The following is a 115343-nucleotide window of genomic DNA, read 5'->3' on the forward strand; positions in this document are numbered from 1 at the left end:
AGATAGAAGCAACAGATGGTATAAGTCTTAAATGTGGATCAAACGTTTTAACAATAGACCCCTCAGGTATACACTTTAACACTGATAACTTTAAAGATAATAGTGGGTTGGATGGGGTTGTGGCTGATGCAGTTGAGAAAATTAAAATAGATATGAAACAAGATGCTATTGCATTAGATTTTTCACTATAAGGTAAAAATATGGCAGAAGAGAAAGTAAAGATACCAAACTTTAGTTATCCATTTAAAAACATAAAAGATATAGAAAAAGATTGCTACAAAAACCTAGAGAATAAACCAGTAGGGAATTATCTTTTTAGTGCTCAAGGGTTATGGCATGGAGGAATGCACTTTGATAAATCATTTGACAAAGAGATAAGAGCTATAGCAGATGGAGAACTAGTAGCATACAGACTCAATGAAAAATATTTGCAAGATGAGGGTGAAGCTAAAGTAGATGAAGGACTCTACTCCACAGGATTCTTTTTACTAAAACATACCCTAGCATACCCAAAAACAAATAAACTTACATTTTTTTCACTCTATATGCATACAGCTAAAAAAGATGAGTATAACCTAGATACACATAAAGTTATAGGTGAAGATGGTAAAAGAAACTTACGAAAAGGTGTGTCGTATGCAGAAGCAGATAAACTAGAAGAGTTAGCCCAGGGTACAAAAATAACAATCGACCCAAACCAAACAACAGAAGAGAAAGATAAACATAGATATAAAGTACTTTATGTAGGAGATACCAAACGTACAGATGGAGCAACCATCCACCAAAGTAATATACAAGCTTTGGATAATGTACATAAATTAAAAACTATTACTAAAGAAACAGAGGCAAAAGAAGCTGTACAATTCCCAACACAAAAAATAGAGATAAAAGCAGGAGAGGTAATAGGTCTAAAAGGTGTATACGCACCAGCAAAACAAAAAACGAATGAAATTGTTCATATAGAGGTATTTGCGGCAGATGTGCAAACATTTGCAGAAGCAGCACAAAAAGAGTATGAAAAAGATAAATCAAAAGATAGACCAAAACCAAAAACTGTAAAAGTCTTAGCAACTAAAAAACTATATAAAAAAATAGAGAAATGTAAACTTTCTCAAAACTCAAATATCCGAAAAGGGTTTAGTAACTCAAGTGAAAAATATAATAATGATAAAACCGATAAAGATACTACTTTAGAGATAGATAGTTCACAATCACAAAAAGTAGGAAAATATACAAGGGTAGTAGTTACAAAAATAGGTGAAGTAGATGTAAGTGCAGATAACTATACAGTTATAAATAGCGTGTTTAAAGATCAAGAGATAGTATTTGAAGAATTAGGAAAAGATAGTATAGAAAAAACATTTCAATATAAAGATGTAAAAAAAGAGAAAGATAGTTCAGATAACGAGTACCTTTTATATGATAAAGGTGAGAAACAATACTTGAAATATAGTGATTGTAAAGAACAACATCCCATAACATTTGAATGGGCAAAAATAATACAAATGCAATCAGATGACAATGTATCACTCTTTCAAAAACTTTCAAACTATCTAGTACCAAGCTTACAATCAGATGATTTAAAATACAATAGTTCTTATAGCGAACTCTTTAATATGATCGATAAAGATCATAACGGTATGCTAGAACCACAAGAACTTTCTAAAGCAGCAGCAAATAAAGAGATAAAAAAAACAACAGCAAATTACATAGTCCAACACTCTAGTGAATGGGATGCAACTGTAAATATGGCAGATGTAGTTTTAAAAATATACAAAGAACATAAAGATACAATAGAAAGTTACGATCAACTAGAACAACACTATAAAAACCAAAAAACAAGAATAACAAACCTAGCTTTCTTTGAAAAGTGTAAAGATATAGATGGCTTCCCTACAAGTGATATGGTTTATCATTTAAATCCTATTGGGTTGGTTAGTCGGTTTGGGAGTGAAAAACAAGAAACTTGGGATGTTCATACTAATAAAAAAATTAAAACCTTACATCCTAAAATACGTAATCTTGCTACAGAATTTATAAATAAGGTAGAAACACAAAAAAATATTAGATTAAGGGTTACACAAGCTTTACGAACTATTGATGAACAAAATCAATTATATGCGCAAGGAAGAACTACCTCAGGTAACAAAGTTACATGGGTAAAAGGTGGGTATAGTTTTCATAATTATGGATTAGCAATAGACGTTGTTAAAATTGAAAAGAATGGTACTATAAATTGGAATGACACAACATATTTTTCAGATATTGCGCAAATTGGTAAATCATTAGGTTTTGAATGGGGTGGAGACTGGACAAGTACACCAGATAAACCACATTTTCAATATACATTTGGATATACAACTGCTCAACTAAAAGTAAAATATGACAATGGAGATTTAGAAGATGGGTATGTTAAAATATAAATTAGTACTAATCTTATGTATAGTATTTACTAGTTATAGTTATGCAAAAGATATCGATACAATTAAGAAAATCAGAACAGAATATCAAAATATTGAAGCTAATATTTCAAAATATATTTCTATAGAAGAAAATGTTGATGATTTTTGTAAAAAAAATATCTTAGTTAATGAAACTGTACACCAACAACATAATTTTATGAAAACTTTTTATTCAAATGTGGCAGACATTAAAAAAATCATTTTAAACTGTGAAAATCAAGAACAAAAAAGTGTTTTATCTTTATATTTTAATAATAATCAGCTGTTCTTCATATATAGTCTTGAAAAATTTTCTTATGGAAATGATGAAAATCGATATTATTTTGACTCTCAAACTATGATTAAGTGGATTAATCATCAGACAGATATGAATCAAAAATATGAAATGGCAAATAATCATGAAAAATATCTTTTATCAGAAGAATATCATAATATAGAACAAGCAAATTTATCTTATGCGTCATATTTAAAGAAAAAAGCTTTTTTAAGTTTAGAAAAAAAGTGATACAAGATTGATTATGAGTAAGAAATTTTTATTAATATTATTTTTGTTATGGAATACACTTTTAGCCGATAGTTTAGTCCTAAATAATGTTCTTCCACAGAATAACTCTACAATTAAAGAAGAATTATATCCTGTTGGTTTAAATAATACCTATTTTTCATATATTACAAAAACATATATCATCACAGAAGTTATAAACCGCTACGCACCACTACTGGAATGTCCCCAAAAAAGTAGACAAAGATTTAATCAGTTAATTGGATAAAATAAGAAGTAGATTTTATAAGGAATGAAAAGGTTAAAAAAAGCTAGTATGTGCTTTTCAGTCCCAAATTTTAATTAAGTCAGAGTTGTTTATAAACAACTCTTTATAGTTTTTAAATCATTGAGTGTAATTTTCTTTGATTCTGGATTTCTTAGAAGATATTGAGGGTGATAGATTGGGATAAGTTTGTAACTTTTAAAATCTATCACGTGACCTCTTACATTTTCAAAGTTATTTGTATCACCTGTTAAATGTGTATAAGCACTCTTTCCTAATGTCACTATAACTTTTGGATTAACAAATTCAAGTTGAGAAAATAAATAATGTTTACAAGAACTCCATTCGGAATCTGAGGGTTGATTTGTTTGTAGTGGTTTACATTTGATAGCATGTGTCATATAAATTGTATGATGATCTAGTTCTAAAACGTTTTCTATCATCTTTTTCAATGTATCTCCACTTCTTCCTGCAAAATAGTTATTTGAAGAATCTTGAGAGTCTGACACAACATAGTCTAGCACAAACAGCGAAGCGTTTGGATCACCAAATCCACTCATACTTTGTCGTCGTGACTTGCTGAGATCACAAAGATAGCAAGAGCGAATGTTCGCCACAAGTTCTTCTAAGTTTTGTGCTTTTTCATAGCTTTTTTTTTCATTTAAATCAAAATGGTCAATATAATCAAAACCTATATGTTTTAATCTGTACAAGTTTTGTAATAAAACAAGATTTTGAAATGATTTCAACTTTTTCACCATAATTTAAAATAATTTATAGAGTATATAAAAAGTGCGATTAAAATATACTTTGAAATCCTGAGAAATATGTTATGATTATATACAAATAGGGGTTTATATGAGTAGAAAAGATTTAGAATTAGCACCAAGTCGGTTTAAATTAAAATCTTCCAGTGAAGTAAAAGATGTGGTTTCAGAGTTGACTAACCTTCAGCATCCTATCCCTTTATTTCATATCCTTTCATATATTCACAATACTGTTTTAGTTCAAAGTTTAGTACGTGAATTAGAAAAAAATTTTCCAGATGCAAAGATCGTTTTACTAAAACATGAAAATAAAAATGAAACTTATTTAAGCGTTTTTGATACACAGATAAAAGACGCAGAGCAAGTAAGTGATGAAGTTTTAGAAAAAATGTTTAAAAAGTATGAACGATCACATACAAATATTGAAGAGTATAGAAATCAACTTTTTTTAAGATATTTTACAGACCATCTTACAAACTTGCCTAATCTTTATCAGCTTCGAAAAGATTTGCAAATTGATGATGAAAATAACACCTTAGTTCTCATTAAAATAGACAATTTTCAAACTATAAATAATTTTTACGGCTTTGTTGTAGGTGATTACGTGATTGAATCTATAACAAATTTTTTTAAAGAGCTTTTTCATGAAAGTGGCATTTATAGACTTTCTGGAACAGAGTTCTCTGTGATTTTAGATGCTAGATACGATTTTTATAGACTAAAAGAGTATCTTAATGATTTGTTTAAATCCTTACAAAATTTGATGATTACCTATCAAAATATTCAAATATTTGTTAATTTTACTCTTGCATCTTGTGTCTCTCAAGATGATAGTAATCTATTTTCAAAAGTATCTATGGCACTCAAATATGCGCAAGAAAAATCATTACCATTTTGGATATATGAAGATACTATGAACTTCGAGAATGAATATGAAAAAAATCTAAAACTTTCTCAAATAGTTCGTGAAGCAGTAAATAATAATCGTGTCGTACCATATTATCAAGCAATTTATGATAATCATCAAGGTGTTGTAAACAGATATGAATGTTTAGCACGTTTAGTTGATAAAGAGGGTAATGTACTCCCTCCACAGGTGTTTATACCAATATCTAAGAGTTTAAAAATTTATAACAAAGTTACAAAGACAATTATAGATAAATCATTTGAAAAGTTTGAAAATAATGAGTTTGATTTTAGTATCAACCTCTCTATTGAAGATGTGATGAACAATGAGGTCTTTGCATATATTGTAGAGAAGTTAACAAATTTTAAAGACCCCTCACGTGTAACTTTCGAGCTTTTAGAGTCAGAGGCAATACTTGATTTTAGAAAAGTTGGTAGATTTATAGAAGAGATAAAAAGAAGAGGTGCAAAAATAGCGATAGATGACTTTGGAAGTGGGTATTCTAATTTTGCATATATAATCAACTTGCATGTTGATTATATTAAGATAGATGGTTCATTAATTGAAAAGATTACAACAGATAAAACCTCTTTTATCGCGGTAGAAACTATTGTAGCTCTTGCAAAAAAACTTGGTATTAAAACTGTTGCTGAGTATGTTTTCTCGAGCTCGATCTTTACACAAGTGCAAGGTTTAGGGGTAGATTATGCACAAGGTTTTTATATTGATAAACCATCATTAAGATTTGGAGACGGTTTACCTATTTAAATTTTATAAAAGTGTAACCTGATTTCTTCCGTTGCTTTTAGAAGTATATAGAGCCATATCTGCACGTTCTATTGCTTTTTCAATGGTTTCATTCTCTTTTAAAAGAGTAACACCAATACTACATGTAAAATGACCAACATGAGAAAAAGTATGATCCTCAACCAACTGACAGAGTTTATTGCATACTTTTTGAACTGAAGACTCTTCATTTAAAGGAAGAAATATAACAAACTCTTCTCCACCCCAACGGATAAAAATGTCACTTTGTCTTAGTGAATTTTGTATAAGTGTAACAAACTCTTTTAAAACTGTATCACCGATATGATGCCCATAGTTATCATTTATTTTTTTAAAATAGTCTATATCTAAAAAAGCAATAGCATTAGGTTTTGTAGTCATATTCTGCTCTAAAAAGGTACGATTATAAGCACCTGTTAGAGGATCGCGAGTTATTTGTTCCTCTAAGTGTTTTTGATTTTTGATAGATGCAGTTACATCTACAAAGTTGATAATTTGCATCGATGAAGTAGGTATAGTTTGTACAGAGACTTGAAACACTTTTTCCATTCCCTTTTTAGATTTAATGACAACATTGCGTTCATGTAAAGGGAGTTTTAAAATCTCATTTATCCAACTCAAATTGTCATTTTGATGATAAAAATATCCATCAGATTCTAAAAAAACATCGCAGATACAATTGAAGTTTTCCAAAAATTCACTATTGTTATTTAAAGTAAAAAAGTCTAAACCTGTTTTATTAATGAATTTGAGTTGGTTATTTTCACTTAAAATGACAATTGTAGATTGTAAATTGAGCATTGTTTCTAAAAGTTTTTGGAGTTGATGAACATGCAGATGTGTTTGGATCCTTGCTATTAGTTCTTTAGCGTTAAATGGTTTGACAATATAGTCATTGCCACCGATATCAAACCCTTCAACAATTGAATCTTCATTTCTTTGTGATGATAAAAAAATGATAGGAATATGGTCATATTTTTGTTTTTTTCGAATCTCTTTAGCTACTTCAAAACCGCTAAAATCTGGTATTTGTATATCAAGTAAAATGAGATCGATCTCTATTTTTTCAATGGCTGCAAGAGCTTTTTTCCCATTGTATGCTACTCGTAAATCATACTGATTATTTAAAATTTTAGAAACAATATCTATATTTGTCTGTTCATCATCAACTACCAATATTATAGGTTTATTGTTCATGGTTTAAACTTTCTTGTATATGTAGTAACATATCTTGAATTGTATCATCTTCTAGAGTGTCAAATAGATTTGAAAGTGTTAAAATATCTTCTCTTGGTATATATGTTTTGAGTACAGATAAAAGGGTGACTTTCTCTTTTTGATCGACATATTGCATATTTTCAAGTTTACGAATCATTGTATTGAGTAGCTCTAAAGACTCTTCTTTACTGAGGTTTGAAGAGTTTTCTGATGCAATTAATGGAAAAATTTTTGTTTTTATCTCAAATAATAAATCTTCAAAATATTTTTGAAATGCTATGACATCTTGAAGTAATATATTTGATTTTTCTATTTTTGTACATCTATCATAGATAGAATGAATTTGTAAATTTCCACTTGATCCTTTGAGTTTATGAATGAGTTTGTAAAATGCTTCAAGATCATTTGCAAAAAGCTTATCTAGTAAAGGGGCACTATTGATAAAACTATTATAAAAGTTTTTATAGAGTCTATAGGCATTTTCTTGGTCTACTTTTAAATCTTGCATCAATTTTTGAATATCAATCCCTTTAATCTCAATGATGGTAGATATCGATTCATTTTTGATGTTTAATTCATCTATTTGAAAATAGAGTTTGATAATGTTTTCAAGAGCATTTTTATCTATAGGTTTTGCTATATGGTGATCCATCCCAGCTTCAAAGGTAAGCTGTTTATCTCTTTGCATTACAGCTGCACTTAGAGCTATGATAGGGATGTGTTTATCATTTCTTCTAATAGCTTTTGTCGCTGAAAAACCATCCATTATAGGCATTTGAAGATCCATAAAAATGATATCGTAATGGTGTGCCTCTGCCATATCCACAGCTTCTAAGCCATTGTTGGCTATAGAGACATTAAATCCATAGTTTTGTAAAAGTATTGAAGTTACAAGCTGGTTGGTTAAGTTATCTTCAACCAAAAGTGCACTTTTTTGTTTTGAGAGTTGTAATTGTATATGTTTTGAGACACTTTGAGAAGTTAGTGGTAATAGCTCTTTATCTACATCTGTTTCAACATATTCTAAAGAGAGTCTCAGATGAAAATCTGAACCTACACCTTCTTTACTTTTGACCCAAATATCACCATCCATCATCTGTGTCAATTGTTTAGAGATCATAAGCCCAAGACCGCTCCCTCCAAATTTTCTTGTTGTAGAACTATCAGCTTGTTCAAATGCTTGAAAAAGCCTTTCTTGCTGTTCTGTAGAGATTCCAATGCCACTGTCTTGAACAATAAACTCTAACTCAACTTGGGAATTTGTTTGTGCTACATGTTGTATATCTACTTTTATAAAACCTTCTGAAGTAAATTTTATAGCGTTGCCTATAAGGTTATTTAAAATTTGTGTTAAACGTAACATATCTCCAGTAAGTAGATTTGGGATTTTTTCATCAAGAGTGACCTCAAAATGTAGCCCTTTGTCATGTATTTGAAAACTAAAAAGATCAACAAGAGTATTTAAAAGAGAGTTTAACTGAAATTCTGATTTTACAATCTCCATTTTTCCAGCTTCAATTTTTGAATAATCTAAAATATCGTTAATAACATGTAAAAGTGCATACGATGAAAGACGAACTTTGTTGAGATAATCTCTTTGAAGTTTGTTTAAATCAGTCTCTAAAACAATGTCTGTTAGCCCTATAATACCATGAAGAGGTGTACGTATTTCATGGGACATATTTGCTAAAAATTCGGATTTTGCTGCATTTGCTTTATCGGCTGCTTGTTTTGCTTTTGAGAGCTCTATCTCATTCTCTTTTTGCTCTGTTATATCTGTTATATAACCTATAAAGTGGGTAATGTTTCCATTGATATCTTTTTGCGTTACAGTATAGTCTAATACCCAGCGAATTGTATGTGATTTCGTGATAATTCTATATGGCTTGTGTCTAAAAAAGTCCAAGTTTTGCGTGAGTGCATCTGTAACTTCATCGAGTACTTGCCCTATATCATCTTTATGTATACACTCTGCATAAACCACTTTAGAGCTTAAAAATTCCTCTTTTGTATACCCCAAAATCTTTGTAACATTATCTGAGGCATATGCTATACTCCAGTTTGGATTATTTACCCATTTAAAGAGTACAGAATCACCTTTATCAAACAGTGATAGCAGAGAGTTTTGTTCTATTAAAAGAGAGTGTTGTTGCTCTTGCAACTCTTTTTCTTGTGTAATATCTCTTACAGAGGCATAAATGTAGTCTTTGTCATTGAGCCGAATTTTAACAGAAGTGATAGATGCCAAATAAGTGGTGCCATCTTTTTTTGTATGTGTTCTTTGAATAGTTTGAGGTGTGTCACCAAGTGAAGTTATTATCTGTTTATATACATCAAGAGTAGCATCTTTATCCCAATCTATGACATTTAGTTGACTCATCTCTTCATCGTTATAGCCAAGAAGTTTTTGCGTTTCTTCACTATATTGGAGAAGTTTTCCATTTTCAATATCCATAATAAAGATAGCATCTGACGCTAATCTCAAAAGGGTTTTATAACGGTTTTTTTCTTCATTTATGCTAGTTGTTAGTTGATGAATATTGGTGATATCATATACAGTACCTAATGATCGCATAGGGTTACCGTCTATATCATATTCGGTATCGCATTGTTCTTCGACATATTTTATAGAGCCATCATCTAGTAAAAGTCTATGTTCAATTTTATATCTTTGTTTCGTTTTTAAAGAGTTTGTATAAGCATCACTAACTTTTTCACGATCATCAGGGTGTACAGTATCTAAAAATGTTTTATAAGATGGGGAAAAGTTTTCTTTGTCGAGTTCAAAAATATCATAAATTTCATCAGACCATGAGAGTATATCTGTCTCAAGGTTATACTCCCATATACCTAGGTTTGCGATCTTTTGTGCTTGGGAGAGTTGATCTAAAACTTTATTGAGCTGTAACTCATTTTGTTTTTCTTTTGTAACATCAAAAATTACAGAAAATAAAAGTTGTCCCATATCTGTATCAACGACAGAAGAGTGTACTTCAACAGTATAGAACTCTCCAGATTTTGTTTTATGTTGGAAGATAAAAGAGTTTTTGTTATTTTTTAAAGCTTCTTGCTGATATTGTTTTAGCTCTTGTTTTGAGAGAGTATTTATCTCTTCAATGTTGAGACGTATTAACTCTTCATGGGAATACTCATAAAATTTTTCTGCACTTTTATTTGCATCTACGATAGAGCCATCTTTTGGATCAACTAAAAGCATAATAGCATTGTGATTTTGAAACATATTAGTAAATCGTGTGTTTAAACTTTCAACTTTTGCTTGTAGCTGTTTATTTTTATCGATATTGACATGTGTACCTATAACCAATGCTATAGAGTTGTCTTTGTCGTTATAAATCACTTGTCCACGATCTAAAAGCCATGTATATGTACCATCTTTCTTTTTAACACGAATCTCAAAACTATAATGTTGAGTCTCTCTTCGCAAGAGTTTTAAAAACTCATCTGTAGCATTTTTGAAATCATCAGGATGGACTATTTGTGACCATAAATCATAGTCTATAGTGATGTCATCTTTGTTGTACCCTAAAATAGTGTAAATTTGATCTGAGAGAAAGAGTTCATTTGTTTGTGGATTGAATTCCCAGTAGGAGTCTCCACTTGCTTGAAGAAATTGGATTAAATCTTTTTTATTTATCATTTTTGACTTTCGAAAACTGTTTGCGTAGCTTTTATTATACTCATTATAGTCAAAATGTTAATTATTGTTTTAAATTTGATAAAAGTTTGTTACAAAGTTTTTAAAATGTTGTTGCAAATATTCCCATATATGAATAAAAAGGGTTTATAATTGGATTTAAAAGAGGAGAAAGAGGTAGAGAACATTATCTCTACCTGATTAAAAAAGGAGTTTTGAACTATTCAGCTACAGCTACTTCAACCGGAGTTGATTCCCAAATACCGTGTTTAGTACAGTATGCTTGAGCAGTAAGATTAAGTTTTTTACCCATTGGACGAATGTTAAAAGTCACAGTAGTATGAGATTTTTCATTCCCTAAAGTACCAGCAACAAAATCAGCTCTTGCTAATAAAGTTTCACCATTATATAAAGCAATGTTAGCGATATAGTGATCGAAATCATCTGGGTGAGTATACTCTTCTCCCATTTTTACAGTTACAGCAAATATCTCACCTTTTTTAGCCTCAGCATCACAGTGAATGAATGGAGAGTGACGATCGATATAGTCTTTTTTAGCTTCTCTTTCTACAGTGTCGATATCAACGTATTTATTAATTGTTGGCATTTTGTGTCCTTTTGTTTTGTTTTATTCTAGTATTGTAACGATAAAATCTTTTAAGAAAACATAAATAAGAGTATATTTGTCTTATTTAAGATAGATTTTATTTTTTAAAGCTTGAATCTTCAATAATTACAGGGTAAAAATAACCATATCCAAAATCTTTATCTTTTTTAAGTATCCCTGTTGCACTGATGTTATCTCCAATTTCAGGAGTATTTCCAGTTGTTGTAAATACTAAGTCATCCATATTCTTAAATCTACTACCATCTTGGATATGCACCCAGTTTTTCCCCATGATTCCAGTAGAAACTTTGCTTACTTTCCCTCGAATAGTTATACTTTTCTCTACATATTTTTCTCTATTTTGAAAAATTTCAGCAATGGTAAGTGTATTTTTTGTTTGATATTTTGAAGTTAAAATATCTGGCTCATACTTGACCTGTTGTTGTGCATGTGGTGCTGAAATATCTCCAGCAAATAAGATATTTTCAAACGTACGATCAAGTGTTTTAGAGTGAAAGTTTTTCATCCAGCCTTGCTCGGTAAAGCTGATTGTATCGCCTGTTTTTACATCACGCTGTGTCATAGCGATCCAGTAGTTGTTATTCCCATCATCTACTTTCATGTATGTATATCCACCAGCATTCATACTCTCTAAAACTTTGGCACTATGAGATGTTCCAGCGTATAACGAAACCCCAAGAAGTAAAGCAAGTAGTGTTTTTTTCATATTTAACCCTTTTTAACCGTTTTATGGGAACATTTTAACAAGAGTTTAACCAACAAATAGATACAATCGCGATAATTTAATACAAGAGTACACAATATGTTAAAAACTTTACTAATAGAGATAGGTGTTGAAGAGTTACCGGCTGTTCCACTTTTAAAAGAGTTAAAAAATATAGAGAAAAAATATGCTGATATTTTAGAGCAATATAATCTTTTATGTGAGTTTGAATTTTATTACACGCCACGCCGTTTAGTGATTTGGCATAGAGAGTTTAAAGTATCTCAAGATGATTCTGTAGAAGAGTTCTTTGGTGCTCCACTAGCAGTGGCTTATAAAGATGGAGAGGCAACTCCAGCAGCAGAGGGATTTGCTAGAAAATGTGGTGTTTCATTAGAGCAATTAACTACAGCAGATAAAGATGGTAAAGTGGTACTTTATTATAAAAAAGATGTAGCTGGAAAGCCATCGTCTGAGTTACTTCCAGAGATCATTGAAACGTGGATTAAGTCACTTGATTTTGGGAAGTCTATGCGATGGGGATCGTTAGATGAGAGTTTTATCCGTCCTATCCGCTGGGTCAATATACTTTTAGGCGATGAACTTGTAGAGCTGGAGCTTTTTGGCGTACAATCATCTAAAACAACTTTCGTACACCGAATCGCAAACTTTGATGCTGTAGATGTTGCAGGTGCTAAAGAGTACTTTGAAAAACTACAAAATAACGGTGTACTACTTTACCAAGAGGAACGTGCGAAAAAGATCACAAAAGATATAGAAGCACTTGAAACTGCTAATGGAATAAAAGTTGAAATTGATGAGGAACTTTTTGCCGAAGTTGTGGCAATCAATGAACACCCTACAGCACTTTTAGGCTCTTTTGATGAAGAGTTTTTAGCATTGCCTCCAGAAGTTATCATTACTTCTATGAAAGAGCACCAAAGATATTTCCCAGTGTTTAAAGAAGGCAAACTGACTAACAAGTTTGTAGTGGTTGCAAATGCGTATACAGATGATTTTTCTGAAGTTATTGCTGGAAATGAAAGAGTTTTACGCCCAAGACTTGCAGATGGAATGTTCTTTTGGGAAAATGACCTTAAAAATGGTCTGAGCACTGCTGGACTTGAAAAGATTACATTTTTTAAAGGTCTTGGTTCTGTAGCGGACAAGATCCAAAGAGAGGCAAAAATAGCAAATCTTTTATTTGACAAGTTTGGTGTAAATGCTTCTAAAGAAGATCTTACAACTGCGGTGGAACTTGCAAAAGCCGATCTTATGAGTGAGATGGTGTATGAGTTTACTGAACTTCAGGGGCTTATGGGGTACTATTATGCACAAAAAGCTGGATATTCTGAAATCGTAGCAGTTGCTATAAAAGAGCAGTACTTGCCAGATGGTGAAGAGAGTGAGCTTCCATCAACACCACTAAGTGCGGTAGTAGCTCTTAGTTTAAAACTAGATACTCTTTTAGCTCTTTTTAGCATCAATCAAATTCCAACTGGTTCACGTGATCCTTTCGCGTTGCGTCGTGCGGTAAATGGAATCGCTAGAATTGTAAATGAGTTTGGTTTTAACTTTGACATTGTTGCAGATGTAAAAGAGCTTTCAGCAATCTATGAAAATCCGATCGACTTTGAAAAACTTGAAGCGTTTATTTTAGAGCGTATGAAGCGTTATTACAAAGTAAATCCTTCGATCATTGAGGCGGTTTTAGCATCTGGAGAGAGAGAACTTTTAGCACTTGGACAAAAGATAGATGCGCTTAATAATCTTGTAAACTCTGATGGATTTAGTGAAGTCAGCTCAACTTTTAAACGTGTTGCGAACATCACTAAAGATGTAGATATGAATGAAGAGTTTGCAGTAAATGAAACACTGTTTGAAGATGATAGTGAGCGAGAGTTATTAGCTCATTTTAATGAAGTGAGTGCAAAAGAGTATGAAAACTATGAGTATGAATTAGATGCACTTTTAGGACTCAAACCTGAACTTGATAAATTCTTTGATTCTGTTATGGTAAATGCCCAAGACGAAGCAGTAAAAAATAATCGTAAAGTGTTAGTTAGCTCGATTTACAAAGCTATTTTTAAAATAGCAGATATAAAAGAAGTAAGCATCTAATGTACGACGTTGCAGTTATTGGAGCTGGAATAAACGGCTGCACTACTGCATATCATCTTCATAAAGCTGGACAAAGAGTTGTTGTTTTTGACCAAGAAGGAGTAGCTTCTGGCGGTAGTGGTGCTGCTGGAGCTTTTCTTTCTCCAAAATTTGCAAAAGGCGGGGAGCTTAAAGAGCTTATAAACTCTGCACTTGATATTGCCCTTGATTTTTATACTACAAATTTTCCCGAGCATATAAATCGTTATAATCTTTTGCATATCGCTAAAGATGAAAAAGATACTATCAATCTCCAAGCATTTAAAAAAGATACCGACATTGAGATTTTAGCCAATTCTCCTTTTACTCCACAAGATGAATATATCTACACTTCAAAAAGTGCAATAGTAGATGCACAAAAGATGTGTGAAGCACTTCTAGCTAACATAGAGTTTTATAAACAAGAGATTGAGACTTTAGAGTATAAAGAGGGGTACTGGAGTTTAAACGGTAGTTTTAAAGCTAAAAAAGTAGTTTTAGCAACAGGTGCATATAAACATAACTTTTTCTCAGAACCCTACCAAATGCTTCGCGGAATTTGGGGGCATCGTATAGATATAAAAACAACTACGCAAAATAATACTTCAATACATCAGTTCGTCTCTATTTCACCAACACATAATGGAGTTTTATCTATAGGTGCTACACATAATGTACATTATCATCCACAAACTACAAAAGAGCCATATGATTTACAATCAGGCAGAGATGAACTGCTGTACAAAGCTTCACAAACACTAGAACTCCAAGATGTAAAAGTGATTAAAGATTATGTGGGGCTAAGAAGTGGGAGTTTTGATTATCTACCTATTGTTGGTGGTGTAGTTGATGTTGAAAAATCGTTGCAGATTTTACCAAAAAGTGATATTTATCAAAAAAAGCCTGATCTTTCAAAAGCGATAATGTTCCCAGAGTTGTATATGATTAATGCGAGTGCAGGGTACGGGTATGTTTTAGCACCATATTTAGCGCAAACACTCTCTAAACTGATAGTAGAAGGTCTTATTGTTCCAAAAAGTTTAAACCCTGCAAGATTTTTTTTCAGATGGGCAAAGAGTAGCTAAGAGAGTCTTACTATCTTTGGCGGTATCTGGGCAAACACCTCTTTAAACGCGTTTGCCATAATCTCTTTGTTTTTTCCACTCATAAGTGGTGACATAAAATAGGCAATTTTCATAGCCTCTGCTTCATCATAGTTTCTATCATGGATAAACACGATCTGCTTATCTAGTTTTTGAATGTGTTCTGTCAAAGAGATTGCATAGTACGGTACCATTTTATGTTCACGCTCATACTTGTGTCCCATTCCAAAAAAGACAAACTTACCACTGAGACGGATATTTGGTATATCAATGTAGTTAAGTTCACGGTCAAAATGTGTTAGTTGCATAGAGTTGAGTTTATCGAGATCCTTTTCAAACAGATCAATCGTTGTAGTATGTAAATCTTCACGATTATAATTAAATAAGTACTTAATCTCAACAAGTTTACCAGGGTAAACTTTTTTCATTCCAGCGTTAATTACGTGGCTCATCGCATTTTCAGAGAGTTCAATATATCGATCATACTCATCAAACCCTTCCTCTTGCAAAAATTTGCATATTTTCATCCCTTTTGGAGAAGTTTCTGGGTTTTGTAAAAAGATAGTGCCAACTACGTGCTTTCGCTTTTTTTTGAGCATATTTTCAAGTTCTTCTATTGTAATCTGCTCATCTGATTCATTAAAGTAAATATAATGCTCAACAAGGTAGTCCATATCGAAGTTTGTTTTGTATTTCCCAAAAATTTGCATTATATATCCCTTGTGTTATTCTAAAGCGAATTATACTAAAATAAGATTATGATTTATATAGCCTTTTTGCTCTTTACATTTTTTATACTATTTTTTGCTTTTTATCAGTGGCAATATTTTATGCTTTTTACTCCCACATATATACAACAAAGACGTTTATGTGATCAGTGTGAGATGTTGGAGATACTCACAGATGATGGTCTAGCTTTAGAAGGGGTAGTGTATGAACCTAAAGAGCCAATTGCTACATTGCTTTTTTTTGCTGGAAGAAGTCACGATAGTGTAGCGCTTATTCAAAAACTAAAAACCGCTTATCCACACTTAAGAATCATCACTTTCAATTACCGCTCTTATGGGAAAAATAAAGGGAAAATTAGTGAAAAAAATATGCTTGAAGATGCATTACATATTGGAAAAATAGTGCAAAAAAACTATGGAGATTTTTATCTTTTAGGCTTTTCTTTAGGTTCGTCTTTAGCAAGTTATGTGGCTTCAAATATAAAAGTTCAAGGGGTGTATTTAATCGCTGCTTTTGATTCGATCGCTTTAGTCGCAAGAAATAAGTTTGGTTTTTCATTGCCACAATGGCTAGTACGTTATAAGTTTCCAACGATTGAGTTTGTGCAAAATATAGACTCTGCAACTTACCTATATGTAAGTCAGGACGATGAGATGGCATACATTCAAAATGGTAGAAACTTATCAAAAAACATCAAAAACCTGAAGTTTTATAAAGAGTATAAAAACCTCTCCCACAAAGAGCTTTTATGGGATGAGGAGGTGATAAATAATATTAGAGCAGTTTTTTCATAAGTTCTATGTGGTACGACTCTTGATAGTTGATAAAGTCAAAAAATTTAGAAAGCTGTTCATCTTTAATAGCAGAGCTTAACTCCCTGCACATCTCTTTTGCAGCTTCTTCCTCTTTGATACCATCGTGTACAAATTTTTCTAAATCTTTTACAATATAGGTCATTTCGTGTAATTCTCTCGGCAAGGCTAAGATGCCAAGTTTTGCCATCATATTACCAAATGACTTTAAGTGAAAGTGTGACTCATCCACTAGGTCTTGAAAGACATCAAAATGGAGTTTATTTTGAGTACGAGCTTGCATATATGCATAAACTAAGATGAGTTCATACTCTTTGTATGATTCTTCAAATAAAAAGAGTGTAAGTGCATCGATACTAGCTTGATCGAGATTATTCCACTCTCTTTTTTTATTAAATGCAGTAACTATTTGATCGTTTTTTAGTTCATCTAAAAGTTGTTCAATATATTCTAAAAGATAAGTATCATCTGTTTTTAAACGCTCACCTAAGATAGAGGTAGGGTAATGTTGTTGTGTTTCTTTGATTTGTTCTTTTAAAGCCTCTAGTACTTCAAAAACAGATGAATGTTCTACAAGTTGTAAAGTTCGATCGTAGTTATAGTTATCACCAGTAAAGAGAATATCACTCCCGAGCCATTTCATATGACGAAAAGCGATTTGTGAGAAGTCATATAAACGTGACTTTATATTTTCATCATTAATTGCAAAAGAGGCAAAAAGTACCCCAAGCCAAAGTTCATGTTTTTTTTGATATGTTTTATTCATTATTTTCATCCTCTTTCACTTCACAGCTCTCTTTCATTTTTAAAACATGAAGTTCCTCTTTTTGACCATTTAAAATATTTTCATAGTTTTTGATAGAGGCTATAAAAGCAGTAAATACGATATCTGCACAAATCTTTTGTTGAGGGGTCATATCTCCCAGTTTTTCGTTCATCTTCTGTATAGCTTTATTTGCATACTCAAGATCATTAGTTTTTATCATATCTGTATACATTGAGCCAATAACTACAGTATCTTGACATCCATTTGTAGCAAAACGCACATCACTAATAGTTTGCTCATCTAGTTTTGTATAAAAGATCACATACTCTTTTGTTTTCTCATCTAGTGCAACTCCAACACCATCAGCATCATCAAGTTTGCCATAGTTTTTTGGATTCATTAGATGTTCTAGTGTTTGTGGATTCATCCCCTCTGGCATTTTTACATTTTCAAACATTTTTATTCCTTATACTTTACTTTGGCTAGATATAAACCATTCGCTGGAGCGGGGCGGAGCTTATGATTTTTAGTATTGTTAAGTTTTTCTTGAATTTGTTGGGCACTTAGATCGAGCAATGCGCCAACCATAAAACGGATTTGTGTACGTAAAAAACCATTTGCTTCAAAATTTAAAACTATATAATCTTTATGTTTATACGCAAATGCTTTATATATCTCTCTTACAGAGCTTTTTGTATCGCTTCCAGTTTTCATAAAGTTCATAAAGTCATGTTGTCCGAGGAAAAGCTTTATATTTTGTTTGAGGGTAGTAAAATTAACATCATCCATAAAAGTGACAAAATTAGCTTCAAAAGGGTTTGATGCACCCACTTTAATGATATATCTATAAACACGTGATTTTGCACTATATCGTGCATGAAAATCATTTGTAACTTTATATACTTTTTTTACCGCTATACTGCTTGGAAGCATCTCGTTTAAAACTTGTTTGAGTTTTGTTAAATCATCCCAAAAAGGTGGTAGGTCTACATGAACCACTTGATAAGAAGCGTGAACACCTTTATCTGTCCTTCCACTTGCAACTACTTTTTCTTTTATTCCAAGTTGATGGAGTACTTTTTCTAGTTGTCCTAGAACTGTATTTTTTGAGCTTTTTTGTGTTTGAGAACCTAAAAAATGTGTACCATTGTAAGCAAGAACTAAAACAACGCGCATTTTAAAATCTTTTTGCAATTGTTTTTCGATAGATAAAGTAAGTAGCGACAAACCATACTAAGGCGATGGCATAGATAGAATGAAAACCTATTGAGCGATATAAAGACATAGTGACACCATAATATAAAATGATGCCACTAAAGATAAAAAGATAAATTTTGGATTTTTGATGTCTTGCGTGTACAACACCAATAGAAACCACTAAAAAGAGTGAAAGCAGAGGAAATAAACTTATAAGTGTATTTGTAGTCAGAAGTCTATCTTTTTTACTTCTACTATCTTCTGATAACCAAAAAGCAAGGGGCATTTGATACTCTCTTTGTGAGGCTTTAAGCGTGTCAAATATAGTCATGTCATCAAAATTAAGTTGTGATAATTTTTCTTTTGAATAACTATACCCCTCACCATTAGAAAGTTCTAGTTGCAGGACACCACCACTATTTACAACATCAGCTTGTTTTGCTGAAATAAGGATTTCTTCATTATTTTCTTTGTTAAATAAAAAGACATCTTCATAACGTTTTTTCTTTTTATCTTCTTTTCCTATATACAAAAGCCAACTTCCAAAATTGTTTCCAAATTCACTTGCGGAGAGGTTGAATTTTGCTTCACTTTTTTTCTGATCTATAAAGTTTCTTGAAAGGTTGTTTGTATGTGGATAAAGCATAAAATAATCTAAAAAGAGTATGACTGAAAGTAAAAACGCTGGAGTTAAAAGAGTTTTTAGTAAAAAAGATGGTTTAATTCCAAGTGCAAATAAAACGATAATCTCATTGTCATTTGAGAGTTTAAATATTGAGAGCACTGCTGCAACAAAAAATGAGATTGGCAATGTATAAAAAAGGATATCTGGCAATACAAACATATAAAGTTTTGCCATATCAAGGAGTGAGAGTTTGATAACGGCAGTATACGTCGCTAGTTTGATTGAAAAAACCATTGAGGCAATTACAAACAAAGGCAAAAACATCGATAAAAATACTGATGAAAGATTAGAAAGTATATAACGTTTGAGTTTATTCATCTAAATTGTGCCTCAAGAAATGCGTAAATTTCTGAATCATAGACAAAAGTGATAAGAGTTGCTAATGCTAAAAAAGGAACAAATGGTACACGTTGCTCTTCAGCCGATCTTTTTAAAAGAAGCAACATCACTGGAAGTGCTAAAACAGCTGATAAAAAGATGGCAAAAAGACCTAGTTTTATACCAAGGATTGCCCCCATTGTTGCAGCTACCATAATGTCACCTTCCCCCATCGCTTCAATCATTGGTGTACGGTCGTAGTGTTTATTCCATGATGTTTTTGTCTTGAGTCCAGCTCTATAAACTGACGATGTGAGGTAATAGGAAAGTGCAAAACGAAGCAGAGTAAATCCACCTGCAAATAAAAGAGCATTTTGAGCATTTGTGCCTATAGATGATAAAGAAAAACCACCGAGTATGGCAAAGATAATCGCTAAAAGATTTAATGAATCTGGCACCATTTTGTACTTAAAATCAATCATAGAAAGTGCTAAAAGCATTAAAAAACTCATGGCTGTAAAAAAAGCTGCAAAAGTAAAGCCATATTTTGATGCAATAAGCAAAAATATAATTCCGCTAGAGAGTTCTATAAGTGGATACTGGATAGAGATTTTACTTTTGCAATATGCACATTTCCCACCAAGAAATATCCATGAAAAAAGGGGAATGTTATGCCAAGGTTTAAGTGGTGTATTGCATGAGGTACAGTGTGAAGCTGTAAAAACAACACTTTCACCCTCTGGAATGCGTAAAATCACTACATTTAAAAATGAACCAAACAATAACCCAAAGAGCAAAGCTAAAACCAATTCCATCATTTTAATCCCCCAAACCGTCGCTCAACTTTTTTAAATTTTTTTATTATTTTTTCTAACTCTTTTGCATTAAAATCTGGCCAGAGTGTATCTGTAAAAAAGAGCTCTGCATAGGCTACTTGCCAAAGCAAAAAGTTAGAAAGTCTTTGATCCCCACCTGTACGAATAAGCAAATCAACATCAGCTTTACAATCAAGTGCATTTTCAAGCATCTCTTTTGTGATATCACCTTCATTGTTTTTTAACAGGTTGACTGTACGAAGTATCTCATCGTGTGAGCCATAGTTAAGTGCTAGTGATTGTACCAACCCATCACAATGTGCAGTTTTCTCTTTTGCCATCTCAATCGTTTCTCTAAGTTGTTTAGAAAAAGCTCTTAAATCACCAATAGGCTCAAATCGGATATTGTGTTTTAGATAGTTTTCTAACTCTTGTTTGATATATTTATCAAGAAGCTTCATTAAAAACTCAACTTCTAAACGGGGGCGTTTCCAGTTCTCTGTTGAAAATGCATAGAGTGTTAAACGATGAATCTCCTCATGTGTTGCACAAAACTCTGTTATCTCACGTACAGTTTTTGCTCCCGCTTCATGTCCGCTTGAGCGTTTTTTATTACGAAGTTCTGCCCAGCGACCATTGCCATCCATGATGATTGCGATATGGGAGAGTTGATTCATTATTTTTCTAACTTTTTTGCGTTATTTAAAATTTCAAAAGATACATCGATTTTTTGTGCTTCTGGAATTGTTGTAGAGCCATCTTTTGTTAGAAACTCTATCTCATTTGTATCAGTTCCAAAACTTGTAGAGTTTTTGAGAACATTTAAACATACAGCATCAAGATTTTTATTTTCCAACATATTACTAGCATTTATCTTTGCACTTTGTGCATCCATCTCTGCTTTAAACCCAACAACTTTTAGACCCTCTTTGTCAATTGAGCTAAGAATATCACTATTTTTTTTCATAGAGAGTTCCCATTTTTCACCAAGAGATTCTTTTTTGAGTTTTCCTGTTTGTGTAAACTCTGGCATATAATCACTTACAGCTGCTGCCATAAAAAGATAAGGTGTTTTTTGTATATGGTGGATATGCTCATCTCTCATTAACGTAGGTTTTGAGAGTTTTCCTTTTTTTGCAATACGAATAGAGTCAACAAGATATTCCATCATTTCTGCACTATCTTCAACATCTATTTTGTGCATCTCTTTTGGTAAAACATCTGGAAATTTTGTAGCGATGAGATTAACATCTGCTCCACGAAGATAGAGTGAAAGTGCCAAAGCACTTGCCATTTTCCCACTTGAAAAGTTAGAGATATAACGTACATCATCTATCTTTTCTAATGTACCTCCACCAGTAACTATAACCATACGATCGTTCCAAAACTCCTCTTTTAAAAGCTCTCGTGCAGTAGCATAAAATATATCAATTGGCTCAGCCATAGCTCCATCGCCAGTTGTTTTACAAGCAAGTTCTTTTGTTTGAGTATCGATGAGTGTATAGTTTGCAATACCTAACATCTTTAAATTTGCTTGAGTTATAGGATTGTGTAGCATATTTGTATTTGCAGAGGGTGCTAATATTTTTGTATCAGGATAGGCTAGGGCAACTTGAAGCAGCATCGTATCAGCGATGCCGTTTGCAAGTTTTGCTATAGTATTTGCAGTTGCTGGAGCAATAACCAAGATATCTGCCCACTCTCCGATTTTTATATGATTATGATTGGTTGTCCAGTCCTCATTAAAATCATCAAGTACTTTGTTTGAAGTAATAGTTTCAAATGTTAAAGGTGTTACAAACTTTTTTGCTGCTTCACTCATAACTACTTTTACATTTGCTCCAGCTTTGACAAATAAACGTGCAAGTTCAGTAGATTTGTACACAGCTATAGAGCCTGTAAGTGCTAAAATGATATTTTTATCTTTGAGTAAAGTTGGCGAAATTTCCATCTATAAAATCTTTATATTTTTTTGTGTATTTTACCAAAAAATTTGTAGTAAAAATCTTTTACTAGTCTTATTTTTGTACGGCTAAGCACTAAGTTACCACTCTCAATCTCTCCACTCGTTACTGTAGTCCCAGCTGCAATCATTACATCATCAGCAATTGTTATAGGTGCTACAAGTTGTGAATCACTTCCAACAAAAACATTTTTTCCTATTTTTGTTTTATACTTTTTAACACCATCATAGTTACATGTGATAGTACCAGCTCCTATGTTTGTCCCCTCATCAATCTCAGAATCTCCAAGATAGCTTAAATGTCCAGCTTTTACACCTTTGAGTGTTGATTTTTTTACCTCTACAAAGTTTCCGATGTGGGTATCTGTTATCATTGAAGCAGGGCGAATATGTGCTAAAGGTCCTACATCAGAGTTTTTAAGTATGCTGTCTTCAACAACTGAATGCGCTTTTATCTCTGAATTAATAATCTGAGAATTTCCTGTAATTCTACACCCATTTTCAATGCGACATTCACCCTCAAACACAACATCATCTTCGATGTAGATAGTCTCTGGCAGTTGCATAATTACACCAGCTTCCATCCATTTTGTTTTAATTCTCTCTTGCATAATCATTTCTGATTCTGCCAAATCTTTTTTAGAATTAACCCCTTTAAAATGCTCTTCATCTACTAAAAGAGGTGCGATAGTGAGCGCATCTTTTTTTGCCATCGCAATTACATCTGTAAGGTAGTACTCTTGTTGTGCATTATCATTTGAGAGTTGTGGGATATATGTATTAAGAACAGATTTTTTAAATGCGTAAATTCCTGCATTTACAGTAGTTACATTAAGTTCTGCTTGGTTTGCATCTTTTTGTTCTACTATGTACTGTACTTCATTTTTATCTATAACAACACGTCCATAACCATTTGGATTTTCTAAATCAAAAATACTCATAATGATATCCGCATCATTATGTAAAAATCCTTGAAGAGATTCAGCGCTGATAAGAGGCATATCCCCGTTTAAAACAAGTACTTTTTCATTTTTTGGCGTTACATTTTTCATAGCTCCACCAGTACCAGGAAAATTGGTTGTATCTTGCTCTACAAAAGTGATATCATCAAAGTATTTTTGCATAGATTCTTGTACTTTTTCTTTTTGATGAGCTATAACTACTGAGACATCATTTGAGAGCTCTTTGGAAGCTTTTATTATATGGTAAAGCATAGGTTTTCCAGATATTTCATGTAAAACTTTTGCTTTGTTTGATTTCATACGGCTCCCTTTACCAGCAGCCAAAATTACTATACTTATATTGCTTAAATTCATTCTCTTACTTTTAATTTTTATAAAATTTTACCATAAAACTTGACTTTATTTAATTTGTGGTATTATTAGTGACAATAAAATATTCTAAGGTTTGTGGATGGATTTAGGTACGGTCATTGGTCTAGTGTTGATTTTAGCTCTATTATTTGGAGCTATGGCGATGGGTGTTGGTATCGGTGCCTACATAGATATTCCTTCTGTTTTAATCGTTATCGGTGGTTCGATTGGAGCCTTGATGGTTGCTTTCAAACCTTCTCAAATGAAAAAGTTTACAAAAGTTTTTATGATAGCTATTAAGCCAGGTGAAGAGGATGTTCTTGAGCTTATAAAAAAGTTAGTTGAGTTTGCGACAAAAGCTAGAAAAGAGGGGATTTTAGCTTTAGAAAATGATGTAAACAACGAAGAAAATGAGTTTCTTAAAAAAGGTCTATCAATGGCAATTGATGGAAGTGAGCCTGATACTATTCGTGATCTTTTAGAGATAGAGATGGATCAAACAAGTACTCGTCATAAAGCGCACGCTGCAATTTTTGCAACATGGGCAGGTCTAGCAGGGGCTATGGGTATGATTGGTACGCTTATTGGTCTTGTTGCGATGCTTTTAAATATGGCTGATCCTTCAGCAATTGGTCCATCGATGGCAGTTGCTTTATTAACGACTATGTACGGTGCTATGATTGGTAATATTTTTGGTGCGCCAATTGCTAGTGTACTTAACATTAGAAATGATGATGAAACAATTGTAAAACAGATTGTTTTAGAGGGAATTATGTCGATTCAAGCTGGAGATGCTCCAAGAGTTTTAGAGGCAAAATTACTTGCATATTTAGCACCAACTGAGCGTGTAAGTCAGTTTGATTAATGGATAACTGATGGCTAAAAAGAAAAAATGTCCTGATTGTGAAGAGTGTCTCCCTGCTTGGTTAGCAGCTTTTGGAGACTTAATGTCTTTACTTCTTTGTTTCTTTGTACTTCTTCTCTCAATGTCGAGTATGGATGCAAAAAAAGTCTCTGAAGCTATAGGATCACTGAGTGGTGCTATGAGTGTTTTAGAAGGTGGTACACAAACTGAAATTTCAAAAAAACGTATCCAAGAATCTACACCGATTAACTCTCAAGATGAGACAAGTGATACGGTAAATAGAATCCAACAAGCTGTTGCAGATGCAAATGAGATGCAACAAAAACAACAAGGTCCAGAGATTACACTCGATGAGGCTGAAGAGGGATTTATTATCAATATGCCAGCAGCTTTATTGTTTAAAGCAGGTAGTGCAGCAATTGATAATCAAGATGCAATATTATTTCTTAAAAGAATGGCACTTTTGATTGATGAGATGCCAAATGATGTAGAAGTAAGTATTCAAGGACATACTGATGATGGCGGTCCTGATCTAAATAGTCCATTTAAAGATAACTGGGAGCTTTCAACTGCAAGAGCTATAGCCGTTTTAAAAGAGTTGGAAATTGATGGAGTTGATCCAAAAAGGATGAATGCAACAGGATATGCACAGTATCATCCAGTAGCAACAAATGCTACAAAAGTTGGTAGGGAGAAAAACAGAAGGGTTGAGCTCCGTTTTATTGGCAAAAAAACACAATCTTCAAAAAATCAGACAACTTCTGTACTAGATCAAGCGAAGATGTAAGAAATGGTAAAGTTTTTTACACTATTTGTGCTATTGGCAGCTGTATTGTTTGGAGCTGAGAGTGTTACTGTTCCAACAGTAAATCTCTCTTTATCAGCTCCAGATACACCACAACAACTTGTTTCATCACTCAATGTATTGCTTGTTTTAACACTTTTGTTTTTAGCACCATCTTTAGTGATGGTTATGACAACTTTTACAAGGTTTGTAATTGTTTTTGGTTTTTTACGTCAAGCTTTAGGGACACAGCAAGTACCACCTACACAAGTTTTAGTACTCCTTGCAATGATTCTTACTTTTTTTGTAATGGAGCCTGTTGGAACAAAGGCATATGAGCAAGGTATCAAACCGTATGCTGAAAAAAAGATAGGTTATGAAGAGGCATTTGAAAAAACAACTTTGCCTTTTAAAAATTTTATGATTAGAAATACAAGAGAGAAAGATTTAGCACTTTTTTTGCGCATCAGAGAGATGGAAAATCCAAAATCAGTTGCAGACGTACCTCTTTCTATTGTTATTCCGTCATTTATCATTAGTGAATTAAAAACTGCTTTTGAGATAGGTTTTTTAATCTTCTTACCTTTTTTAGTGATCGATATGGTCGTAGCTTCTATCTTAATGTCTATGGGTATGATGATGCTCCCACCTGTAATGATATCCTTACCATTTAAAATACTTGTTTTTGTTCTTATAGATGGCTGGAATCTTCTCATTGGAAATTTAATAGCGAGTATTAAATGACGTGTAAACATTTCGGAAAATGTGGAGCTTGTCGTGTCTATGAAGATGGATATGAAGCCCAATTAGAACAAAAAGTAGGTCTTAATAAAGAAAGATTTTTACCATACTTTCAAGCAGAGATAGAGGTTTTTACCTCACCTACGCAAAATTATAGGGCTCGTAGTGAGTTTAAAATCTGGCATGTAGAAGATGATATCCATTATGCAATGAATCATAGTGAACATAAGGGTGTTGTTTTAATAGAAGAGTGTCCGCAAGTAAATATCTATATTAATGCCTTAATGCCTAAACTATTAGAGGAAATTACAAATCATGAACTAGGCTTTAAGCTCTTTGGAGCGGACTTTTTAAGTTCTAGTGAGGGAGAAATTGTTGTTTCACTGTTATATCATAGACAATTAGATCAAGAGTGGCAAGAAAAAGCATCTCTCATTGCAAAAGAGTTAGGTATAAATATCATCGGACGTGCCAGAAAACAAAAGTTAGTAGTTGGGCAAGATTATATTACAGAGTCTTTAAATCTAAAAGGGGATATGTACAAGTTTCACTATATAGAAAACTCTTTTACACAACCAAATCCAAGAGTCAATGAAAAAATGATTTCATGGGCTATGGATGCTTTTAGTGATGCAAAGGGTGATTTATTGGAGTTGTATTGTGGTGCTGGAAATTTTACAATCCCTTTTGCAAAAAAATTTGATAAAGTTCTAGCTACTGAGATATCTAAAAGCTCTATAAATGCAGCAAAAGCCAATATGGCTCTTAATAATGTAGAAAACATAGAGTTTATACGAATGGGTGTTGAAGAGTTTGTAGATGCTTTAAATGGTGTACGTGAGTTTAATAGAATGAAGCATGTAACTATGCAAGATTATAAGATTAATTCCATTTTTGTCGATCCTCCACGTTCAGGGATGGATCAGTTTACATGTAGATTTAGTGCACAATACGATAATATTGTCTATATCTCATGTAACCCAGAAACTCTTGTAAGAGATTTAGAGCTTTTAACACAAACACATGAGATAAAAAGTATGGCTTTGTTTGATCAGTTTCCATATACACATCATGCAGAGATGGGTGTAAAACTTGTAAAAAGAGGGGTAAAATGAAAAAAATAGTTTTTATGGTTTTTTTATTTGTATTGATTTTAAATGCAGATGATATGCAAAGACTTGATGAGATTGTCAAAGATATTGAAAATCTGAGAATCAGTTATGATAAATCCCAAGATAGTCTCAATAAATGTCAAATTCAACTACACGATCAACAAGAAAAAAATATGATTTTACAAAAAGAGTTGAAAAACGAAAGTACAGAAACTTATATGAAAAGTATTAATGTAAGTGATATAGAGAATTTGAAAAATCAAATAAAAAATTTAAAAAAACAAATAAAAAACAAAGATAATGAAATATTACTTTTAAAAAATAAAAATAATAAAATAATGGATAATCAAATAAAAAAAGAAAATACTTTGGAAAATGAAATAAATAATTTTCCAGAATTAAAAATGAGAAAACAGCCTAAACTTGTAGATAACACACCAACAACCTATAGACTTACTCAAGAGAGTATAATATACTCTGGCATTGATGGAGTAGAAGTTGATAAGTGGGAAAAGTCTACTTCATTTACTTCAAAACTCAAAACAGCTGGGTGGATTAAAATAAGTGGTTATTTTGTAGATAAAAAATGGCAAAAAGTACAAAAGGATATGTGGGTGAAAACCTCACAAGCATTTAAAAGAGATTAAATATGAAAAAAATATTGATTATTAGTGATGGTGTAATCGGACAACATTTTATTCAAAGGGTTACTGAGACATACACTACTGATAATATTTATTATATTGTTCAGATGAAAGCAAATACTTTTGAAGATGCTAATCCTGCAAGGTTTAAATTTTATGAATTTGACCCAACAAGCTTTTATAAGTTATCAAATCTGCTTAAAATGGAGTTTATTCAAGTTATTATAGCTATGGATAATCAAGCAGATGTAGAAAATACTATTAAAAATATTCGTACAATCAAAAAACAACTTCGTATCATTGTTTTAAATCAATGGAATATGCTAAATCACGATGCAAATATTGCACTTGTTAATTCAAATGAGATACTTGCTTCTCGTTTACTCGATTACCTTCCAAATGTTCCTGTAATTGCTCAAAATGTTGGTATTGGTGAGGGTGAGATTATGGAAGTTTTAGTTCCATTTGGAAGCTCTTTTGTATACCGTCATATGGGTGTGATTGAACAGAAAAACTGGCGTATAGTAGCTATCTATAGAAATAGAAAACTCATTATGCCATCACGTAGAAGGATGATTCAACCAAATGATCTTCTTTTGCTTGTTGGTGAACCAGCGGTACTAAAGTCTGTTTATCGTGCTATCAAGCAAGAACTAGGGCAATTCCCAGAGCCATTTGGATCAACAATTTTACTTTTTATAGATATGAATATAGTTCCAAAAGAAAATATAAAAACATTGGTAAGACGAGCCATTTATATACATACTCAGCTCAAACATAAATTAATCATCAAAATAGTGAATCCATCAAACATAGAGTTATTGCAATATGTAAAAGATTATAGAAGTATGGATGTTTCTATTGAGATAGATTATGAAAGTATCAATTTAAAAGAGAACTTTTTGAATGATATTAAAGCATATCATACAGGCTTGGTGATAGTTGATCGTGAAATGTTTGCAGATTATTATGTGCGAAAAGCCCTATATGAAGCGCATGTACCAGTACTTAAGCTTTCAAATCGTGATTTTAGTACACTTAAAGATGCTTCACTCATATTGTCTGACAATAGGGACCTTGAAAAGATTTCAGCAACTATATTTGATATCTCTGAGCAGATGGGCTTTAACCTAGAGCTTTATAACTATCTTCATGAACATCAAGAAGATAAAGAACAAGTTATAGAACACTATAACAATCTTGCAACAATTTTTTCAAAATCGATTAAAGTATTTAATGAAAATGAAAACCCTATAAAGATACTCAAACAAAAAGAAAATTTTATTCAAATTCTTCCATTTACCTCAAAATTAACTAAACGTAGAATAAGTTCAATCTTTTCAACAGATAGTGAAAGACTCTATTTTAAACTTGATGATTATCATCAAATTTTTATCCCAGTACAACTTTAATTTAGCCACTTTTTAGTAAAAGTTAAGTATTATCTATCATAATTAAATTATTTCGGACAGATGATGCAAGTAAATATACCACTCAAACAAACTATAGACAATTCATATACGATCACAATTGATCAATTACCGCAAATAGATTTAGATACAAAAGTAGCGGTTGTTACAAATCCAAATGTTGCTGGATTACATCTTTCGTATTTACTCTCAAAAATAAATGCTAAAGAGTTATATATTATTACAGTTCCTGATGGCGAAGAGTATAAAAATCAACAAAGTATCGACACAATTTTAGAATCTCTTTTTAATCACCGCTTTAACAGAAAATCGATGCTTATCGCTTTTGGTGGTGGTGTGATCGGAGATATGGTGGGATATGCTGCAAGTATCTACCAAAGAGGGATAGATTTTATCCAAATTCCTACAACACTTCTTTCACAAGTTGATGCAAGTGTTGGTGGAAAAACAGGGATGAATAACAAATATGGTAAAAATCTTGTTGGTGCATTTCATCAACCCAAAGCTGTTTATATCGATCCCTATTTTTTAAGTACACTTCATAGTCGTGAATTTGGTGCTGGTGTTGCTGAGATTGTTAAAATGGCAGTTACTTTTAATAAAGAGTTTTTTGAGTTTTTAGAGGAGGCTGATCTTAAAGACTCACAAGTTTTACGCGAAGTTATTAAAAAAGCAGTTGAAACAAAAGCTGCAGTCGTTGCTCAAGATGAAAAAGAGCATGGTCTAAGAGCTGCTCTAAACTATGGACATACTTTTGGACATGTGATTGAGAATGAGACAAAATACAAAACTTATCTACACGGTGAAGCAGTGGCAATTGGTATGGTGATGGCAAATAAACTTGCTTGTGAACTAGGTCTTATGAGTGAGTACGAGGCGCAGTGTATTAGTAATGTACTTAAAAAGTATGCCTTACCTACAAGTTACACTATTGCAAATACGCAAAGTTTTTATGAGGCATTTTTCTTGGATAAAAAAAGCTCAGATGCAAATATCACTTTTATCTTGCCTAACTCTATTGGTGATGTGAAGATGCTTGATGATATCCCTAAAGAGAGTGTTATAAAAGTTTTAGAGCAGTTTGGAGGGAATGCATGAAAAAAGGTTTGTTTTTTTCCCTAATCTTAACTTTACAAACCTTTCTTTTTGCAGCTGTAGATGAGATAAACACCTCTGCTGGTACAACACAAGTAGTCACTACACAAGAAGAGATAGCACAGTACGAGCAAAAGCTTTTTGAACTTGATGCAACAATCTCTGAGACAAATGTATGGATAAAAAGTTATGCTACATATCTCGCAGCACTGCGTGTTAAAGATGAGCTTGATAAAATCAAACAAAGAATCAAATGGCTCAATAAACATGCTAAAACACAAAGTGAACATGATGAGCTCAATAACCTTATCACTAAAGAGAGCATTTTAACAACGCAAATAGGGCAGTTAAAAGATGAGCACTATACGCCGTTTTCTGAATTAATTACACCCCCTAAAATTGAAGATACACCAGAGATTAAGAACCCTTTTGATATTTTTACAGGGCTTTCGTTAATCAAAACGTTTAATAATAATCTTGATGAATACAAAAAGAAAAAAGAGAACTTAGCAAATTTAATTGCCGTTTTAAAACAAGAACTTGAAATCCATCAAAAATTAGCTGAAGTTGGAAATAGTCAATACGAAGTGCAACTCCAAGATACACAACTAAAACTTTTAAGATTTGAGAGTGCTCTTGATACGATGAATGCAACGCTTGAAGTGTATCAAAAACGTTTAGATATTGCAGAAGTAAATGTAAATAAAAAGATAAAAACTCAAGTATATAGACTTATGAAAATCGGTATAGCTATTTTAGTTGTATTTTTTATATTTTTAGCTTTAAAACTTATTGTTAAGAGATATATCACGGATAATGAACGATTTTATATGGCAAATAAGATCATTACATTTACAAACTTTACACTTATCCTTTTAATAGTCTTTTTTAACTATATAGAAAATGCCGCTTATTTAGTGACAATTTTAGGTTTTGCATCTGCTGGTATCGCTATTGCGATGAAAGACTGGTTTATGAGTATCTTAGGTTGGCTTGTAATCGTTTTTGGTGGTAGTGTGCATGTAGGTGATCGTATACGTGTAGATATGGAAGGGATGAAGTATGTTGGAGATGTTTTAGATATTTCATTACTTCGTATTACAATCTTAGAAGATATTACTTTAACATCTATTAGACAAAACAGACGTGCAGGGCGTATCATTTTTATACCAAATAACTATGTTTTTACAAAGATGATTGCAAACTATACGCACAACTCTTTAAAGACTGTTTGGGATGGTATACAAATCACGATTACTTTCGATTCTAACCATAAAAAGGCGATGTACCTTGTAAAAGAAATTACAAAAAAATACTCAAAAGGGTACACTGATATTACGAGAAAACAGTTAAATAAACTGCGTCAACACTATAGTTTGAAAAACACAAACGTTGAACCAAGAATTTACTCTTTTATTGAGAGTAACGGTTTAGATATTGAGGCATGGTATTTAACAAATGCATATGCAACATTGACACTTAGAAGTGTAATCTCAACAGAGATTGTAGATGCTTTTAATGCTGAGGATGACATCACTATCGCATACCCAACACAAAAACTTCATCTCGATATGAAAAGTGAAGCACCTATCTCTTCTAGTGAGCCTGAGCTTATTTGATGAAAAAAGTTTATTTTAAAACTTTTGGATGTAGAACAAACCTTTACGACTCACAAGTGATGATGAGTGCTCTAAAAGAGTATGAGATCACAGAAAATGAAGCTGAAGCAGATATGATTGTAATCAACTCCTGCACAGTCACAAATGGTGCAGATACACATGTCCGCTCATACATCTCACAGGTTGAAAAAAGTGGTAGTGGAGCAAAGCTCTTCTTAACAGGTTGTGGTGCACATACAAAAGGGGAAAGCCTTTTAAAAGAAAATCGTATACATGGTGTTTTTGGACAGAGTGAAAAACAAAAGATCGACTTTTTACTTAATCAAAAACAACCTTTTTATGAAAAAGGTGATTTAAATCATATAGACGATGCTGTAGTTGGTGAATTTATAGGGAAAAGTAGGGCATTTATAAAAATCCAAGAGGGGTGTAATTTTCGATGTTCATACTGCATTATCCCATATGTTCGTGGGGATGCTAGAAGTATGGATGAAGAGCTCATCCTTGAACAGGTTAGTAAACTAGCCCTCAATGGTTTTGGAGAGTTTATTTTAACTGGTACAAATGTCGGCTCATACGGACAAGATACAAAAACTTCACTTGCAAAACTGATGAAACGTATGAGTATGGTTCGTGGTGTTCGACGCATTCGACTAGGAAGTGTTGAGCCTATTCAGATAACTGATGAGTTTAAAGAGATTTTAGATGAATCGTGGTTAGAAAAACATCTACATATTGCCCTACAACACACTTCGCCAAAGATGCTAAAGTTGATGAATAGACGAAATGTATATAAACAAGATAGAGCGTTATTCGAATATTTACAAAACAAAGGGTATGCTATAGGGACTGATTTTATCACTGGGCACCCTGGAGAGAGTGAAGAGTTGTGGAAAGAGGCTATGCAAAATGCACAAGAGTTACCACTCACTCATCTACATGCTTTTACGTACTCAAAACGTGATGGCACACCTTCAGCTACAATGAAGCCAGAGATAAATGGTAAAATAGCAAAAGATAGACTGCATGAGATCGAGTCTTTAGTAAAGCAAAAGAACTACGATTTTAGAAAAAATTTTCAAGGTGGTTTGGAAGTTTTGGTTGAGTCTTTTAAAGATGGATATTTTCATGGACTCGATCAACATTTCAATAAAATCGTAATAGAGTCAGAAGAAGATTTAGTAGGTAACTGGATAAGTATAGAGAAGTACGAAGTGAAAGAGGAGTTTAATTATGCTAGAGTCTAAGAAAAACCGTATAGCACTTATTGTTTCAGCAATTATTATTGTTGTTTTAGTTCTTTTTGCTGTTCTTCGTGATAATGCCAATAGTATAACTCTCTCACAAGCAACTACAATCTTAGAAAATAAAAGTGTTAAAAAAGTCATTGTTACAAAAGAGTATGTGTATTTAAAAACAGCGCAAGGCAACTTTAAAATTGCATCATCCCAAGTAACTCCTAAAATGTTTAGTGATTATAAAGTGGAGATAGGCAATGAATCAAACTTACTGGTATATATCTTTTTTGGTGTTTTAGTTTTGGGGCTTGGATCAATTTTACTGCGTTTTTTACAAAAAGGAGATGGTTTTCAGATCACTAAAACGGGAATTAGCAGAGATATGGCAACAAAACCTGAAATATCAGCCCCAATAGAAGCAATTCGTTCAGATGTGAGTTTTGATGATATTGGTGGGATAAGTGATGTAAAGATCGAACTTGAAGAGATTATAGACTTTATGCGTAATCCTAAACGCTACAAAAGCTTTGGTGCACGTTTACCACGTGGTGTTTTACTTGTAGGACCTCCAGGTGTTGGAAAAACGATGATTGCAAAAGCGGTAGCAAATGCTGCTGGAGTACCGTTTTATTATCAAAGTGGTGCTTCATTTGTACAGATTTATGTAGGGATGGGTGCAAAACGTGTTCATGAACTTTTTGCAGCTGCGAAGAAAAATGCTCCAAGTATCATCTTTATAGATGAGATCGATGCTGTTGGGAAAAAGCGTGATGGTCAGCGAAATGATGAACGTGAAGCTACACTCAATCAACTTTTAACAGAGATGGATGGTTTTGAAGCTTCAAGTAGTGTTATAGTTGTTGCGGCAACAAATAACATTGGTGTACTAGACCCTGCATTACTTCGTGCTGGACGTTTTGATAGAAGAATTTTTGTGGAACTTCCTACAAAACGTGAGCGTATCTCTATCTTAGAAAAATACCTTACAAAAGTACCAAACCAAGTTGAAACTTCCCAAGTTGCAGATATGACGGTAGGGTTTAACGGTGCAGCTTTAGCGGCACTTGTAAATGAAGCAGCACTTTTAGCACTTCGCCAAAACAGTTTTCAAGTCACTTTAGAGCATTTTTATCAAGTGAAAGACAAAGTGATGTTTGGGAAGAAAAAATTACAGATGTTAAATGACAAGCAAAAGTCGTATCTTGTAACGTATCAAGCTGGAAAAGCATTTATCGCTACTTATTTTGATCTTCCATTTGAGAAGTTAATGCTTTCAAATGAGAAACTTTTACCTGTAAGTAATGAAGCGTTTTTACAGCAAGATTTAGAAGCGCAAGTGAAGATGCATTTAGCAGGTAGTGTTACGTGTGATCTCAAATACCAACAACACTCTAGCAGTGCGAAACAGGACCTTGATGAAGCAAAAGAGATAACTCAAAAGATGTGTGAAGAGTATGGTATGAGCTCTTCAATCATGTGTAGTGAGAATGAACAGCAAAAGTTGTTAGACAAGTTATATGAAGATTGTAAAACTTTATTAGAGCTTCGTATGGAGAGTATAGCGCAAATAGAGGCTATTTTATATGAGAGAGAAAGTGTCACCAAAAATGAGATTAAGAAGCTTTTAGATTGATGCAGTTTTTTAGTGGTTTTTCTTTGAAAAATGAGGAGTATTTATTTACTCCATATATCAAGCGTAGTGATTTTACAGTATGTGGTTTTAGTTATGGTGCTATAAGGGCTTTAGAGTATGTACAAGAAGCTCTGAAGCAAAAAAAGAGAGTAGACACCTTACAACTCTTCTCACCAGCTTTTTTCCAAACAAAAGATGAAAAGTTTAAGCGTTTACAGTTGATGTCGTATAAAAAAAATAAAGAGTTATATTTAGAGAACTTTATCAACTTTTGTTTTGAACCGTATGAGAGAAAAATAGTGGAGTTTAATAGTAGTGACACTATTGATGAGCTTAAAAGATTATTAGAATATGAGTGGGATTTAGAAGCATTAAAAAAGATTATAGATGCTGGTGTTATAATAGAGGTCTATTTAGGATTTGAAGACAAGATTATAGATGCGGAGGGTGCATACAGTTTTTTCAAACAAGTTACAAATGTGACTTCTATAAAAAAGGCAAATCATTTTTTGCAATTAAGCTGAGTTACTTTAGTTGCTCGAGGACTTTCAGTTATAAAAATTCCGAGGACGAATCCTCCCTGCGGTCTGAGCCTCTACATTTTTATAACCGAAAGTCTTGAAAAATACAATAATAGATGATGAGAGGAAAAGAGTGTGAGTAAAATAAAGATCGGTGTGATAACAGCGAGTGATAGAGCAAGTAAAGGGATATATGAAGATATAAGCGGTGTAGCTATCCAAGATACTATGAAAGAGTATCTTAAAAATGAATTTGAGATTGTTTATAGATGTATACCAGATGAACAAGATCATATAGAAACGACAATGAAAGAGTTGTGTGATGAAGCTGGATGTTGTTTGGTTGTAACAACTGGTGGAACTGGTCCAGCACTTCGTGATGTTACACCTGAAGCGACTGAAAACGTGTGTGAAAAGATGATGCCAGGGTTTGGTGAGTTGATGCGTCAAGTGAGTTTACAGTATGTACCGACTGCTATCTTATCTCGTCAAACTGCAGGTATTCGCGGTAAGTCGTTAATCATAAACTTACCTGGAAAACCAAAGTCTATCCGTGAATGTTTAGATGCAGTTTTTCCAGCTGTTCCTTACTGTATAGACCTTATAGAAGGTCCATATTTAGAAACAAATGAAGATGTGATAAAAGCATTTAGACCAAAAGCAAAATAAAAAAAGGAAATTTTAATGGCATATATAGATTTACCAGAATTTGAGCAGATGAGTGAAAGTGTTCAAGAAAAAGCGCGTCCAATTTTAGAAAAAACAGGTAATTTAGGTGAGATTTTTAAACTTTTAGCAGTAGATGAAAAGATATATTTTGCAACTGATAAAATGGTACAGTCTTTTTTACTCGATCAAACATATCTAAGTTACGATATAAAAGAAGCGATCGCACTGCTAATCTCAAAAGAAAACAGTTGTAAAATGTGCGTAGGTGTACATAAAAATATCGCAAAGATGTTAGGACTTAGCGAAGAGAAAATCGAGTCTATTTTAAATGGTATAGATGCTATGGATGTGGAAGAAAAAGAAAAAGAGTTACTTCGTTTTTGTATAAGAGCTTCTCAAAAAGACAACTATAAGATGCAAAAAGAGGATATGGAACATCTTTTTGCACTAGGTTGGAGCAAACATGAAGTTTTAGAAGCTGTAGCAATCGTAGGGTATTTTAACTATATCAATACACTTTCAAACGTGTTTGGTTTAGGCGAATAAGCAGGAGAGAGATAATGATAAAAAATTTCATTATATTGATTTTACTGAGTGTTATCGCTTTAGCGCAAGATAGTATAGTGGTCGATAAAAAACAGACTTTAGAGTGGCAAGACAGTGATGAAAAGTTTATAGCAAAATGGAAACTTGCAAATGCTTACTGTGAGCAGCTAAAACTTGATGGTAAAGATGATTGGAGACTCCCAAGTAAAGAGGAACTTATAGCACTTGCAAAAGATAAAGAGTTAAAAAAAGAGTTTAAAAATATGACTGACAATATCTTTTGGAGCAATGAGAATGGTCCTTTTGATGCTACTACAGTTTTTAGTGGCAATGGTTTTAGCTCTTCAACAGATAACTGTGAAAAGTTTGCTACTATTTGTGTGCGTAGTGGAAGATAAAGGCTGCTCATTCGCTCCTATACATTGTATGCTAGGATAGCAAATGATAGCCCTAATAGTAAGCATAACGGTGAATAATATTTTGTATCATATATCGCAAACTCAGTGTCTTTTATTTTTTTAAAAAATCCAACAGTATTAAATTCTCCTATTGCTCTTATAGTAAAGATTATTGATAAAAATAATCCCCCGTACAAATAAAAACTTCTATTTGTATTGATTGTGAAATCATAAAATTGCAATCCATATGCAATATGTGCAAAAACAATTAAAATAATTCCGACAAAAAATGTTAAAGCTTTGCTCGGATTTAACAATAGCTCACCATCTTTTGTTGGTAAAGCCTTATCTGAACCAATTTTTCCACCATAAGCCCAGTAAAAATGAAACAATCCTATAACGATTAATACAAAAATTGTAATGATTGCTATAAAATCCATCTTGTTCCTTTGTGCGTACGTTTGAAGTGAAATACAAGATGGTAACACTTTATAAGTATTTGAACTCTTATGAAACTAAATTACAAAGTAAAAATTCAAATTATCCGCAATGTAATCTTGTTAGTTCCTCTGATTTGTTGTGTCTTTAAAGTTTAATTGTTTAAGCAGCCCACTTTTCAATACTCTTACTTATAAATAAACTCCATTCTTCTTCATCTTCACAAGTTTGATTATATTTACAAATATTTTCCATCCAGTTTTGTAGTTTTATTGAATCATTAAAATTATTATTTTTAGCAGTATGTAAAAATTCTATAAATTGGTCTATTGTTAGTGGTACTATTTTTGTTTGACCACCATATCTTTTAGTATTAAATCTATTTAGATTAAAATAATGTGCTAATGCTCCTTCACTAATTTTTGGAGCAATAAATAAACAATAAGTTTCTTTTCCAAGTGATTTTTTGAAATCTCCAAAGTGTCTAGGGACAGATTCACCTTCCATATTAAACTGTGTATTTCCACCTGACATTGTCACTTCTGTAATTAAACCAAAATTGTTATATTCTGCTTCTATATCAGGTTTTCCACCACCTGCTGTATTTAATGGTATACCCTCTAAATCCATAATAAAATTACCATCAACTCTCTTAGAATAGTTTATCATTACTAATGCTCTCCATACATTCCATTCTAAGAATAATGGAGCATCTGGTACATCTTTATTTTTTATTTGTTCAAATATATCTATAATATCATCAAAATCTTTGTATGTTTTTAACTCTTTTTTTGTATTTTCTATATTTGTTTTAAAAATCTGTTCTTCTAAAATATCTATTTTGTCTTTTAGTATATTAATTGAATATTCACCTATTTGAGTTTGTTCTCCTAATTCAGTTAATTTTTCAACAAGTTTACTTTCATCATCTGTAAACAATTGTAAGCTTGTTGATGAAAATAAATAGTCTTTAAAATCTTTTTCAGTTTTGAAATTATTTACATCTTTATTGATATTTTTCAATATAAAATCAACATCCTTTAGTTTTGATTGAGAGATAATAAGTCTTAATGTTCTTTTCTCAAATGATATAATTTGTGTTGCTCTAATATGTCGCATAAAAGCATCTCCATAATCTCTTATAAATCGCGGTTAAAAATGTCATAGGTTTATTTGTTAAAAAGATCATAACCTCAAACCTTAAAGTTAAAACCTCTTATTATAGGGCTTTAAGATACTATTTAACTTCACAATATACTATAAAAACTCTTAATCTTAAGTCAAAAACATAGCTAATCGCCTACTTATCGCGTAGCTAATCGCCTACTACTAACCCCTATAAATAGGATTATAAAAGTATTTTTATAGTACAATATATTTTTACTAATCTCCATTTATAGCTTAAACTTAAGAAAATAGATTAATTTTAGATAATTTTTAAATGGTGTTTAAATATGCTTTACAGTATATTTAAATCTTCTTTTTTCTATTATCTATATAGCAGTGTGAATCACTTGCTTTTTTAGATAAGAGAACTCTATCTTTTATCATCCTAGATACTTTTTTTAGAACCGAACCATGTGTACGACCTAGTGTCTTAGCGACTGTTGCAAGTGGTACACCTTCTACGCACATAGTTATCAGTAGTTCATACTCTTCATCACTATACTTTTTTTGTTGCCTTATAGGGTTAGAGAGTTCCTCTCTCATGGCAAATGTTAGCTTTGGTTTAACAACCTTGTTTTTAGCTTTTTGTAGGTCTTCTAAGAGCTTTATTTTTTCATCTTGTAGCTTGATGTACTTAGCCATTAAACTATCATTTTGATAAGATATAATCATTTCTCTCATCTGGTAAAATTCTTTTACAAGTGCTACTTTAAACTTACGAACTATTTCGCTATTTCTAAGATATGTAAAAAGTAGTGTTGTTTGTTGTTCATTTAAGTAGTAAGTTATCTCTGGTCTACCACCTGTAGAGCTTTTAAGAGGTTTTTCGGTTTCAAACCGAATAACCCCAAACTCTTCAAAGTCATTTTTATACTTATCTATTAACTCTTTTATATGTTGTGCTGTGTTGTCTGTTCCAAGTGCAATATCTCTGTGCGATGCAACTATCTCTTTATCTTTTATAGATATTAAATTATAATCCATTAAAATGACCTATCACTCTACCAAGTATTTTACAGTTATTAAAGTCATCTAGCTTTATAATTCTTGGTGGATATATAGTATTATCACTTATAAGTGTGATCTCTTTATTTATATTGTCTTTAGAGACCCTTTTTACAAGCACTGTATCTTCACACATGATGATATAGATGCCACCCTCTTTTATGTAACTGCTTTCGTTTTCAATAGGACTTATAAACAGTAGCTCTCCAGCTGATATGGTAGGTTCCATACTGTCGCCTGTTGAAGTGATTATATGAATGTTTTCAAATGTACTAAGACCTAGATGTGTTTTTAAAAAGTTTCTATCAAAAGCTACTAATGTTGGAGCTGAGTGTTGATGGTTATATGCTCCACCTCCAGCAGATGCAACTATGTCTTCATAGTATGTAATTTCTACTAGATTATCATTACTGATCTGTTGCTCTTGTAGTGGTTTATTATTGTCTTCAAGTAGCATTTCACCTTTGCCTGTTTGTATCCAATTTAAATTAATACTTTCATTTGCACAAATGAAAGATATTGTTTCATTTAGTGCCTTTTTCTTTTTCAATTGTCCTACAGATTGTTGAGTTATATTATACTTTTCTGCTACTTTTTTGTTATTAGTTTTACCAAATATATCTTCTAAAGCCTCACTAAAGCGTAGACCTACTGTATCAATACTCATAAAATACCTTTTTGAAATATTTTGTTTCAAATATATTGACAAATGAAACAAATTGTTTTATAATACTCTTATCGTTTACATCACTTTCACAAAATAATACTAAAAAGGATTGTTAGGAATGCAATATAGTTTTCTTCACTATCTTCAAACTCTTCAAACCATTTGGAATTTTTTTGACCTTTATCTGCATATTTACCTATTATTCTTCCTTTACCAAGTTTTAATTTATTATTCATACCTGAATATGCGGGGTCAGTAGCTATTACATCAATACTATTATCTGGTAATTTTTTTAAAAATGATATTACATCATCTTTATATATTTTAATATCTTTATTATTATAAGTGAAAGTATATTCTTCATTAATTATAGTTGTTTTCATAACTTGGGTCATGTGATGATTCTCATTTTATATTTTGTTCCTATTGTACAATAAGGAAGATTTGAAATAATTTAACTAAAGTTTATTTTGTATGCAGACACAACAATTTATTCAACAAACATTATATACAAAACAGCTCTATATATCCAAATTAAATGACACAAAAAATGTTTATTTAAATTGGGTTTTTATTGTAAAAGTAATATTTTTGTCATTTTTTTAGAAAAACTTCCAAAATTCAATGTACATTTAAAAATATAATAGCCGTTATTTGAACATTTTGTCGTTTAATTGTTAAAAAAAAGTGTTAAATGAACATTTTGCATGTTTAATTTTGAGAACGAAACATGAAACAGATGAGTGATTTACACTTATAAGATATGTATCTTCTTAAAGTTTTTATTTTAACTTAATAAGTTTTATTTTATTTTATAATATGTATAATTTTTTACTGTAGTTAAACAAAAATAATTTTTATTAGTTATTTATTATCTATATATATTGTAAAAAGCCAAAGATAAAAATGTTTAACAAGTTGCTGGTATTAAGGCTTTAGCATAAAACAAGAATAGAAAGGAAAACTAATGTCAGAATATTTAACAGAGTCAGTAAGTATCTCAAGACACCTCCGTCCTAATGAATCATTAGAAATTGAAGCAACAGTTCCAAATGCTGGAGCAATTGTTGCTATGACTTCGGCAAAATGGGATCGTATTTTTCCTCCTGATCCTACAAAAAGACTTTTGGAAATATATAAACCAAATACAACATCACCAATTGTTAGTCGTTTGGATGGAGGATTTGGTATCAAAACTTTTCTTCATTCTTCAGCCTCTGCTGGTGATACTGGAGTATGGAAAGCACGTGTGACAAATAAAGAAAATTCAACTGAGATTTTTAAACTCACACTTTCTTATCCTGGGACAACAGAGATAAAAACTATTCAAGTCCCTGTTTCTTTGATTGATGCATTTGTGCAACAAACATTAGAGCAGATAACTATCCATTTAACAAACGGAGATAACAATAGTTATATACGTTTTCCAGCATCTATGAATGTAGGAGATCAACATTTTACTATTCCAGGGTATAGTAAAAATATCAATATGCCTTGGCCAGTTCCCGATATAAAAATAAGGGAACACATATCAAATATTAATTCTAAATCAGTTGATGTGGCATTAGGAAATAGAAATAGTGACTTTTCTAATGGTTATATTGATATGAATGTAGTTTTTGAAACATCAGGACATGAAATAAAAGGTACACTTGATGCAAATATTGGACATATGGATTTAACAGTTAAGTTAGGCTTAACAGTTGAGAATAGACGTGTTACATATGAAGATGATAACATAGAAGTAGATTTTCCAATTACTATCGATCTTGTAAATGTTCCAGATTTCATTGAAGATGCTGTAAATGGATTGACTAGTTTTCGCAAAAAAATTCGTAATGCTGTTATAGCTAAAATCAAAAGTGTATTTGCTGCAAACTCTACTAGAGAAGCATTAAGTAATGCACTCAATAATCAGTTAAGAACATTACTTGGTGAAAATGCACAAATTGTTTTAGCAAAAGTGGAAAACAATACCCTTACAATTAAGTACTATAACTCTTAATGTAATGTTGAAATTGAGAAATATTTTAGCTGAGATATAAGGCTAAATATTTCTCTTTTGAGTGTTATTATATAGTTATTCGAATTCCATCTAGTTTCAAGCTATACAGGAGTTTGTAAGGTCTTTTTAGAGCTTAGTCCTTCAAAAGTCCTACCTCTTTTTAGTCCTTCTCATATATAAATTCATTGAAAAGATTATAGCAAAACTTGTTATATTTTTTGTTTTTAGTCCCTTTAAATCAGTAAGTCAAATCTCATCATATTAACACAATATATTGCTTTGTATATTAATTATTATATAATCAGTTAAAAACTTGAGGTCACAATTTGTGACCTTAAAAATATTAAACTAATAAGATGAAGAAAAAGTATGCAAGAACTTACAACTACGAATACAGATATTAAATCAAAAATCTATACTATTAGAGATAAACAAGTGATGTTAGATAGAGACTTAGCAGAGCTTTATGGTGTAGAACCAAAAAGATTAAACGAACAAGTAAAAAGAAACATTGAAAGATTTCCTGAAAATTTTAGATTTCAGTTAAATGAAGATGAAAAAAATGAACTGGTCGCAAATTGCGACCACTTAAATACACTCAAACATTCAACATCTCTTCCTTATGTTTTTACAGAACAAGGTGTATCAATGTTAAGTGCAGTTTTGAGAAGTAAAACAGCAATAGAAGTTAGTATTAAGATTATAGACAGCTTTGTGAATATGAGAAAGTTCATAGCTAGTAATGAATTTTATTTAACGCAATTAAAAAATATAGAAAAAAGACAATTAGCTTATGAGATTAAAAGTGATGAAAAGTTTGATAAAATCTTCAAAGCCCTTGAAAGTGGTGAACAGGTACAAACTCAAGGAATTTTCTTTAACGGGCAAATATTTGATGCTCATACTTTTGTATCTGATTTAATCAGGAAAGCAACAAAAAGCATCATCGTTATAGACAACTATGTAGATGACTCAACATTAACACTACTGAGTAAAAATCAAAATGTTGATATTACGCTTTACACTCACACAGTTACAAAAGCTTTAAAACAAGATATTGAAAAATACAACAAACAATACAGAAAACTTGATGTAAAAACAAATAAGAACTTTCATGATAGATTTTTAATCATTGATGAACAAGAGGTTTATCATATAGGTGCAAGTTTGAAAGACTTAGGGAAAAAAGTGTTTGGATTTTCAAAAATACAAGACTACACACATCTTCTAAAGCTTCTGTAAATCATCGTCTAAAACAAATACAAAATAATCTATGCTAAAAAAATAAACTCAAAAAAGCAAGGTAGTACAAGTCTCCACCTTGCTTTTTTGAGTAGTTATTTTTTTTCTTATCACATACTTTATTTTTTAATTTTTGTGATTATGAATGAAAATACTCTTATATCAGTAATATCTTCTATTACTAACTCTTGATACCTAGATGTTAAATTTCTAATAGATAGAGTAGAAGAACACTCTCTTGATATATCAGATATCATCGAAAATGTTGAATTCAACTTTTGAAAAGAGTTTAAATCTGATATTAACTATCTAATCAATGAAGCTTTAAATCAAATAGCTTGTAAATTCATCGAATCTCATGAAGAACTATTTGAAAATGAATCAGATGAATTTGAGATATATACAAACTATATGGATAGTCATATATATTTTACATCTGAAAAAGCTCAAGATGAGTTTGAGAAATTCTATTAGGATTTCTCTTTTTGTACTAAAAAATTAATGCTGTGTTAATATCTCATTCATATAATAAATTTTCATAAGTATTGACTATATGATTACAATTCTTTGTTCCAAAAAATTGACATTTCGTACCCTCTATTTTTAGCTAATTTAAGCCAAAAAGTAGGCTTATTTTTTTGTCAAAAATCCAAAAATGTGTTTTAATAAATTTAGTTGCGCAACTATTTTACATTTTAAATCAAAACAAATGAGTCTATTTGAAACCTTACTTGAAATAAAAACAGAGAAGAAAGATTTACTACTAAAAGCTGTATATGTTTCTGAGTGTAATAGCTTATGAGAAGATGAGAGTTATATCTATTATTATGACCTCTTAAATCATACTTTTTACATAAATGACATAGATTGATGAAGTTCTTGAAGAACTAGTGCTATCAATTGTATTGAAAGTATTATGAATAAAGCTTTCAAACAGGAGATGAATTCTTTTGTGGATATCCTCAAAAAAATTCAAATCACTAAAAAACCAAAAGTATTTTGTTTTTACAGGCAAAAAAATACTAAGTTGGTTGTTATAGATAAAATCTCTTTGAAAGTTAAAAGGGGAGTCCATGAAGAGATTTTATCTTTTCATTACCCTGAATGGAATCAAGGTAATATGAAATTAAAAATAATGAATTAATACTATCTTTTGTATAATCAAATCTATCAAGAAAAAGGTTTTTAAAATGGATGATGACTTTGAAGATTTTAGAAGATACGAAGAATATCAAAGACAAAAAGATGCTCAGTTTGCCAAAGGTGTTGGAAACTTTTTATTCTATTATATAGGCTATGCTTTTGTATGGTTGTTTACATCTGCATTTACTGCAACGGTTCTAGAAAATATGTTTGGAGTTGGAACTGGTACATCATTACTTGTTGGAGTAATATCAGGTTTTCTAATTTTCAAAGTACCATATGTCAAAGCCAATCCATTTAAAAGTTTTATTGTTATCTGTTTTATCTTCGGATTGTTCATCGTAGCATTTCAGAAGAATTCTTAAGAACAATATATAGCCTTGGAAAGGCTATAGCAAGTTTGCATATGCTCTTGAATTCTTGAGAATTCAATTTACAAATGCGAAACTTGTTCAGGGAAATTAGGACAAGTCCTATCCCTAAAAACCCTTAATCGTATAAATAAAGGAATAAAATTGATAAAGAATGATTTACAAAATTTTCTTAAAAAAAAGAGAATGATGAAAAAAGAAGTTTCCTCTATAGCAATTTCAACAGCAGTATCTATAGGAGTAGCATGTGTATCAGGTGCTTTTGTTCTAGGTAAATTTATAGCACAATATGAATATATGGAACAACAACAAGAGAAACAAAAAAAGAGTTTAATATCTAAAATAGTAGAAACAGAAATTTTATCTGAAGAGTTTTCTATTCCTGAATATAATAAAAAAGACAAAGAAATAAATAAAACTATTCAAAAGTATATTAGAGATAATCGAACTGAATCTGAAAATAAACTAGAAGATACAAATCAAAAATGTTATGAGGGTATTGATTATAAAGAACCGTATATATTTGAAGAGAAGCAAGTAAGAGCAAAAAATTCAGAAAAAATGGTAAATTTATGTCAAAAAGCAGTTTTATTAGACCCTTCTAATTCAAAAACCTTATTTTATTTAGCAGTTGCATATAACAAAAATAGAGATTATACAAGGGCAATTGAAAGTTTGGAAGAAAGTGCTAATTTGGAGAATAGAATAGCTCAAAGAAAGTTAGGTATTATGTATAGAACAGGTAGTCTAGTGGAAAAGAATACTGAAAAATATTCCCATTATTTTAGTTTAGCTTCTGCAAATGGTGATAAGGCTTCTAAAATTATTCAGTATCATAATTATTATTAAATATTTATCTCTCCCTACTAAAATCATCTCTCACAGCTTCTTGACCTCTCTCCATGAAGAAAAGAATAGTTGAAGAGAGAGTAGGTCTGTTTAGCATTTTTTGCATTTTCACTAAATAATCATACTCGTCTTGAGTTAGGGCTACAGTAATTCGTTTCTCCCTTTTTTGCTCATCATCAAGCTTTGGTCTACCAACACTTCTATTTTTTCTTTGGTCTTTTTCTTGTTCAGTCAAATTATATCCTTTGTAAAAAGTATATAGTATCACATATAAAGAATATATTAACATCACTAAACTATTTAAATCTACTCAAATATATTTATTGAGTAATAATATAATAAAATGATGCAATAAATTAATAAATACATAAGTTATTATACTTTATCATTCATTAAATCATTCAAGGAGTCCGAAATGAGTAGTGAAGAAAAAGTAATATTTGATACTTTATACACTAAGTATAAAAAGATGGCTATCTCTAAAAAAGAGATGTCTCGTGAAACAGGTATGAGTATATCTACACTTGATAGACTCAGACGTGCAGGACATGGATGTTCATATATTCAGCAAGGTGTTGGAGATGTGTCATATCCTTTAATTGAACTAGCAAAATATTTTGCTAATACTATAAAAACACTCTAAGTAAAAAAAACATGACAACTACAGAGTATCAAAAAGCTTACAAGAAAAGTTATAGTCAAAAAAATAAGATTGTAACTTTTCCGTTAAGCATTCCATTTTATGATGAACTAAAACGAAGAGCTATACTTTTTGATGTAAGTGTAAACACTTACGCAAAAAATATAGTTAATGGTTCACTCAACAGCTCTTCTGTAACAATTCTCACTCAAGAGAAACAAGAGATTATTAATGAATATATCCGTATATCAAGAGGGATTGCAAATAATATCAACCAAATAGCTCATCAAACTAATATAACTGAGCAAATTGATATAAGTATACTCATTAATGCGCTCAAAAACTACGAAGAAGAGTTCAAGAAATTAATCCAAAAAATCTAAATTATGATAATAAAATCTATGAGCAGAAAAAGTAAATCTTTTTCTCAACTCTATGACTATTTTTGTCGTGAAGAAGCTACATATAGATTTTCACGAAACACTTATTCTAACGCATATAACAGAGAAAAAACTCTCAAAGAGTTCTACAATAACGCAAGGTATTTAAAAGGTGCTAGAGGTAATTTATATCTTTATCATGAAGTAATATCTTTAGACAAAAATAATCTCTCATCCGAACAAGAACAAAAAATACTTTTAGATCTTGTTGATAAGTATATCAGCCTAAGAGCAATGTATCATTTAAGTTTTGGAGTAGTACATCAAGATAAAGATAATACTCATGTACATTTGATGATAAGTGCCAATGAAATAGGTGGTTTAAAACGTATTCGCTTATCAAAAAAAGAGTATGCCTATATTCAAAAAGAACTGGAAAATTATAAAAATCAAAGATACCCTGAGTTAAGAAAAACAGCCTTGTATCAAGGTAGTAAAAATCTATCTAAAGCTAAACAAAAAGAGCAAGAAATAACTATCAGAGGTGCTACAACTATTAAACAGGAGATATATAACAATCTTCAAAGTGTATTCAATAAAGCAAGTTCATTAACATATCTCAATAATCATTTAAAAAATCTTGGTTATAAAGTCTATAAAAGAGGTAAAACTATCAGTATTACTTACGAGGGTAAAAACTATAGATTAAAAACTCTTGGACTGGAACAACAATACAAAAACACTCTTTCAAAACTTGAAAGAATAAAAGAAAGAGAAATTAAACGGGATAAAACTAAAGAAGATAGAAATATAAATAGAGATAGATGATATTCAAGAAAAACAAGAACTAATAGAATTTAGCTAAAATATGCACTATGGAAATTTTAGCTCTTATATTTATAACTTTTATCGCTTTTATGGGTATGAACGGACTATTTAGAAAAATGGGTATTAAAGCACTCAATCCGTTAGGCTTGATAGTATCTTTTTTAACATCTCCACCACTTAAAAGTGATGGGATGATGAATAAACAAGAAGAGTTAAAAATATTTTCACGCTTTAATGACGGTCTTTTAATAGATGGAAAAAAGAAAAGACTCTCTTTAAAAGAGAGTTGTAACCACTTGGCACTTTTTAGCAGAACAGGTGGAGGAAAAACTACTAGCTATGTAATTCCAAATATCTTTAAATTAGCTTCTGAAAACTGCTCTATGGTAATTACTGACCTAAGTGGGGAGCTATATGAAAAAACAAGCGGATATTTAAATGCTCAAGGCTTTAAAGTATATGTACTTGACCCGAAAGATTTAGAGAGTTCTATACGATACAACCCTCTTGAATATGCTAAAAGTTCAATCTCAATTGATATGGTTAGTGAAATACTTATAGCTTCTTCAGGTCTGAAAGGTACAAGGGCAGAAGACAAAATATGGAGTGATGGAGCAAAGCATATAATCTCTATATTTATCAAGGTACTTAAAGAGACAAACGACAAACGATTTATCAATCTAGCAAATGTTAGATATATGCTAAACAATTTTGGAAGAAACGGACAGGCTCTTGATGAGTTCGTGAAGACGTATGCAGATGATAAAACCTTTGAAGAGTACAAAGGGTTTGTCAACGGTAATGAAAAAACTATTCAAAGTTTTATAGCTACTGCAAATGCTTCATTAAGTCCTATCGGGATTAATGATAATCTTGAAAAACTTACTTACTCTCACTCTATAGACTTTAAAAAATTTAGAGAAGAAAAATCAGTCGTATATATCCGTATTGAACAACAATATCAGGAACAATATAGCTTTTTACTCAATCTCTTTTATGCTCAACTCTTTAATGAGATGATGGATAGACTGCCTACACAAAAAGATTATCCACTTTACTGTTTATTAGATGAGTTTGGGAATATGCAGATACCTAGATTTTCTTCAATCATTACAACAATTAGAAAGTACAAAGTCTCTATCTCTATTATCTTACAAAATATCAATCAATTAGTAGCAAAATACTCTGAAAATGAAGCTAAGACTATACTTGATGGTGGTATTGCCTCAAAACTAATATATAGCGGTGCTGATTTAGATTTAGCAACACAACTTGAAAAGATGTTCGGTCATAAAGAGAGTCTAAAACAACAAGCTAATGGAACTCATCACTATGAAAAAGAGAGTGTTATGAGTGTAAGTGAAATAAGAACTATGAAAGATAATGAAGCTTTATTTGTGTATGCGAATAAAAAGCCTTTAAAGCTAGATGTAAAACCATATTTCAAAGATATGATGTACAACAGTTATTCAAGATTAGCACCTTATCAATCAATGCAAAATACCTATGCTGATAGGGTGGTTTATGTTGATTTAGAAAATGTGGAGTAATGAGTGGAAAATGTAGACTTACTTTTAGATACTGTTGGTATATACAATAAATGTGAAGTGATTGAAATATTTGGATATGACAACAAGAAAAAAAAAGCTTTCAATATTTATACATTAGTTATTTTTGAAAACACTAAACAGATAGAAATTGAAGGCTTATTAACTGATAAACTAAATATCTTTTCTTCTGTATCAAATATTAAATGGGGTATAAAAAGAAGAATAGTAAGAATAAGCAAAATAAAGAAGTTTTTTGAATTATTGAAAAATAAAAATATTTACAAAATAGATAAAGAATTATCTGTTGGACAATTAAAATATTTAGATATGCAATTTATACAAGCAAATGATTCTTTTATCAAGCCTCAGTTCAATCACATATTAAAAAACAACTTTTATAATGGTTCATATGTACTAGAGTTTTTTGATGAAGAAAAAAGTAATAATCAGTTTTTACTAGAGAATGCCGTATTGCTAAATGCTTTTAGTGAAACTATTGGAGAAATATTGCCAATTAAACTTGCTAATCTGTCTGATAGATTAGGAAATGTGGTTTTTCAATTTCCTATTAATATCTTCAAGCTTGAATATACTACAAATAGGTTGGGCAATCCACCACGATATTCTGGATTAAATATTGAGATTTCTCCAAAAATAAAGAAATATGACATTACTAATTTAGAGATTAGAGTGTATGAAAATAATGACAATATCATTGTTCGTCAATATTCAATAATGGTTCAAAATAACTTAACTGAAATCATGTTAGATGATTGTTTTGGAACTAGACTTGAAGTAATGGATAAAGATACATCATTGTTACTTTATAGAAATAAATTCTCTATTATGAAAGAATTTAATTTTCAGATGAATTTAATAAGTCCTCAAGATAGAGTTTTTAAGTTAAATGGTGATGTGCAAAAAATTCCAATAGAGCATAATTCAACTAACAGTATTGGAAAAGCAAATCAAAAAAAGAAAGAATTTAATGAGTGGATTCATGACAGAAAATATGAGCAAGAACTCAAATATTTAGAACAAACTAAGTCATTTATTCAATACTATGGTAAAAAAGATGAAAATATTAAGGCTTTAAATGACATAAGGTTTTTAATTAATCAATATGGCAATAATGGGGTCTATTTATGGGACCCGTATTTAAGTGCTACAGATATTAAAAATACATTGTATTTTAGTAAATTTTCATATGTTGAATTAAGAGCGATAACAGGTTTAAAACAAGATTCACAAAAATCACAAGTAATTTTTGATATGCAAAATGAATTTAATCAAGATGATAAACAGTTTTTATTTTTAAATTTAGAAGTGAGAGGAAAATATGGCACAAATGGTTATGAATTTCATGACAGATTTTTAATATTTCCTCTAGAAAAACCTAAAGTTTGGTCATTGGGTATTTCAGTTAATCAGCTAGGAAAAGCACATCATATTTTACAAGAAGTAAAAAATGCTCAACATATTTTAAATGCATTTAATCAATTATGGATAGGACTAGATAAAAGGGAATGTTTAGTATGGAAGAGCAATTGACGGAACTTTTAAAAAATTCATTAGAGTCTATAGGTAATATACAACCAAACATTCATATTCTAGATAAGTATTATGAACTATTTGATGAAAAAGACTATAAAAAGCTTTTTTTAGACAATAATATCAATGAAGTTTATAATGACATGCAAAAGTATTATTCTATAGATTTAAATTATTTGAACTATGGACATAATGAAATAGAAATGCAAAAGTTATATCAAGAATTGATATTTGCAGTGTTTAATACAGAAGATACTCATTCAAAAATAAAGTTAATACCACTAGTTGTCTTTTTAGATAAAGATTATATCTTATATGAGTTTTTATACGAAAAAGATTTTTTTACCAATATAAATGAGTTTAAGAGTTATTGTCTTGATATACTCCATGGATTTCAAGTAAATTTAGATTTAACTAATACTCCTATGAATCATTGGGAAAATGATATCGTTCATGCTTATACTAATGGTATTAAAACTTTAGATTTTAAAAATATTTATAAGTTTATCGATTCTTTGCAGAGAGGTATTGGAATAGTATATCATCCATATATAGATTTTTTATCTTATATCTCGAATAAACTTTTTTTTGAAGATTTATGTAATATATTAGAGAATCAAGAAACTCTAAAAATTAAATATTTAACACATGCATTGACGATAGAAGATAGATTGAGGTTAGCCAATAAATCAATCAGTGACTTGATGCTTTTTGAGACCATTAGAGAGACAGTATATTTTAAATCTAATAATCAATATAGTTTAAATTTGCTCAAGCCTGAGAGGGAATTACTTACAAATCTAATTGTTAAAATAGCGAATAATGAAGTGATATGGAGTCAATTTTTAGATTATTATTTAGAATATCCATCTAGAGCAACACAATTGTTCTCTCCATTAGGATTGGCATTAGAGCAAATAGATCAAAGTAAAGTACTAATAATAGGTGAAAAGATAAAAATTGACAAGTTCTTTGATAATGATAGTAAAGAAGCTTTAAATAGTTGCTTTGCATACCTGAAAGATGAAAAATTAAAAAAAAGACTAATTGAAAATATTTTCATTAGATGGATAGATTTTGTAGATAATTATGATGATACTCTTGTAAATATAATATTATCGGATGTGATTGATATTGTTTTGATGTACGTTAATGAATACATGGATAAAAAAGACATTATGAATAATATAAATCATACTATTTACGATATTGAAGAAATTAACAATAGATGGTTTATTGATGCAACAGACAAAGACAACTCTATGTTTAAATTGTTATCAAAACTTTTTGTTTATGGTTTTTTCATCAAGCAGTATGCTATGCCTGATATAGAAATAAAAATGAGAGAATTTGTAAACTCAAGAAAGTTTTTTGTTGAGAATGGTAATCAACATGAAATGAGTACAGCGGAATTGTTCTATCAAAATATTTTTAATAAAAATATGGATGAATTAAATGGGTGATATTAATTATATTCAACAGTTCATGAATGAACTTTCAAATATGGATGTAGCTAATTTCATATTTGTAGCACTTTTATTTTCTGTACCATTCTATTTTTCAAAAAAGTCAGAAAGCTTATTTTTCCATTCTTTTTATAGCCTCATGGGAATTTATATGCTTTTTACAATGGATGACCCTAGAGTGATTTATGATTTGAAAATGCTTGTAGGTTTAGGACTTGTAATACCACAGACTAGATTCATTATTCAGTTTACAAAAGACACAATATTTACTATCAAAATGATGACTGCAAATACCTACTATTTCTTTGTAACTTTATATTATAAAGTACTTAGATTTATAAATTGGATTCGTTCATTATATGTAATGATTCAGAGCTTTTTTAAAGGTTTTGAAGCAAAAAGTAGGGCAGATAGTAGAGATAAAAAAGAAGAATATCAAGAAAGCAATAATCAGCAAACTTACGAAGATTATAAACAAGAGCAGAAACAAAAAGATTCATCACAACAAAGAAGTTATGAAGAACCAAAACAAGAACAAAAGACATATACCCAACAAGATGATGAGTATGCGAGATTTTATAGTGAAAGTGTTTATACAGTTTTAGGAGTGAATGTAGATGATGATTATAACACTGTAAAAAAAGCATATAGAAAATTAGTTAGAGAATTTCATCCTGATTTACATCCTGAAAATATAGAAAAATTCACAGAAATTACACAAAATATCAATAATGCTTGGGAGAAAGTCTCAAGTTGGAAAAAATAGATTATTTCATAACTATTTACTATGAGAGAAAAACTAAAACAATTACTAGAAGAGAGTCATTGAAGTATAACTGAGGAAGTTATTAAGGAAGCTATGGATTATCATAGCCCAAAAGAGTTCTTTGAAGATTTGTTGCAATACGGTTGTGAGTCGTGAATGGTACCAAGTTTGATATATTATAAAGATACACATGAGTTTTATGATAAACACTATGAAGAGATAGAAGAGTTAAGGGCAGAATTAGAAGAGCAGGGTATAGAGATAAATATTCCAAGTCATAGTGATTTGAAAAACTTTTTTGCATGGCTTAGTTTTGAAGAGAGAGCTAGAGAATTGTATGATGATTTAGAGATGAGTAGATAAAAAAATTTGATTAAATTACATTTTAACATTATGATATATGCAAAATTACGAAGACTATAAAAAAGAATTTCAAAAATTATATCCTGATATTTCAGAAGATTTTTTGAAAGAATCATATGATTTAAGAATTGAATTTTGGAGATGATTAATAGAAAATTTTGATAATTTTTTTGATTTATAACTAAATAAATTATGAAGGCAATTATATATTATAGAAAGTCAACTGATAGAGATGATAAGCAAGCTAACTCACTTGAACATCAATTAGAAAATTGTAAAAGAGTCGCTTCAAATTATTCTTTAGATGTTGTAAAAGAGATTTGAGAGAGTAGAAGTGCAAAAACAGAATGAACTAGAGCTTGATTTAATGAAATGATACAACTATGTAAATCTAAAAAAATTGATTTTATAATAATAGATGAGCCAAAAAGACTATCAAGAAATAATCTTGATACATCAAGAGTTATAGACTTACTTGATAAAGAACAAATTAAATGAATATTATGAACTTCTAGGGAGTATAGAGCTGATAATTCAAGAGATAAGTTTTTGCTTCAATTAGATTTATCATTATCAAAAATGGATAATGAGGATAGAAGTAAAGATGTAAGAGATAAGATGAATACTTTTGTGAAAAATAAGAAAAGATTTCCTTGAAAAGCTCCTTTTTGATATAAGAATATAACGATAAAAAAGTGACATAAAGATATTGTTGTAGATAAAAAAGAAGCAAAAATAGTTAAAGAGATTTTTCAACTTAGATTAGAGGGAAAAGCCTATAATACAATTGCTTTGTATTTAAAAAAGAAATATAAAAAAACTATAGAACTGAACTATACAGCTCAAAGAATTCATAAAATAGTATGTAATAAGTTTTATTATTGAATTTTTCAATGGGCAGGGCAAGAAATAATATGAGGACATACTCAACTGGTATCAAAAGATATGTATGATAAAGCTAATTGACTTTGAAAAGGAGTGCATGAAAAAATCACTACTTTGAGAAAAAGGGAAGCTCAATCTTACTATTTGAAGTGACTTATACAAGATAGTTCATGAATGACATTAACTTCTTATGTAAAAAAAGGAAATATTTATTACATTACAAAATCAAGTAGTGAATTAACGATAAATATTAGTGAAAATTTATTATTTGAAAAGCTATGAGAAATAATAAAAAGTAGTGAAGCTTCTAAACTTTGTTTTGAACAAGTAGATAAACAAAATATTTTGAAAATCATTAAAGATGAAAAATTTGATGTATGAAACCAAATAATTGATATTGAAAATAAAATCCTAATTTTAGAGAATAGAAAAGATACTCTACTTGATTTTCAATTGGATGGAAAAATAGATTATGAAACATATCTATCAAAGAATAATAAATTAGTAGATGAAATTAAAGATTTACAAGAACAAAAAAAGCATTTAAAAAATGATGATTCTGAGCAAAAGTCCCAAATATTAATTGAACTCGCTTGAAGCCTTTATGGAAGCTATTTTAGAACAAATAATCAGTGAAAAGCATATATTATTAGAAAGCTGGCGATTGAACTTTTTGTAAACAACAAAAAAGAGCTTAAAATAGAGGATAGTCCTATATTTAAAAGCTCAAAAATGCTCAATTTCTCTTTTGGTACTTCCAAGGGGTTTGATATTAGAACTTATTTAAGAGAATTGTCAAAAATAGATTTAGAAGAATTAAAAGAGTTTTATGAATTTGTAAAGAGTTCGAGATTTTAAAAATAGCAAGAGGTCGGAAATGCGAGACTCGAACTCACAACCCCATGTTTCAAAAGAGTTGAAATATTCTTAAGAATAATAAAAACTAAAAGTCAATAGTTTATAAAGCTGTAGTTTATCCTTGTTTTATACAAATATGTCATAGTTTCGGGCTAGATATATGAAAACTTTTTGCAAAAAGTTTAGAGTATCTTAAGTATCTTATTGATTTGTAGACTTGCAATTTCTCAAAATATCATTATTTTTACATATAAGTATAATTGTTTTCATTTTATTTATTATTTTATTTGTATGTCTAAAAAGAATTTAGAAAAAATCAAGTATTTATTTAATGCAAGTTGAAGGATTGGGCAAGATTGATATTTAATTTATTATATGTCAGCTTTTGTAGTGAGTTATTCTTTATCAATAGTAATGTATCTATATTCTAGTACTTTACTTGCAATCTTTGTTTTAATTTTATGATTTATATGATTATACATTCATGTAAATATGTCTATAAAAAGATGTCATGACTTATGAAGAAGTTGATGGTTTATTTTGATTCCTATTTATAATCCTATAGCATTAATATTTTCAAAGTGAGATGCAGAAGATAACGAATATTGAAAGAAAATAAATAGAAAAACAAATATTATTTTAATGGTCTTATGAGTATTTATGTTTTTTCTACTATTCTCATTAAAGTGAACATTTGATGAACTTAAACAAACATATAATATAGAAAAATCTTATGATAATAATGAATATGCAAATAATATTTGTATATCTACATTTTGAATAAATTCAAGATATGCTTGAGAAATTGAAGATTGAGAATACATATGTGATTGTAAGGAATGATATGAATTCTGATGAGATAATTTGGATGAGTGTATATTGATTTCCGAAAGCTTTTCTAAAAATATATTTACTATAAGTAATTGATTCTATATAAATAATGCTAATGAATTGATTGATTCAGAGTATAATTTAGAGTATTTAAAAGAAATAAATGAAGAAGCTAAAAAATGATTTTTAACAAGTAAATGAAATTATACTTTATTTATGTCGGATGAATTAGATTTGCAAACCGCTACTATGTATGCAGATGAAAAAAAACTAGAGCAAAATCAAATAACTTTGAAATCATTTGTTTTGTGAATGGGATGAAAAAATATTATCAGCAATATCAACAAGGTATGATGAGTTAATTTTTTTACTTTCAATTATGAAGTTAATATTGATGGAGAAGATTATTATTATTACGCTGTATTCTGATTAATTAATGATACTTTTGAAAGTATATATATTTTTTGATTTGATAAGAGTTTTGTTGAAAAAGATTGAGTTTTTTTAATAAATAATTTAAAAATAAATAATTAATTACGTGATTGAATTAAAATAGCAGTACTTAGTAAGTAGTGCTATTCCTACTAAAAATTACAAATGGTCGGAAACGCGAGACTCGAACTCACAACCCCACGTTCCCAAAGAATATAAAATATCTTAAGAATTATTGAGAAAGAATGTCAATACCTTATAAAGCTGTTGTTTATCCTTGTTTTATGAAATATCTAAAAATTAAACACTTACTAAAATTAGTAAGTGTTTTTTTTATTTTGGTTTTAAGATTAGAACTTATATAACTGAATTATAAAAAATAGATTTGGAAGAATTAAAAGAGTTTTTATAATTTTATTAATAATTAAATTTTACTTTCAAGTAACTGTCTATTTAATATCAATATCTTCATTTTCTTTATGTATATTCATATTTAATGACTCTTGCATAAATTTCATCATTTGTTCTTCATTCCAATCTTTCATAGGATAACGCTCTTTATAGAATGTATCAAAGTTTTCATATTTTGCATTATTTTGTAAATAAAAATCAAATTCATCTATGGATAGGACTAAGTAATTAGAATGGTGAGCCAAAATTTCTGGAAATCGACTTACTATGAGATATTTAAATTTTTTTCTTATATTATATTTTTCATGATTTTCAAGAAGATGTTCATATCTTTGATTAACTTTCTGTTCCCATTCATTTTGCAATTGTTTTAATCTTTGATTTAATTGTTCAAAATTACCAAAATAAACATTAAGTGGTAATGAATGATTTTTAGCTTCAATAAGAATATCATAATCATCATTTTTAAGTATTAAATCTATATCTCCAAGTTTATTCTTTCTTTTATATAATTCAATCCCTGTAGCCGAATGACTAAAATTGTATTTTTTAGCTATTTGAATGATATCATCTACAAAAAAATCAGACATAATTTGTTTATGTTTTTCTTTATATTTTATGTTTTCAATGATTGAATAATGGAAGTTTGTGAACAAGCTATCTAGTAAAAGTTCAGGAACAATAATATATTTATTCTTGATTTTTAATAGTGGTCTTCTTTCAAGATAATGATAGTTTAATTCAAAAGATTTAAAATCAGATTTTTTGAATGTAAAATTGCGTATAAATGACATTCCTTTTTTTCCAAAGGTATGCAGGACATAGTTCTCATCAACTATGTAAGATTTTATAACTTGTCTGATAGTTTCAATAGATTGAACATCAAGGTTGCCATTATCAAAATAAGTCATATGTTGTTCATTATTTTTAATATTTACTAAATAATTGTTCAATAACTGTTTAATATTTACACTGATTTCTTGAATTGATAATCCAAAAATATCTTTAGATATTTTATTATAGTTTGTATATTTTTTTTTAAAGTTTTCTAATAGTTCATCAGGTTGTAAAGGAGTTTTATTTTGGCTAGCTGTAAACTCTTCCAAGCGTGAATCGTATTGAATAGCCTTTTGTTTATTTGGATTTTTAGTTAAAGATTTTGTAAAATCTATTCTAGCATATCTATTATTTTCCCCTTTCATCTCAAAATCATCAATTAAAGTAAAGAGTGATGAATACTCATGAAAATTATGAATACTATTCCCAATTTTTGTAAGAAATAAAACTTTATCTTTTTCTATCTCATAATCGTTTGTTGGTATAGATATATTTGAATATTTATAAATACATGAAATAATGTATTTATAAACATCGGTACCTCTATCAATACTCATATGAGTTAGGTCATTTAAATCGTTTATCTTTAGTGTTCTAATTGTATGAATATAATATAAAAAATAAGCAAGTTCCCCAAAAGTTGAATTTTTACAGAGTTCTTTAATAATAAAAAGTCTTTTATTAAGTTCTTCTTGAATTTTAAAAAGAGCAGTTTGTTCATTGTTCATAACTAGAATATCTCCTATTGATTGATATAAATGATTGTATTCAATTAAGGCAAACTGCTTATATTATTTGTGATAAAAATAATTAAAGGTATACTTATTTAAAAATAATATTTAAATTGGAAGAGTATGGCAGTTTTTGAAATAGATAATGAAGATATAAAAAGATTAGGGGAAGTAGAGTTACCAAAACTTGTGTATCAAATAATGTATTATGAGATAGCAAAGCTAAACTTATTAAATCAGGGATTACATATATCATTAAATACAAAAACCGGTGATGGTGGTTCAGATGGAGAATTTAATATTTTTAATAAACAGATACCTGCTAACCACCAATTTTTACCAAACAACAGTATTGTATTCCAATTTAAAGCAGCTGAAATAGGTGCGAAAGCTTGGTTTGAGAAAGAAATTATAGATGAGAAAACAAAAGATTTAAAACCAAAACTAAAAGAATATATCCAGCAAAACTATACATATATTTTAATTACCAATAGAACAGATTTACCAGCAAGTAACCTTGAGGCTAAAGAAAAAATTTTAAAAGATTTGTTTAATGATTATGGATATTCAAATGTGTCAGTTAAAATTATTGATTTAACAAAACTTGCAGAATGGGCAAATAGTATTCCTCAAATATATTTGACACAAAATCCTAATACAAGGTACTTTGAATTATTTGAAAGTTACGAAAATGAAATACGACAAAATAGTGAAGATGTTGAATATGTGAATGATGAAAAAAGAGAAAGTGATATATTACAAATTAGAGATAATATAAATAACACTCTTAGAACAGGAACATCTTCATTTATTAGAATAGAGGGATTCTCAGGAATTGGAAAAACAAGGTTTGTTTATGAAGCATTAAATAATGATGATTTTAAACAATTGGTTATCTATGTACAAATGTATAATGATGAACTTTTTGGAGATTTGTTATTATATTGTAAGAAACGTGCGGAAAACACTCAAGAATTAGTCATTTTTGTCATTGATGAGTGTTCTTATGAAGATCATATCCGTATATGTAGAGGACTAAAACAATATTCAAATTTAGTAATAATTACAATTAATCAACTTTTATCAGAGCAGGATAAAGTTAACTGTAAAGAAGAATATAGAATTACTTTAGAGGGTTTAAGTGAAGAGAAAAGTGTTGAATTGATTCAAAAAGTCAATCCAATTTTAGATAATGATATAGCTAAAAAAATTGCTTATTATACGGAAGGTTATCCAAGACTTGCATACTTTATGGCTAGTTCTTATGATGTTGAATCTGGAGATACACATAGTGCTGATGAAAAGTCACAATTATTAGATAAAACACTTTCTACGATTACAAATGATGCAGATGAAATTGTTATTTTACAAGCAATTTCAATTTTTAAGCTTTTTCCAGATAATGATGATGTGAAAATATATAAAAAAATTATTTTTGAACATTTTGATATTAATATAGCTAAAGCATCCGTCATAATTCAAAAGTTGATAAAAAAAGGCATTATTAGAAATGCTGGAAGATTTTTGTATATAAGTCCAAGACCTATTTCTATTCATCTATTTAATCAGTTTCTATCTACATATGATTATGAATTTATTGATGAATTATTTATAAAACTTGATAATCAAGGGTTAATGAATAGTTTCTTTGAAAAATTACAAGGTATTGAATTTGATTCAAGACAACACAAGGAGTTACTTTTTCGTATTCTATCGAAGCTCACATATGAACAAATAAATGATGAGTTAGGTTCAAAAATCTTCTATTCTCTTTGCTTAAAAGATAGAGAATATTCCATAGGTATGTTAACAAAATTATTTCATGATAAATCAACAGATGAGTTACTACAGTTTAATGAGGGGAGAAGGTATATAGTATTTGCTCTTGATAAACTTATCTCTTTTGAAAATACATTTAACGATAGTGCTAAAATTCTATTCAGACTAGCCATGGCTGAAAATGAATCTTGGGGCAACAATTCAAAAGGAATTTTTAAAGATTCTTTTACATGGATACTGAGTGGAACAGAAGTAAATATTGTTGATAGATTGAACTTTTTAAAGGAACTATATAAGGAGTATTCGGACAAAGAAAGTAGGATGTTTTTATTAGATAGTTTATCTAATGCATATCCAAAGCATAGTTATATTGGTAGTCACAAAAATAGTGAAAATTTTCCTGAAAATATCCCTGAACATTATCGTCCAAATACTCAAGATGAAATTGATGAATATTTTGTTAAGCTCAAAGAGTTAATAGCATTTTTGTATGAACATTCCTCTGTTTATTTGAAAGGTAAAATTTTAAGTGATTTAATTTCAACGCTAAGAACTCTAATAATATATAAGCAAATTGATACATGGATTCTTGATTTTATAGTGCATAACTTAGAGGATAATACCCATTTAAAAGGAAAGTTTTTAGAAGAAATCTCTTTTACGTTAAAGCATGATAAAGGCGATAAATCAGATGAAGTATTAAAATATCTACACACTCTTAATAATAAAGCTCTTAGTACTGAAAATATTGATGAAGTAAAAGAGATGTTTTATTCAACTGAACAATATAGATATCATGATGAAGATGTATTCAATCAGCACTGTAGATTATTAGCAGAAAATCTTTTTAAGACTAAAGATTTTGATATATTATTAAATAGTCATACTTCTAATACTTTTTTTATAGGTAAAGAACTTGCATTAATAGATAGTGAAAACACTCTATATGATGATATTTTAGCTCTTATGTCAAAACTAGATAAAAACTCTAATATGAGATTTATAACTGGGTATATATTTAACAATAAGATGAGTGATGAATCACAATTCAAGAAATTATTTGATGAAATATATAACAGGTTAAATGATAAGAGTTTAATGTTTGAATTTATTTATGCGTCTAATGGAAATAATGAAATTATTTTTGAATATTTGTTTTCACTTCTTGAAAAAAAAGAGATAGCTTCTGAAATGTTAGAACGCTTGATTTATGGTTTTTGGTTACGAGAAGTAAAAGTAGATGATTTTGAAAAGTTTATAGATAAAATTAATTCTATTATTGAAAATAAGTGTGATAGTTTTCCATTATGTAGACAGTATATACAACAAAATAAAAATAAACACTTGATAGAAAAATATTTACCTTACTATATAAGCAACGATATATTAAAATGTAAAAATGTAAGAATAGACCGTGATATAGTGAGCATGACTGAAAGTTACTTGTCTTATGGTTTAGAATTTTCAACAACCTTATTAGAAAAAGTTTGGGAATCAGTTCTAATAGAATTTAAGAATAATGGAAATTTTGAACGTAGTGAATTTGATAGTGTATATAAAATATTAGAGAAGTATCCTGATTTTTTTTGGAATAAATTAAAAGATAATTTAGATGAAGTACAACCTTCTAAATATCCAACTTATAGTACTTATCTTCATTTTACTCAAGGCGGATATTTAGCTAGACATTATTCAAATTCTATTTTTAGAAATATAGATACTAAAAAGATTGTGGAATGGTTAAAAACCACTCCATTTAAAGATGCAAAATACTTAATTGCTGATTCACTTAATATAGATTTTCAAAGCAATACTTTACCTGAAATAGTAATCAAGTTACTAGAAGAATATCCTAATGATATTGATTTGTACTATAGTATTACTGTTAAAAGTGAAGGGTGGACAGGGTCTTATGTACATGTGGCAAATGAAAAGATATCTAATGTTGATAAAATGCTTGAAGATAACAAAGATAATAAAAAAGTGATGGATTTTTTACTTTGGGCTAAAAAAAGTTTTGAATCTCGTAAAGAAAGAGCACAGAGAGAAGACGAAGAAAGAAATATATATTAATATAAATTTATTTAATAGTTTGAAGAATTAATTATATTGAATAATAGGAAAACTTTTAAAGTCTTCCTATTGTTTTTATCTAATATATAAACCGCAAGAAGAAACACTGTCTTTGTATTTTGTAAATTCAGAACCAAATATTTGCTCTAGTTCTTTATCTTCATTTCTAGCTCTCCTTAGATTGATTAATGCAATAATTAATGGGAATAATAAAAGTAGGTAGCTAGTACCAGCTATTGCTGTTCCAAAAGCAAGTAAAAATTGTGATACATATATTGGATGTCTAAGACGAGAATAGATACCATTAGTTTTTAACTTTTGGTTGTTTTTATCTGTATATATGACTATGTTAGGATTCCAATAGCCATTAATTACTGCTCTTGCTAATGCTGCCATTCTTAGACCATAAAACATGATAATTAATCCAATACTGGGTAGAAGATATGTAATTAGAAAGATATATTTATCTTCATATTTTTCTTGAACATTAGATGAAATATTATTAAGTATTGCTACATCATCAGATATTTTAGTGTTTATAATATCGTTAGGGTTGATATCGAACCATAATAAAAGTTGATTTAGAAGAACTATAGATACACCGACTAATTGAAAAGATATGTTGAAATTTATTTTTTCTTCTTTTTCTGCACTTATCAATTTTGAATTATATTCATCATGTTTACTTGCATACCAATATAAACTAATGAATACAAGCCATAAGAAGTAGGCAACTCTCAATGGAATAGGTATTCCATAATATAGATATTCTAAAGATTCTATTATTAGTTCTAAGATATTCACATATAATCCTTTTAAGAAAAAAATTAGGTAGAAAGAAATTCTACCTAATTAAAATATATATCCCCTAATATCATTGTTAATAACGATATAATAGCAAGTATATATATAAGTATTAGAGGATAATGTATCACTTTTTTTGTTTTCATCAATTTCTCCTTTTATCTAAATTGGAAAACAAATAAATTATATGCTTTATTTAATTTTGTAAAGTTATTCAACAATTAAACTTATACTTATAGAATTCTATAGGATTGAAAAATGCCAATTCCACCAATTCAAAAACAATTAGCAGAAAAATTAATGCATAGATATTGTGATAATAAGATTCCAAAAGAATTACAAGATCAAATAAATTTGAAGTATGTAATTAAAGGAAACAATATCACTTTAGTGGAATCTAGACCTTTTTGGAAAGATGAAAGTAAATGGATTGATACAAATATAGCTCAAATACGCTTCAATAATGCAGAGAAAACTTATACTCTATATTATGCAGATAGAAATGATAAATGGCATTTTTATGAATTTTTAGAACCATCTCAAAATTTAGAAGATTTATTAACTGAATTAGATAATGATTCTATAGGAATCTTTTTTGGCTGAATAACTTATTTTTTAGCCCTCAATCAAACTACTAATACTAATATTCAAAACTTTTGAAATCTTGTAAATATGCTCCAAATTAAAGTGTTTGTTGTATCTGACACTTTCACAGTTTGAATAAAATGCAACAGATTTTATACCTATTGCTAGGGCTAAATCAAGTTGTGATATATTTGCACTGATTCTAGCTTCTTTCACATTCTCACCAATCTTTTTATAAAAAGACATAACTTCTTTATTGCTTACATCACTTAACTGCTTTTCCATTTATTATCCTATAGGTAAAGTAAAAGTTAAGGATATGAAAGATATGATGCTTTAATCTATATCCTATAGGATAAATATTAAAGGGAAGTCATGAGTAATTATTGTAGTCATAATTGGGTTGTAGTTGGTCGTTGGTCTGACCAAACATTAAAAAAGTGTACAAAATGCGGTATGAGTAGAATGTTTGGAGTGAACAGATGAAACCAATATCATTTATAAGATTTTTTACTCAGATTGAAAGTTATACAAATAGTTCTTGCTCGATGTGTTCTTGTCAGCAGTTCATCATATCAAGCGACCCTCAATTCTGTGATAACTGCGGACATTCTCGGTCTTCTCATTATGGAAAGTAAACTATTTGTTGGAAATGTAATCATGCAAGATGTAGTAGCTGTCAAGATGGATGGTAATAGGAGGGTTTATGAACTGGTTAGAAGCACTTTGGGGTTGGTTAGGCTTTATATTTAAATGGGTAGTAATAATTTCATTTATCTCTTTAGTTATTAAAGCATCCTAAACATTTTTTTGACAAAAAATAAAAATCTTTACAATTAAACTACAAACCAAAAAAAGGATGGATGATGAAAAAGTTAATTTTTTTACTTTTTAGTACAATCCTTTTAGTTTCTCAAGCAAATGCTAAAGAGTATACTAAAGAGGAAGAAGAAGCGATGATTCAACAAATTATGCAAAATCATAAAGAAATGAAAGAATCATCTAAACGAGTTGCTGAAGCTAAAGCTGAAACTGAAAGTGCTAAAAGAGTTAATCAAAAACTTGACGAGATATTAGGTGTCTTGGAAAAAGACAAAAAATAATGAAAAGGCTATGAAAAAATAGCCTTTTTTTGCACTTCAAAATAAAGTATGATACACTTTATCTAACTCCTAAACAATTTTACAAAATTAATAATCAATCATATGTCATTAGAACAAGCAAGTTCACATCTTAATGAATGACCTAGTATTAAAGATACACCTGAGTATCAAGAACAATTAAATCATAGAGTTAAAAAAATTGAAGAGTGAGAAAAAAATTATAAACACCTAGTACAAGTAAATAATGTATTAAATGTACTTGATATACCTGATGAACAAGAACAAATATTCAGACAAACACTTGATAATTTAGATTCACAAGTTTTAAAAGACTTAACGACAAAAACTAGATGAGAAATATTAGTTATTTTAGCTAATACTACCACTGAAAATAAAAACCTACAAACAGAAGAAGACAATAATATTATTTCAAAAGAATCAGAAGCTCAAAATAAAGAATATCAAGAAACTGATGAAAAATACGAAAAAATTAAAAATATACTTCCTGATTGAATTTATAACTGAGATTCAAAATATCAAAAATTAGTACAAGCATTAAATAGCTTTGACAATTTACAAGCTTGAGAAAATTCAAACGAAAATAATGATAAAAAAATAGAAGCTTTAAAAGTTATTTTAGATGAATTAAAAAACTGAGATGTTTTAAATTCTATAGTAAAAGAACTAGGTTGAGCTAATCCAAACAATCCACAATATCAAGAATTCAAAAATACTTTAATAAATTTAGACCCAAGTTTTAAAGAGCTTTTAGCACCGTTGGAAAGAATAGAGCAGGGTATGAATCTAAATTCTAATGATGTTGTTAAATGAATTGAAAATGACTCATGAGGAATGGTAGATATAGATTTAAAATCTAATATCTCAAGACTACATCTTCCCGAAAGTGATTATAACTTTGAAAAAGAGTTCGATAAGCAAGAGCTTTGAAAACTTCAAACAAAATTTGATATTGAGATGAAAGAACTTAAGAGAAGTACAACTTCTCTTAAAGGCTTGTACAAGCCTTTTGCCTCTTTATTTAGTGAAGTAGCTAGTGTTAATGCAGAAAACAACTTTCAAGATACTCTAAAAAGCTCTGTATCAAAATTCCAAAGAGATGCTTTTAATGATATGGATGATGTTTATGAAAATATGGATATTGATTCAAGTATTCAAATTAATGAGGCAGACATCAATTCTCTAGCAAGTAGTAAAACTCCTGAAGAGTTCAATGAAAAAAGAGAAAAGATCTTAGATAAATTTAAAAAAATAGCTACTGTAATTGAAAACAAAAAAGAAACAATAGAGCAAAACTATAATGATGAAATTAAAGAGCTTACAACTGAAGATAGTGAAACGCAAGAAAAACAAGTTGAAGTTTTAAAATATCTAAAATCTAGTGGATTTGATTTAATTCCAAAAGAAATAACAGATAGACTTATAAACAGCATTCAAGCAGGATTACTGATAATCCCTTGACTTGATTTAAGTATTCAAAATATAGACCTTTCTAAGTGACATTTTTGAGAAAATTCAGCTTTTATAGATAAGAGTGCTTGAATCAACATAGGTGCTAAAACTAACCTTGTAAAGTTTATGAATAAACTGATTACTTGAGATATAAATGAGCCTTTATCTGTTGATGGAATATCAAATTGAGTGACGGTAGCTAATCCAGCTTTTCTACAAAACAAATTTTTAGAATCAAATATAGCTACAAGTATGAATTGGAATTATTGAAAAATGGTTGAGAATTTGAAAAAAGATGTAAGTTCCTAGAGTATTTTCTAGGAACTTTTTTTAATTTAGATTATTATTTGTACTAGAGTCAGGATTACTAACAGGTGTCTTCACACCATTAATATCTCTGACATGATAATTTGGATAGTTCCCAGATTCAATTTGTTTCACAAATTGAGACCTAGTCATATCATTTCCATTATAGTTATCATGAAACCTTTGGTTTCGACCAGTGTCACTTTCAGATGTAACAGATACGCGTTTTCTAGCCATCGTAATGACCTCCATTCTAAAGTTAAGGCATTAATGTAATTAATATCACTTTAACATTTTATATATATGTTCTTTTGATTTATAAAAATATGGCAAATTGCAAAAAATTATTATAATATAGCAAACAAAACTATAAAAAGAAAATATATGGATGATAATAAATATTTAAGACTTCCTAATGCAGATAGTACATTAATTAATGCACCTGATGGAAGTGATACAACAATTGAAGTAGGTCTTTTTAAAGACCATAGGTTTGCTTTTTATTTTTGGTTTAAATGGTGGAAGCAAACAACTAGAAAACTTAATGATGATACTCAAAAAGCACCATCACTTATATCTATAGATTGGCATCGAGATTTATGTGCTCCTTGTGATTCTGAAAAAACAGATTTGGAAAGTTTAAATTTAAATAGTTATAAAGAAGTTGCTTTATTTTCATGGGATAAGCTTAATCCCTTGAATGACGGACATATATTGTCAGCAGTATATTTAAATTTAATAGGTGATGTATATGTCTTGTGCAAACAAGATGAAGATTTAGAAGAGGAAAACTTTATTGACCGTTGGGGTTATGTACATAAAGTTAAATGTTTCTCAACTAAAGAAGAACTTTTAGCAGAAGTTAAAAAAGATCAAGTAGAAGATATATATTTTGATATTGACTTAGATTATTTTACAGAAAGTGATGAAGCATGTGGAGCTGGTGAAAATATGAATCTTAGAGATGATGAGGTAGTTTATATTTTAGATATTGAATCAGACTTTATGGATTGGATTTTTCAAAATATGAGAGGAATGACAATCGCTACAGAACCTGAATTTTGTGGAGGTATAAAAAACTCTAATAAGATTTATGATTTATTAGATAGTACATTGTTTTATAGTCAATTATTTAGCTATGAAGCTAAATGGAAACATTTACAGTAAATGCGTTGAAGATAAGTGTAGGGGGTGTAGTACTGATAGTTTAAAGAATTGATTTACTGCAAAAAATGAATATCATTTTTTGAAATACTTTTTAATTTATTTATATGACATATATTGAAAATAACTTATTACCGAATGAAGAAATAATTTATGAAGGTAAGATACATGGATTTTATATATTTTTATTAGTAATGTGATTAATCATTGGTATGATTTTCTTTCTAATATGATTACAAGTACCTCCCATGTGGTTACTTTGATTTTGAATGATAATCGGGTTTGGATACAACCTATTATTTTTCAAGTTAACTGAAATTGCTGTTACAAACAAAAGAGTAATTTTTAAAACATGAGTAATTGCTAGAAATGTATTTGAATTACAATTACAAAAAGTAGAAAGTGCAAGATTAGACCAATCGATAATTGAGAGAATTATCGGAGCTGGTACATTAGTTGTAAGTTGAACTTGAGGTCATAATAAACCTATGAACTATATAGCAAAACCTACAGAGATGAGAACAGTTATTTATGAAGAAATTGAAAAGCAAAAATCTAATTAATTTTTGAATGAAAAAGGGCTAAAAAGCCCTTTTTTATATACATAAATTCTTAACAGCTTCCATTCCTTGGTCTGGAGCTAATTTAGCATACCTCATAGTCATTTCTATGCTTTTATGGTTCATGAGCCTCTGAATAGTAAAAATAGGTGTACCCGCTATCGCTAATTGAGAAGCAAAGGTATGTCGTAGTGTGTGTGGGACAACACGATTTTTTCTATCAACTGGAGATATTTCCTGATTGAAGAGGGTATCCATAATAGAGCCTAGCTTATATGTTATGGAACTTCTCGCTAGTTTGATAATACAATCGGTAGGCTTTGAAAGTTCATCAATTCTTTCTAATAGCAATTCTTTTATCTCATCATTGTAAAAACCTGTATAGGTATCATTGTTTTTATGGTCTGATAAGATTAAAGAATTGTTGTTTGGTTTAATATCCATCGCTCTAATAGTTGCAATTGTACCAACTCTTCCACCTGTTGAGAGAGATAATTTCACAAAGAGATATATTTCATAATTTATGTTTTTACATACTTCTAAAAGCTTTTTGATTTCATCAAGAGTTAAGTATCTTTCTCTAATATTATTCAGTTGCTCATGTTTAATGTTAGCCGTAGGGATATGACCATCATATAGTTTTTTTGATACAACATATTTATACATTGCATTAAGAGTTACTATTAAGGTTCTAATGGTCGCAACAGATAAATCCTTTTTTAAGTCCTGTTGCAGTTTTAAAACATCATCTTCAGTAAAATTATGTAGCCGTATATGACCTATAGTCTTTTCAAAATGATTTGTGAATCTTCTACGTTCTTTTTCTACATCTTTAATTGTATTAGCTTTATAATCAAAATATAGTTCAGACATTTCAAGAATTGTCATAGTTTGTTTTTGTTTAGCTATTTTTGGAAGTTCTTCTCCCAATCTGATTTTAGTGAGAATCTCTTCACGTTTAGCTTTACAATATTTTTCTCGTATGCCACCAGAGTAGTTACCAATAGTTTTGAATCTATCTTTACCATTCTCATCAACCCATCTGATAATATATCTCTTATCAACTACTTTTCCATCGCTATTAAAAACTTCTTTGTAAAAAACTCCATCTATTCTAGTGGGAGTTCTTTTTGTTGAAACTGTTGTTTTCATAATTAGTCCTTGTAAAACGGACAGAAGGACTAAAAATATTTTTAGTCCTTGTTTAGTCCGTAAATGTTAGTTAAATATGAATTTATTTGAATTGTGCACAAAAAGAAGTATAACTTGAAAAAGTCCCTATTACAGGGACTACGGGGAGATTTAAAGAGATGTAAAAAAATTAGACGATATTTTTATATCGAGATTTTAATCCCAACAGGGCAGTGATCTGAGCCTTCTATGTAGTCTAGTATGAAAGCGTCCTCAAGGTTTTCGGCTAAATCTTCAGAGATAAAAAAGTAGTCTATTCTCCAGCCCACATTTTTTACCCTTGCACTAAAACGGTATGACCACCAACTATAACGATCGATCTCATCACCGTTAACGTATCTAAAAGTATCTATATAGCCGTTATCAAGCAGTTTGTCGATCCAAGCACGTTCTATGGGTAAGAAACCAGATGTTTTGGAGTTTGCTTTTGGATTTTTGAGGTCTATTTCTTTATGGGCTGTATTTACATCTCCACAGATTATGATGCTTTTCCCATCTTCACGTAAAGCCTCACAGTGGGCTAAAAAGCGATCGTAAAACTCCATTTTGTAGTTAAGGCGATCTTCATCTTTTTGCCCATTTGGAAAGTAGACATTAAAAAGCACTATATCATCAAAATGTGTTTCAACTATACGTCCTTCATTTAGTAGATCAATCTCAGGACAAGTTGAAGTTCTCCCAGTTGCCAAAGTGGTATAAGTTGCAGTTCCGCTATATCCTTTTTTATCAGCAGAATTAACATAACGCTCAAGGTATTTCTTGTCAAAAAGATTCTGAGGTATTTGATCTTCTAAGGCTTTGATCTCTTGAAGGCATAAGATGTCTGTATCTCGCTCATCTATCCATTTGAGTGCATCTTTATTTGCAACTGCTCGAATACCATTTACATTCCATGAGATTATTTCTATAGAGTCAGACATTTTAAACCTTTAACGAGAGTTTTGGGAAAGTATATTAAAAAAAGCGTCTAGACGCGTGAGCCATCCGCTGAGGAGAATGTAGAGTTATCGTAGCCTAAGGAATTATTTCCTTGGGCGTATAAAATTAGATAAAGTCTACTTTAGCAACATGATGTTTTAATCCAAGCTCATCTGATGAACAACCAAGAGCAAGACCTAACATTTGTTGCATGTGAAGCACTGGAAGTTTTACATCACGCCCAATAGCTTCTGAAGCATGATGTGTTTGTGTATCTAGTTTTAAGTGACAAAGTGGACATGGAGTTACCATCCAGTCAGCATCAGCGTCCATTGCCCCTGCGATTGCATTACCAGTGAGGATTGCAGCAGTTTTTGGCGCTTGAAGTTCAACGTGGAAACCACAACATTTGTTTTTCTCTTCATAGTCAACACTCTCACCACCACAAGCTACAATTAGATCATCTAACGAAGTAGGGCGATAAGCTGATTCTGGCGATTTATGAGTTTCATTTTGAAGCTCTGATGGACGAATGTTATGACATCCATAAAATGGTGCAATATTAAACTGGCTAAGTGGAGTTACAACTAGCTCTTTAATCGCATCTAAACCAAAGTCATCAATGATTGCATATAAAAAGTGAGTTACCTGTGAAGTACCTTTGTACTCTAATCCAACTTCTGCAAGTTTCTCATTTACTTTTGCTTTTAAAGCTTCATCATTATCTAGTTTATGTTTAGTCATTGCAGTGTTTAATTGACACGTATTACAGATAGTAACCATTGTAAGACCATGTTTTTCAGCGTACGCAATGTTTCTAGCATTTAAAACTAGTGATAAAAATTCATCATAATCTTGTAAGTGAGAAGCCCCACAACAAGAAGCTTCAGTAAGTTCAACTAGCTCGATGCCTAGTTTTTTTGCAACAGCTAAAGTTGACATCATTTGCTCTGGTGTACTTTGTTTAGCAGTACAACCAGTAAAAAGTGCATATTTTAATTTTTTCATTCTTTTGTCTCCTAAAACTTCGCTGTTGATGAAGATTTAACAAGTTTTTTAATCTCATCTAAATTATCTGATTTTGGTAGTTGCCAAGGCATAGGAATTTTTCCTTTTGTGAACATTTTAATTGCCACTGGAACGTGTTTAACAATCCCTGGCCCCTCAGAGTAGAGTACTAAACCACCTTCATCAAGTACACCACGTTTTGCGATCGAGTGTTTAAATCCAACTGCATGACGTGTCGCAACGTTAGATGGCGCTTTTCCTTCTTGGAAAAGTTTTTGGTGAAGTTTAGTGATTTTTGCGATCGGATTGATCTCTTTTGGACACACTTCAGCACATTCAAAACATTTAACACAGTCCCAAACTCCTTGTGCTTCAGCATTAACATCTTCAAGTCTGTTTGGAGATTCATCACGAACATCTGCTTCAAATCTATAAGCTGCTGCAAATGCTGCTGGTCCAAAGAAATCTTCATTTACTTCAACTGCTGGACAAGCATAGTGACATGCACCACATTGGATACAAAGATCAGCTTCATCTAAAGCATCTGCATCTTCAGGAGATACGAGGTTTTCAAGTGCTGGAGCTTCATCAACCTCTGTTACAACATACGGTGTAACTGCTGCGTGTTTATCCCAAAAATCAGCCTTGTCTATAATCATATCTTTAATAGCACGTTTTTTACTTAATGGCTCGATAACTAGCTCATTGCCAAAAAGTTCTACCATATCATCCATACTCTCTTTACAAGCAAGAGTAGAGCGACCATTTACTTTGATAGCACAAGCACCACAGATACCGTGACGGCAAGATCTTCTGTAAGAGAAACTTCCATCATGATCCCATTTAATTCTGTTGAGGATATCTAAAACAACCTCTTCAGAAGTTACTTCCATCTCATAATCATCATAGTATGGAAGGTAATCCTCCTGCGCATTGAAGCGGAATACTTTAAATTTTACTTTTTGTGTAGTAATTGTATGTTCCATAGATTAATCCTTAGTAGTTTCTTGCTTTGAGTTCATGTTTACCAAGAACAACATCCATATAATCCAATGAAATCTCTCCATTTTCATCCATGTATGCCATAGTGTGTTTTAACCAATCTTGGTCATCACGCTCTTGGAAATCTTCTCTATAGTGAGCACCGCGGCTCTCTTTACGTGGAAGGGCTGATTCTACAATAAATAAAGAGTAATCTAACATGTGACCAAGCTCTATAGCTTCTTGTAATTCAGTGTTAAATACTTTAGACTTGTCTTTTATACGAACATTTTTAAATCTTGCTCTAAGTTCTTTTACTTTTTCAATAGCAAGTTTGATAGTATCTTCAGTTCTAAATGCACCAGCATTCGCAGTCATAGCTTGTTGTAACTCTTCACGAAGATTTGTTACAGTCTCGTCACCATTGTTGTTAAGAATGAAATCAATCTCTGCCAATGCAGTTGCAGCGTCTTCTGGGGTAGCTTTATGAAGATGGATGCTATCGATCTCTTCAACCATTGTTTTACCAACATAACGACCAAATAAAAGTGCTTCAAGAACAGAGTTTGCACCAAGGCGATTTGCACCATGAACAGATACACAAGAACACTCACCCGCAGCATAAAAACCTTCGATAAATTCATCGTTGTTTTTACGAACATTTCCAGCAATATTTACAGGGATACCACCCATAGAATAGTGTGCAGTTGCAGAGATTAAGATCGGCTCTTTGATCATATCTAAACCTAAGAACGTGATAGCAAGTTCACGTAACTCAGGAAGTTTTTGCATAATTAGGTCTTTTCCTAAGTGTGTAACATCAAGATATACAGCATCTTTTCTAGGACCAACACCACGGCCTTCTCTAATCTCATTTAAAATAGCACGAGATACAACGTCACGAGAAGCAAGTTCAAGAGCATTTGGAGCATATTTCTCCATAAAACGCTCACCTTTAGAGTTAAACAGACGTCCACCTTCACCACGAGCAGCTTCAGAGATTAAAACACCGTTTCCTGAAAGCCCAGATGGGTGGAATTGTACAAACTCCATATCCTCTAAAGGGATACCGTGACGAGCTACGATAGAAAGACCATCACCAGTATTTGCATGTGCATTTGAGTTGATCTTATAACATCTAGCGTATCCGCCAGTTGCAAACATTACAGATTTTGCATTAAAGATAGCTATTTGCATATCACGGATATTAAACGCAACTACACCAGATACTTTTCCATTTTTATAAATGATATCTGCTGCATACCACTCGTCCCAAAACTGAACACCAGCACGGAAAGCTTGTTCATAAATAGTTTGTAATAATGTAAGACCAGTTCTGTCTTTTGCAAAACAAGCACGTGGTGAACTTTGCCCACCAAAAGGTCTTTGAGCAATTTTACCATTATCCCAGCGGCTAAATGCAGCTCCCATTCTCTCAGCCCAGCGAATAGTCTCTGGGGCATTTTTACACATAAACTCAACAGCATCTTGATCTGCTAAGTAATCGGCACCTTTTACCGTATCGAATTCATGAAGTTCAACACTATCCTCGTCACTAAAAGCGGCATTAACACCACCTTGAGCAGCACCTGAGTGGCTTCTCAGTGGATGAAGTTTTGTAATTACAGCAACTTTTTTGCCTGCATTTTGCAATTCTCTTGCTGCTGCACATCCTGCCAGACCTGCACCAACAACAACTGCGTCGTAAGTATAAATAGGAATACTCATTCAATTTCCCTTCGTATAAAGAACTAAAATAATGCTGATTATAGCTCAAAAAGACTTAGGGAAGATTAAATATTACTTATATAACGAAGAAGATAGAGTTTGTTACAATTTGAGACACACAGAGAAAAATATGTGTTACGATATTTCTCTAGTGCATATCTCTTTGTGCCATATCTCTTGTTTGGAAAATTTTGTTTTTTCCTGTAGTTATAGCGTAGTTTAAAATCTCTTTAGCTTGTTTAATAGCCTCTTCGAGATTTGTATTGTTTGGTTTGTTGACATGCCCACCAGTGACTGTGATACGTTCGGTACCAACATTTGGCACATTAAATTTCAGATCAGCAATACTTTCACGGATAAGCTCAACATCTTTAAAACACTGCTCTTTTGTTGAACGTGAGAGTATAATAGTGTACTGGTTATAATCCGTTCTTGCAATAACATCTACAGGTTGTTCATAAAGTGAAATAGTGTAAGCAACTTTTTTGAGTATAGACTGTGTAATATCTTGTGGATACGGTCTGTGTGTTTTTGAAAAGTTATCTATATTGATGACAGTCACTGATGTAAAGTTACTATCTTTTAAACCTTTTTTATGTGAGTATGAATTGAGCATACCTTTATAGTTATTGATACCTGTGACTTTGTCTAACATTGTTGGATTGTCATTAGTGATAACTTTTCTATTCATTCTTAGTGCAATAGCATCTGCTTCGATAGAAAAAATCTCATACCCTTTTTTATCTTTATCTACTTGGTATAAAAATTCAATATCTTTATAGATTTTATTGAGTCTATATCTGTACCAAAATGTAAAAAAGAGTACAATGATAAATGCCACTATAGAGATATCTTGGATAATAGAAAACTTTTGTTCGTCGTACTTGATATGTTTTAGAAGCATATTATTAATATGAGTGATTACAGCACTTAGTGAATCGTCAAGTGCTTTTTTTGCTTCTATCTCTTCATCAGTCTCTTTTAGGTTCTCTTTTTTGTTTTTGAGAATATCTTCATAATATACGTGAGCATCTTCATTGAATGTATCTGTTAGTTTTGATAATTGGTTTACATCTGCTCTGTATTCATTAGAATTGTCTAAAATATAATCTTCTGAAAAATTGTACTTGTAGTACATCATCAGTTTATCTATCTCTTGATGTAGTTGTGTACTTTTGCCATTAAATTGAATAAGGGCAAGTTCTATATCGTTTTTGTCAAGTTGCGAGAGTTTATGTACGATACTTTTTTGGTTTTCAAGGTTGTTTATCTTTTTGTATGACATTGTATGTTCAAAAACAAAAAACATCAAAATAGAGAAAACAAAAAATACAAAAATTAAGTATGTTTTCAATCCCTTAAAAATCTTCTTCATGGAACTTTTCATAGTTATGTCCTAAAAATGTTATAATATCATCACAAATATTCTATATCTATAGAAGTTAATATATCCTTAATATGAAGAAGTTTTTTTGAATTTAGAAAATTATTTTATATCACAATTTAACAATAAAAATATTGGTGACGATGGTGCTGTGATTGGAAAATATGTTTATTCTAAAGATGCTTTTTTTGAAAATATTCATTTTAAACGAGAGTGGTTAAGTTACTTTGATATCGCCAAACGTGCGATGTTAGTGAATATTTCAGATGCTATAGCCATGGGAGCCAAACCAAAATATGCACTACTGAGTGTTGCTATGCCAAAAGATATGAGTGCAAAAGATATGAAAGAGTTAGCAAGTGGTTTTCAAGAAATAGCAACAAAATATAACATAGATATTGTCGGTGGTGATACAATAAGTAACACAAAGTTAGATATAACTATAACAATCATTTCTCAGGTAAATAAAACTTTATATCGAAAAGGGATAAAACAAAACTATCTTTTGGCATATACTGGTGTTCTGGGTGAATCTGCAAAAAGTTTAAAAAAACTACAAAACCTTGGAAAAATCCACCAAAAATCTAAGTTTATCCATATACAATTACGTCAAACATTTTTGCAAAAAACAACGAATGTTCTCAAGGCTGGGATGGATATCTCAGATGGGTTATTTTGCGATACGCAAAAATTAGCTGATGCAAATGGTCTGGGAATTAAATTTTTCAACAAAATACCTAAACGTATAGGATGTAGTGGAGAAGAGTATGAGATGCTTGTTGCTTTTGCTCCTCGTGATAGAAAAAAGATGATAAGACTAGCAAAGCTTTCACGAACGAAACTTACAGTTTTTGCTAACGCAAAACGAGGTAAATATATAAACAGATGCAAAGCGCATCATTTTTAGGAACAATATGGACAGATTTTATTCTTTAGCACATGCAAGTATAGATTTTCACTTTAAGCAAAGTGCACGTGATTTTGTAGTTGATGAGATACCTTTATATGAGTTTAGTGGTGAAGGTGAGCATTTAGTTCTTCACGTGCGAAAAAAGAACCTCGCTACAAATGAGATGATAGGGATAATAGCACGCTATTTAGGGATCAAAAATAAAGATATAGGCTATGCAGGACTCAAAGATAAAAATGCGATGACAAAGCAGTATATCTCTTTGCATAAAAAGTATGAAGAAGCGTTGGAGAGTTTTGAACATGATTCGATCAAAATACTCTCAAAAACATACCATAACAATAAAATAAGAGTGGGGCATTTAAAGGGAAATAGATTTTTTATACGTTTAAAAAAGGTTAATCCTACTGATGCGTTAAAGATCGATGAGGCTTTAAAAAATATTGACAAACAAGGACTTCCTAACTTCTTTGGGTATCAACGTTTTGGAAATGATGGAGACAGTCACATTCTTGGGGAAAAATTGGCAAAAGGGGATGCAAGAGAACGCAATCCAAGAGTAAAAAAGCTTCTGATTAATGCGTATCAGTCGCATCTATTTAATTTATGGCTTTCTCGTCGTTTAGAGATCAACTCTTTAGTGAGTAGTTTTAAGGTGGATGAGTTGGTACCATTACTAAACTTACCAAAACATGAGTTAGAGAAGATGAAAGCACAAAAACATCCATTTAAACTGATGAGTGGTGATTTGATGGAGCATTATCCATTTGGGCGTGTTTTTGAGTTTAGTGGCGAAGCACATGATCTAGAGCGTTTTGATGTAAGAGACATTAGTGTGACTGGACTTTTATCTGGTAAGAGAGTAAAACGTGCATCTGATCTTGCGGGTGAGATAGAAAAAGATTTTGACGATGAGTTAAAAGAGGATGGAGCTCGTCGTTATGCGTGGGTATATCCAACAGAGATTGAGGGAAAATTCAACCCAATAGAAGCACAATATGAGATGAACTTTACACTTCCAAAAGGGTCATATGCAACAGTTTTAATTGAAGAGATAGCTAAGAGGAAAATAAACTAGTCTGTAACCGTACTTTATAACTATTTTTTTAAGGACAAATCCTCCCTTCGGTCTGAGCCTTAAAAAAACACTTATAAAGCACTATAGAGAATAATTTAAAAGGTAAACACACATAATGGAAAAACACATAACAAGCTTAATATCACAATCATTTGGAAAATTTGCAAATAAAGAGTTCCCACATTGGTTTCAAAAGATCATAAATAACTCATATGTCAAACTTATGGGTTTAGATATGAGTGAGTTTCATGAGCCAAACACTTATAAAAGTTTAAATAAACTTTTTACTAGAACTCTAAAAGAACCTCGTCACTACTCTTTGGATGCTAGTGATTTTATATCTCCTTGTGATTCTTGGATTTCAGAACTAGGGCGTGTTCAAGACAATTATGCACTGCAAATCAAAGGGATGCGCTATAAAGTGAATGAGCTTTTAGGGGAGAACTTTAGTGATGAAGAAAAAGCAGTAGTTGAAGGTGGAGAGTTTATAAACTTCTATCTCTCACCAAGTGATTACCATCGTTACCACATTCCAACAAATTTAAAAGTACTTAAAGCAGTGCATATCCCTGGAAAATTTTATCCTGTAAATGTACCTTCACTTCAAAAACGACTCAATCTTTTTATAGAGAATGAAAGAGTAGTAATTCTTTGTGAGACAACAGAAGGTAAAAAGTTTTACATGGTACTTGTAAGTGCACTTAATGTTGGTGTAATGCAGGTGAGTTTTGAACCTCGTATCCAAACAAATGCAGATGTTACAACTCCACAAGTATATGAGTTTGAAAACACTTACTTAAATAAAGGTGATGATTTTGGCTGTTTTGAGATGGGCTCAACCATCGTTATCGTATCCGAGAAAGATATGTTTAAAGAGATCAATATCAAAATGGATGATAAAGTAAAGTTTGGACAAACAATAGCAAAACTAAATAATTAGATACTCTTGTGAAGTTTCTTGAAGTTTTTTCTCACATCGCTTAATTGCACTGTTCATTGATTCGTTACTTTGTTTAATAGTTGTGATGATTTGAAGAGAGAAAACTTTATTTGTTTTTGAAGATTCTAAAATCTTTTTTGTAACAGCAAGTGCGTGATCTTCAGACCATATCAAACAAGTGAGTAAAAAGCTTGTATCACTCCAACGAGTAAGCATATCATCATCCCGAATCTGTCTTTTTATATCTTGAGCAACACTATAGATAGTATCTTTGTCTTTAGAGTTTACATTGATGATACAAAGAGCTATAAGCTTGTCATTAAAAGATGCGGCATCAACGTAACCAGATGATATATTCTCAAAGTAGTTTCTATTGTATGCACCACTACTTTCATCAAGGTTTGTATTGTTTTCAATCATGAGTGATTTTATAAGATCGGTTGTAATATCATGAAAAAATATCACTTCATATTGGTCTTGCAAGGTATCGACTATAACCGAAAAGGCATGAGGTTTAAAGTTGTGATTGAAGATGCTGACAATTCGCTTTGACTCTTCTAACTCCATGATAGCTTGTTGCCATGTTTGGTTGTCAGAAATTTTTTCAGCATGAAAATAAAAATTGTGTGGTACAAATCTATCTTCTAATCTAGCAAATTCTCTTGTGAAATGTGCTATATCATCAACATGAAAGAATTTTTGAGCAGCTTGGTTAAAAAGTACAAGTTGATTTTTGTAAAAAACAAACACCAAATCTTTATTTTTGTCTATAAGTGATTTGATAAGAGTTTGTGCACTCTCATCTAGTGGTAAATCTTTATTTATATCTGACATTTGAAACCTTGTATAAAAACGACCATTATACAAAATTTCATAATATCTTGTAAACTTTTTAAAAAAAAAGTGTAAAAGAGTTAACTTTTATACGTTAAATCTAAAGTGCATAACATCACCATCTTGAACAATGTACTCTTTTCCTTCTAAACGCATTTTTCCAGCTTCTTTTGATTTTGCTTCACCACCACAAGCGATATAATCTTCGTAGCTAATAACTTCTGCACGGATAAAACCTTTTTCAAAGTCGTTGTGAATAGCCGCTGCCGCACGTGGAGCTGTTGAGTTTTTACGGATTGTCCAACTTCTTACTTCTTTTACACCTGCAGTAAAGTAGCTCATAAGTCCAAGTTTATCAAAACCTTTATGGATGATCTGCTCTAGACCTGATTCTTCAACACCTAGCTCATCTAAGAACTCTTTAGCTTCTTCATCTTCAAGACCAATGAGTTCCTCTTCAACTTTTGCACACAGTTTTATAAGTTCACAGTTATTTTTAGCGGCATGTTCTTTAAGTGCCTTTACATACTCATTATCTTCTAAAAGACCATCTTCATCAGTATTTGCACCGTACATAATCTCTTTGTCCGTTAAAAAACGGAGTTCACGTGCAAGTTGTTTGTACTCATCACTATCTGCTTTTGGATAATTACGAGCTAGGTTACCTTCTCCTAAAAACTCTAAAAGTTCAGTTGCAACATCTACAAGCCCTTGTGCAGATTTATCAGCTTTTGCCTGTTTTTTAAGGCGTTCAATTCTGTTTGAAAGTACTTCGATATCGGCAAGGATAAGTTCACCTTCAATGATCTCAACATCACGAAGTGGATCGATGCTTCCTTCGTTATGAACAATATTTTCATCTTCAAAACATCTAACGATCTGTAAAATTACTTCTGTTTCACGGATGTTTGAGAGAAATTTATTTCCTAAACCTTCCCCTTGAGATGCGCCTTTTACAAGTCCAGCGATATCTACAAAATCAAGTGTTGAGTATTGGATACGTTCAGGATTAACGATTTTTGCTAACTCTCCAAGACGTTTGTCAGGTACTGGAACAACAGCTTTATTTGGCTCGATCGTACAGAAAGGGTAGTTTGCCGCTTCTGCGTTTTGTGCCTTTGTTAAAGCATTGAATGTTGTTGATTTACCTACGTTTGGAAGTCCTACTAAGCCTATTGCTAATCCCATATTTTACCTTTAAAAACTTTTTGCGCAATTATAGCTAAGAAAAACTAAAAAAACAGATGCTACAATTGCGAAAACACTTATAAGGTTTATTTTTTGATACTTAACGATAAAAAGCTCATAATATTTGATTTTGACGGTACATTGATAGATAGTGTTCCTGATCTTGCTAACTCTATAAACTTTATGCTCTCAAAACTTCGCAGATCAACTCATGATATTGATCTTATTCGTGCATGGGTAGGTAATGGTGCGACTACACTTGTAAAGCGTTCTTTGATGGGCAAAGGGGAGTTTATTGAAGATGAGATCAATAAAAACCTTTTTGAACAGGCATTACCAATCTTTTTGGAGCATTATGAGACAAACTCTTGTGTAGAAACATTTTTATATGAGGGTGTTCAAGATACGCTAGAAGTGCTTAAGGGTAGAGGCTTTACAATGGTTATAGTAACAAATAAGCCTTACAAGTTTATAGCACCTATTTTAAGCTCATTGGGGATTGAAGAATATTTTGATCTTTTGATTGGTGCTGATAGCTTAAAAGAGAAAAAACCATCAGCGGAACCACTCTTGCATGTCATGAAAGAACTCTCATTTACTAAAGAAGAGACCCTTATGGTTGGAGACTCTAAAAATGATATCATCGCTGCAAAAAATGCGCAGATTGATTCTGTAGCTGTTAGTTATGGCTATAACTATGGTCAAGATATTGGTTTATATGCTCCAACTATAGTAATTGAAAAGTTTTCAAACATTTTGGAGCATCTAAATTAAGATATGGATCAGAGAAAAAAGATAGCTATTGTTGGTGGTGGAATCGCTGGGAGTTCTGTTGCACTGTATTTAGCAAAAACAGGATTAGATATCACACTTTTTGAGAAAGAAAAAACACTTGTAAGTGGTCCTCCAATGTGTCATCTACATGCTGGTGGCAATCTCTATAGAGAGATCGATGACAAGCAGTGTAAAATGCTTTTAAAGCAATCGATCGAGCTTTTACGTTTTTACCCGTATGCTATCGATTTTCGTCCAACTGTAATAGCAACCCCAACTATTGATGAATCTTCTGCGAATGAACTATTGCCACGACTGCAAATGCTACAAACAGAGTATGACAAACTTATACAAGAGGATCAAAATAATAAAGTTTTGGGAGAAAGTTCAGAGTACTTCAAACTTTACTCAAAAGAGAATGTTTTAGTTCTGAGAGAAAAAGAGTGTGTAAAACAACCAAAAACTTTAGATGAGTGGATGATTCCCGTTTCAAAAAATATAGAACTAGATAAAATCAAGTACCCATTGATCATTGTTCAGGAGTATGGACTCAATGTTTTTAGAATATCTGCTAGTGTAACTTTAAGACTAAAAACACAGAGCAATGTAACACTCAAAAATGGAATAAAAGTTACTGATATTAAAAAATATGAAAACAGCTTTAAAGTCACTTGCGATGATAGTGATAACGAGACTATAGAAAATTTTGACTATTTAATTAACGCTGCTGGATTTCGAAGTGGTGAGATCGATGATATGCTTGGAATTAAACGAGATCGTCTTGTTGAATTTAAAGCAGCATATGTAACAAAATGTGAAAAATATGAGGGGCTTTGGCCGGAGGTTATTTTTCATGGAAAGCGTGGAACTCCACAAGGAATGGCACAATTTACTCCATATCCAGATGGGTATTTTCAGCTTCATGGAATGACAAAAGATGTAACGCTTTTTGATAAAGGACTTGTGCGTAGCAATGCATTAAGTGCACAACCAAAACTTGATGATATTTTCATTAAAAAGATCGATCAAGGATGGTCTTTTAGCGCGACACAAAGCCGCACACTTGCTGCGATTGAGCACATGGCACAGTATATTCCAGCATTTAAGAATGCAAAAGTTGCATCAAAACCTCTTTATGGTGCACAACAAATTCCTGGAGATGATGCAGAGCTGAGAGCTTCTGAGGTCTCATTTGAAGGTGAAAGATATGCACGTTGTGAGATTGTCAAAGCTTCTTCAATTTTAACGATGGCAGATGCAATTGTAAAAAGATTGATTCAATTAGATTTTATAGATGAAAAATATTATAAACAAAGAGATTTTTCTACCGCAAAACAATCAAAAAAAACGCAGATTGATCACTATGCAGAACAAATATGTAAAGCCAGAGAATATCCCATTTCATTAGCGTATGTAAATAACTCTTATTAGAAAAAAAATTCGATATAATAATTTTATGAAGAAGCTTATAGTATTTATATCATCTCTGCTTTACCTACTACAAGCACAGGAGTTAATCACACCTATACCAGATAAACTAGATGTTAATCGAGATAAAGTTACACTAGGCAAACAGCTTTATTTTGATACAAGACTTTCCAAAGACAATAGTTTAAATTGTGCATCATGTCATCAGCTAGAAAATGGCGGTGATGATAATATGAGAGTGTCTATTGGGATTGATGGACGAGAGGGGACTATCAATGCACCAACTGTTTATAATGCTACATTTAATTATTATCAATTTTGGAATGGAAGAGCAAAAACACTTCAAGAACAAGCTGCAGGACCCATAGAAAATCCTATAGAGATGGGGCATAAGTTTGAAATGCTTATTCCTCAACTAAACAAAACAGAGTATAAAGCAAAATTTGAAGCAATTTATCAAGATGGAATTACCAAAGAAAATATTACAGATGCTATAGCTGAATATGAAAAAACACTCATTACTCCAAATTCCCCTTTTGATCTTTATTTAAAAGGCAATACAAATGCTTTAACACAAGATGAATTAGATGGGTATGAACTTTTTAAAACAAAAGGCTGTATTGCATGCCATCATGGGGTAAATATAGGTGGAAATCTTTACAATAAATTTGGTATCTATCGTGATAGCAATAGCTTGGATTTGGGAAGGTACAGTGTTACACATAAGGAACGAGATAAATACTATTTTAAAGTTCCATCTTTAAGAAATGTGCAAAGAACAGCGCCATATTTTCATGATGGAAGAACTTCAAAGCTTGATGAAGCTGTACGTATCATGGCACAGTATCAATTAGGACGTAAAATAACTGATGAAGAGGTTAGAAAAATTGTTGCTTTTTTAAAGTCCCTAAACGGAGAACTCCCAAAAGGGATAGAACCATAAATGAAACGAATCGCTAGTATAAACCCAATTACAATCTTTTTAGTGTTATTTATTACACTGCTCATTTCTCTTTTTTATTATCTGTATCAAATTGAACAAAGTGTAGAAAAATATCATGAAAATCATGATAAGTTGATCGCTTTAAGATTTTTGGATAAAGGATTCAATGATTTTGCTTTAGCATCCAATGAGCTGAGTAATTACAACAATCTTAATCATGATATTGAAACTTTTCGCATTACATTAAGTGAACTATATGAAGCACTATTAATTGACTACAAAGATGTACCATCTTTAAAAAATGATTTGAACAATATTCATATAGTATTTAGTGCAAAAGTTGAAGAGTTAGAGTATTTTAAATCTTTAAATTCCACTTTGATAGGCGGCTCACACTTTCTTTTTGATCTGCAAAGAAGTATCTCAGAAGATAAAAATATCTCATCTGATATGAAGAGTTTAGTTAATGAAACACTTTTTTATCTCTTTCAATCAAGTCAAAGTGCATATATAGATAAATCTTTTATAGTACAAAAACTAGAAAAAATTAAAAAACTCAATCAAAAAAGACATACTGTTTTGATTGAGAATTTTTATGAACAATCAGAAATTTTGTTAGATACTTTGAGTGCATATCGAAATACTGCATCAACAGTTAGAAAAAGTTCTTTGGAAAAGAGATTAAGCCATTTACATGATAAATTGGATATTAGATTTCAAAAATATCTGTTAGAACAGCAGTTTATTGCAACTTTCTTTTTTGTTTCAACTATTTTTACTCTTATTATTTTTATGCTTCTTTATCTTAAAACACTAAAAAATCAAAAAGAGTTATTTGCTTTTAAATATGCAGTGCAACATGGTGATAACTCTATTGTGATTACTGATCCAGAAAAAAATATAATTTTTGTGAATGAAGTTTTTGAAAAAACCACAGGATATAGTAAGAGTGAAGCGCTTGGGAAAAATCCACGCATCTTAAAGTCAGACCTGCAAGAGCCTCAAACGTATGCAGAGATGCATGAGAGATTAGAACAGGGTAAAAGTTGGGAAGGGGAGTTAATAAACAAACGTAAAGATGGTTCACTATTTTACGAGAGAGCTTCTATAATCCCAATATTTTTAAATAAAAAACTTATAAACTATATTGCTATCAAGTTGGATATTACACAGTATATTGAACAAAATAAAGTTTTACGACAAGCTGCAAGTGTATATGATAATACAGAAGAAGCGATTATTATAGCTGATGTTGAAGGGAATGTAGTCTCAGTAAATAAAGCTTTTAGCGAGATATACGGTTATACAATAGATGATTTATTTGGTAAAAATTTAAGTACATTACACTCAGGAAAACAAGATCAAAATTTTTACAAACATATGTGGGATGAGATAATTCATAATGATGTCTATAAAGGAAAAATTACCAATAAAACTAAAGATGGACAAGAGATACCAGTATGGGTAACTATCAAAGCTGTAAAAGACAAAAACAATCAAGTTGTCAATTATACTGCTGTACAAACAGATTTACGAGCAATAGAGAAATCTGAAGCCAAGGCGGATTATCTTGCGTATCATGATCCATTGACTGGATTGTATAACCGTGTTAGTTTTGAAGAATTTTTAGCACACACTTTGTTGATTGCAAAGAGAGCTCAAAAACAGTTTGCAGTGCTTTTTATAGACCTTGATAGATTTAAAGTAATCAACGATACTTTAGGACATGATATAGGTGATAAGGTTCTTGTGAGTGTAACTGAGAGACTAAAAAATATTTTACGTGAGAGTGATTTTATCTCAAGATGGGGTGGGGATGAATTTGTTGTTATTTTAAATGATGTAATTTCTGAAAGTCTTGTTGCAACAGTTGCAAGAAAAATAATTGAAGGACTTAAAGAGCCTATTTATGTAGAACATCACCACTTTATTATCACAGCAAGTATTGGGATATCAATGTACCCAATAAATGGATCAGACACAAAAACTTTAATAAAATATGCAGATAGTGCAATGTATCAAGCAAAAGATAGAGGAAAAAATAACTTTTATTTTTATACACAACAGTTCTCTTTAGAAACTGAGGAAAAATTAAATCTTGATATAGCACTTCATAGTGCTTTAGAAAAAAACGAATTTTATATGGTGTTTCAACCGCAATATAGACTCGAAGATAAAAAAGTTGTATCTGTAGAAGCATTAGTGCGTTGGGAAAATGAAACTTTTGGTTTAGTCCCTCCAGATAAATTTATACCAATAGCCGAAGATAACGGTTATATCATTGACCTTGGGTATTTTATATTTGAGGAGTCTTGTAAAAAGTTTAAAGAGATGAAAGATGCAGGGATTGCGCTTCAATGGGTTGCTATTAATGTTTCAAGTATACAGTTTAAAGAGGTGAATCTTTTAGAAGCGTTAGTCTCGACTGTAAAACGCTATAATATGAAACCATCGGAAGTTGAAATAGAGATAACTGAACGTTTTTTAATGGATAATACTGAAGCAAATATCAGAAAATTACAGGAGTTTAGAGAGTATGGATTTAAAATATCAATTGATGATTTTGGAACAGGTTACTCTTCAATGTCATATCTAAAACAACTTCCAATAGACACAATTAAGATAGATAAATCTTTTATCGAAGATATCAACGATGGAAGTTCAGATAATGCTATTATTGAAGCTATTATCGCTCTTTCTAAAACATTAGGATATTCAATTGTTGCAGAGGGTATTGAAACAACAGATCAAGAATATTTTTTAAAACAACATAAATGTGATTTAGGGCAAGGGTATCTGTTTTCAAAACCAAAAATGTCTGATGAGATTATTCAGCAGTTTAGAAATGGAGTAGAATGAAAAATTTAGAAGAAGTATTTCATGCTAAACTTGTAAAGATTGCTTATGAACATTTAAAAGTTTCATCTATAGCTATTGCAGTGAATGCTGTATTGTTAGCATATATACTTTATCCATATGTTGATAATACTATTTTAGTGATATGGTTAGTTTTAACTGTATCTGTAACAATGTATAGATTTTTTCTTGCAAAAAGATATCATAAAGACCCAACTAAAATGACAGCACAACAGTGGGAATACAAGTTTTTAATAGCATTGTTTTTTTCCAGTGTATTGTGGACAACTATACCAATTTTCTTTTTTGTAGAAGGAAATTACATGGTTCAAGCAGCTGTTTTAATTGTATATGCAGGATTAGCAGCTGGTGCAGTAAGCTCTTTGGCATCGCTTAAAAAAGCTTTTAGAATGTTCTTACTTGTTCTAATGGTTCCAATAATTATCATTTTATTTCTACAAAATACACAAGTGCACTTTGCAATGGGACTTTTAGTTTCATTATACCTTGCACTTGTCTTAGTTGTTGGAGAGCGGTTTTATGGAAATTATAGAAGTATTTTAGAAAGTAAAATGATGTATGAGGAAGAAAAAGAAAAGTTTTCCGTTTCTAGAGAACGTTTTGAAATCTTATTTAAAAGTGCACCAGTTGGATTTTTCTTTTACGATCAAGATTTTATTATTAGAGAGGTAAATCAAAAATTTGTAGAGTTCCTTGAAGCACCAAAAGAGTTTTTAATAGGACTTAATTTAAAACAAATTCCAGATCAAAGAATTTTTCCAGCTTTACAATCAGCAATGGATAATATTAATGGTATGTATGAAGGGGAATATAAATCGCAGTATAAGAAAAAACAGATGTATGTTGATTTGCAAACTTCTCCTCTTCGCGATACTTCGGGAAAGGTTATAGGTGCGATAGGGATTGTAAATGACATTACAGAAAAAATGCATGCACTTAAACAGATTGAACATCAAGCGATGTATGATACTCTTACAAATATTCCAAATCGCTTGACACTTATTGAAAGGGTAGAGAGAGAACTTATACGTTTTAAACGCCATAATGTGATTTTTGCAGTACTTTTTTTAGATTTAGATCATTTTAAAAATATCAATGATTCACTTGGTCATGCAGTAGGTGATAGTCTTTTAAATGAAGTTGCAAGTAGACTTCAAAGCATTGTCCGTAGTGAAGATACAGTAGCTCGTATAGGTGGGGATGAGTTTGTTATATTACTACCAGATCTTTCTTATGATGAAAAAATGGCTGCAAATAAAGCGGAGCGTATTGCACTAAAAATATATACTGTTTTTGAAGAACCTTTTTCTATTTTAGACCATCAATTAAGTATCTCTACAAGTATAGGTATAGCATTAGCTAGTAATGAAGATGAAAATGCAGATGATATACTTAAACATGCAGATATCGCAATGTATCAAGCCAAAAAAGAGGGACGTGCAACAAGTAGATTTTATCAACAACAGATGGATATATGGATCAAACGAAGACTAGAGCTTGAAAATGGACTACGCAATAGTTTTTACAATAATGAACTACAAGTATATTACCAACCAATTGTAGAAGTTCAAAGTGGAAATATTATAGGTGCTGAAGCATTGCTTAGGTGGAACTCTAAAGAGTTTGGAAGTGTATCTCCTGTAGAGTTTATCCCTGTAGCAGAGGAGAGTGGGCTTATTATTCAAATTGGAGATTTTGTAATGAGAAAAGCATTTTCACAATTTGTCAAATGGAAACAAGAGTGTAAAGATACTCTAAAGTTAGAAAAAATCGCGATTAATATTAGTGTGCGTCAATTTAGTAGGGTAGATTTTATAGCAAATGTAAAAAATGCAATCAGTATGAGTAAAATTGAAGCGAACAATATTGAGATGGAGATAGTTGAATCGATCATTATAGATGATTTAGTAAAAGCAAAAGAAAAAATGCAAGAACTGCGTTCATTGGGCTTACACCTTTCTATAGATGACTTTGGTACTGGATACTCTTCACTCTCTTATCTAAAGCAGTTACCATTTACTACACTTAAAATCGATCGCTCATTTGTACAAGATATAGATGTTGATGAAGAAGATAAAGAACTCATTGAGACGATCTTAAATATTGCAAAAAGATTTAATTTGCAAGTAGTTGCTGAGGGGGTTGAAACATTGGAACAACTCCGTTTTCTTCAAGAAAAAGAGTGTAATCTGTATCAGGGGTTTTATTGCTCTCCAGCAGTAAGCGCTGAAGAGTTTATGCAGTTATTGGAAAAACAAAATCCTAATTGTTAGAACTATCTGATGGAGGTGTCCTTCCATTTTGTCCATCAGGACCACCACCAGGACCACCTTCAGGTTTTTCATACCCTTTTGCACTCATACACTCATCAACTGCTTTGTGATCAGGATGAGAATCTTTGGTAGCTCCAAGTGAATCAAAACACTCTTGAAGCGCAGTTTCTATCTCTTGACGAGAGGGTCTGTTATCTGTCTTTGAACTATTTGCTGCTTCTACGGTAGAGATGAGCAAAAATAATGAAAAAACTATGTGGAAAAACTTCATAAAAATATACCTTTCTTTGATTAAGATATACAATGATAAATGAAAATAAGTAATTTTTTAGTAACAAGGATTGAAGTTATTTCACTTCAAACCCTGAACGAATATAATTATTGATTATAGGAGATGTAAAAGCACTACGCCAGTTACTTTTAGACTGTTTTTTGAGCTCCACTACAAAACTTTCCATATCTGTGTTATACCCGAGTGAATCAAGGTAGGTTTCTATAGTGCGGTTAGCATCAACATAATTACGCGTCTGGGCAAGTGATGTTGTGTCATTTGTGTAAGTGCGATAATCTTCAAGACTCATATAGTTTTCCCCTTGACCACTAAACCATTTTGTTTGATCTGATACTTCAGAATATAAATAATTATCATAAAGATTACCTATCCCAGCATTAACACTGTAGCTTAAAAGACGACCAGGACGTAGGCTATACGGATCATCAACCCCATAAAGCTCATTATTAAAAAAACGAAATGAAGTTATAGTATCGTAACCATCAAACCGTATAAGTGTGCCACTACTGATAAGGTTATAAACAATGTTATCTGTTATATCTACATTACTCGTATCACCTATAACATCTATAGCATAGTTATTGAGTGCTCCATCTTCCCCCCATGAAGAAAATATATTGCCTTTGACTAAACCACCTTGCCAATCATTAATTCCAAGTCCCCAACCAAGGTCTCTTTGGGTATGGTGCATACGTCCTAGATGTTGCAGAACATTGTTTGTAACATAGATGTCTTTCCATCGTGGACCGTCATCTTGGTCTTTGTTTCCACCAAGACTAATACCTATTTCACCCTCTACATATAGATTGTTATCAACTAAAATATTCCATGCTCTGATCTGATTTGGTATATTTTCATCTACTGTTGTATTGGAAGTGAATTTATTTCCGATACTAGAAGGTCTTAAAAAGATATTGTTTCTAAATATAGTATTTCTACTTTCCGGAAAATAGGTATTGTGATTAAACATAGTTGCTTGACCTTCACTTTTATTGTTGTCTTTGCCTTGTTTATACCAGCCATTATGATCAAAAATATTCTCTTCAAGTAGCATCGAAGTCCATGATGAAAAAAGTCCTTGAGAATGTGCTGCAGTTGAATAGTTGTTGTTGATAATATTACGACGAATGATGATGTCTGGAACAGGAATAGGATCTCCTTCTCCATCGAAACTATATGTTTGCATAGAGTTACCACCAAACCATTCAAACCAACACCCTTCTATTAAAAAACCACCGTAAGCATTGTATAAAGTACCACCAATACCGTTTGGGTTTCCTATATTATCAAAGCCTAAAAAGTTTGTAGAATCAGGGTTTCTTTCATCAGCATTAGCATGGATGTCTAAAAGAGCTAAATAACCACTTTTATTGAGTACAAAACCTGCATTAAGAATTAAAGGACGTTCATCATTGACGTCACCATATGCACCAACAACAGCACGTTCATTGGCTGAACGACCATACGTTAGCCAGATACTTGTTGTAGGCTCCCAACTATCTCCACGTTTTAAAAGCATATAATCTGGATACCCTGTACGCATTTGCTCCTCTGCGGCTTCGATTGTAGCATAGGGATAGATTGTACCTGTTGGATGAAAAACATCACTACCAAGGTTAGAATCGTTTGCATCGTAAATAATTGCAGTAGTATCATTCCCATCATTAGCTACATAGAGGATGTGAGAATCAGCTGATGGCGTTAAAATTGACCAACCATTTGCATCTTGAGAGGGTATAGTAAAATTATTTTCCCAACTCACGACATAGTTTTCTTGGTTTTGTGCAACCACTGAGATATGTCGAACTAAAGTAACTTCATTTCCATTAGAATCAGTGACAGAATAAGTTATAATGTAGTTACCTATAGTACTTGTATCAAGTGTTGAGTTTGTTTGGATACTTGCTGTTATATTGCCATCTTGAGTGTCATAAGCACTTACTCCAGGATCACTGAAGGTATCTCCAACAGTAATTTGAATCTCACTAGCTCCACTTAAAGTAAGTGTTGGAGCTGTATTTGTAGCACTTTGGTTTTCAGAAGAACTAGAACCTCCGCCACCACATCCTAAAAGTAATAAAGTAAGTGACAGAGTTATTATTAGTTTTGTTTTCATTTGTATTTCCCTTTTTCTTTATAATTATTCAACACTATCCAGCCCAAAGCCAGTACGTATCCAGTTTACAACCGCTTTACCTGTGAAGCGTTCATCCCAAGGGTAATCACCAGTGAGACTTGGTTTACCACTACTTGGAATCACATCTGTTCCACCTTGGCGCATATGTGTTGCAACTGCCATAAATGTTTTTACCCCTGTAGGGTCATATATTTCACTTGCATGTGCTATTTTATCTGCATCGCTCAGATAAGGATCATCAGTCCAATCAAGCAAAGTTAATCCTAACTCCTCCGTCACATATCGCTTAAGTGTACGATCTGGATCACTCCACCCCTCGGTAGTAGCCGCATTTAAGGCACTTTGTGAAGTAGAGAGGGTATTTGATGTTGCAAAAGAGTTGCCTGTCGGTAGGGTTGTACTTGATAAGGATGAATAAAAGCGATTATTATTCACATTGATTTGAGTAGTGTTTGCAAGATCAGTAGTTTTATTTTCTATAGGGGTATCGCACACGAAGACATTATTATTAATATTTATTCCTTTTACCTCTGAAGCATTTTTATCTAAACTTAAACCTTTCCCCATTTTATAAACAATGTTATTGCTAATCGTATTGTTTTTTTGATAGTATGAAACAGTTTGATTTGTATCAGATTCTACGCCAAAAGAGATACTAAGACCCGCTTTACCTGTTGTAGTCCCTAAATCATCTTCTAACATTGCAGCAGAGATGATATTTCCATCAATAAGTGCTCCAAATGAGGCACCTTGAAGTGTGTAGCCAGTACTAGCTTGTGCACTTGTATCAGAATTTCCATTGGTATCGGGATCATTTGGAGTTGGGAATGCGTAGACAAGTTGTACATTATTGATAACTTTAGCAGATTGTCCACTTTGTGCACCATTGATAAGCCAGTCATTTTGATGCCCATTGCTTGAAGTTGAACTGTAAAAATACCCTTCTAAAATCAGACTGTTTTCGAGTGTCCCGCCAAGGCGCATCTGTGGACCACCTGAACCACCGTCTGCACTGATGATATTACTATAGGTATGTCCCATCTGTGCCCCGCCACCTTGATAAATATTACGTGAAAATTTATCGTAAGGGGGATCAACTTGTGTGAGTGTATCACCATGAAAACCGTTTTTATAAAAAATTACCTCTTCAAAAGTTGTTTGGGCATCACTCCCGCCAGTGAAATATCCTTGTACATGTACAGATGCATTACTCTCCCAGCGACCAGTTATAATAGTACGGTAGATAGTTGTTTTCATTGGAGGAAAGACAATTCCTCCACTCTCCATCGGTGGAAAATAACAATCCTCAAGTCTAGCAGTGACAGCCCCTCCGTCATTTGCTGAAAAAACAATATTGCTCTCAATGTAACCGTATGTGCTGTGAATTTCAAAGTTGGCAACGATATGATGCAACCATCTTGCTTTTGTAGAGCTCCCAGTTTTACCGTTTAACCCGCCTGAAGCATTTTCATCTGGGCTATAGATAACGCGACCATCGCTAAGTGGTCCATACCCTGCATATACAGCTGGTTCGGCTTCACTGCGTCCACCCGTAAAATAATGACTAAAAGAGCTCACAGTTGTACCACGGCGAAATAAGAACCAATCAGGGTACCCTCCAGCCATCTCATCAAAGTTTTCCATACCGTCTTGCGTAACAATTCGCTCATCTGAATCAGGAACATTGAGGTTTTTAAATGGCTTGATCGCAGATTCGTTTGGATGGAGTGGATCGGTTCCGTATGTCGTGTTGCTATCATTCATAGTGCTTCCGTTAGAATCAACTATGTTCTCTCCATCCCACCAATAAACATCAGCAGTATCATTGTCTCCATTGGTTGAATCAATAAAAACAATTTTGCTTCCTTGATCCCGTGTCGAGTTAAAGGAAGTGGAAGGGTCTCCCAAACTATAACTCCCATCACTTGCGACTAAAAATGAATTAAGATCAGTCCAACCATCTGTATCGAGTGAATAGGTATTAGTTTTAGTAGTTGATGTATCAGAGCTAGAGCCTCCGCCACCACAACTTAAAAAAAAGAGTGAAAATAATAGTATGACAGATACCAACCTAAGAGAAAACATCCAAAACCTTATAAATAATATAAATTTTGTTGATTATATCTAAACTATTACAAAATACTAAGAATAATAGTTTAAAATTACTAAAAACTGCTAAAGTTTCAAAAAGGAGTTTTATGAGTGTATTATTAGAGTTTGCGATGTTTCCAACAAGTGATAATTGTCGGGAGGGGGCATCTGTTTCAAAGCAAGTTGCGAAAATCTTAGATGCTATCGATAAGAGTGGTGTAGCTTATAAACTCACACCAATGGGAACTATTATAGAAACTGCAACTATGAAAGAAGCTCTAGAGATAATAGAGTTAGCGTATGAACAGGTAAAAGATTGTGAACGTGTATATAGCTCTTTAAAATTTGATATTCGACATAATAGTGCCAATAGATTAAGAACAAAGATAGAGTCTGTTGAAGCACATTTACAAAGAGAAGTTGAGAAATAATAACTTTTAATAATAAATACTATATAATTGCGCCAATTTCGTTAGGAGAATTATCTAGTGGCAAATCTTTTTGCACCCAAACTTTTCACGCTTATAAAACAAGGTATATCTAAAGAACAAGTTTTTACTGATGTTATGGCAGGTATTATTGTCGGGATTGTGGCTTTACCATTGGCAATTGCATTTGCAGTAGCTTCTGGAGTTTCCCCTGAAAAAGGGATAATTACTGCTGTTGTAGCAGGGTTTATTATATCATTTTTAGGTGGGAGTAAGGTACAAATTGGTGGACCCACTGGTGCATTTATTGTAATATTGTATGCTATTTTAGAGCAATACGGCATAGATGGACTCTTAATCTCAACCATTTTAGCTGGAGTTATTTTAGTCATTTTTGGATTGTTACAATTTGGTGGGCTTTTAAAGTACTTTCCACAACCACTTATCATTGGTTTTACAAGTGGTATAGCTGTAGTGATCTTTTCAACACAGATAAAAGATGCACTAGGACTTGATATTGCAGAAGTTCCATCCGATTTTTTTCTTAAGTGGAATCTTTATTTTACACATATTCATTCTATAAATTTCTACGCTATTACCATTACACTTATAACTATCCTTATCACTATCTTTTCAAAAAAAATAACGACAAAAATTCCAGGTTCTTTTCTTGCTATCATAGTGACAACACTTGGAGTTTGGTTTTTCGATTTTCCAGTTACTACGATTGAAACATTTTTTAGCAATATCTCAAATGAGATTGAATTGAAAGTGCCAAATTTTGAATTTAGTGATCTTACTACTTATATAGTTCCGGCATTTATCATCGCACTTTTAGGAGGGGTAGAGTCGCTTCTTTCAGCCGTTGTTGCAGATGGAATGATAGGAAGTAAACACCGCTCAAACACGGAACTTATAGCACAAGGTATAGCAAATATTGTCACTCCTTTTTTTGGAGGAATTGCAGCAACAGGAGCCATTGCACGGACTGCAACTAATGTAAAAAATGGTGCAAGAACTCCAATAGCAGGGATAACTCACTCTATTGTACTTCTTTTAATAATGCTCTTTTTTATAGACTTTGCAAAAATAATCCCAATGGCAACTTTGGCTGGGATTTTAATCGTAGTTTCATATGGTATGAGTGAGTGGCGGGCATTTTTATCTATCCTAAAAGGTTCCCCTTATGATTACATTATTTTACTTTGTACTTTTTTCTTAACAATTATCATTGATCTAACAGTTGCAATTCAAGTGGGTATAGTCCTCTCATCACTACTTTTAATGAAAAGAATGGCAAATGTTGATGGAAATTTACTTGTTAAAAGTGATGACCCAGATGACATTGATAATTATGAAAATCTTCCTACTGGTATAGCAGTATATGAGATTGGTGGACCTTTATTTTTTGCATCTGCAAAACAATACGCTGAACAGATTCACAACTGTGGAATAAGTGCAAAGGTACTTATCATCCGTATGCGTTATGTAAGTTTTATAGATGCAACTGCTTTGCATAATTTTAAAGAAGCACTTCAATTACTCAGAGAAAATCAGATACATATTTTAACCTCTGGAACAAATAACGAGGTATTTAAAGATTTACAAAAACATAAAGTTGTTGAGCTAATAGGACAGAGTAGTATGCATAAAACTTTTCCTCGTGCAGTTGAACATGCAAAAAGACTAGTAAGTGTGGTGGAAGAGTAACTTCCACCTTGAGTGTTAGCAAAGCTCGTTTTTCACGTTTTGCACAGCTTGTACCATGTTTTTGAGACTTGGTATAACTTCATCCCATTTTCTAGTTTTTAAACCACAATCTGGGTTGATCCAAAGTTGCTCTTTAGGTAAGACTTCTAAAAGTGCTCTTATTTGATCTTCCATCTCTTTTATACTTGGAACTCTTGGTGAGTGGATATCATAAATCCCTGGACCTATCTCTTGTTTGTAGCCTATCTCTTTAAATATTTTAAGCAGTTTATTCCCACTTCGAGCTGTTTCTATCGAGATAACATCAGCATCCATTGCTTCAATTGTTTTGATAATATCATTAAAATCACTATAACACATATGTGTATGAATCTGTGTTTGTTTATAAGCACTTGATACCGCTATTTTAAAGTCTCTTACAGCCCATGTTTCATATTCGGGAATATTCTCTTTTCTAAGGGGGTACCCCTCTTTAAAAGCCGCTTCATCAACTTGGATAATTTTTATCCCGCCATTTTGTAGATCATTTACCTCATCATTGATTGCTAGTGCAATTTGTTTTGAAACTTCACCTCTTGGTATATCATCACGTACAAAGGACCAGTTGAGAATCGTTACAGGTCCTGTGAGCATCCCTTTAACAATTTTTTGCGTTTTACTTTGTGCGTATTGTATCCATTGCAGAGTCATAGTCTTTGGACGATTGACATCCCCATAGATAAATGGAGGTTTTACACATCTACTTCCATAACTTTGTACCCAGCCATTTTGACTAAATGCAAATCCATCAAGTTGTTGTGCAAAATACTCAACCATATCGTTACGTTCAGGTTCTCCATGCACTAGAACATCTAAATTACACTCCTCTTGAACTTTGATACATTCATCTATATAGTTACATATCTCTTTCTCATATGCCTCTTTTGAGATTTGAGCTTGTTTGTATTGTTGTCTTGTTTCTCTAAGCTGTGGAGTTTGTGGGAATGAACCTATTGTTGTTGTCGCTAAATCCCCATAACCTAGAGTCTCTTTTTGTATCTTGATACGCTCTTGATACTCCCCATCTCTTTGAAACTTTGTAAGGGATGTGACTCTTGATTGTACATCTTTATTGTTGATACGTGTAGAGATTGTTTTTGAACCAATATCAAGCATATTGTTTTTGATAGTTATTTTGTTATCTACATCTAAAGGCTCATCAAAAAATATTTTTGCGATTAAGTTGATCTCTTCTAGTTTTTCCTGTGCATAACTCAGCCATGATTTGAGTTCTTTATCCATAGTTGTCTCATAACGAAGTGTAAAAGGTACATGCAACAATGAACATGAAGAAGAGACAATGATATTTTCTTGTGCAATATCTCTAGATATTGTTTTTAGAAGCTTCACACTCGAAACTAGATCATTTTTCCAAATATTTCGTCCATCAACAACACCTGCAATAAGTTTTTTTCCACTTTGTTTAATAGTATCTAAGGAGTGCAGATTTTTCTTTCCATGTATAAAATCAAGTCCTATTGCCCAAATTGGTGTTTGAACAAGGAGCTCTGTCGCTTCACATGAGTGTTCAAAATATGTCGTAACTGCAATTTTGATATTATTACTCACACTACAAAGTTGATTATAAGTTGGTTGTATAAGATCAGATACCTCTTGAGAGATATTTTTGACAAAAATCGGCTCATCAACTTGTACAACTATCTCATTGTCGAGTTTTGAAATTTCTGCAAATAACTCCTCATACACTACTAAAATTTTACCCCATAATTCATAGGGATTTCCACCATCAACACGTTTACTGAGTCCTAGATAAGTGAGTGGACCTATGATGTTTATTTTTGGTTGTATACCAGAGTTTTTAGCTTCTGTGTACTCAGAGATGATTTTTGTGGCATTTAATTTATAAATATCATCAATGCAAAGTTCAGGGACTATATAATGGTAGTTAGTGTTAAACCATTTTGTCATCTCCATTGCTACATTTTCTTTATCCCCTCGAGCCATTGCAAAATAACATGATTCATCTTTTAAGTGTTGAAAACGTTTAGGAATCGCACCTAAGAGAAAAGAGGTATCTAACATATTGTCATAGTATGAAAAATCATTACAGCTGATGTACTCAATTCCAGCATCTTTTTGGTATTGCCAATGTCTTTTTTTTAGCACTGTTGCTTCATTTTCTAGTGTTGAAAAGTCACTTTGTTGTGACCAAAAACTTTCTAACGCTTTTTTTAACTCTCTTTGTTCTCCAATACGAGGAAACCCTACTATATAACTTTTTGACATTACTGTATCCTTTAATAAATTATTTTTTGTTTTGTAAAGATAAATTAGAAAAGAAAAAGTAGTGGAGGGTGCACACCAGTTCGGCGAAATGCAAAATATTTTGTATAAAATGGGCAGCGTGGAATAAAATGGTTGAGTAAAAGGATCAGGCGTATACGTTTTTTAAATATACAATTACAGTGACACGCCTTGTTTTGTTGTAAAATTGAATTTGTAAGAAGTAGCTCTTCATTTGGAGGAGACTCTTCATCTTCAATCTCTGTAGAAATATAATAATATGTTAGAGAGCTAAAACAAGTAGTTTGTGCATGTAGACGTGGGCTCACGCTATAAGCAAGAATAGATGCTAAAGTAAAATATCTTTTTCCAAAACCACGAAGCATAAACTTTTTTCCTAATTATTTAAGATTTTTTATAAAACTACTCATGAGTCTAACACCAGCACCAGTTGCACCATAAACGTTACAATCCCAAGGTGCCTCAGTATAAGCACTTCCAGCTATATCAAAGTGAAGCCATTTATCTTTGTTTTCATCTTTGATAAATTTATCTAAAAACAGACCTGCTGTGATAGCACCACCGTAAGGTTTGCTAGAAACGTTTGAAGTATCCGCTATATCGCTTTTAAGAAGTTTTTTAAGATGGCGGTTAAATGGCAGTGTACCGATTAACTCTCCAGAATCATTTGCAGCATCAAAAAAAGCATGTTTAAGAGCATTTGAATGTCCCATTACTCCTGTTGTGTATTGACCAAGGGCCACCATACATGCACCAGTAAGTGTTGCAAAATCAAAGATATAATCAGCTTTTATTTTCTCTTGTGCATAATCTAGTACATCACAAAGAACAAGTCTCCCCTCGGCATCTGTATTTCTAACCTCTACAGTTTGTCCGCTACGAGTTGTTAGCACATCATCAGGTTTATATGCATCACCACCGATCATGTTCTCAACTGCACCAACAAACGCATGTACCTCAATGTCAAGTTTTAATTCACTTATAGCTTTTATGATCCCAAGTACTGCACAAGCACCAGCTTTATCCATTTTCATAGTTACCATTGATGTAGCAGGTTTTAAGCTAAGTCCACCACTATCGTATGTTAAACCTTTTCCAACAAGTGTAACCACTTTTTTCGCTTTTTTCTTTGGTTTGTAAGCAAGGTGGATAAGTTGAGATTCATGACGTGATGCACGACCAACTGCAAGCATAGAGAGACATTTCTCTTTTTTGAGTGCTTTTTCATCTAAAATATCACACTCTAAAGCATTCTCTTTTGCAAGGTTTTTAGCTAATTTTGCTAAAGTTTCTGGATGAATATCTTCAGGAATTGTATTTACAATATCACGTGTAAAACATGTTGCTTCTGCAACGATAACCGCCTCTTCAAAATCACTCATCAAAGTTTTGATGTTTCTACACTCTAAATCAATACGTTTGAGTGCAGGTTTTTTTGTCTCAGATTTGTATTTATTGAACTCATATCCACCTAAAATAAGTCCTTCAACTATAGGTTTGATAGAGTTTTTTGCTACATTAAAAGATGCAGATTTTGCATTTGAACTTTTGAGTGTTTGGATTGCAACAGTAGTTGCAGTTCTTAGAGAATCATCATTTTTCTCTTCAATTCCAACAAATAAAACATCTTGCTCATACAAAAAGCAGATGCTGTCTTGAGCAGCTTCAAAGTTTGCTTTTTCTAAAGTTGTTTTGTATTTGCTTTTTTTAATTTCATCTTTTGTTAAAAATAAAACACTTACATCACTTGTGGTATTGGTTACTAATTCAATTTTCATATTTTTCCCTAGTCAAAATGTAATATATCTTTTGCTTGTATCATATCTTTATCGCCACGTCCTGAGAGGTTCACGATAATGATTTTATCTTTAATATCTGGCAGTTTTTTTAGATATGCTACAGCGTGTGAAGATTCAAATGCAGGAATTATTCCCTCTTTACGACTTAACCATACAAATGCATCTAACGCCTCTTGATCTGTAATATAGTCATATTTTACACTTGCGTTATCGTTATGAAAAGCATGTTCAGGTCCAATTCCAGGATAATCAAGTCCAGCAGAGATAGAGTGAGCTTCAAGTATTTGTCCATCTTCATCTTGTAAAAGATATGACATTTGACCATGAAGGACTCCAGGGCGACCTTTTTTTAGTGAACATCCATTTTTATCTTCAATCCCAAGTCCACCAGCTTCGATCCCTATACACTCAACACCTTCATCTTCTAAAAAGTGTTGGAACATCCCAATAGCATTACTCCCACCACCGATACATGCGATTACATGATCTGGAAGACGATTCTCTTTTTCAAGTATTTGTGCACGAGCTTCCCAGCCAATAATAGCTTGAAAATCACGAACCATCAATGGATATGGATGTGGACCCGCAACAGTACCTATGATGTAAAAAGTATCTCTAGCATTTGTAACCCAGTGGCGAATGGCATCATTCATAGCATCTTTCAGTGTGCGGCTTCCACTCTCAACAGCATTTACTTTGGCCCCTAAAAGTTTCATACGAAAAACATTAAGCTCTTGACGTGCAACATCTTTTGCACCCATAAATATCTCACACTCTAAACCAAGTAGGGCAGCGATAGTTGCTGTTGCTACACCGTGTTGCCCAGCACCAGTTTCTGCAATAACTTTTTTGTATCCTAAACGTTTTGCCATAAGTCCTTGAGCGATCACATTGTTGACTTTATGTGCACCTGTATGGTTAAGGTCTTCACGTTTAAAGTAGACTTTTGCACCAAGCTCATTTGAGATATTATCAGCATAGTACAGTGGGCTAGGGCGACCAACATAATCTTTTAAATAGTAATCAACTTCAGCCCAAAAATCTTTATCAAAACGGATAGCATCGTACTCCTCTCGCAATTTGAGGAGTGCTGGCATCAATGTTTCAGGGACATAACGTCCTCCAAAAATACCAAAATGTCCATTATCGTCTGGATCAAACTTTGAAGCAGTTGGGATATACATAAAATTTTCTTCTTTCATTAAATTAAACTTCTATAACACTATAAACTTGGGTTTTTTGTTCTAGATTTTTTATACCATCTAAAAATGTAAGTCCTATAACAAAACAACACTCTACACAATTTGCACCTGTTTGGTTTACCAACGTTGCTGCTGCACCTGCTGTTCCACCAGTAGCTATAAGATCATCTATAACAAGTACTCTAGCACCTTTATCTTTGCCAAATGCATCTATATGTACTTCAATCTCATCTACACCATATTCAAGTGAGTATTTTTCAGAGATAGTTGTATATGGAAGTTTTCCTTTTTTTCTAATTGGAACAAAACCAACGCCTAACATTTGTGCAAGTGCTGCACCAAAAATAAAACCACGTGCATCAATACCTGCAACATAATCAAGCCCATACTCTTTGTAGCGTTGATATAAATGGTTCATTAAAACACCATATGCTTCTTTATCATTGAGTAAAGTTGTTATATCTTTAAAGATAATCCCAGGTTTTGGGAAATCTTTAATATCTCTAATCGAATTTTCTATTATATGTTTTTCTGTTTGACTAAGTTTTAACATTGTAAATCCTTACAGTAATGCGTCTATACGACCCTCTAGGGCTTTAATTTTTGAATTAAGGCGATCCACCTCTTGTCTATGTTTTGAGTTTCTTGATTTTAATACTTTTAGCTCATTTCTGAGTTTTGATAACTCTTCTGTTAAGATGTCTACATTCCCAAGTGCACGTTGTAGCTGAATTTGATACTTTCTAATGAGTATCTCTGCTTCTTGCAAAGTAAGTTTCATCAAATCATTACTACGTTGCTCTTTATTTGTGATGCTTTTAAAGTAAAACATTTTGACAAAAAGCCAAATTGAAACAATTGAAAGTATAGTTAAAAGTGACCATTCCCAAAACATAGCGGTGTCTTCCTTATAATTCTATTTTTTCTACACGTTGGCAGTGTCTGCCACCATCAAAACCACTTTCCAGCCATGAATTAATGATAGACTCTGCAACTCCTAGACCTACAATACGTTCCCCAAAACAAAGAATGTTCGCATCATTGTGTCCACGTGCAACCATTGCAGTATATGCATCGTGGCACAGTGCCGCACGGATTCCTTCATGGCGATTTGCAGCCATACTCATACCAATCCCACTACCGCAGATAAGAATCCCTTGGCTTCCAGTATCTTCTAAAACACTTGAAGCAACTTTGTGTGCATAATCAGGGTAGTCAACTCTATCTTTTGAAAAAGGTCCAATATCAATCACTTCATGACCTTTTTCTTTTAAAAATTCAACAGTCCAGTTTTTTAGGTCTAATCCTGCATGATCTGTTGCAATATAAAACTTCATATATTCTCCCTTTAAGATAATAATAAACCAATGATAGTTTGCACTGGCAAAAATATAAGATATTTACTCAATGGTGTCATTAAAATAATAAGTACTATAATTATGCCATATCTCTCATATTTATAGAAAAACTCAGCAATTTCCACTTTTCTAAATTTTAATGCCAAGTGTGCAATAAAATGTGCCCCATCAAATTGTGGAATAGGAAGCAGATTAAATACTCCTAAAACTACATTAATGATAAGTAGTTGTGTAGCCAAAAGATACACAAAGATGTAAACCATGCTATCATCTGTTGTTGGGGCGGCCATTGCACTAATCGCTACTGCTGCAAAAGCTGCGAGTGTAAAGTTATAGACTATTCCAGCTAAATCAACTTGCATAGCTGCATTGTAACCACCACGGTTTATCACTTTTAACATATTGACTGGTACTGGTTTCGCCCAGCCAAATAAAAACCCACTATCAGCACCCATAAGCATAGGTAAAAAGTACATCATTAGTGGTACTAAAATAGTCCCTACTAAATCTACATGAGAGATTGGATTGATTGTAAGTCGTCCAGCATTTTTTGCAGTTGAATCTCCATATATATTTGCAACCCAACCATGCATGATCTCATGCCCAATGATTGCAATAGCAAGTGCTATAACAGCTGTAGTTATTTTTAAAATATCAAGTAAGTCCATAATACTCTTTGTCTTGTTCTTCCCGCTCTTTGATTGCTCGATCAATATATGGAGATTGTTCTAAATCTTCAGGTGTTTTTCCCATTCTATCCCATCTGATTCGCCAGTTTTTGTCGATAGAGAAGTAGATAAACCAAGGAGTCCCTTCTAAATTTTCATACGGAACACTTCCCCAAAAACGGCTATCATTTGAATGATCGCGGTTATCACCCATCATAAAGTAATGATCTTCTTCTACTTGAATCACATCAGTGTTAAACACTGGTGGGATAAGTAAACGTGTTGGTGCCATTCTCTCATCGCTTTTGAGTTGGATTTTTTTTGCTTCTTCCAAAGAGATAGATTTTTTAATCTGCCCATTATTATCAACGATTGTGTATGAGTCAATTGCCATCTTATTGTCATGGTGTACACCCTTGTGATCGTGTAAATAAGGGTTTACAACCCATGTTTTTCCATATGCTTGAGCTAAAGTATACCCTTTATAATGCTCTTTAGTCCACTCATCACCCTCTTTAGGATGGATATACAAGTCTTTGTTTCTTACAAAAAGTTCATCACCTGGTAATGCTACACAACGTTTTACAAAGTGTGTTTTTATATTGTGTGGTGGACGAAAGATTACGATATCTCCACGTTTTGGTGTACTTCCATCCATAAGTTTAAGGCTATCGCTCCATGGCATTAAAGAGATTTCCAAAAATGGAATATGTGGCATTGGGATACCATATGAAAATTTTTTTCCAAAAAGATGATCCCCAATTAAAAGAGAGTCTTTCATACTTCCAGTTGGAATTCTAAATGCCTGTGCAACAAAAAAGATAACAAAAAGAACAATTACAAGTGTTCCAGTCCATGAATTAGAAAATTTATATGCTTTAAAAAGAAAGTGTTTCATCTATTTTACTTCTTGTGCGTTAAGTTTTGCAGCTTTAAGAGTATTACTCAGTAGCATTGCAATTGTCATAGGTCCAACTCCACCTGGAACTGGTGTGATGTATGAGCATTTTTTGCTTACATTTTCATAATCAACATCACCAACAAGTTTTCCATTTTCAGCACGGTTAATCCCAATATCTATGATGATAGCACCATCTTTAATCATATCTTCTTTGATAAGGTTAATTACACCAACACCCACTAAGATGATATCTGCTGCAAGTGTATGTTTTTTTAAGTCATCTGTAAAGATATGAGTGATCTCAACTGTAGCATCAGCATTTAAAAGTAGTGACGCCATAGGTTTACCAACAATATTTGAAGCACCTACAACACAACAATTCTTTCCTTTGACATCGATGTTATACTCTGCTAATAATTCCATAACACCAAGTGGTGTACATGGCACAAATCCATCAAGTTTTGTTACAAGTCGTCCAACATTGTAGGGATGAAAACCATCTACATCTTTAGCAGGATCAACAAGTTCTAAAATTTTTGTTGTATCTATTTGTGGAGGGAGTGGAAGTTGTACCAAAATACCATCTATATTTGGATTGTTATTCATCATTTTGATAGTGTTTTCTATCGCTTCTTGAGAGATGTCTGCTGGCATCTCATGAGTTACTGAGTAAAAACCAACTCTATCACACGCTTTTTTCTTCATACCAACATACGCAGCACTTGCTGGATCATTTCCAACCAAGATAACAGCAAGTCCTGGTGTCCTTCCTGTTGTTTTTTTCAGTTTTGTTACTTCAGATGCTACATTTTGTTCTATTTTTTGTGAGAGTGCTTTACCGTCAAGAATTTGCAATTTTTACCCCATAAAGAAACTTCTGGAAAGAAGTCTAATAAATTTTTTGATATTATACCTTTTTAAAATAATATTAGGCTAATAATGAAATATATACTCTTTTTAATTCTAACAAACTCCCTATTTTGTGAGAGTACATTTATAACTCCTATGGAGTACGCATCGTCGTTATATAAAAATCCAAGGGGGATAGGATGCAATAAATGTCATGGAGAAAACGGAGAGGGAACACTGATAGCAAATTATGTGCATAAAGGGAAAGAAAAGTCATTTAGTGCCCCTGCAATCAATACATTATCGTATCCAAAATTTTATAAAGCTTTGAATGTTAGAAAAAATGGAATGCCACGTTATTTTTTAGTTGATAGTGAGATAGAAGCACTCTACAAGTATCTGCATAGAAACGATAAAAAAGAGAAAAAAAATGATAAATGAGATAGTACAAGCCTATGAAAACAGAGATTTAAAAGCACTTGATGCTTTAGCTGTGCCAAAAGTTCGAGAGATAAATGCAAATAAAAAGTTTCGCTCCGCTTTGATGCTCTCATGCAATAACATTAAACATCTCTCAAAGATAGAATCACTCGAAGCTGATTGTATAATGCTTAATCTTGAAGATGGAGTGAGTAAAGAGGAAAAGCCTTTTGCATTAGCTTTGTGTGCTATCTTTCTATCACGTTTGCAAAAATGCGATAAAAAGTTAGTAGTGCGTGTCAATGCCTTAGATGAGGGTGGATATGATGAGATCACTTATCTTAATCAGTTTATGCCAGATGCTATTCGTGTACCAAAAATCAAAACACCTGCAGAGGTTAAAGCTGTACATGCACTATTAAAAGATGAAATAGAATTGCATCTCTCCATCGAAACAGCAGAAGCGTGGCATAACTTGGCAAATTTATCTATAAACAAAAGAGTTAATACATTTTATCTTGGTATACTTGATTTATTTGCAGATATGGGATTTTCCCAAGGTTTAATAGAGTTGGATAATCCTACTATGCACTATATGTTGAGCCACTTTTTAGTTACTTGTAGATCGATACGGGTTAAACCTGTAAGCTTTGTTTTTCAAGATTTTAGAGATTTAGAGATGTTTTCAAAATGGATAGAGTTTGAACACTCTATGGGATATGATGCAAAAGGGTGTATCTCCCCAAAACAAGTTGAACTTGCAAATAAAATATTTGTTGATAAAGAAGAAGAGATAAAACGAGCAAAAGTGATTATAAAACTTTTTGAGATGCACGAAGCAGAAGGGATAACTGGTTTTGTGGATGATGAGTATGGCTTTATAGATGAACCCATCTATAAAGGTGCATTAAAATTATTAGAGGAACATGTAGAATGAAGAAAATTTTTGTTATTTATATAATGGTTTGTAGCTCTGTATTTGCGAGTACTATGTTTACATTAAGTAATATTAAAAGTGTGTATCCCATTGTAGAGATTGGAGCAAAAGAGGTTCCAAAATCTTTCAAACAAACTGCTATGGCAGAGATAAACTCTATGTTAGATGAATTGAAAATTAAGCATGATGGATACGATCAAAGAGCTTTAGCATTGCTTATTAGTTCTAAACATATTGATGGGAATAAAGTACTTATAACTGTAAAACTTGATATTGGGGAGCAAGTGTATCGAATTGACTCAAAAGAAAAAACTTTTGCTATTACATACTCTTCCAAAGAAGTACTGCAACTTACAAAAGAGGATGAGGTTGTAGAGCAGCTTGAAGATGCTCTTGATGTACTTTTAGATAGATTTTCTGAACAATATTTGGAAGAGAATAAAAAGATTGAAAAAGTTGATCTTAAAAACGATGATTTTTCAAAACTTGGATATGAAACAAACTATGATATAGCTGTAAAAAAAGCTCAAAAACTTAAAAAGCCCATATTGCTTGTATTAGTTGCAAACTATTGCCCTTGGTGTAGAAAGTTTGAAGAGAATGTACTACGTAAAAAAGAGGTGAACACGATCATTCAAAACAACTACATTCCACTTATTATTAACAAAGAAAAAGGTGGTTTTCCAAAAGAGTTAGATATCGCTTTTACGCCAATCACTCACTTTATAAACTATAAAACGCTTAAAAGTGAAAAAATGATCGCAGGGTATAACAATAAAGATGAATTTATTTATACCCTAAAAAACTTTGTAAAATAGCTATTTCCCTATAGCATTGTCAAGTTTTGCTATAGCGATGTAGTAGTCATAAAAAGTATTGACAAGGTTTGCTTTAGCATCTATATAGTCTTGACGTGCTTGTTGTAGTTCTATAAAGTCCGCTAAGCCGTTTTCATAACGTTTTGAAGCTTGATCGAACTTTTCACTACTTACATCTACAAGAGATTTTGAGAGTATCACCTCGTCTTTTTTTTGTGCGAGGTTGATGTAGGCATGTGTTACAGATTGTTTGATGCGTAGTTGTGCAAAAACAAGTTTTGATTGTGCAATATCAGCATTGATAACTTTTTCCTCTTTTCTCGCATTTGTAGAGCCACCTTGATATAAGTTCCAGTCAAGATTTACACTTGTTTGCCATGTGTCTTGCGGCATATACTGTTTAAGTTTATCTATTTTTTGTTTTGTATAGTCACCATAAAGATAGATAGATGGGTAGTACTCTGCATTTATACTCTCTATTTGTGCTTTTGAAGCCTCTAGTTGATACTTATAACTCATCACTTCTGCTTTGTTGTTATAAGCATATTCAACACACTCTTTAAGTGAAAAATTGTACTGTTTTAAATACTCTTTTATTGCGTCTAAATCTATCTCTTTATAGTAAACTTCATAATCACGTGTTGTGTTTGTAAACCCAACAACTTTATCTAAATTCGCGTAAGTAGATTCAAGATTGTATGTAGCATTGTTAAGTGCAATTTTTGATTTTATAAGTGATACCTGTGCATCTGATACATCGATTTTTGTTCTAATCCCTGCATCAAAGTATTTTTGTGATCGATACACTTGTGCTTCATTGAGTTTGACATCTTCGTTACGAACATCTATGAGTGATTTTGCTTTTAAAACATCATAGTATGCAGTCTTAACATCTTTAATTTTATCAGATACTTGTTGTTTATTGTCCATATCGTATGATTTTACTTCAAAACTTCTTGTATCAACAGTGCCACCAGTTTTGTCAAAGTCATATACAAGTTGTGATGCAGAGAGTTTTCCAAGTAAAAGAGTATCATTTACAGGGCCATCTTGGATGATGCCACCATCTTGTGAGCGAACACCGCCAGAGAGTTTGAGATCAATTTTTGGAAGGTATGAGCTAAATGCTGCGTCATAACGCTTTTGCGATGCTTCATAACTAGCACGAGATATAGCGATATCTGGAGAGTTTTTGAGTGAAGTTGTGATGAGATCATCTACCGTATACTCTTGGGCACTCATTGTTGATGTTATTGAGCCTACAACTAAGAGACTTAGTAAAAGATTTTTTTTCATTATATAGACTCCCTTCTTGCAATCTCTTCTTCAACTGAGACAAATTTCTCACGCATACTTTCTAAAAGTACATAAAGTACCGGTACAAACAGTGTAGATATAAAAGTCGCAGCCACCATACCAAACATTAAAACAATACCGATCGATTGTTGTGTAACAGAACCAGCACCCGTTGCAAAAGCAAGAGGGAAGATACCAAATAAAAATGAAAGAATCGTCATCATAATAGCCCTAAAACGAAGCCGACCTGCATTGATGGCAGAATCGATGATGCTTTGACCACTCTCACGTTGTTCTTTTGCAAACTCAACGATGAGGATCGCATTTTTAGCAGCCAGAGCAACTAAGAGCACCAGCCCAACTTGTGCGAAGGTATTAAGTGGCATATGTGCCCAGATAAGTCCTGCAACCGCGCCACCTATAACCATAGGAACAGAAAGTAGAATCATAAGTGGTAGTATCCAAGATTCATACTGAGCTGAAAGCACTAAAAATACAACTAAAGTTACAAAGATCACTACATAAATTTGTGCATTTCCAGCAAGTTTTTCTTGATAACTCATCCCTGACCACTCATAACCATAATTACTTGGAAGAGTTTTCTTCGCTATCTCTTCCATAGCTTTCATAGCATCTCCAGAGCTGTACCCTTGCATATAGTTTGGAATACCGTTGATCTGAATACTTCTGTAAAGATTGTAGTGTGTCACGTTTTGAGGACCTATGATCTCTTTTACTTGAACTAGGGCACTAAGAGGCACCATTTTGCCTTGCGCATTTTTTACAAAGAGTTTGTTTATATCTTGTTTTTTACTTCTATACTCTTTATCTGCTTGAACAAATACACGAAATACTTTACCAAATTTTGTAAAGTCGTTTACATAAACACTTCCAAGATAGATTTGCATAGTGGTGAAAAGATCACTCATATTAACACCTAAAGCATTTGCTTTTTCTCTATCAATTTTAAGATCATACATCGGGTAATTACTTGAAAATGTTGTATATGCGTACATGATTCTAGGATCTTTCATAGCCTCTTGGATCAGCTGATTTGCATACCCTTCAAATGTTGCTAGATCACCTGAGAGATAATCTTGCACCCTAAAGTCAAACCCACCAACTGCACCAATTCCTGGTATTCCAGGGAGGTTGAATGCTGCGATTTTAGCATTGCTTATATTTGCAGTTAATGTTTGGATTTTTTTAATGATTCCATTTACATCTTGACCTTTGCCTGTTCTTTGTGACCAATCTTTGAACGACACGAACATAGCAGCAGCCGAGCTGTCAAAAGAGGATGTAACGATGTTATAACCATCGATCGAGACAATATTCTCGATCTCATCAATGCTATAAATAATATCTTCAACCTCTTTTCTCATTTTGGTAGTTTCAATAAGTGAAGTTCCGGGCTTTAGGTTGAGTGAGACCATACAGATACCCTTATCTTCCGATGGAACAAACCCTGTAGGGATTGCAGTAAATAAAAAGTATGTGATGTAAAAAATAACACCAATCCCTATAGCTACAAGGTAGCGCACTTTGATGAAGAATGTGATAGCTTTGGTATATAGCTCCGTGATCTTATCAAGCACTTGATCAAACTTTCTAAAAAATAGAAGTTTTTGCTCCCCCTCTTTTCTGCGCTTGATGATGATAGCACTAAGCGCTGGAGAGAGTGTAAGAGCATTGAGTGAAGATACCATTACCGCAAAGGAGATTGTTAATGCAAACTGCTGATAGAGTGAGCCTGTAATACCGGGAAGCATAGATACTGGTACAAACACTGCAACAAGTACAACCGTTGTGGAGATAATAGGCCCTATTAGCTCAATCATAGACTTTTTAACAACTTGCGGCATTGTGAGATCAGGCTCTTTTTCCATTAAAACTTCAACATTTTCAACAACCAAGATAACATCATCAACTACGATCCCAATTGCAAGGATCAGCCCAAAGAGAGTTAAGAAGTTTATAGAAAAGCCACCAGCTCCTTGCATAGCTGCAAATGCACCGATAAGCGAAACAGGAATAGCAACAGAAGCAATGACAGTCGGTCTCCAAGAACCTAAAAAGATAAGGATGATCAGAATTACAAGCGCAATTGCCATAAAAAGGTTTACAACAACGTTTTTGATCGCAACATTTACATACTTTGTTGTATCGTATGGAATACTCCAGGTTACACCATCAGGGAAACGACTCTCTAGTTTTTCCATCGCCTCTTGGATTTTTTCTCTGATCTCTAACGCATTGGCATCACCTAATTGATACACACCTATAAGACCTGTTGGTTTTTTAGCAGAGATCGAGTTCCAGTCATACGTTTCACTCCCCAAAACAATGCTAGAAACATCGCTAAGTCTTACAAGTGAGCCATCTTTTTTATACTTGATTACAATATCTTTAAACTCATCAACATTGCTGAGTCGTCCATCTGTTGTAAGGGTAAATACCTGCTTTTGATCATCAAAACTTGGATTGCCCCCAATTTTACCGATAGAAGCTTGTTTGTTTTGGCTTTTGATTGAATTTACAACATCCATAGGAGTTAAACCCATCTCTTTAATCTTGTCAGGATTTAACCATACACGTATAGAGTATTTTCGCTCCCCTAAGTTTTGTGCATCTCCAACACCTTTGATACGTTTGATCTCATCGAGGATGTTGATGTTTACAAAGTTAGATAAAAAAGCGGCATCGTAGCGCTCATCTCCAGTGATTGTGATCAAACATACAATACTTGGGGATTTTTTATTTACTATAACACCTTGTTGTGTAACTTCAGGCGGTAATGAAGATGAAGCGGTTGAGACTTTATTTTGCACATCAACTGCACCGATATCTATGTCATACCCAGGTTCAAAGTAAACGTTGATGCTACTGCTACCATTTGAAGTGGAAGAGGAATCCATATAGATAACCCCTTTAATTCCATTAAGTTTGTCTTCTAACACACGTGTAACTGTATTTTCAACAACATAGGCATTTGCACCAGTATATGTAGCACTCACATTAACAGAAGGTGGTGCTACATCTGGGTACTCAGAGATCGGTAAAACTGCTAGTGAAACTAAACCAGATACGATGATAATTAACGAGATAACTATTGCGAGAATAGGGCGTTTAATAAAGGTAACGGAAAACATTATTTTGTCTCTTTGATCGTCATATCATTTTTTTCTAAAATTGCTTTAACACCCTTTGTATCGCTTACATCAGTTGGATCGACTTTAAGATCAGGTTTTAACTTCATAAGTCCAGAGATAACAACCTTGTCCCCAAACTCTAAACCTTTTGAGACATTGACATAGTATTTTGTTGTATAGCTTGTTTCAATATCTGCACGTTTTAGAGTGTTGTTTTGATCAACTACATATACATATTTTCCAAGTTGATCGTTAAATATGATCTCTGGTGGAATGACTTTAAATGTATCTGTTTTGTTGATATAGATGTTTACATACACAAAGTTACCTGGAAGAATGTCTCCTTTTTTATTGTCAATTACTGCGCGCATATTTATAGTAGAAGTTTCAGGATCAACCATATTGTCAGAAAAGTCTACATAGCCATCTTCTCTAAAGTCTCCAATAGAGCTTTTTAGCTCAATAAATGCAAAAGCTTTGTCTTTATCTTTATACTTTTGAAATGTTAAATAGGCATCATTTGAAGGTGAAAAGTAAGCATAAAGTGGATCGATGCTTGTGATCGTAGTAAGTAGTGTAGATTCAGCACCTGAAACCAAGTTACCCACATCTACATATCTTGCACTAATTTTGCCTGAAATAGGTGCTTTTATTATAGTGTAGCTAAGGCTTAACTCTGCTTGTTTGATCTTTGCTGCATCACCTTCTATCGCAGCTTTTAAAGAATCTTGCTGTGATTCATACTGCTCTAACGTAGCTCTTGGAGCTAAACCTTCTTTTACTAAAGGCTCGTATCTTTTTACATCTGCGTTTGCAAGTTTGAGTGCTGCTTCATCTTGCGCTTTTTTAGCATTTGCGGCTTTTAGGTCTGCTTCGTATTGATCTTGTTCTATTTTGAAAAGTTTTTGCCCTTTTTTTACAAAATCTCCATCATTGAAGTAACGCTCTTGTAATATCCCAGAAACCCTTGCACGTATCTCTTGGTCACTACTTGCTTTTGTTTTTCCTGTGAAACTTGTCCAAATTGGAATCTCTTGTTGCTTAATTGTAATCGTTTCAACTTGTAAAGGTGGTGTTTGAACTTGTTGTTGTTCTTGTGAGTTGTCTTTTGAACAAGCATTCAAAAGTAAGCCTACACAGCCCAGGAAAAGGATGGATTTTGATAATGTCATAACAAATAGCCTATAGTGAATTTTGATAATTATATCAAAAAAATTAATAGTTGGCTAAGTGATAATATACATTGTAACGAATAAGTGTTTTTTCTTTTGGACGAGGATATTTGCTGTATGCGTACTCTATAGTTTCTTTAGTTGTATCATCAAGTACATAGATGCCACTTTTAGTCAAAAATTTAAAATCACTTATATCGCCATTTGGATGGAGATAGAATTCTACTACGTTATATTTATTTACTTGTAAGTCTCTTGGTAAGTTTACACGCGCTACACGATTAAGCACTTGCTGTGTTATTCGTCTCATAATCTCTTGGTTATCTAAGATATATTGTTGTTGTCCTGGGCTTAATTTCCCAAACTCCTCACCATACAGTTCTTGAATATTTTGTGATAGATTTCCACCATTTGCATATGTTTTTTTCTTTTGTTTAATTTCATTTGTGGACTTATCTTCATGCATCCAAGCAAGAGGGTCTTTTTGTGTCTCTTTTTTTATTTCTTTTGTTTTATTAACATCCTCTTTTGCTAAAAGTGGAATATAAGGTTTATTTGGTGGTATAGGCTCTGTTTTTGGTGTTTTTTTCTCCACTTTTTGTTCAACTTTTTTAGGTTGATTGAGGGTAGGGGTTTTCATTGGTTGTTGTGGATTGAGTTTAACTTGTTGTTGAACTATTTTTTCGAGTTGTGAGCCTTTTGGCATTGGTGGTGCCATTTTTGGCTCTGGAATTTTTTCTTTTGTTAAACCAGAATCTTTATATTTTTTCGGAAGCTCTTTGAGAGAGATTTTGATTTTTTTCTCTTGTGGATGTTTTGTTTGTTTTAGTTCAGGTGTATAGGTCGCAAGTAACCAGAAAAACATAAGTAAAACCAAATGTATTAGTAATGCAACAAAGAGGGCAAATGTTGATCTGTTCAAAAGAGTCCTGTAGTTATTGATTTATTGTAGGATTATAACAAATCAATGTTAATAAAAAGTCTTTTGTTTCAAATAGTAATTTATAATAAATAAGAATAAAATTCAGAGATTTTTCAAGATATTTCAGTTGTAGTTTTAGTATGATGTAAAAATTTGTTAAGGAAAACCTCCATGTATAAAATAGTTTTAATATTTTTTCTCTCGTATTCTTTGTCTGCTATGACTTTAGAAGAGTGGCGTGTTTATAAAAAAACAGATGCTTATAAACAAGAACAAGCGGAAATTGAAGCACGAAAAGCGAAATCTCGTCTCTTTTTTGAATCGAGAAAAGAATTTGAAAAACAAAAAATTACAAAAGATGCTTTTGAATATAAATATAAGATTAAACAACCTTTCATAGCATCGAAACGCTATGAGTTTTTTATAAATGGCATCAAAGCGTCCATACCCTATGAAACAAATTATCCTATTCATAAAACCAATCCTCATATAAAACGACTGATTATCGCTATACATAGTTCCAATCATGATGCAAAAATGTATTTTAATAATACATCTGCACTAACAAAGTCACTTCAAAAAACAGATGAAACTCTTATTGTAGCACCACAGTTTTTAATCACTTCACTTATACAAGAACCAACAGAAGCAGATTTTCTCTTTTGGAAGGTACCACCTTTTAGAGGAACTTCAAAAGCTTTATATAAAGGTAAAAAAGTCTCTCTAAGCGCTTATGAAATTTTAGATGAGATGATCAATGAGATTGTAAGCTCAAATAATTTTCCCAATTTTCGTAGTGTTGTTATTTTTGGTCATTCAGCGGGTGGACAAATGGTCAATAGATTTGCAGCGTATAGTCGTTTTGATAAAAATACTCTCGATGTAAGATATATAGTTATGGCTCCATCATCGTATGTCTATTTTAATAAAGAGCGTGTGCAAAAAGGGACTCTTAATCACTTTGAAGTCCCTCAAATGGATGAAAAATATTATAACTATTGGGGAAATGGTTTGAAAAAGCTTTATCAAGTACACAGACGAAATCGTGTAAGTCCAGATATAATGCGAAAACAATATAAAAATAGTAAGATTACTTACCTTGTAGGTAGTCGTGACAATGATCCAAGTAACAGTTCACTTGGAAAAAGTAAAAGCTCCATGATGCAGGGCTCTCATCGCGTTGAAAGGGCACAAGTTTATTATAATTATTTACAGCACTATTTTGGTAGAGGAATTGTAAACCGACAACATCTGTATGTTGTTCCAAATGTAGGACATAGTAGCAAAGGTTTGATGAATTCTGAAGTAGGGCAAAATGTTCTTTTTTTAAATTAATACTACTTCGATATAATTACACAAAAATAATACAAGGCAAACATTTATGGGTACACAAACATCTCAAAAAGCATTTGAAGAAGCACAAACACTCATCCCTGGTGGTGTAAATTCTCCTGTGCGTGCATTTAAAAGTGTAGGGGGGACTCCTATCTTCATTACAGAGGGTGAGGGTGCATATTTAAAAGATGTAGACGGAAACAAATATGTGGACTATGTACAAAGTTGGGGGCCGTTAATTTTTGGTCATAGAGATGAAAGCATTGAGAGTGCAGTTATAGAGGCTGTAAAACATGGACTTAGCTTTGGAGCTCCAACTGTGGCTGAGACTGAACTTGCTAAATTAGTAGTTGGTCTGTTTGATTCGATCGACAAAGTTCGTTTTGTAAGCAGTGGTACGGAAGCTGTGATGTCTGCTATTCGTTTAGCGCGTGGTTTTACAGGGCGTGATGACATTGTAAAATTTACTGGTTGTTACCATGGACATAGTGATTCACTTTTAGTTGAAGCGGGAAGCGGTGCTGCAACTTTTGGAAGCCCAAGTTCTCCAGGTGTTCCTGCTGACTTTACAAAACACACGCTTTTAGCAGAGTACAACAACATCGAGAGTGTAAAAAAATGTTTTGCAGACTCAAACAACATCGCTTGTGTTATCATAGAGCCGATTGCTGGAAATATGGGATTAGTTCCAGCTGATAAAGAGTTTTTACACAAATTAAGAGAGTTATGTGATGCTAACGGCACACTTCTGATCTTCGATGAAGTTATGTCAGGCTTTCGTGCAACATTACACGGTGCAGAGTCGATCA

The 115343-nt window shown here is 32.0% G+C and carries 108 protein-coding genes (1 of these 108 running past the window's edge); 59 read left to right on the top strand and 49 right to left on the bottom strand.

The window, feature by feature from the left end; translation table 11 throughout:
- The 4 genes from ACQY56_RS10685 to ACQY56_RS10700 form a co-directional block, all read left to right on the top strand.
- On the top strand, positions 1-191 hold a 191-nt coding region (locus ACQY56_RS10685), incomplete at its 5' end, for a hypothetical protein (protein WP_428743762.1).
- A gap of 9 nt (positions 192-200) precedes the next feature.
- Positions 201-2423: a M15 family metallopeptidase gene (locus tag ACQY56_RS10690; RefSeq protein WP_428738640.1), complete on the top strand. Its 2223-nt coding sequence runs from the start codon at positions 201-203 to the stop codon at positions 2421-2423.
- Positions 2404-2967, top strand: coding sequence for a hypothetical protein (locus ACQY56_RS10695; protein WP_428739607.1), 564 nt, complete (start codon positions 2404-2406; stop codon positions 2965-2967). Before ACQY56_RS10690 ends, ACQY56_RS10695 begins: the two co-directional genes overlap by 20 nt.
- A gap of 43 nt (positions 2968-3010) precedes the next feature.
- On the top strand, positions 3011-3232 hold the full coding sequence (locus ACQY56_RS10700; RefSeq protein ID WP_428738642.1) for a hypothetical protein: 222 nt from the start codon (positions 3011-3013) through the stop codon (positions 3230-3232).
- An 89-nt stretch (positions 3233-3321) separates the two neighbouring features.
- On the opposite strand, the gene ACQY56_RS10705 is transcribed toward ACQY56_RS10700, so the two are convergent.
- Positions 3322-3987 carry a uracil-DNA glycosylase gene (locus ACQY56_RS10705; protein ID WP_428738710.1) on the bottom strand — a complete coding sequence of 222 codons (666 nt, stop codon included), beginning with the start codon at positions 3985-3987 and terminating at the stop codon, positions 3322-3324.
- 100 nt (positions 3988-4087) lie between these two features.
- Between ACQY56_RS10705 and ACQY56_RS10710 the strand changes: the two genes are divergently transcribed.
- The gene (locus tag ACQY56_RS10710) at positions 4088-5671 is read left to right on the top strand and encodes an EAL domain-containing protein (RefSeq protein WP_428738643.1); all 1584 of its coding nucleotides are present in this window, start codon (positions 4088-4090) and stop codon (positions 5669-5671) included.
- 3 nt (positions 5672-5674) lie between these two features.
- Here the strand turns inward: ACQY56_RS10710 and ACQY56_RS10715 are convergent, their stop codons facing one another.
- From ACQY56_RS10715 to ACQY56_RS10730, 4 genes are all read right to left on the bottom strand, one after another.
- Positions 5675-6886 (bottom strand): GGDEF domain-containing response regulator, encoded by a 1212-nt coding sequence (locus ACQY56_RS10715; protein WP_428738644.1) that lies wholly within the window; start codon positions 6884-6886, stop codon positions 5675-5677.
- Positions 6876-10565: a PAS domain-containing protein gene (locus tag ACQY56_RS10720; protein WP_428738645.1), complete on the bottom strand. Its 3690-nt coding sequence runs from the start codon at positions 10563-10565 to the stop codon at positions 6876-6878. The genes ACQY56_RS10715 and ACQY56_RS10720 overlap by 11 nt, the downstream gene beginning before the upstream one ends.
- Before the next feature lie 217 nt (positions 10566-10782).
- Positions 10783-11169 carry a class II SORL domain-containing protein gene (locus ACQY56_RS10725; RefSeq protein WP_428738646.1) on the bottom strand — a complete coding sequence of 129 codons (387 nt, stop codon included), beginning with the start codon at positions 11167-11169 and terminating at the stop codon, positions 10783-10785.
- 97 nt (positions 11170-11266) lie between these two features.
- Entirely contained in the window at positions 11267-11896 is a 630-nt protein-coding gene (locus ACQY56_RS10730) for a hypothetical protein (RefSeq protein WP_428738647.1), read from the bottom strand.
- Between the two features lie 96 nt (positions 11897-11992).
- Between ACQY56_RS10730 and glyS the strand changes: the two genes are divergently transcribed.
- Complete coding sequence (glyS, locus tag ACQY56_RS10735; RefSeq protein ID WP_428738648.1) at positions 11993-14014, top strand: glycine--tRNA ligase subunit beta; 2022 nt, start codon at positions 11993-11995, stop codon at positions 14012-14014.
- A complete protein-coding gene (locus tag ACQY56_RS10740) occupies positions 14014-15117 on the top strand; it encodes an NAD(P)/FAD-dependent oxidoreductase (protein WP_428738649.1) in 1104 nt (367 codons plus the stop codon). The genes glyS and ACQY56_RS10740 overlap by 1 nt, the downstream gene beginning before the upstream one ends.
- Here ACQY56_RS10740 and ACQY56_RS10745 read toward each other — a convergent pair.
- Positions 15114-15845, bottom strand: a complete 732-nt coding sequence (locus tag ACQY56_RS10745; RefSeq protein ID WP_428738650.1) for a hypothetical protein — start codon at positions 15843-15845, stop codon at positions 15114-15116. The genes ACQY56_RS10740 and ACQY56_RS10745 overlap by 4 nt on opposite strands.
- Before the next feature lie 48 nt (positions 15846-15893).
- Between ACQY56_RS10745 and ACQY56_RS10750 the strand changes: the two genes are divergently transcribed.
- Positions 15894-16658 carry an alpha/beta hydrolase gene (locus ACQY56_RS10750; RefSeq protein ID WP_428738651.1) on the top strand — a complete coding sequence of 255 codons (765 nt, stop codon included), beginning with the start codon at positions 15894-15896 and terminating at the stop codon, positions 16656-16658.
- On the opposite strand, the gene ACQY56_RS10755 is transcribed toward ACQY56_RS10750, so the two are convergent.
- From ACQY56_RS10755 to glmU, 8 genes are read right to left on the bottom strand one after another with little or no spacing between them, the layout of a single operon-like run.
- Positions 16639-17442, bottom strand: coding sequence for an iron-binding protein (locus ACQY56_RS10755; RefSeq protein WP_428738652.1), 804 nt, complete (start codon positions 17440-17442; stop codon positions 16639-16641). The genes ACQY56_RS10750 and ACQY56_RS10755 overlap by 20 nt on opposite strands.
- On the bottom strand, positions 17435-17899 hold the full coding sequence (locus tag ACQY56_RS10760) for an iron-sulfur cluster assembly scaffold protein (RefSeq protein WP_428738653.1): 465 nt from the start codon (positions 17897-17899) through the stop codon (positions 17435-17437). The genes ACQY56_RS10755 and ACQY56_RS10760 overlap by 8 nt, the downstream gene beginning before the upstream one ends.
- Before the next feature lie 2 nt (positions 17900-17901).
- Positions 17902-18618, bottom strand: coding sequence for a tRNA pseudouridine(38-40) synthase TruA (truA, locus tag ACQY56_RS10765; RefSeq protein ID WP_428739634.1), 717 nt, complete (start codon positions 18616-18618; stop codon positions 17902-17904).
- A gap of 1 nt (position 18619) precedes the next feature.
- Positions 18620-19642 (bottom strand): LptF/LptG family permease, encoded by a 1023-nt coding sequence (locus tag ACQY56_RS10770; RefSeq protein ID WP_428738655.1) that lies wholly within the window; start codon positions 19640-19642, stop codon positions 18620-18622.
- The gene (locus ACQY56_RS10775) at positions 19639-20460 is read right to left on the bottom strand and encodes a prepilin peptidase (RefSeq protein WP_428738656.1); all 822 of its coding nucleotides are present in this window, start codon (positions 20458-20460) and stop codon (positions 19639-19641) included. Before ACQY56_RS10775 ends, ACQY56_RS10770 begins: the two co-directional genes overlap by 4 nt.
- Complete coding sequence (locus ACQY56_RS10780) at positions 20457-21134, bottom strand: di-trans,poly-cis-decaprenylcistransferase (RefSeq protein WP_428738657.1); 678 nt, start codon at positions 21132-21134, stop codon at positions 20457-20459. Before ACQY56_RS10780 ends, ACQY56_RS10775 begins: the two co-directional genes overlap by 4 nt.
- Positions 21134-22408 carry a bifunctional phosphopantothenoylcysteine decarboxylase/phosphopantothenate--cysteine ligase CoaBC gene (gene coaBC, locus ACQY56_RS10785; protein ID WP_428738658.1) on the bottom strand — a complete coding sequence of 425 codons (1275 nt, stop codon included), beginning with the start codon at positions 22406-22408 and terminating at the stop codon, positions 21134-21136. The genes ACQY56_RS10780 and coaBC overlap by 1 nt, the downstream gene beginning before the upstream one ends.
- Positions 22409-22419: 11 nt before the next feature.
- A complete protein-coding gene (glmU, locus tag ACQY56_RS10790) occupies positions 22420-23736 on the bottom strand; it encodes a bifunctional UDP-N-acetylglucosamine diphosphorylase/glucosamine-1-phosphate N-acetyltransferase GlmU (RefSeq protein ID WP_428738659.1) in 1317 nt (438 codons plus the stop codon).
- 97 nt (positions 23737-23833) lie between these two features.
- On the opposite strand from glmU, the gene ACQY56_RS10795 reads away from it, so the two are divergent.
- The 14 genes from ACQY56_RS10795 (at position 23834) to ACQY56_RS10860 (ending at position 37028) form a co-directional block, all read left to right on the top strand.
- Entirely contained in the window at positions 23834-24598 is a 765-nt protein-coding gene (locus ACQY56_RS10795; protein ID WP_428738660.1) for a motility protein A, read from the top strand.
- Between the two features lie 10 nt (positions 24599-24608).
- Complete coding sequence (locus tag ACQY56_RS10800; RefSeq protein WP_428738661.1) at positions 24609-25385, top strand: flagellar motor protein MotB; 777 nt, start codon at positions 24609-24611, stop codon at positions 25383-25385.
- A gap of 3 nt (positions 25386-25388) precedes the next feature.
- On the top strand, positions 25389-26126 hold the full coding sequence (gene fliP, locus ACQY56_RS10805) for a flagellar type III secretion system pore protein FliP (protein ID WP_428738662.1): 738 nt from the start codon (positions 25389-25391) through the stop codon (positions 26124-26126).
- On the top strand, positions 26123-27238 hold the full coding sequence (gene trmA, locus ACQY56_RS10810; protein WP_428738663.1) for a tRNA (uridine(54)-C5)-methyltransferase TrmA: 1116 nt from the start codon (positions 26123-26125) through the stop codon (positions 27236-27238). The genes fliP and trmA overlap by 4 nt, the downstream gene beginning before the upstream one ends.
- Positions 27235-27882 (top strand): hypothetical protein, encoded by a 648-nt coding sequence (locus ACQY56_RS10815; RefSeq protein ID WP_428738664.1) that lies wholly within the window; start codon positions 27235-27237, stop codon positions 27880-27882. The genes trmA and ACQY56_RS10815 overlap by 4 nt, the downstream gene beginning before the upstream one ends.
- 2 nt (positions 27883-27884) lie before the next feature.
- The gene (locus tag ACQY56_RS10820; RefSeq protein ID WP_428738665.1) at positions 27885-29291 is read left to right on the top strand and encodes a COG3400 family protein; all 1407 of its coding nucleotides are present in this window, start codon (positions 27885-27887) and stop codon (positions 29289-29291) included.
- Between the two features lie 63 nt (positions 29292-29354).
- The gene (gene aroB, locus ACQY56_RS10825; RefSeq protein ID WP_428738711.1) at positions 29355-30407 is read left to right on the top strand and encodes a 3-dehydroquinate synthase; all 1053 of its coding nucleotides are present in this window, start codon (positions 29355-29357) and stop codon (positions 30405-30407) included.
- Positions 30404-32023, top strand: a complete 1620-nt coding sequence (locus tag ACQY56_RS10830) for a mechanosensitive ion channel domain-containing protein (RefSeq protein ID WP_428738666.1) — start codon at positions 30404-30406, stop codon at positions 32021-32023. Before aroB ends, ACQY56_RS10830 begins: the two co-directional genes overlap by 4 nt.
- Positions 32023-33270, top strand: a complete 1248-nt coding sequence (gene mtaB, locus ACQY56_RS10835) for a tRNA (N(6)-L-threonylcarbamoyladenosine(37)-C(2))-methylthiotransferase MtaB (RefSeq protein WP_428738667.1) — start codon at positions 32023-32025, stop codon at positions 33268-33270. The genes ACQY56_RS10830 and mtaB overlap by 1 nt, the downstream gene beginning before the upstream one ends.
- Entirely contained in the window at positions 33257-34894 is a 1638-nt protein-coding gene (locus ACQY56_RS10840) for an AAA family ATPase (protein ID WP_428738668.1), read from the top strand. The genes mtaB and ACQY56_RS10840 overlap by 14 nt, the downstream gene beginning before the upstream one ends.
- Positions 34894-35418, top strand: a complete 525-nt coding sequence (gene bioV / locus ACQY56_RS10845) for a pimelyl-ACP methyl ester esterase BioV (RefSeq protein ID WP_428738669.1) — start codon at positions 34894-34896, stop codon at positions 35416-35418. Before ACQY56_RS10840 ends, bioV begins: the two co-directional genes overlap by 1 nt.
- A gap of 132 nt (positions 35419-35550) precedes the next feature.
- Positions 35551-36084, top strand: coding sequence for a molybdopterin adenylyltransferase (gene mog, locus ACQY56_RS10850; RefSeq protein WP_428738670.1), 534 nt, complete (start codon positions 35551-35553; stop codon positions 36082-36084).
- Between the two features lie 15 nt (positions 36085-36099).
- Complete coding sequence (locus ACQY56_RS10855) at positions 36100-36630, top strand: carboxymuconolactone decarboxylase family protein (RefSeq protein ID WP_428738671.1); 531 nt, start codon at positions 36100-36102, stop codon at positions 36628-36630.
- A gap of 14 nt (positions 36631-36644) precedes the next feature.
- Positions 36645-37028, top strand: a complete 384-nt coding sequence (locus ACQY56_RS10860; RefSeq protein WP_428738672.1) for a DUF1566 domain-containing protein — start codon at positions 36645-36647, stop codon at positions 37026-37028.
- A 17-nt stretch (positions 37029-37045) separates the two neighbouring features.
- On the opposite strand, the gene ACQY56_RS10865 is transcribed toward ACQY56_RS10860, so the two are convergent.
- The 5 genes from ACQY56_RS10865 to ACQY56_RS10885 all read right to left on the bottom strand — a co-directional run bounded on the left by ACQY56_RS10865 (position 37046) and on the right by ACQY56_RS10885 (position 40688).
- Complete coding sequence (locus tag ACQY56_RS10865; protein ID WP_428738673.1) at positions 37046-37468, bottom strand: DUF3995 domain-containing protein; 423 nt, start codon at positions 37466-37468, stop codon at positions 37046-37048.
- A 160-nt stretch (positions 37469-37628) separates the two neighbouring features.
- Positions 37629-38609, bottom strand: coding sequence for an AlwI family type II restriction endonuclease (locus ACQY56_RS10870; RefSeq protein WP_428738712.1), 981 nt, complete (start codon positions 38607-38609; stop codon positions 37629-37631).
- Positions 38610-38936: 327 nt separating this feature from the next.
- Entirely contained in the window at positions 38937-39617 is a 681-nt protein-coding gene (locus ACQY56_RS10875) for a Rha family transcriptional regulator (RefSeq protein ID WP_428738674.1), read from the bottom strand.
- Positions 39607-40305 (bottom strand): S24 family peptidase, encoded by a 699-nt coding sequence (locus ACQY56_RS10880; RefSeq protein WP_428738675.1) that lies wholly within the window; start codon positions 40303-40305, stop codon positions 39607-39609. The genes ACQY56_RS10875 and ACQY56_RS10880 overlap by 11 nt, the downstream gene beginning before the upstream one ends.
- 86 nt (positions 40306-40391) lie before the next feature.
- Positions 40392-40688, bottom strand: a complete 297-nt coding sequence (locus ACQY56_RS10885; RefSeq protein WP_428743763.1) for a hypothetical protein — start codon at positions 40686-40688, stop codon at positions 40392-40394.
- 584 nt (positions 40689-41272) lie between these two features.
- Between ACQY56_RS10885 and ACQY56_RS10890 the strand changes: the two genes are divergently transcribed.
- The 5 genes from ACQY56_RS10890 (at position 41273) to ACQY56_RS10910 (ending at position 45915) form a co-directional block, all read left to right on the top strand.
- Entirely contained in the window at positions 41273-42310 is a 1038-nt protein-coding gene (locus tag ACQY56_RS10890) for a hypothetical protein (RefSeq protein ID WP_428738677.1), read from the top strand.
- A gap of 369 nt (positions 42311-42679) precedes the next feature.
- Entirely contained in the window at positions 42680-43552 is an 873-nt protein-coding gene (locus ACQY56_RS10895; protein ID WP_428738678.1) for an ORF6N domain-containing protein, read from the top strand.
- 916 nt (positions 43553-44468) lie between these two features.
- Complete coding sequence (locus tag ACQY56_RS10900; RefSeq protein WP_428738679.1) at positions 44469-44696, top strand: hypothetical protein; 228 nt, start codon at positions 44469-44471, stop codon at positions 44694-44696.
- Between the two features lie 46 nt (positions 44697-44742).
- The gene (locus ACQY56_RS10905; RefSeq protein ID WP_428738680.1) at positions 44743-45060 is read left to right on the top strand and encodes a hypothetical protein; all 318 of its coding nucleotides are present in this window, start codon (positions 44743-44745) and stop codon (positions 45058-45060) included.
- Between the two features lie 150 nt (positions 45061-45210).
- Positions 45211-45915 carry a tetratricopeptide repeat protein gene (locus tag ACQY56_RS10910; RefSeq protein WP_428738681.1) on the top strand — a complete coding sequence of 235 codons (705 nt, stop codon included), beginning with the start codon at positions 45211-45213 and terminating at the stop codon, positions 45913-45915.
- A 4-nt stretch (positions 45916-45919) separates the two neighbouring features.
- Here ACQY56_RS10910 and ACQY56_RS10915 read toward each other — a convergent pair whose 3' ends face one another.
- Complete coding sequence (locus ACQY56_RS10915) at positions 45920-46150, bottom strand: hypothetical protein (protein ID WP_428738682.1); 231 nt, start codon at positions 46148-46150, stop codon at positions 45920-45922.
- A 180-nt stretch (positions 46151-46330) separates the two neighbouring features.
- Here ACQY56_RS10915 and ACQY56_RS10920 point away from each other — a divergent pair, with 180 nt between their 5' ends.
- From ACQY56_RS10920 to ACQY56_RS10970, 11 genes are all read left to right on the top strand, one after another.
- Complete coding sequence (locus ACQY56_RS10920) at positions 46331-46558, top strand: hypothetical protein (RefSeq protein ID WP_428738683.1); 228 nt, start codon at positions 46331-46333, stop codon at positions 46556-46558.
- Between the two features lie 11 nt (positions 46559-46569).
- Positions 46570-46938, top strand: coding sequence for a hypothetical protein (locus ACQY56_RS10925; RefSeq protein ID WP_428738684.1), 369 nt, complete (start codon positions 46570-46572; stop codon positions 46936-46938).
- 18 nt (positions 46939-46956) lie between these two features.
- Positions 46957-47763: a relaxase/mobilization nuclease domain-containing protein gene (locus ACQY56_RS10930; protein ID WP_428738685.1), complete on the top strand. Its 807-nt coding sequence runs from the start codon at positions 46957-46959 to the stop codon at positions 47761-47763.
- 47 nt (positions 47764-47810) lie between these two features.
- A complete protein-coding gene (locus ACQY56_RS10935) occupies positions 47811-49313 on the top strand; it encodes a type IV secretory system conjugative DNA transfer family protein (protein WP_428738686.1) in 1503 nt (500 codons plus the stop codon).
- A gap of 3 nt (positions 49314-49316) precedes the next feature.
- Positions 49317-50864 carry a VPA1262 family N-terminal domain-containing protein gene (locus ACQY56_RS10940; RefSeq protein WP_428738687.1) on the top strand — a complete coding sequence of 516 codons (1548 nt, stop codon included), beginning with the start codon at positions 49317-49319 and terminating at the stop codon, positions 50862-50864.
- On the top strand, positions 50849-52327 hold the full coding sequence (locus tag ACQY56_RS10945; RefSeq protein ID WP_428738688.1) for a hypothetical protein: 1479 nt from the start codon (positions 50849-50851) through the stop codon (positions 52325-52327). Before ACQY56_RS10940 ends, ACQY56_RS10945 begins: the two co-directional genes overlap by 16 nt.
- Entirely contained in the window at positions 52320-53096 is a 777-nt protein-coding gene (locus ACQY56_RS10950) for a J domain-containing protein (RefSeq protein WP_428738689.1), read from the top strand. The genes ACQY56_RS10945 and ACQY56_RS10950 overlap by 8 nt, the downstream gene beginning before the upstream one ends.
- Before the next feature lie 156 nt (positions 53097-53252).
- Positions 53253-53459, top strand: a complete 207-nt coding sequence (locus ACQY56_RS10955; protein ID WP_428743764.1) for a DUF7222 domain-containing protein — start codon at positions 53253-53255, stop codon at positions 53457-53459.
- Between the two features lie 192 nt (positions 53460-53651).
- A complete protein-coding gene (locus ACQY56_RS10960) occupies positions 53652-53783 on the top strand; it encodes a hypothetical protein (protein WP_428738691.1) in 132 nt (43 codons plus the stop codon).
- Between the two features lie 48 nt (positions 53784-53831).
- Positions 53832-53957, top strand: a complete 126-nt coding sequence (locus ACQY56_RS10965) for a hypothetical protein (RefSeq protein WP_428738692.1) — start codon at positions 53832-53834, stop codon at positions 53955-53957.
- A 237-nt stretch (positions 53958-54194) separates the two neighbouring features.
- On the top strand, positions 54195-54344 hold the full coding sequence (locus ACQY56_RS10970) for a recombinase family protein (RefSeq protein ID WP_428738713.1): 150 nt from the start codon (positions 54195-54197) through the stop codon (positions 54342-54344).
- A gap of 2570 nt (positions 54345-56914) precedes the next feature.
- Here ACQY56_RS10970 and ACQY56_RS10975 read toward each other — a convergent pair.
- Positions 56915-58441 (bottom strand): hypothetical protein, encoded by a 1527-nt coding sequence (locus tag ACQY56_RS10975; protein WP_428738693.1) that lies wholly within the window; start codon positions 58439-58441, stop codon positions 56915-56917.
- 126 nt (positions 58442-58567) lie between these two features.
- Between ACQY56_RS10975 and ACQY56_RS10980 the strand changes: the two genes are divergently transcribed.
- Positions 58568-62296: a hypothetical protein gene (locus tag ACQY56_RS10980; protein WP_428738694.1), complete on the top strand. Its 3729-nt coding sequence runs from the start codon at positions 58568-58570 to the stop codon at positions 62294-62296.
- A 75-nt stretch (positions 62297-62371) separates the two neighbouring features.
- Here ACQY56_RS10980 and ACQY56_RS10985 read toward each other — a convergent pair whose 3' ends face one another.
- Positions 62372-63100 carry a methyltransferase family protein gene (locus tag ACQY56_RS10985; protein WP_428738695.1) on the bottom strand — a complete coding sequence of 243 codons (729 nt, stop codon included), beginning with the start codon at positions 63098-63100 and terminating at the stop codon, positions 62372-62374.
- 258 nt (positions 63101-63358) lie between these two features.
- On the opposite strand from ACQY56_RS10985, the gene ACQY56_RS10990 reads away from it, so the two are divergent.
- Positions 63359-63703, top strand: a complete 345-nt coding sequence (locus ACQY56_RS10990; protein WP_428738696.1) for a DUF3024 domain-containing protein — start codon at positions 63359-63361, stop codon at positions 63701-63703.
- Positions 63704-63715: 12 nt separating this feature from the next.
- On the opposite strand, the gene ACQY56_RS10995 is transcribed toward ACQY56_RS10990, so the two are convergent.
- On the bottom strand, positions 63716-63970 hold the full coding sequence (locus tag ACQY56_RS10995; protein WP_428738697.1) for a helix-turn-helix domain-containing protein: 255 nt from the start codon (positions 63968-63970) through the stop codon (positions 63716-63718).
- A gap of 581 nt (positions 63971-64551) precedes the next feature.
- On the opposite strand from ACQY56_RS10995, the gene ACQY56_RS11000 reads away from it, so the two are divergent.
- Complete coding sequence (locus ACQY56_RS11000; protein WP_428738698.1) at positions 64552-64788, top strand: hypothetical protein; 237 nt, start codon at positions 64552-64554, stop codon at positions 64786-64788.
- Between the two features lie 975 nt (positions 64789-65763).
- Positions 65764-66267: a hypothetical protein gene (locus tag ACQY56_RS11005; protein ID WP_428738699.1), complete on the top strand. Its 504-nt coding sequence runs from the start codon at positions 65764-65766 to the stop codon at positions 66265-66267.
- Between the two features lie 321 nt (positions 66268-66588).
- Here the strand turns inward: ACQY56_RS11005 and ACQY56_RS11010 are convergent, their stop codons facing one another.
- Positions 66589-66801, bottom strand: coding sequence for a hypothetical protein (locus ACQY56_RS11010; protein WP_428743765.1), 213 nt, complete (start codon positions 66799-66801; stop codon positions 66589-66591).
- A gap of 147 nt (positions 66802-66948) precedes the next feature.
- Between ACQY56_RS11010 and ACQY56_RS11015 the strand changes: the two genes are divergently transcribed.
- Positions 66949-67731 carry a hypothetical protein gene (locus tag ACQY56_RS11015; protein ID WP_428738700.1) on the top strand — a complete coding sequence of 261 codons (783 nt, stop codon included), beginning with the start codon at positions 66949-66951 and terminating at the stop codon, positions 67729-67731.
- Between the two features lie 356 nt (positions 67732-68087).
- Positions 68088-68195, top strand: coding sequence for a PH domain-containing protein (locus ACQY56_RS11020; protein WP_428738714.1), 108 nt, complete (start codon positions 68088-68090; stop codon positions 68193-68195).
- A 129-nt stretch (positions 68196-68324) separates the two neighbouring features.
- Here ACQY56_RS11020 and ACQY56_RS11025 read toward each other — a convergent pair whose 3' ends face one another.
- From ACQY56_RS11025 to ACQY56_RS11050, 6 genes are all read right to left on the bottom strand, one after another.
- Complete coding sequence (locus tag ACQY56_RS11025; RefSeq protein ID WP_428738701.1) at positions 68325-69440, bottom strand: tyrosine-type recombinase/integrase; 1116 nt, start codon at positions 69438-69440, stop codon at positions 68325-68327.
- A gap of 182 nt (positions 69441-69622) precedes the next feature.
- Complete coding sequence (locus tag ACQY56_RS11030) at positions 69623-70399, bottom strand: exodeoxyribonuclease III (RefSeq protein WP_428738702.1); 777 nt, start codon at positions 70397-70399, stop codon at positions 69623-69625.
- A 124-nt stretch (positions 70400-70523) separates the two neighbouring features.
- On the bottom strand, positions 70524-71405 hold the full coding sequence (locus tag ACQY56_RS11035) for a CoB--CoM heterodisulfide reductase iron-sulfur subunit B family protein (RefSeq protein ID WP_428738703.1): 882 nt from the start codon (positions 71403-71405) through the stop codon (positions 70524-70526).
- Between the two features lie 11 nt (positions 71406-71416).
- Positions 71417-72391 carry a succinate dehydrogenase/fumarate reductase iron-sulfur subunit gene (locus tag ACQY56_RS11040; RefSeq protein ID WP_428738704.1) on the bottom strand — a complete coding sequence of 325 codons (975 nt, stop codon included), beginning with the start codon at positions 72389-72391 and terminating at the stop codon, positions 71417-71419.
- Positions 72392-72401: 10 nt separating this feature from the next.
- Positions 72402-74114, bottom strand: coding sequence for a succinate dehydrogenase flavoprotein subunit (gene sdhA / locus ACQY56_RS11045; protein ID WP_428738705.1), 1713 nt, complete (start codon positions 74112-74114; stop codon positions 72402-72404).
- A 148-nt stretch (positions 74115-74262) separates the two neighbouring features.
- Positions 74263-75489: a diguanylate cyclase gene (locus ACQY56_RS11050; RefSeq protein WP_428738706.1), complete on the bottom strand. Its 1227-nt coding sequence runs from the start codon at positions 75487-75489 to the stop codon at positions 74263-74265.
- Between the two features lie 97 nt (positions 75490-75586).
- Between ACQY56_RS11050 and ACQY56_RS11055 the strand changes: the two genes are divergently transcribed.
- From ACQY56_RS11055 to ACQY56_RS11065, 3 genes are all read left to right on the top strand, one after another.
- Complete coding sequence (locus ACQY56_RS11055) at positions 75587-76405, top strand: thiamine-phosphate kinase (RefSeq protein ID WP_428738707.1); 819 nt, start codon at positions 75587-75589, stop codon at positions 76403-76405.
- A gap of 7 nt (positions 76406-76412) precedes the next feature.
- Entirely contained in the window at positions 76413-77486 is a 1074-nt protein-coding gene (gene truD / locus ACQY56_RS11060; RefSeq protein WP_428738708.1) for a tRNA pseudouridine(13) synthase TruD, read from the top strand.
- Between the two features lie 115 nt (positions 77487-77601).
- Entirely contained in the window at positions 77602-78426 is an 825-nt protein-coding gene (locus tag ACQY56_RS11065; RefSeq protein WP_428739639.1) for a phosphatidylserine decarboxylase, read from the top strand.
- Here ACQY56_RS11065 and ACQY56_RS11070 read toward each other — a convergent pair.
- On the bottom strand, positions 78415-79260 hold the full coding sequence (locus ACQY56_RS11070) for a hypothetical protein (RefSeq protein ID WP_428737771.1): 846 nt from the start codon (positions 79258-79260) through the stop codon (positions 78415-78417). The two genes, ACQY56_RS11065 and ACQY56_RS11070, sit on opposite strands and share 12 nt — an antisense overlap.
- An 87-nt stretch (positions 79261-79347) precedes the next feature.
- Positions 79348-80448 (bottom strand): redox-regulated ATPase YchF, encoded by a 1101-nt coding sequence (gene ychF, locus ACQY56_RS11075; protein ID WP_428737772.1) that lies wholly within the window; start codon positions 80446-80448, stop codon positions 79348-79350.
- A gap of 93 nt (positions 80449-80541) precedes the next feature.
- Here ychF and ACQY56_RS11080 point away from each other — a divergent pair, with 93 nt between their 5' ends.
- Genes ACQY56_RS11080 through ACQY56_RS11100 form a run of 5 tightly spaced genes read left to right on the top strand, consistent with a single transcriptional unit; the run spans position 80542 to position 88743 of the window.
- Complete coding sequence (locus ACQY56_RS11080; protein WP_428737773.1) at positions 80542-81222, top strand: phosphoglycolate phosphatase; 681 nt, start codon at positions 80542-80544, stop codon at positions 81220-81222.
- Positions 81223-81225: 3 nt separating this feature from the next.
- On the top strand, positions 81226-82653 hold the full coding sequence (locus tag ACQY56_RS11085; protein ID WP_428737774.1) for an FAD-dependent oxidoreductase: 1428 nt from the start codon (positions 81226-81228) through the stop codon (positions 82651-82653).
- Between the two features lie 25 nt (positions 82654-82678).
- Positions 82679-83593, top strand: coding sequence for a cytochrome-c peroxidase (locus ACQY56_RS11090; protein WP_428737775.1), 915 nt, complete (start codon positions 82679-82681; stop codon positions 83591-83593).
- Positions 83594-86452, top strand: coding sequence for a sensor domain-containing protein (locus tag ACQY56_RS11095; RefSeq protein ID WP_428737776.1), 2859 nt, complete (start codon positions 83594-83596; stop codon positions 86450-86452).
- Complete coding sequence (locus ACQY56_RS11100) at positions 86449-88743, top strand: putative bifunctional diguanylate cyclase/phosphodiesterase (protein WP_428737777.1); 2295 nt, start codon at positions 86449-86451, stop codon at positions 88741-88743. The genes ACQY56_RS11095 and ACQY56_RS11100 overlap by 4 nt, the downstream gene beginning before the upstream one ends.
- Here ACQY56_RS11100 and ACQY56_RS11105 read toward each other — a convergent pair.
- The 3 genes from ACQY56_RS11105 to ACQY56_RS11115 form a co-directional block, all read right to left on the bottom strand.
- The gene (locus ACQY56_RS11105; protein ID WP_428737778.1) at positions 88733-89014 is read right to left on the bottom strand and encodes a hypothetical protein; all 282 of its coding nucleotides are present in this window, start codon (positions 89012-89014) and stop codon (positions 88733-88735) included. The genes ACQY56_RS11100 and ACQY56_RS11105 overlap by 11 nt on opposite strands.
- Before the next feature lie 76 nt (positions 89015-89090).
- The gene (locus ACQY56_RS11110) at positions 89091-91151 is read right to left on the bottom strand and encodes a DUF5011 domain-containing protein (protein ID WP_428737779.1); all 2061 of its coding nucleotides are present in this window, start codon (positions 91149-91151) and stop codon (positions 89091-89093) included.
- Between the two features lie 24 nt (positions 91152-91175).
- Positions 91176-93257 (bottom strand): hypothetical protein, encoded by a 2082-nt coding sequence (locus tag ACQY56_RS11115; RefSeq protein ID WP_428737780.1) that lies wholly within the window; start codon positions 93255-93257, stop codon positions 91176-91178.
- 113 nt (positions 93258-93370) lie between these two features.
- On the opposite strand from ACQY56_RS11115, the gene ACQY56_RS11120 reads away from it, so the two are divergent.
- A complete protein-coding gene (locus ACQY56_RS11120; protein ID WP_428737781.1) occupies positions 93371-93694 on the top strand; it encodes an MTH1187 family thiamine-binding protein in 324 nt (107 codons plus the stop codon).
- A gap of 57 nt (positions 93695-93751) precedes the next feature.
- Positions 93752-95401 carry a SulP family inorganic anion transporter gene (locus tag ACQY56_RS11125; protein WP_428737782.1) on the top strand — a complete coding sequence of 550 codons (1650 nt, stop codon included), beginning with the start codon at positions 93752-93754 and terminating at the stop codon, positions 95399-95401.
- 15 nt (positions 95402-95416) lie between these two features.
- Here ACQY56_RS11125 and metE read toward each other — a convergent pair whose 3' ends face one another.
- The 10 genes from metE to folD are packed head-to-tail and all read right to left on the bottom strand — an operon-like array spanning position 95417 to position 104488.
- Positions 95417-97687 (bottom strand): 5-methyltetrahydropteroyltriglutamate--homocysteine S-methyltransferase, encoded by a 2271-nt coding sequence (gene metE / locus ACQY56_RS11130; RefSeq protein ID WP_428737783.1) that lies wholly within the window; start codon positions 97685-97687, stop codon positions 95417-95419.
- Between the two features lie 44 nt (positions 97688-97731).
- The gene (locus ACQY56_RS11135; RefSeq protein WP_428737784.1) at positions 97732-98070 is read right to left on the bottom strand and encodes a hypothetical protein; all 339 of its coding nucleotides are present in this window, start codon (positions 98068-98070) and stop codon (positions 97732-97734) included.
- Between the two features lie 15 nt (positions 98071-98085).
- Positions 98086-99483, bottom strand: coding sequence for a leucyl aminopeptidase (locus ACQY56_RS11140; RefSeq protein WP_428737785.1), 1398 nt, complete (start codon positions 99481-99483; stop codon positions 98086-98088).
- Between the two features lie 8 nt (positions 99484-99491).
- Positions 99492-100688 carry a tryptophan synthase subunit beta gene (gene trpB / locus ACQY56_RS11145; protein ID WP_428737915.1) on the bottom strand — a complete coding sequence of 399 codons (1197 nt, stop codon included), beginning with the start codon at positions 100686-100688 and terminating at the stop codon, positions 99492-99494.
- Positions 100689-100710: 22 nt separating this feature from the next.
- On the bottom strand, positions 100711-101259 hold the full coding sequence (locus tag ACQY56_RS11150) for an adenine phosphoribosyltransferase (protein ID WP_428737786.1): 549 nt from the start codon (positions 101257-101259) through the stop codon (positions 100711-100713).
- Between the two features lie 9 nt (positions 101260-101268).
- Positions 101269-101601, bottom strand: a complete 333-nt coding sequence (locus ACQY56_RS11155) for a hypothetical protein (RefSeq protein ID WP_428737787.1) — start codon at positions 101599-101601, stop codon at positions 101269-101271.
- A gap of 13 nt (positions 101602-101614) precedes the next feature.
- Positions 101615-102043: a ribose 5-phosphate isomerase B gene (gene rpiB / locus ACQY56_RS11160; RefSeq protein ID WP_428737788.1), complete on the bottom strand. Its 429-nt coding sequence runs from the start codon at positions 102041-102043 to the stop codon at positions 101615-101617.
- 11 nt (positions 102044-102054) lie between these two features.
- Positions 102055-102732, bottom strand: a complete 678-nt coding sequence (locus tag ACQY56_RS11165) for a site-2 protease family protein (protein ID WP_428737789.1) — start codon at positions 102730-102732, stop codon at positions 102055-102057.
- A complete protein-coding gene (gene lepB, locus ACQY56_RS11170; RefSeq protein ID WP_428737790.1) occupies positions 102719-103630 on the bottom strand; it encodes a signal peptidase I in 912 nt (303 codons plus the stop codon). The genes ACQY56_RS11165 and lepB overlap by 14 nt, the downstream gene beginning before the upstream one ends.
- A complete protein-coding gene (gene folD, locus ACQY56_RS11175; protein WP_428737791.1) occupies positions 103631-104488 on the bottom strand; it encodes a bifunctional methylenetetrahydrofolate dehydrogenase/methenyltetrahydrofolate cyclohydrolase FolD in 858 nt (285 codons plus the stop codon).
- A gap of 84 nt (positions 104489-104572) precedes the next feature.
- Here folD and ACQY56_RS11180 point away from each other — a divergent pair, with 84 nt between their 5' ends.
- Genes ACQY56_RS11180 through ACQY56_RS11190 form a run of 3 tightly spaced genes read left to right on the top strand, consistent with a single transcriptional unit; the run spans position 104573 to position 106657 of the window.
- The gene (locus ACQY56_RS11180; RefSeq protein ID WP_428737792.1) at positions 104573-104923 is read left to right on the top strand and encodes a c-type cytochrome; all 351 of its coding nucleotides are present in this window, start codon (positions 104573-104575) and stop codon (positions 104921-104923) included.
- Entirely contained in the window at positions 104913-105839 is a 927-nt protein-coding gene (locus ACQY56_RS11185; protein WP_428737793.1) for an HpcH/HpaI aldolase/citrate lyase family protein, read from the top strand. The genes ACQY56_RS11180 and ACQY56_RS11185 overlap by 11 nt, the downstream gene beginning before the upstream one ends.
- Complete coding sequence (locus tag ACQY56_RS11190) at positions 105836-106657, top strand: thioredoxin family protein (RefSeq protein WP_428737794.1); 822 nt, start codon at positions 105836-105838, stop codon at positions 106655-106657. The genes ACQY56_RS11185 and ACQY56_RS11190 overlap by 4 nt, the downstream gene beginning before the upstream one ends.
- Here ACQY56_RS11190 and ACQY56_RS11195 read toward each other — a convergent pair whose 3' ends face one another.
- Genes ACQY56_RS11195 through ACQY56_RS11210 form a run of 4 tightly spaced genes read right to left on the bottom strand, consistent with a single transcriptional unit; the run spans position 106658 to position 113199 of the window.
- The gene (locus tag ACQY56_RS11195) at positions 106658-107953 is read right to left on the bottom strand and encodes a TolC family protein (RefSeq protein ID WP_428737795.1); all 1296 of its coding nucleotides are present in this window, start codon (positions 107951-107953) and stop codon (positions 106658-106660) included.
- Positions 107953-111105: an efflux RND transporter permease subunit gene (locus tag ACQY56_RS11200; protein WP_428737796.1), complete on the bottom strand. Its 3153-nt coding sequence runs from the start codon at positions 111103-111105 to the stop codon at positions 107953-107955. The genes ACQY56_RS11195 and ACQY56_RS11200 overlap by 1 nt, the downstream gene beginning before the upstream one ends.
- Positions 111105-112277, bottom strand: a complete 1173-nt coding sequence (locus ACQY56_RS11205) for an efflux RND transporter periplasmic adaptor subunit (RefSeq protein ID WP_428737797.1) — start codon at positions 112275-112277, stop codon at positions 111105-111107. The genes ACQY56_RS11200 and ACQY56_RS11205 overlap by 1 nt, the downstream gene beginning before the upstream one ends.
- Before the next feature lie 43 nt (positions 112278-112320).
- On the bottom strand, positions 112321-113199 hold the full coding sequence (locus ACQY56_RS11210; protein ID WP_428737798.1) for a hypothetical protein: 879 nt from the start codon (positions 113197-113199) through the stop codon (positions 112321-112323).
- Positions 113200-113370: 171 nt separating this feature from the next.
- Between ACQY56_RS11210 and ACQY56_RS11215 the strand changes: the two genes are divergently transcribed.
- Entirely contained in the window at positions 113371-114534 is a 1164-nt protein-coding gene (locus ACQY56_RS11215; RefSeq protein ID WP_428737799.1) for a hypothetical protein, read from the top strand.
- A gap of 46 nt (positions 114535-114580) precedes the next feature.
- Positions 114581-115343 carry the 5' portion of a glutamate-1-semialdehyde 2,1-aminomutase gene (hemL, locus tag ACQY56_RS11220; RefSeq protein ID WP_428737800.1) on the top strand. The gene runs 530 nt beyond the window's last position, so the window shows 763 of its 1293 coding nt (coding positions 1-763); the start codon lies at positions 114581-114583; its stop codon lies off the right edge, out of view.

Origin of the sequence: Sulfurimonas sp. (genome assembly GCF_050296975.1) — a bacterium.
GTDB lineage: Bacteria > Campylobacterota > Campylobacteria > Campylobacterales > Sulfurimonadaceae > Sulfurimonas.

Bases quoted from the DNA above. Each gene is read 5' to 3' on its own strand.
- ACQY56_RS10740 (WP_428738649.1), top strand. From the start codon at position 14,014: ATGTACGACGTTGCAGTTATTGGAGCTGGAATAAACGGCTGCACTACT.
- ACQY56_RS10960 (WP_428738691.1), top strand. From the start codon at position 53,652: ATGAAGGCAATTATATATTATAGAAAGTCAACTGATAGAGATGATAAG.
- ACQY56_RS10865 (WP_428738673.1), bottom strand. From the start codon at position 37,468: ATGGATTTTATAGCAATCATTACAATTTTTGTATTAATCGTTATAGGA.
- ACQY56_RS10890 (WP_428738677.1), top strand. From the start codon at position 41,273: ATGTCAGAATATTTAACAGAGTCAGTAAGTATCTCAAGACACCTCCGT.
- ACQY56_RS10905 (WP_428738680.1), top strand. From the start codon at position 44,743: ATGGATGATGACTTTGAAGATTTTAGAAGATACGAAGAATATCAAAGA.
- bioV (WP_428738669.1), top strand. From the start codon at position 34,894: ATGCAGTTTTTTAGTGGTTTTTCTTTGAAAAATGAGGAGTATTTATTT.
- ACQY56_RS10800 (WP_428738661.1), top strand. From the start codon at position 24,609: ATGGCTAAAAAGAAAAAATGTCCTGATTGTGAAGAGTGTCTCCCTGCT.
- ACQY56_RS10720 (WP_428738645.1), bottom strand. From the start codon at position 10,565: ATGATAAATAAAAAAGATTTAATCCAATTTCTTCAAGCAAGTGGAGAC.
- ACQY56_RS10950 (WP_428738689.1), top strand. From the start codon at position 52,320: ATGGGTGATATTAATTATATTCAACAGTTCATGAATGAACTTTCAAAT.
- trmA (WP_428738663.1), top strand. From the start codon at position 26,123: ATGACGTGTAAACATTTCGGAAAATGTGGAGCTTGTCGTGTCTATGAA.
- ACQY56_RS10980 (WP_428738694.1), top strand. From the start codon at position 58,568: ATGGCAGTTTTTGAAATAGATAATGAAGATATAAAAAGATTAGGGGAA.
- ACQY56_RS11120 (WP_428737781.1), top strand. From the start codon at position 93,371: ATGAGTGTATTATTAGAGTTTGCGATGTTTCCAACAAGTGATAATTGT.
- metE (WP_428737783.1), bottom strand. From the start codon at position 97,687: ATGTCAAAAAGTTATATAGTAGGGTTTCCTCGTATTGGAGAACAAAGA.
- ACQY56_RS10710 (WP_428738643.1), top strand. From the start codon at position 4,088: ATGAGTAGAAAAGATTTAGAATTAGCACCAAGTCGGTTTAAATTAAAA.
- ACQY56_RS11195 (WP_428737795.1), bottom strand. From the start codon at position 107,953: ATGAAAAAAAATCTTTTACTAAGTCTCTTAGTTGTAGGCTCAATAACA.
- ACQY56_RS11030 (WP_428738702.1), bottom strand. From the start codon at position 70,399: ATGTCTGACTCTATAGAAATAATCTCATGGAATGTAAATGGTATTCGA.
- ACQY56_RS11135 (WP_428737784.1), bottom strand. From the start codon at position 98,070: ATGCTTCGTGGTTTTGGAAAAAGATATTTTACTTTAGCATCTATTCTT.
- ACQY56_RS10830 (WP_428738666.1), top strand. From the start codon at position 30,404: ATGAAAAAAGGTTTGTTTTTTTCCCTAATCTTAACTTTACAAACCTTT.
- lepB (WP_428737790.1), bottom strand. From the start codon at position 103,630: ATGAAACACTTTCTTTTTAAAGCATATAAATTTTCTAATTCATGGACT.
- ACQY56_RS10935 (WP_428738686.1), top strand. From the start codon at position 47,811: ATGGAAATTTTAGCTCTTATATTTATAACTTTTATCGCTTTTATGGGT.
- ACQY56_RS10690 (WP_428738640.1), top strand. From the start codon at position 201: ATGGCAGAAGAGAAAGTAAAGATACCAAACTTTAGTTATCCATTTAAA.
- ACQY56_RS10895 (WP_428738678.1), top strand. From the start codon at position 42,680: ATGCAAGAACTTACAACTACGAATACAGATATTAAATCAAAAATCTAT.
- ACQY56_RS10990 (WP_428738696.1), top strand. From the start codon at position 63,359: ATGCCAATTCCACCAATTCAAAAACAATTAGCAGAAAAATTAATGCAT.
- ACQY56_RS10900 (WP_428738679.1), top strand. From the start codon at position 44,469: ATGAATAAAGCTTTCAAACAGGAGATGAATTCTTTTGTGGATATCCTC.
- ACQY56_RS11215 (WP_428737799.1), top strand. From the start codon at position 113,371: ATGTATAAAATAGTTTTAATATTTTTTCTCTCGTATTCTTTGTCTGCT.
- ACQY56_RS11180 (WP_428737792.1), top strand. From the start codon at position 104,573: ATGAAATATATACTCTTTTTAATTCTAACAAACTCCCTATTTTGTGAG.
- glmU (WP_428738659.1), bottom strand. From the start codon at position 23,736: ATGAATTTAAGCAATATAAGTATAGTAATTTTGGCTGCTGGTAAAGGG.
- ACQY56_RS11100 (WP_428737777.1), top strand. From the start codon at position 86,449: ATGAAAAATTTAGAAGAAGTATTTCATGCTAAACTTGTAAAGATTGCT.
- ACQY56_RS10965 (WP_428738692.1), top strand. From the start codon at position 53,832: ATGATACAACTATGTAAATCTAAAAAAATTGATTTTATAATAATAGAT.
- ACQY56_RS10745 (WP_428738650.1), bottom strand. From the start codon at position 15,845: ATGCAAATTTTTGGGAAATACAAAACAAACTTCGATATGGACTACCTT.
- ACQY56_RS10955 (WP_428743764.1), top strand. From the start codon at position 53,253: ATGGTACCAAGTTTGATATATTATAAAGATACACATGAGTTTTATGAT.
- ACQY56_RS11140 (WP_428737785.1), bottom strand. From the start codon at position 99,483: ATGAAAATTGAATTAGTAACCAATACCACAAGTGATGTAAGTGTTTTA.
- aroB (WP_428738711.1), top strand. From the start codon at position 29,355: ATGCAAGTAAATATACCACTCAAACAAACTATAGACAATTCATATACG.
- ACQY56_RS10730 (WP_428738647.1), bottom strand. From the start codon at position 11,896: ATGAAAAAAACACTACTTGCTTTACTTCTTGGGGTTTCGTTATACGCT.
- ychF (WP_428737772.1), bottom strand. From the start codon at position 80,448: ATGGGATTAGCAATAGGCTTAGTAGGACTTCCAAACGTAGGTAAATCA.
- mtaB (WP_428738667.1), top strand. From the start codon at position 32,023: ATGAAAAAAGTTTATTTTAAAACTTTTGGATGTAGAACAAACCTTTAC.
- ACQY56_RS11190 (WP_428737794.1), top strand. From the start codon at position 105,836: ATGAAGAAAATTTTTGTTATTTATATAATGGTTTGTAGCTCTGTATTT.
- ACQY56_RS10815 (WP_428738664.1), top strand. From the start codon at position 27,235: ATGAAAAAAATAGTTTTTATGGTTTTTTTATTTGTATTGATTTTAAAT.
- rpiB (WP_428737788.1), bottom strand. From the start codon at position 102,043: ATGAAGTTTTATATTGCAACAGATCATGCAGGATTAGACCTAAAAAAC.
- sdhA (WP_428738705.1), bottom strand. From the start codon at position 74,114: ATGAGTATTCCTATTTATACTTACGACGCAGTTGTTGTTGGTGCAGGT.
- ACQY56_RS10780 (WP_428738657.1), bottom strand. From the start codon at position 21,134: ATGAATCAACTCTCCCATATCGCAATCATCATGGATGGCAATGGTCGC.
- ACQY56_RS11085 (WP_428737774.1), top strand. From the start codon at position 81,226: ATGGATCAGAGAAAAAAGATAGCTATTGTTGGTGGTGGAATCGCTGGG.
- ACQY56_RS10885 (WP_428743763.1), bottom strand. From the start codon at position 40,688: ATGAAAACAACTATAATTAATGAAGAATATACTTTCACTTATAATAAT.
- ACQY56_RS11015 (WP_428738700.1), top strand. From the start codon at position 66,949: ATGGATGATAATAAATATTTAAGACTTCCTAATGCAGATAGTACATTA.
- truA (WP_428739634.1), bottom strand. From the start codon at position 18,618: ATGCGCGTTGTTTTAGTTCTTGCTTACAATGGTACACATTTTTTAGGT.
- ACQY56_RS10930 (WP_428738685.1), top strand. From the start codon at position 46,957: ATGAGCAGAAAAAGTAAATCTTTTTCTCAACTCTATGACTATTTTTGT.
- ACQY56_RS11090 (WP_428737775.1), top strand. From the start codon at position 82,679: ATGAAGAAGCTTATAGTATTTATATCATCTCTGCTTTACCTACTACAA.
- ACQY56_RS10775 (WP_428738656.1), bottom strand. From the start codon at position 20,460: ATGATGGAATTGGTTTTAGCTTTGCTCTTTGGGTTATTGTTTGGTTCA.
- ACQY56_RS10820 (WP_428738665.1), top strand. From the start codon at position 27,885: ATGAAAAAAATATTGATTATTAGTGATGGTGTAATCGGACAACATTTT.
- ACQY56_RS11035 (WP_428738703.1), bottom strand. From the start codon at position 71,405: ATGAAAAAATTAAAATATGCACTTTTTACTGGTTGTACTGCTAAACAA.
- fliP (WP_428738662.1), top strand. From the start codon at position 25,389: ATGGTAAAGTTTTTTACACTATTTGTGCTATTGGCAGCTGTATTGTTT.
- glyS (WP_428738648.1), top strand. From the start codon at position 11,993: ATGTTAAAAACTTTACTAATAGAGATAGGTGTTGAAGAGTTACCGGCT.
- coaBC (WP_428738658.1), bottom strand. From the start codon at position 22,408: ATGGAAATTTCGCCAACTTTACTCAAAGATAAAAATATCATTTTAGCA.
- ACQY56_RS10770 (WP_428738655.1), bottom strand. From the start codon at position 19,642: ATGAATAAACTCAAACGTTATATACTTTCTAATCTTTCATCAGTATTT.
- ACQY56_RS11005 (WP_428738699.1), top strand. From the start codon at position 65,764: ATGAAAGAACTTAAGAGAAGTACAACTTCTCTTAAAGGCTTGTACAAG.
- ACQY56_RS10975 (WP_428738693.1), bottom strand. From the start codon at position 58,441: ATGAACAATGAACAAACTGCTCTTTTTAAAATTCAAGAAGAACTTAAT.
- ACQY56_RS10925 (WP_428738684.1), top strand. From the start codon at position 46,570: ATGACAACTACAGAGTATCAAAAAGCTTACAAGAAAAGTTATAGTCAA.
- ACQY56_RS11000 (WP_428738698.1), top strand. From the start codon at position 64,552: ATGAAAAAGTTAATTTTTTTACTTTTTAGTACAATCCTTTTAGTTTCT.
- ACQY56_RS10760 (WP_428738653.1), bottom strand. From the start codon at position 17,899: ATGTTTGAAAATGTAAAAATGCCAGAGGGGATGAATCCACAAACACTA.
- ACQY56_RS10995 (WP_428738697.1), bottom strand. From the start codon at position 63,970: ATGGAAAAGCAGTTAAGTGATGTAAGCAATAAAGAAGTTATGTCTTTT.
- ACQY56_RS11070 (WP_428737771.1), bottom strand. From the start codon at position 79,260: ATGTCAGATATAAATAAAGATTTACCACTAGATGAGAGTGCACAAACT.
- ACQY56_RS11110 (WP_428737779.1), bottom strand. From the start codon at position 91,151: ATGAAAACAAAACTAATAATAACTCTGTCACTTACTTTATTACTTTTA.
- ACQY56_RS10695 (WP_428739607.1), top strand. From the start codon at position 2,404: ATGGGTATGTTAAAATATAAATTAGTACTAATCTTATGTATAGTATTT.
- ACQY56_RS11200 (WP_428737796.1), bottom strand. From the start codon at position 111,105: ATGTTTTCCGTTACCTTTATTAAACGCCCTATTCTCGCAATAGTTATC.
- ACQY56_RS11025 (WP_428738701.1), bottom strand. From the start codon at position 69,440: ATGAAAACAACAGTTTCAACAAAAAGAACTCCCACTAGAATAGATGGA.
- ACQY56_RS11050 (WP_428738706.1), bottom strand. From the start codon at position 75,489: ATGAAGAAGATTTTTAAGGGATTGAAAACATACTTAATTTTTGTATTT.
- ACQY56_RS11155 (WP_428737787.1), bottom strand. From the start codon at position 101,601: ATGTTTTGGGAATGGTCACTTTTAACTATACTTTCAATTGTTTCAATT.
- ACQY56_RS10795 (WP_428738660.1), top strand. From the start codon at position 23,834: ATGGATTTAGGTACGGTCATTGGTCTAGTGTTGATTTTAGCTCTATTA.
- ACQY56_RS11115 (WP_428737780.1), bottom strand. From the start codon at position 93,257: ATGTTTTCTCTTAGGTTGGTATCTGTCATACTATTATTTTCACTCTTT.
- ACQY56_RS10860 (WP_428738672.1), top strand. From the start codon at position 36,645: ATGATAAAAAATTTCATTATATTGATTTTACTGAGTGTTATCGCTTTA.
- ACQY56_RS11185 (WP_428737793.1), top strand. From the start codon at position 104,913: ATGATAAATGAGATAGTACAAGCCTATGAAAACAGAGATTTAAAAGCA.
- ACQY56_RS11040 (WP_428738704.1), bottom strand. From the start codon at position 72,391: ATGGAACATACAATTACTACACAAAAAGTAAAATTTAAAGTATTCCGC.
- ACQY56_RS10945 (WP_428738688.1), top strand. From the start codon at position 50,849: ATGGAAGAGCAATTGACGGAACTTTTAAAAAATTCATTAGAGTCTATA.
- ACQY56_RS11205 (WP_428737797.1), bottom strand. From the start codon at position 112,277: ATGACATTATCAAAATCCATCCTTTTCCTGGGCTGTGTAGGCTTACTT.
- ACQY56_RS10875 (WP_428738674.1), bottom strand. From the start codon at position 39,617: ATGGATTATAATTTAATATCTATAAAAGATAAAGAGATAGTTGCATCG.
- ACQY56_RS10920 (WP_428738683.1), top strand. From the start codon at position 46,331: ATGAGTAGTGAAGAAAAAGTAATATTTGATACTTTATACACTAAGTAT.
- ACQY56_RS11065 (WP_428739639.1), top strand. From the start codon at position 77,602: ATGGAAAAACACATAACAAGCTTAATATCACAATCATTTGGAAAATTT.
- ACQY56_RS10715 (WP_428738644.1), bottom strand. From the start codon at position 6,886: ATGAACAATAAACCTATAATATTGGTAGTTGATGATGAACAGACAAAT.
- ACQY56_RS11105 (WP_428737778.1), bottom strand. From the start codon at position 89,014: ATGAAGTTTTTCCACATAGTTTTTTCATTATTTTTGCTCATCTCTACC.
- ACQY56_RS10755 (WP_428738652.1), bottom strand. From the start codon at position 17,442: ATGAATAAAACATATCAAAAAAAACATGAACTTTGGCTTGGGGTACTT.
- ACQY56_RS10840 (WP_428738668.1), top strand. From the start codon at position 33,257: ATGCTAGAGTCTAAGAAAAACCGTATAGCACTTATTGTTTCAGCAATT.
- truD (WP_428738708.1), top strand. From the start codon at position 76,413: ATGGACAGATTTTATTCTTTAGCACATGCAAGTATAGATTTTCACTTT.
- ACQY56_RS11150 (WP_428737786.1), bottom strand. From the start codon at position 101,259: ATGTTAAAACTTAGTCAAACAGAAAAACATATAATAGAAAATTCGATT.
- ACQY56_RS10855 (WP_428738671.1), top strand. From the start codon at position 36,100: ATGGCATATATAGATTTACCAGAATTTGAGCAGATGAGTGAAAGTGTT.
- ACQY56_RS11095 (WP_428737776.1), top strand. From the start codon at position 83,594: ATGAAACGAATCGCTAGTATAAACCCAATTACAATCTTTTTAGTGTTA.
- ACQY56_RS11010 (WP_428743765.1), bottom strand. From the start codon at position 66,801: ATGGCTAGAAAACGCGTATCTGTTACATCTGAAAGTGACACTGGTCGA.
- ACQY56_RS10750 (WP_428738651.1), top strand. From the start codon at position 15,894: ATGATTTATATAGCCTTTTTGCTCTTTACATTTTTTATACTATTTTTT.
- trpB (WP_428737915.1), bottom strand. From the start codon at position 100,688: ATGTATATCCCAACTGCTTCAAAGTTTGATCCAGACGATAATGGACAT.
- ACQY56_RS10725 (WP_428738646.1), bottom strand. From the start codon at position 11,169: ATGCCAACAATTAATAAATACGTTGATATCGACACTGTAGAAAGAGAA.
- ACQY56_RS11165 (WP_428737789.1), bottom strand. From the start codon at position 102,732: ATGGACTTACTTGATATTTTAAAAATAACTACAGCTGTTATAGCACTT.
- ACQY56_RS10880 (WP_428738675.1), bottom strand. From the start codon at position 40,305: ATGAGTATTGATACAGTAGGTCTACGCTTTAGTGAGGCTTTAGAAGAT.